The organism is Pseudomonas sp. 1, assembly GCF_056626735.1.
This window is the reverse complement of sequence record NZ_JBWXMQ010000008.1, coordinates 57672-168264: the sequence shown is the minus strand read 5'-3', so window position 1 is coordinate 168264 and position 110593 is coordinate 57672. Positions and strand designations below refer to the sequence as shown.

At 60.9% G+C, this 110593-nt stretch carries 113 protein-coding genes, 1 tRNA gene and 4 pseudogenes (2 of these 118 only partly in view); 60 read left to right on the top strand and 58 right to left on the bottom strand.

Annotation, left to right across the window (positions count from 1 at the left end; genetic code table 11):
* From AC1MDC_RS14280 to AC1MDC_RS14265, 4 genes are all read left to right on the top strand, one after another.
* Positions 1-1663: the 3' portion of a TonB-dependent receptor plug domain-containing protein gene (locus tag AC1MDC_RS14280; protein ID WP_266200559.1), read on the top strand. Its footprint begins 275 nt before the window's first position; only the last 1663 of its 1938 coding nucleotides appear in the window; the start codon falls outside the window, past its left edge; its stop codon occupies positions 1661-1663.
* Complete coding sequence (locus tag AC1MDC_RS14275; protein WP_480393205.1) at positions 1663-2022, top strand: (2Fe-2S) ferredoxin domain-containing protein; 360 nt, start codon at positions 1663-1665, stop codon at positions 2020-2022. The genes AC1MDC_RS14280 and AC1MDC_RS14275 overlap by 1 nt, the downstream gene beginning before the upstream one ends.
* On the top strand, positions 2019-2945 hold the full coding sequence (locus tag AC1MDC_RS14270) for an ABC transporter substrate-binding protein (RefSeq protein ID WP_480393204.1): 927 nt from the start codon (positions 2019-2021) through the stop codon (positions 2943-2945). The genes AC1MDC_RS14275 and AC1MDC_RS14270 overlap by 4 nt, the downstream gene beginning before the upstream one ends.
* A 99-nt stretch (positions 2946-3044) precedes the next feature.
* Entirely contained in the window at positions 3045-3266 is a 222-nt protein-coding gene (locus AC1MDC_RS14265) for a hypothetical protein (protein WP_085703760.1), read from the top strand.
* Between the two features lie 56 nt (positions 3267-3322).
* On the opposite strand, the gene AC1MDC_RS14260 is transcribed toward AC1MDC_RS14265, so the two are convergent.
* Together AC1MDC_RS14260 and AC1MDC_RS14255 are read right to left on the bottom strand one after the other, a co-directional pair.
* Positions 3323-3733, bottom strand: a complete 411-nt coding sequence (locus AC1MDC_RS14260; RefSeq protein WP_480393203.1) for a hypothetical protein — start codon at positions 3731-3733, stop codon at positions 3323-3325.
* Between the two features lie 36 nt (positions 3734-3769).
* A complete protein-coding gene (locus AC1MDC_RS14255) occupies positions 3770-4072 on the bottom strand; it encodes a DUF7660 family protein (RefSeq protein ID WP_085700283.1) in 303 nt (100 codons plus the stop codon).
* Positions 4073-4227: 155 nt separating this feature from the next.
* On the opposite strand from AC1MDC_RS14255, the gene AC1MDC_RS14250 reads away from it, so the two are divergent.
* Complete coding sequence (locus AC1MDC_RS14250) at positions 4228-4557, top strand: hypothetical protein (RefSeq protein WP_480393202.1); 330 nt, start codon at positions 4228-4230, stop codon at positions 4555-4557.
* Between the two features lie 33 nt (positions 4558-4590).
* Here AC1MDC_RS14250 and AC1MDC_RS14245 read toward each other — a convergent pair whose 3' ends face one another.
* A complete protein-coding gene (locus AC1MDC_RS14245; RefSeq protein WP_480393201.1) occupies positions 4591-5037 on the bottom strand; it encodes an anti-virulence regulator CigR family protein in 447 nt (148 codons plus the stop codon).
* Positions 5038-5281: 244 nt separating this feature from the next.
* On the opposite strand from AC1MDC_RS14245, the gene AC1MDC_RS14240 reads away from it, so the two are divergent.
* Both AC1MDC_RS14240 and AC1MDC_RS14235 read left to right on the top strand, forming a co-directional pair.
* Positions 5282-5974, top strand: a complete 693-nt coding sequence (locus AC1MDC_RS14240; protein WP_480393200.1) for a phytanoyl-CoA dioxygenase family protein — start codon at positions 5282-5284, stop codon at positions 5972-5974.
* A gap of 56 nt (positions 5975-6030) precedes the next feature.
* Complete coding sequence (locus tag AC1MDC_RS14235; protein WP_480393199.1) at positions 6031-6948, top strand: bifunctional helix-turn-helix transcriptional regulator/GNAT family N-acetyltransferase; 918 nt, start codon at positions 6031-6033, stop codon at positions 6946-6948.
* A 171-nt stretch (positions 6949-7119) separates the two neighbouring features.
* On the opposite strand, the gene AC1MDC_RS14230 is transcribed toward AC1MDC_RS14235, so the two are convergent.
* Both AC1MDC_RS14230 and AC1MDC_RS14225 read right to left on the bottom strand, forming a co-directional pair.
* Positions 7120-7359 (bottom strand): hypothetical protein, encoded by a 240-nt coding sequence (locus AC1MDC_RS14230; protein ID WP_085700288.1) that lies wholly within the window; start codon positions 7357-7359, stop codon positions 7120-7122.
* Positions 7360-7464: 105 nt separating this feature from the next.
* Complete coding sequence (locus tag AC1MDC_RS14225) at positions 7465-7695, bottom strand: hypothetical protein (RefSeq protein WP_227235363.1); 231 nt, start codon at positions 7693-7695, stop codon at positions 7465-7467.
* Positions 7696-7902: 207 nt separating this feature from the next.
* On the opposite strand from AC1MDC_RS14225, the gene AC1MDC_RS14220 reads away from it, so the two are divergent.
* The 5 genes from AC1MDC_RS14220 to arsH all read left to right on the top strand — a co-directional run bounded on the left by AC1MDC_RS14220 (position 7903) and on the right by arsH (position 11123).
* Positions 7903-8712, top strand: a complete 810-nt coding sequence (locus AC1MDC_RS14220) for a DUF1206 domain-containing protein (RefSeq protein WP_480393198.1) — start codon at positions 7903-7905, stop codon at positions 8710-8712.
* 144 nt (positions 8713-8856) lie between these two features.
* A complete protein-coding gene (locus AC1MDC_RS14215; protein WP_085700291.1) occupies positions 8857-9477 on the top strand; it encodes a LysE family translocator in 621 nt (206 codons plus the stop codon).
* A 117-nt stretch (positions 9478-9594) separates the two neighbouring features.
* Positions 9595-9942 (top strand): metalloregulator ArsR/SmtB family transcription factor, encoded by a 348-nt coding sequence (locus AC1MDC_RS14210; RefSeq protein ID WP_085703754.1) that lies wholly within the window; start codon positions 9595-9597, stop codon positions 9940-9942.
* A 9-nt stretch (positions 9943-9951) separates the two neighbouring features.
* A complete protein-coding gene (locus tag AC1MDC_RS14205; protein ID WP_085700293.1) occupies positions 9952-10422 on the top strand; it encodes an arsenate reductase ArsC in 471 nt (156 codons plus the stop codon).
* An 11-nt stretch (positions 10423-10433) separates the two neighbouring features.
* Positions 10434-11123 carry an arsenical resistance protein ArsH gene (gene arsH / locus AC1MDC_RS14200; protein ID WP_227235360.1) on the top strand — a complete coding sequence of 230 codons (690 nt, stop codon included), beginning with the start codon at positions 10434-10436 and terminating at the stop codon, positions 11121-11123.
* Between the two features lie 64 nt (positions 11124-11187).
* Here the strand turns inward: arsH and AC1MDC_RS14195 are convergent, their stop codons facing one another.
* The 4 genes from AC1MDC_RS14195 to AC1MDC_RS14180 all read right to left on the bottom strand — a co-directional run bounded on the left by AC1MDC_RS14195 (position 11188) and on the right by AC1MDC_RS14180 (position 17297).
* Entirely contained in the window at positions 11188-14358 is a 3171-nt protein-coding gene (locus tag AC1MDC_RS14195) for an efflux RND transporter permease subunit (protein WP_085703752.1), read from the bottom strand.
* Entirely contained in the window at positions 14355-15602 is a 1248-nt protein-coding gene (locus AC1MDC_RS14190; RefSeq protein WP_234204981.1) for an efflux RND transporter periplasmic adaptor subunit, read from the bottom strand. Before AC1MDC_RS14190 ends, AC1MDC_RS14195 begins: the two co-directional genes overlap by 4 nt.
* Positions 15599-16855: a TolC family protein gene (locus AC1MDC_RS14185; protein ID WP_266200564.1), complete on the bottom strand. Its 1257-nt coding sequence runs from the start codon at positions 16853-16855 to the stop codon at positions 15599-15601. Before AC1MDC_RS14185 ends, AC1MDC_RS14190 begins: the two co-directional genes overlap by 4 nt.
* A gap of 100 nt (positions 16856-16955) precedes the next feature.
* The gene (locus tag AC1MDC_RS14180) at positions 16956-17297 is read right to left on the bottom strand and encodes a hypothetical protein (RefSeq protein WP_085703749.1); all 342 of its coding nucleotides are present in this window, start codon (positions 17295-17297) and stop codon (positions 16956-16958) included.
* A 158-nt stretch (positions 17298-17455) separates the two neighbouring features.
* Here AC1MDC_RS14180 and AC1MDC_RS14175 point away from each other — a divergent pair, with 158 nt between their 5' ends.
* Positions 17456-19846, top strand: a complete 2391-nt coding sequence (locus AC1MDC_RS14175) for a DUF3772 domain-containing protein (protein ID WP_480393197.1) — start codon at positions 17456-17458, stop codon at positions 19844-19846.
* Positions 19847-19874: 28 nt separating this feature from the next.
* On the opposite strand, the gene AC1MDC_RS14170 is transcribed toward AC1MDC_RS14175, so the two are convergent.
* The 5 genes from AC1MDC_RS14170 to AC1MDC_RS14150 all read right to left on the bottom strand — a co-directional run bounded on the left by AC1MDC_RS14170 (position 19875) and on the right by AC1MDC_RS14150 (position 22820).
* Positions 19875-20039: a DUF2986 domain-containing protein gene (locus AC1MDC_RS14170; RefSeq protein WP_085700296.1), complete on the bottom strand. Its 165-nt coding sequence runs from the start codon at positions 20037-20039 to the stop codon at positions 19875-19877.
* 114 nt (positions 20040-20153) lie between these two features.
* A complete protein-coding gene (locus AC1MDC_RS14165; RefSeq protein WP_085700297.1) occupies positions 20154-20618 on the bottom strand; it encodes a nuclear transport factor 2 family protein in 465 nt (154 codons plus the stop codon).
* 67 nt (positions 20619-20685) lie between these two features.
* Entirely contained in the window at positions 20686-21663 is a 978-nt protein-coding gene (locus AC1MDC_RS14160) for a saccharopine dehydrogenase family protein (protein ID WP_085700298.1), read from the bottom strand.
* Positions 21660-22061 (bottom strand): VOC family protein, encoded by a 402-nt coding sequence (locus tag AC1MDC_RS14155; RefSeq protein WP_085700299.1) that lies wholly within the window; start codon positions 22059-22061, stop codon positions 21660-21662. The genes AC1MDC_RS14160 and AC1MDC_RS14155 overlap by 4 nt, the downstream gene beginning before the upstream one ends.
* Before the next feature lie 15 nt (positions 22062-22076).
* The gene (locus tag AC1MDC_RS14150) at positions 22077-22820 is read right to left on the bottom strand and encodes an SDR family NAD(P)-dependent oxidoreductase (RefSeq protein WP_085700300.1); all 744 of its coding nucleotides are present in this window, start codon (positions 22818-22820) and stop codon (positions 22077-22079) included.
* Positions 22821-22958: 138 nt separating this feature from the next.
* On the opposite strand from AC1MDC_RS14150, the gene AC1MDC_RS14145 reads away from it, so the two are divergent.
* Complete coding sequence (locus tag AC1MDC_RS14145) at positions 22959-23855, top strand: AraC family transcriptional regulator (protein ID WP_170929769.1); 897 nt, start codon at positions 22959-22961, stop codon at positions 23853-23855.
* A gap of 8 nt (positions 23856-23863) precedes the next feature.
* Here AC1MDC_RS14145 and AC1MDC_RS14140 read toward each other — a convergent pair whose 3' ends face one another.
* The 3 genes from AC1MDC_RS14140 to AC1MDC_RS14130 form a co-directional block, all read right to left on the bottom strand.
* Complete coding sequence (locus AC1MDC_RS14140; RefSeq protein ID WP_085700301.1) at positions 23864-24559, bottom strand: tRNA (adenine(22)-N(1))-methyltransferase; 696 nt, start codon at positions 24557-24559, stop codon at positions 23864-23866.
* A gap of 105 nt (positions 24560-24664) precedes the next feature.
* Positions 24665-25261, bottom strand: coding sequence for a LysE family translocator (locus AC1MDC_RS14135; protein WP_480393196.1), 597 nt, complete (start codon positions 25259-25261; stop codon positions 24665-24667).
* A gap of 51 nt (positions 25262-25312) precedes the next feature.
* On the bottom strand, positions 25313-26149 hold the full coding sequence (locus AC1MDC_RS14130; protein ID WP_085703745.1) for an AraC family transcriptional regulator: 837 nt from the start codon (positions 26147-26149) through the stop codon (positions 25313-25315).
* A 167-nt stretch (positions 26150-26316) separates the two neighbouring features.
* On the opposite strand from AC1MDC_RS14130, the gene AC1MDC_RS14125 reads away from it, so the two are divergent.
* Both AC1MDC_RS14125 and AC1MDC_RS14120 read left to right on the top strand, forming a co-directional pair.
* Positions 26317-26511 carry a PLDc N-terminal domain-containing protein gene (locus AC1MDC_RS14125; protein WP_007955366.1) on the top strand — a complete coding sequence of 65 codons (195 nt, stop codon included), beginning with the start codon at positions 26317-26319 and terminating at the stop codon, positions 26509-26511.
* A 210-nt stretch (positions 26512-26721) separates the two neighbouring features.
* On the top strand, positions 26722-27786 hold the full coding sequence (locus AC1MDC_RS14120; RefSeq protein WP_480393195.1) for an alpha/beta fold hydrolase: 1065 nt from the start codon (positions 26722-26724) through the stop codon (positions 27784-27786).
* 21 nt (positions 27787-27807) lie between these two features.
* Here AC1MDC_RS14120 and AC1MDC_RS14115 read toward each other — a convergent pair whose 3' ends face one another.
* Positions 27808-28833, bottom strand: a complete 1026-nt coding sequence (locus AC1MDC_RS14115) for a GlxA family transcriptional regulator (protein ID WP_085703776.1) — start codon at positions 28831-28833, stop codon at positions 27808-27810.
* A gap of 464 nt (positions 28834-29297) precedes the next feature.
* On the opposite strand from AC1MDC_RS14115, the gene AC1MDC_RS14110 reads away from it, so the two are divergent.
* Complete coding sequence (locus AC1MDC_RS14110) at positions 29298-30608, top strand: MFS transporter (RefSeq protein ID WP_234204968.1); 1311 nt, start codon at positions 29298-29300, stop codon at positions 30606-30608.
* 60 nt (positions 30609-30668) lie between these two features.
* On the opposite strand, the gene AC1MDC_RS14105 is transcribed toward AC1MDC_RS14110, so the two are convergent.
* The 4 genes from AC1MDC_RS14105 to AC1MDC_RS14090 all read right to left on the bottom strand — a co-directional run bounded on the left by AC1MDC_RS14105 (position 30669) and on the right by AC1MDC_RS14090 (position 34656).
* On the bottom strand, positions 30669-32657 hold the full coding sequence (locus AC1MDC_RS14105; protein WP_085700417.1) for a peptidase U32 family protein: 1989 nt from the start codon (positions 32655-32657) through the stop codon (positions 30669-30671).
* Between the two features lie 357 nt (positions 32658-33014).
* Entirely contained in the window at positions 33015-33395 is a 381-nt protein-coding gene (locus tag AC1MDC_RS14100; protein WP_007955413.1) for a RidA family protein, read from the bottom strand.
* A gap of 101 nt (positions 33396-33496) precedes the next feature.
* A complete protein-coding gene (locus AC1MDC_RS14095; RefSeq protein ID WP_480393194.1) occupies positions 33497-34228 on the bottom strand; it encodes a DUF72 domain-containing protein in 732 nt (243 codons plus the stop codon).
* A complete protein-coding gene (locus tag AC1MDC_RS14090) occupies positions 34225-34656 on the bottom strand; it encodes a DNA methylase (protein WP_480393193.1) in 432 nt (143 codons plus the stop codon). The genes AC1MDC_RS14095 and AC1MDC_RS14090 overlap by 4 nt, the downstream gene beginning before the upstream one ends.
* A 457-nt stretch (positions 34657-35113) precedes the next feature.
* On the opposite strand from AC1MDC_RS14090, the gene AC1MDC_RS14085 reads away from it, so the two are divergent.
* Positions 35114-35497: a DUF6124 family protein gene (locus AC1MDC_RS14085; protein ID WP_480393192.1), complete on the top strand. Its 384-nt coding sequence runs from the start codon at positions 35114-35116 to the stop codon at positions 35495-35497.
* Positions 35498-35605: 108 nt separating this feature from the next.
* Here AC1MDC_RS14085 and AC1MDC_RS14080 read toward each other — a convergent pair whose 3' ends face one another.
* Both AC1MDC_RS14080 and AC1MDC_RS14075 read right to left on the bottom strand, forming a co-directional pair.
* Positions 35606-35830 carry a hypothetical protein gene (locus tag AC1MDC_RS14080; protein WP_480393191.1) on the bottom strand — a complete coding sequence of 75 codons (225 nt, stop codon included), beginning with the start codon at positions 35828-35830 and terminating at the stop codon, positions 35606-35608.
* A 28-nt stretch (positions 35831-35858) separates the two neighbouring features.
* A complete protein-coding gene (locus AC1MDC_RS14075) occupies positions 35859-36278 on the bottom strand; it encodes a hypothetical protein (RefSeq protein WP_480393190.1) in 420 nt (139 codons plus the stop codon).
* Between the two features lie 432 nt (positions 36279-36710).
* On the opposite strand from AC1MDC_RS14075, the gene AC1MDC_RS14070 reads away from it, so the two are divergent.
* Positions 36711-38387, top strand: a complete 1677-nt coding sequence (locus AC1MDC_RS14070) for an MFS transporter (RefSeq protein ID WP_085703740.1) — start codon at positions 36711-36713, stop codon at positions 38385-38387.
* Positions 38388-38558: 171 nt separating this feature from the next.
* Positions 38559-39485, top strand: a complete 927-nt coding sequence (locus tag AC1MDC_RS14065) for a helix-turn-helix transcriptional regulator (RefSeq protein ID WP_480393252.1) — start codon at positions 38559-38561, stop codon at positions 39483-39485.
* Between the two features lie 28 nt (positions 39486-39513).
* Here the strand turns inward: AC1MDC_RS14065 and AC1MDC_RS14060 are convergent, their stop codons facing one another.
* Complete coding sequence (locus AC1MDC_RS14060) at positions 39514-41424, bottom strand: tyrosine-protein phosphatase (RefSeq protein WP_480393189.1); 1911 nt, start codon at positions 41422-41424, stop codon at positions 39514-39516.
* Between the two features lie 214 nt (positions 41425-41638).
* Here AC1MDC_RS14060 and AC1MDC_RS14055 point away from each other — a divergent pair, with 214 nt between their 5' ends.
* From AC1MDC_RS14055 to AC1MDC_RS14040, 4 genes are all read left to right on the top strand, one after another.
* A complete protein-coding gene (locus AC1MDC_RS14055; RefSeq protein WP_480393188.1) occupies positions 41639-41923 on the top strand; it encodes a FecR/PupR family sigma factor regulator in 285 nt (94 codons plus the stop codon).
* A gap of 113 nt (positions 41924-42036) precedes the next feature.
* Positions 42037-42531: a PaaI family thioesterase gene (locus tag AC1MDC_RS14050; protein WP_480393187.1), complete on the top strand. Its 495-nt coding sequence runs from the start codon at positions 42037-42039 to the stop codon at positions 42529-42531.
* 24 nt (positions 42532-42555) lie between these two features.
* Positions 42556-42963 carry a RidA family protein gene (locus AC1MDC_RS14045; protein ID WP_085700315.1) on the top strand — a complete coding sequence of 136 codons (408 nt, stop codon included), beginning with the start codon at positions 42556-42558 and terminating at the stop codon, positions 42961-42963.
* 32 nt (positions 42964-42995) lie between these two features.
* Positions 42996-43658 (top strand): glutathione S-transferase family protein, encoded by a 663-nt coding sequence (locus AC1MDC_RS14040; protein WP_085700316.1) that lies wholly within the window; start codon positions 42996-42998, stop codon positions 43656-43658.
* A 9-nt stretch (positions 43659-43667) separates the two neighbouring features.
* Here AC1MDC_RS14040 and AC1MDC_RS14035 read toward each other — a convergent pair whose 3' ends face one another.
* Genes AC1MDC_RS14035 through AC1MDC_RS14020 form a run of 4 tightly spaced genes read right to left on the bottom strand, consistent with a single transcriptional unit; the run spans position 43668 to position 47904 of the window.
* Positions 43668-44786 carry an agmatine deiminase family protein gene (locus AC1MDC_RS14035; RefSeq protein ID WP_085700317.1) on the bottom strand — a complete coding sequence of 373 codons (1119 nt, stop codon included), beginning with the start codon at positions 44784-44786 and terminating at the stop codon, positions 43668-43670.
* Positions 44787-44834: 48 nt separating this feature from the next.
* Positions 44835-45938 (bottom strand): extracellular solute-binding protein, encoded by a 1104-nt coding sequence (locus AC1MDC_RS14030; RefSeq protein WP_480393186.1) that lies wholly within the window; start codon positions 45936-45938, stop codon positions 44835-44837.
* A gap of 1 nt (position 45939) precedes the next feature.
* A complete protein-coding gene (aguB, locus tag AC1MDC_RS14025; protein WP_480393185.1) occupies positions 45940-46848 on the bottom strand; it encodes an N-carbamoylputrescine amidase in 909 nt (302 codons plus the stop codon).
* A gap of 3 nt (positions 46849-46851) precedes the next feature.
* Positions 46852-47904 carry an agmatine deiminase family protein gene (locus AC1MDC_RS14020; RefSeq protein ID WP_480393184.1) on the bottom strand — a complete coding sequence of 351 codons (1053 nt, stop codon included), beginning with the start codon at positions 47902-47904 and terminating at the stop codon, positions 46852-46854.
* A gap of 137 nt (positions 47905-48041) precedes the next feature.
* On the opposite strand from AC1MDC_RS14020, the gene AC1MDC_RS14015 reads away from it, so the two are divergent.
* Entirely contained in the window at positions 48042-48929 is an 888-nt protein-coding gene (locus AC1MDC_RS14015; protein ID WP_085700321.1) for a LysR substrate-binding domain-containing protein, read from the top strand.
* Here the strand turns inward: AC1MDC_RS14015 and AC1MDC_RS14010 are convergent.
* Positions 48911-49966 carry a radical SAM protein gene (locus tag AC1MDC_RS14010; protein ID WP_256579470.1) on the bottom strand — a complete coding sequence of 352 codons (1056 nt, stop codon included), beginning with the start codon at positions 49964-49966 and terminating at the stop codon, positions 48911-48913. The two genes, AC1MDC_RS14015 and AC1MDC_RS14010, sit on opposite strands and share 19 nt — an antisense overlap.
* 174 nt (positions 49967-50140) lie before the next feature.
* The gene (locus AC1MDC_RS14005) at positions 50141-51088 is read right to left on the bottom strand and encodes a LysR family transcriptional regulator (RefSeq protein WP_480393183.1); all 948 of its coding nucleotides are present in this window, start codon (positions 51086-51088) and stop codon (positions 50141-50143) included.
* 134 nt (positions 51089-51222) lie between these two features.
* On the opposite strand from AC1MDC_RS14005, the gene AC1MDC_RS14000 reads away from it, so the two are divergent.
* The 6 genes and pseudogenes from AC1MDC_RS14000 (at position 51223) to leuD (ending at position 55578) form a co-directional block, all read left to right on the top strand.
* Positions 51223-51627: a RidA family protein gene (locus AC1MDC_RS14000; protein ID WP_085700324.1), complete on the top strand. Its 405-nt coding sequence runs from the start codon at positions 51223-51225 to the stop codon at positions 51625-51627.
* 78 nt (positions 51628-51705) lie between these two features.
* Complete coding sequence (locus tag AC1MDC_RS13995) at positions 51706-52263, top strand: helix-turn-helix domain-containing protein (RefSeq protein ID WP_085700325.1); 558 nt, start codon at positions 51706-51708, stop codon at positions 52261-52263.
* A gap of 85 nt (positions 52264-52348) precedes the next feature.
* Positions 52349-52906: pseudogene (locus AC1MDC_RS13990) on the top strand (HD domain-containing protein); the annotation flags it as partial.
* The gene (locus tag AC1MDC_RS13985; RefSeq protein WP_480393251.1) at positions 52904-53416 is read left to right on the top strand and encodes a GNAT family N-acetyltransferase; all 513 of its coding nucleotides are present in this window, start codon (positions 52904-52906) and stop codon (positions 53414-53416) included. The pseudogene AC1MDC_RS13990 and the gene AC1MDC_RS13985, both read left to right, overlap by 3 nt.
* Before the next feature lie 128 nt (positions 53417-53544).
* Entirely contained in the window at positions 53545-54966 is a 1422-nt protein-coding gene (gene leuC, locus AC1MDC_RS13980; RefSeq protein WP_480393182.1) for a 3-isopropylmalate dehydratase large subunit, read from the top strand.
* Between the two features lie 3 nt (positions 54967-54969).
* The gene (gene leuD / locus AC1MDC_RS13975; protein ID WP_480393181.1) at positions 54970-55578 is read left to right on the top strand and encodes a 3-isopropylmalate dehydratase small subunit; all 609 of its coding nucleotides are present in this window, start codon (positions 54970-54972) and stop codon (positions 55576-55578) included.
* A 37-nt stretch (positions 55579-55615) separates the two neighbouring features.
* On the opposite strand, the gene AC1MDC_RS13970 is transcribed toward leuD, so the two are convergent.
* A complete protein-coding gene (locus tag AC1MDC_RS13970; protein WP_085703727.1) occupies positions 55616-56533 on the bottom strand; it encodes a LysR substrate-binding domain-containing protein in 918 nt (305 codons plus the stop codon).
* A 103-nt stretch (positions 56534-56636) separates the two neighbouring features.
* Positions 56637-57533 (bottom strand): glycine betaine ABC transporter substrate-binding protein, encoded by an 897-nt coding sequence (locus AC1MDC_RS13965; RefSeq protein ID WP_480393180.1) that lies wholly within the window; start codon positions 57531-57533, stop codon positions 56637-56639.
* Positions 57534-57739: 206 nt separating this feature from the next.
* On the opposite strand from AC1MDC_RS13965, the gene AC1MDC_RS13960 reads away from it, so the two are divergent.
* Complete coding sequence (locus tag AC1MDC_RS13960; protein ID WP_480393179.1) at positions 57740-59776, top strand: oxidoreductase; 2037 nt, start codon at positions 57740-57742, stop codon at positions 59774-59776.
* A 48-nt stretch (positions 59777-59824) separates the two neighbouring features.
* Here the strand turns inward: AC1MDC_RS13960 and AC1MDC_RS13955 are convergent, their stop codons facing one another.
* Positions 59825-60601, bottom strand: a complete 777-nt coding sequence (locus AC1MDC_RS13955; RefSeq protein WP_480393178.1) for a pyrroline-5-carboxylate reductase family protein — start codon at positions 60599-60601, stop codon at positions 59825-59827.
* Positions 60591-61298 (bottom strand): TetR/AcrR family transcriptional regulator, encoded by a 708-nt coding sequence (locus tag AC1MDC_RS13950; protein ID WP_085700333.1) that lies wholly within the window; start codon positions 61296-61298, stop codon positions 60591-60593. Before AC1MDC_RS13950 ends, AC1MDC_RS13955 begins: the two co-directional genes overlap by 11 nt.
* Positions 61299-61989: 691 nt before the next feature.
* Here AC1MDC_RS13950 and AC1MDC_RS13945 point away from each other — a divergent pair.
* From AC1MDC_RS13945 to AC1MDC_RS13920, 6 genes are all read left to right on the top strand, one after another.
* Positions 61990-62175, top strand: a complete 186-nt coding sequence (locus tag AC1MDC_RS13945) for a DUF1843 domain-containing protein (protein ID WP_085700334.1) — start codon at positions 61990-61992, stop codon at positions 62173-62175.
* A gap of 34 nt (positions 62176-62209) precedes the next feature.
* Positions 62210-62836, top strand: a complete 627-nt coding sequence (locus AC1MDC_RS13940) for a DUF1842 domain-containing protein (RefSeq protein WP_085703724.1) — start codon at positions 62210-62212, stop codon at positions 62834-62836.
* A 39-nt stretch (positions 62837-62875) separates the two neighbouring features.
* Positions 62876-63454, top strand: coding sequence for a DUF1842 domain-containing protein (locus AC1MDC_RS13935; RefSeq protein ID WP_085700335.1), 579 nt, complete (start codon positions 62876-62878; stop codon positions 63452-63454).
* A 103-nt stretch (positions 63455-63557) separates the two neighbouring features.
* Positions 63558-65021 (top strand): GDL motif peptide-associated radical SAM/SPASM maturase, encoded by a 1464-nt coding sequence (locus tag AC1MDC_RS13930; RefSeq protein WP_085703723.1) that lies wholly within the window; start codon positions 63558-63560, stop codon positions 65019-65021.
* Positions 65022-65117: 96 nt separating this feature from the next.
* Complete coding sequence (locus AC1MDC_RS13925) at positions 65118-65324, top strand: hypothetical protein (RefSeq protein WP_085700337.1); 207 nt, start codon at positions 65118-65120, stop codon at positions 65322-65324.
* A 229-nt stretch (positions 65325-65553) separates the two neighbouring features.
* Positions 65554-65628 (top strand) — tRNA-Gln (locus AC1MDC_RS13920).
* A 265-nt stretch (positions 65629-65893) separates the two neighbouring features.
* On the opposite strand, the gene AC1MDC_RS13915 is transcribed toward AC1MDC_RS13920, so the two are convergent.
* Positions 65894-66235, bottom strand: a complete 342-nt coding sequence (locus AC1MDC_RS13915) for a YajG family lipoprotein (protein WP_085700338.1) — start codon at positions 66233-66235, stop codon at positions 65894-65896.
* Positions 66236-66321: 86 nt separating this feature from the next.
* Complete coding sequence (locus AC1MDC_RS13910) at positions 66322-66969, bottom strand: ATPase (protein WP_480393177.1); 648 nt, start codon at positions 66967-66969, stop codon at positions 66322-66324.
* Positions 66970-67133: 164 nt separating this feature from the next.
* Between AC1MDC_RS13910 and AC1MDC_RS13905 the strand changes: the two genes are divergently transcribed.
* Positions 67134-67379 carry a hypothetical protein gene (locus AC1MDC_RS13905; protein WP_085700340.1) on the top strand — a complete coding sequence of 82 codons (246 nt, stop codon included), beginning with the start codon at positions 67134-67136 and terminating at the stop codon, positions 67377-67379.
* Positions 67380-67430: 51 nt separating this feature from the next.
* Positions 67431-68462 carry an NADPH-dependent aldehyde reductase Ahr gene (gene ahr / locus AC1MDC_RS13900; RefSeq protein ID WP_480393176.1) on the top strand — a complete coding sequence of 344 codons (1032 nt, stop codon included), beginning with the start codon at positions 67431-67433 and terminating at the stop codon, positions 68460-68462.
* A 166-nt stretch (positions 68463-68628) separates the two neighbouring features.
* Here ahr and catA read toward each other — a convergent pair whose 3' ends face one another.
* The 11 genes from catA to AC1MDC_RS13845 all read right to left on the bottom strand — a co-directional run bounded on the left by catA (position 68629) and on the right by AC1MDC_RS13845 (position 79392).
* Positions 68629-69543, bottom strand: coding sequence for a catechol 1,2-dioxygenase (catA, locus tag AC1MDC_RS13895; RefSeq protein WP_480393175.1), 915 nt, complete (start codon positions 69541-69543; stop codon positions 68629-68631).
* Between the two features lie 83 nt (positions 69544-69626).
* Positions 69627-69917: a muconolactone Delta-isomerase gene (gene catC, locus AC1MDC_RS13890; protein WP_480393174.1), complete on the bottom strand. Its 291-nt coding sequence runs from the start codon at positions 69915-69917 to the stop codon at positions 69627-69629.
* 18 nt (positions 69918-69935) lie between these two features.
* On the bottom strand, positions 69936-71057 hold the full coding sequence (locus AC1MDC_RS13885) for a muconate cycloisomerase family protein (protein WP_480393173.1): 1122 nt from the start codon (positions 71055-71057) through the stop codon (positions 69936-69938).
* Positions 71058-71079: 22 nt separating this feature from the next.
* On the bottom strand, positions 71080-71841 hold the full coding sequence (locus tag AC1MDC_RS13880) for a 1,6-dihydroxycyclohexa-2,4-diene-1-carboxylate dehydrogenase (RefSeq protein WP_480393172.1): 762 nt from the start codon (positions 71839-71841) through the stop codon (positions 71080-71082).
* A gap of 27 nt (positions 71842-71868) precedes the next feature.
* Positions 71869-72876, bottom strand: coding sequence for a benzoate 1,2-dioxygenase electron transfer component BenC (gene benC, locus AC1MDC_RS13875; RefSeq protein ID WP_480393171.1), 1008 nt, complete (start codon positions 72874-72876; stop codon positions 71869-71871).
* A 46-nt stretch (positions 72877-72922) separates the two neighbouring features.
* Positions 72923-73411 (bottom strand): benzoate 1,2-dioxygenase small subunit, encoded by a 489-nt coding sequence (benB, locus tag AC1MDC_RS13870; protein WP_011333747.1) that lies wholly within the window; start codon positions 73409-73411, stop codon positions 72923-72925.
* A complete protein-coding gene (gene benA / locus AC1MDC_RS13865) occupies positions 73411-74766 on the bottom strand; it encodes a benzoate 1,2-dioxygenase large subunit (RefSeq protein WP_480393170.1) in 1356 nt (451 codons plus the stop codon). The genes benB and benA overlap by 1 nt, the downstream gene beginning before the upstream one ends.
* Positions 74767-74907: 141 nt before the next feature.
* A complete protein-coding gene (locus AC1MDC_RS13860) occupies positions 74908-75864 on the bottom strand; it encodes an AraC family transcriptional regulator (RefSeq protein ID WP_480393169.1) in 957 nt (318 codons plus the stop codon).
* A gap of 148 nt (positions 75865-76012) precedes the next feature.
* On the bottom strand, positions 76013-78139 hold the full coding sequence (locus AC1MDC_RS13855) for a TonB-dependent receptor family protein (protein WP_480393168.1): 2127 nt from the start codon (positions 78137-78139) through the stop codon (positions 76013-76015).
* A 142-nt stretch (positions 78140-78281) separates the two neighbouring features.
* Positions 78282-78563, bottom strand: a complete 282-nt coding sequence (locus AC1MDC_RS13850; protein ID WP_480393167.1) for a hypothetical protein — start codon at positions 78561-78563, stop codon at positions 78282-78284.
* 58 nt (positions 78564-78621) lie between these two features.
* Positions 78622-79392: a PAS domain-containing protein gene (locus AC1MDC_RS13845; RefSeq protein ID WP_480393166.1), complete on the bottom strand. Its 771-nt coding sequence runs from the start codon at positions 79390-79392 to the stop codon at positions 78622-78624.
* Positions 79393-79616: 224 nt separating this feature from the next.
* On the opposite strand from AC1MDC_RS13845, the gene AC1MDC_RS13840 reads away from it, so the two are divergent.
* From AC1MDC_RS13840 to AC1MDC_RS13820, 5 genes are all read left to right on the top strand, one after another.
* On the top strand, positions 79617-81248 hold the full coding sequence (locus AC1MDC_RS13840; RefSeq protein ID WP_480393165.1) for an APC family permease: 1632 nt from the start codon (positions 79617-79619) through the stop codon (positions 81246-81248).
* A gap of 22 nt (positions 81249-81270) precedes the next feature.
* Positions 81271-82197 (top strand): 4-hydroxyproline epimerase, encoded by a 927-nt coding sequence (locus AC1MDC_RS13835; RefSeq protein ID WP_085700353.1) that lies wholly within the window; start codon positions 81271-81273, stop codon positions 82195-82197.
* A 55-nt stretch (positions 82198-82252) separates the two neighbouring features.
* Positions 82253-83200 (top strand): dihydrodipicolinate synthase family protein, encoded by a 948-nt coding sequence (locus AC1MDC_RS13830; RefSeq protein WP_085703714.1) that lies wholly within the window; start codon positions 82253-82255, stop codon positions 83198-83200.
* Positions 83201-83280: 80 nt separating this feature from the next.
* A complete protein-coding gene (locus AC1MDC_RS13825) occupies positions 83281-84873 on the top strand; it encodes an aldehyde dehydrogenase (NADP(+)) (RefSeq protein ID WP_480393164.1) in 1593 nt (530 codons plus the stop codon).
* Positions 84863-86125, top strand: a complete 1263-nt coding sequence (locus AC1MDC_RS13820; protein WP_480393163.1) for an NAD(P)/FAD-dependent oxidoreductase — start codon at positions 84863-84865, stop codon at positions 86123-86125. Before AC1MDC_RS13825 ends, AC1MDC_RS13820 begins: the two co-directional genes overlap by 11 nt.
* 8 nt (positions 86126-86133) lie before the next feature.
* Here AC1MDC_RS13820 and AC1MDC_RS13815 read toward each other — a convergent pair whose 3' ends face one another.
* Entirely contained in the window at positions 86134-87309 is a 1176-nt protein-coding gene (locus AC1MDC_RS13815) for a XylR family transcriptional regulator (protein WP_480393162.1), read from the bottom strand.
* A 206-nt stretch (positions 87310-87515) separates the two neighbouring features.
* Here AC1MDC_RS13815 and xylA point away from each other — a divergent pair, with 206 nt between their 5' ends.
* The 4 genes from xylA to AC1MDC_RS13795 all read left to right on the top strand — a co-directional run bounded on the left by xylA (position 87516) and on the right by AC1MDC_RS13795 (position 92744).
* The gene (gene xylA, locus AC1MDC_RS13810; RefSeq protein WP_480393161.1) at positions 87516-88832 is read left to right on the top strand and encodes a xylose isomerase; all 1317 of its coding nucleotides are present in this window, start codon (positions 87516-87518) and stop codon (positions 88830-88832) included.
* 142 nt (positions 88833-88974) lie between these two features.
* Entirely contained in the window at positions 88975-89976 is a 1002-nt protein-coding gene (gene xylF, locus AC1MDC_RS13805) for a D-xylose ABC transporter substrate-binding protein (RefSeq protein ID WP_085700359.1), read from the top strand.
* Positions 89977-90050: 74 nt separating this feature from the next.
* Entirely contained in the window at positions 90051-91607 is a 1557-nt protein-coding gene (xylG, locus tag AC1MDC_RS13800) for a D-xylose ABC transporter ATP-binding protein (protein ID WP_480393160.1), read from the top strand.
* Positions 91608-92744, top strand: coding sequence for a sugar ABC transporter permease (locus tag AC1MDC_RS13795; RefSeq protein ID WP_085700361.1), 1137 nt, complete (start codon positions 91608-91610; stop codon positions 92742-92744).
* 11 nt (positions 92745-92755) lie between these two features.
* Here AC1MDC_RS13795 and AC1MDC_RS13790 read toward each other — a convergent pair whose 3' ends face one another.
* The gene (locus AC1MDC_RS13790; RefSeq protein ID WP_085700362.1) at positions 92756-93637 is read right to left on the bottom strand and encodes a LysR family transcriptional regulator; all 882 of its coding nucleotides are present in this window, start codon (positions 93635-93637) and stop codon (positions 92756-92758) included.
* Between the two features lie 126 nt (positions 93638-93763).
* On the opposite strand from AC1MDC_RS13790, the gene AC1MDC_RS13785 reads away from it, so the two are divergent.
* A complete protein-coding gene (locus AC1MDC_RS13785) occupies positions 93764-94753 on the top strand; it encodes a zinc-dependent alcohol dehydrogenase family protein (RefSeq protein WP_480393159.1) in 990 nt (329 codons plus the stop codon).
* An 88-nt stretch (positions 94754-94841) separates the two neighbouring features.
* On the opposite strand, the gene ycaC is transcribed toward AC1MDC_RS13785, so the two are convergent.
* Positions 94842-95474: an isochorismate family cysteine hydrolase YcaC gene (gene ycaC / locus AC1MDC_RS13780; protein ID WP_007958138.1), complete on the bottom strand. Its 633-nt coding sequence runs from the start codon at positions 95472-95474 to the stop codon at positions 94842-94844.
* Positions 95475-95848: 374 nt separating this feature from the next.
* Here ycaC and msrA point away from each other — a divergent pair, with 374 nt between their 5' ends.
* Together msrA and AC1MDC_RS13770 are read left to right on the top strand one after the other, a co-directional pair.
* A complete protein-coding gene (gene msrA / locus AC1MDC_RS13775) occupies positions 95849-96355 on the top strand; it encodes a peptide-methionine (S)-S-oxide reductase MsrA (RefSeq protein ID WP_480393158.1) in 507 nt (168 codons plus the stop codon).
* Positions 96356-96504: 149 nt separating this feature from the next.
* Positions 96505-98016, top strand: a complete 1512-nt coding sequence (locus AC1MDC_RS13770; protein WP_480393157.1) for a sensor domain-containing diguanylate cyclase — start codon at positions 96505-96507, stop codon at positions 98014-98016.
* 171 nt (positions 98017-98187) lie between these two features.
* Here the strand turns inward: AC1MDC_RS13770 and AC1MDC_RS13765 are convergent.
* Positions 98188-98358: pseudogene (locus AC1MDC_RS13765) on the bottom strand (GABA permease); the annotation flags it as partial.
* A gap of 2 nt (positions 98359-98360) precedes the next feature.
* Between AC1MDC_RS13765 and AC1MDC_RS13760 the strand changes: the two are divergent.
* Together AC1MDC_RS13760 and alaE are read left to right on the top strand one after the other, a co-directional pair.
* Positions 98361-98621, top strand: a pseudogene (locus AC1MDC_RS13760) (LysR substrate-binding domain-containing protein); the annotation flags it as partial.
* A 20-nt stretch (positions 98622-98641) separates the two neighbouring features.
* On the top strand, positions 98642-99103 hold the full coding sequence (alaE, locus tag AC1MDC_RS13755) for an L-alanine exporter AlaE (protein ID WP_234204914.1): 462 nt from the start codon (positions 98642-98644) through the stop codon (positions 99101-99103).
* A 13-nt stretch (positions 99104-99116) separates the two neighbouring features.
* Here the strand turns inward: alaE and AC1MDC_RS13750 are convergent, their stop codons facing one another.
* Positions 99117-100331, bottom strand: coding sequence for an aldose 1-epimerase family protein (locus tag AC1MDC_RS13750; protein ID WP_480393156.1), 1215 nt, complete (start codon positions 100329-100331; stop codon positions 99117-99119).
* Between the two features lie 547 nt (positions 100332-100878).
* Between AC1MDC_RS13750 and AC1MDC_RS13745 the strand changes: the two genes are divergently transcribed.
* Positions 100879-101241, top strand: coding sequence for a DUF6124 family protein (locus AC1MDC_RS13745; protein WP_266202188.1), 363 nt, complete (start codon positions 100879-100881; stop codon positions 101239-101241).
* A 710-nt stretch (positions 101242-101951) separates the two neighbouring features.
* Here the strand turns inward: AC1MDC_RS13745 and AC1MDC_RS13740 are convergent.
* Positions 101952-102386, bottom strand: a pseudogene (locus tag AC1MDC_RS13740) (FAD-dependent oxidoreductase); the annotation flags it as partial.
* 193 nt (positions 102387-102579) lie between these two features.
* Here AC1MDC_RS13740 and AC1MDC_RS13735 point away from each other — a divergent pair.
* Positions 102580-103911: an amidohydrolase gene (locus tag AC1MDC_RS13735; RefSeq protein ID WP_266202184.1), complete on the top strand. Its 1332-nt coding sequence runs from the start codon at positions 102580-102582 to the stop codon at positions 103909-103911.
* A gap of 68 nt (positions 103912-103979) precedes the next feature.
* Here the strand turns inward: AC1MDC_RS13735 and AC1MDC_RS13730 are convergent, their stop codons facing one another.
* The 3 genes from AC1MDC_RS13730 to AC1MDC_RS13720 form a co-directional block, all read right to left on the bottom strand.
* A complete protein-coding gene (locus AC1MDC_RS13730; protein ID WP_007958170.1) occupies positions 103980-104234 on the bottom strand; it encodes a colicin E3-like toxin immunity protein in 255 nt (84 codons plus the stop codon).
* 7 nt (positions 104235-104241) lie between these two features.
* A complete protein-coding gene (locus AC1MDC_RS13725) occupies positions 104242-105462 on the bottom strand; it encodes a colicin E3/pyocin S6 family cytotoxin (protein WP_480393155.1) in 1221 nt (406 codons plus the stop codon).
* A gap of 91 nt (positions 105463-105553) precedes the next feature.
* The gene (locus tag AC1MDC_RS13720) at positions 105554-106477 is read right to left on the bottom strand and encodes a LysR family transcriptional regulator (RefSeq protein WP_480393154.1); all 924 of its coding nucleotides are present in this window, start codon (positions 106475-106477) and stop codon (positions 105554-105556) included.
* Positions 106478-106582: 105 nt separating this feature from the next.
* Here AC1MDC_RS13720 and AC1MDC_RS13715 point away from each other — a divergent pair, with 105 nt between their 5' ends.
* The 4 genes from AC1MDC_RS13715 (at position 106583) to AC1MDC_RS13700 (ending at position 110306) form a co-directional block, all read left to right on the top strand.
* Positions 106583-108550: an alkyl/aryl-sulfatase gene (locus tag AC1MDC_RS13715; protein ID WP_480393153.1), complete on the top strand. Its 1968-nt coding sequence runs from the start codon at positions 106583-106585 to the stop codon at positions 108548-108550.
* A 153-nt stretch (positions 108551-108703) separates the two neighbouring features.
* Positions 108704-109342 carry a response regulator transcription factor gene (locus AC1MDC_RS13710; RefSeq protein ID WP_085700374.1) on the top strand — a complete coding sequence of 213 codons (639 nt, stop codon included), beginning with the start codon at positions 108704-108706 and terminating at the stop codon, positions 109340-109342.
* 227 nt (positions 109343-109569) lie between these two features.
* Complete coding sequence (locus AC1MDC_RS13705; RefSeq protein WP_227235308.1) at positions 109570-109824, top strand: transmembrane sensor/regulator PpyR; 255 nt, start codon at positions 109570-109572, stop codon at positions 109822-109824.
* Positions 109825-109907: 83 nt separating this feature from the next.
* The gene (locus AC1MDC_RS13700; protein ID WP_480393152.1) at positions 109908-110306 is read left to right on the top strand and encodes a hypothetical protein; all 399 of its coding nucleotides are present in this window, start codon (positions 109908-109910) and stop codon (positions 110304-110306) included.
* A gap of 16 nt (positions 110307-110322) precedes the next feature.
* Here AC1MDC_RS13700 and AC1MDC_RS13695 read toward each other — a convergent pair whose 3' ends face one another.
* Positions 110323-110593 carry the 3' end of a winged helix-turn-helix domain-containing tetratricopeptide repeat protein gene (locus AC1MDC_RS13695; protein ID WP_480393151.1) on the bottom strand. It continues 1298 nt past the right edge of the window, so only the last 271 of its 1569 coding nucleotides appear in the window; its start codon lies beyond the right edge, outside the window — the gene reads right to left on this strand; it ends in the stop codon at positions 110323-110325.

The window sequence follows — 110593 nt, the reverse complement described above, 5'->3', positions numbered from 1 at the left end:
GTTCGACTACGGCACTTATTCTCTGCTGGGCGGGCGCAACGACGACACGCTGATCCTGCTCGACGGCGTGCGTCTGAACAATCGCCTGTACGGCGGTTTGTACCTCGACACTTTGCCGGCCAATGCCATCGAACGCATCGAAGTGCTGAAGGGTGGGCAAAGCCTGTTGTTCGGTACGCAAGCGGTGTCGGGCGTGATCAACATCGTCACCCGCAGCCCGCACAGCCGCAAAGCCTCCGGTGAAGTGAACATGGGCCTGGACACCTTCGGCGGCACCACCGGTGATGCGCGGGCCGAGAACATTTTCAGCAACGGTTTTGGCGATCTGGGCTTGCTGGCCTATGTCAGCCATAACGTCTCGGACGGCTATCAGCCGTTTCGTAATCGCGACCTGAAAAACGTCTCCGAAAAGAAACGCGCCTATGAAGTCACAACGTTCGGCGGCAAGGCGATTCAGTCCTTCGGCGATGACAAACGACTGGAGCTGTTCTACCAATACGCCGACGCCAACCTCGATTTCGCCCGCCCGGTGGACAACCACAAGACCACCAACGACCGCGTCCAGCAGATCGCCACGGCGACCTTCGAACAGACTCTCAACGAGCGCCTGAGCTACTTCGTCAAAGGTCATATCAACGACTGGGACACCCGGTACACGCGCATCAACAACACCGCCAATGGCGGCACCCGAACCATCAATCACAACGACTACTGGGGCTTCACCGACTGGGGCGTGCAGGCCGAAGGCAAGGCGCAATTGCCCGGCGGGCACGTACTGGTGTTCGGCACGGACAACCAGTGGTTCAAAGGTCAGGACGATGTGCTGATCATCGACAACGACAAGGCCGAAGCCCATGCGCTGTATACCCAATTGCGCCCGCAGATTGACGCCCTGCCCGACTGGCACCCGAGCATCGGCATTCGTCACGAAGCCATGGGCGGTGGCGACAGCGCCACGGTCGGCATGCTCACTTCGCTGTATGACCTGAACGAAAACTGGGCCCTGCGCGGCCAGTACGGCACGGCCTACAAACTGCCGAACGCCGAGCAATTGTTCGTCAACGAGCCCGGTGATGAGTTGGGCAACCGTAATCTGAAACCGGAGAAAAGCCGCAACGCCGAACTCGGTCTGGATTACAAAGGCCTGCTGCTCGACCGCGAGTTCAGCGCCAGCGTCACCCTGTTCAAACGCAAGATCGACGACCTGATCACCCTCGACGACATCCAGTGGGTCAACGGCCAGGGCCGGGTGCAGATGCGCGGTTTCGAAGCGGACGCCAGACTGGCGCTCAACGAGCAATGGAGCCTGCAGGCCGACATGACCCGCAACCTCACCGAGTCGCGCTCGGGAGTAACGCTGAACGATGTGCCAAGCTTTTTCGCCCGCTCACGCATTGGCTACGAGTCGGTCGACCGGATGTGGGGCGCCGGCGGTGCGATCCGCTATATCCGCGACGTGATCAGCTCGAAACAGATCGAATACGGCCATTATTCGGTGGTGGACGCCGATGCTTATCGCTATCTCGACGGCGCCCATCAGCATCGCCTGAGTCTGTTGGTGGAGAACCTGTTCGACCGTGACTACGTCACCAGTCGCTCGAACAACGTCGACAACCTCGGGCGGCCGTTCACCTCCGAAGTCCGCTACACGTACCGCTTCTGATGACTGACATCATCACTACCGACGGCGTTGATTCGCATCCGGACTGGTCGCAGGTGCCCGAGCATGCGCGCCATGTGTTCCTTTGCACCGGCCCGCGCTGCACCCAGCGCGGCGCCTTGCAGTTATGGAAAACCCTGCGCCGGCACCTGCTGGTGCATGACCGCATAGAAACGCCGGGCGGCGTTCTGCTGACCCGCACCCATTGTCAGTTCCCGTGCAATCTGGGGCCGATTGTGACGGTGTATCCGGAGATGTGCTGGTACGGCGTGCGCAGTCACGCGGATGCCCAACGACTGGTCGAGGGGCATCTGGTGGGCGGTGAAGTGGTCGAGGATTTGTTGATCAGGGCGCGCTCATGAGAGGACTCGTTTTTTTGGGCGCCCTGCTCTGCGCGTGCCCGGTCTGGGGCGACAGTTACCGCAACTGCGGCGAGACCTGGAACGCGCCGGCCGCGCCACCGTCGCGGATCGTCGCCCTCAATCAGCACGCCGCCGATCTGGTGCTGGCATTGGGTGCAGGCCCCGCCCTGGCGGGCGTCGCCTATCTGGACGACACCGGCGCACCGCAGTCCGAATATTTCGGCGTGCCGGTCATTGCGCCCCGCTACCCCTCGAGCGAAGTGTTGTACGCGCAGAAGCCGGATCTGGTGATCGGCGGGTTCGCCTCGGCCTTCGGCAACGGCGTGACGTCACGCAGCGGGCTGGGGCGCAACGGTGTGGCGTCCTATCTGCTGGAGTCAGCGTGCAACGGGTATTCGCTGGACTACTTCGAACACATCCGCAACGACCTCTCGACCCTTGGCGCGCTGCTGCACAAGCAGCCGCGTGCGCGCGAGCTGAGCGATAAGCTGGACGCCGATCTGAACCGTGCGAAAGCACTGGCCGGCTCGGACGAACCGCTCTCGGTGTTCTATCTGGACAGTGAGGTCAACGGCCTCGACAGCGAGGGTCGACGGGGTTTCGTCACCCCGCTGCTGGCTGCTGCCGGCGCGCGAAATCTGTTCGCCGATATCAACCAGTACCGGGTAACCGTGAGCCGCGAAACCCTGCTCGCCAGCGATCCGGACGTGATCCTGCTGGCCGACGCGCAATGGTCGCCGGCCAGTCGCAAGCGTCACTTGCTCGGGCAGGATCCGGTGTTGTCGACCCTGCGGGCGGTACGCGAGAAAAGGATGATCGACATTCCCTTCACTCATCTGCTGCCCACGGTGGACAGCGGTCGTGTGGCCCTGGATTTGGCGCAGCAGTTCAAAGCAATTCGGGCGACCGAGACCGATCATTGACGGCATCAATAACAACCATTAATTCAATGAAGTTCTCATATCGAGTCCAAAGCGTAGGATCTGCTCCACACCAACCCACTGCACACGGAGTACAGAACCATGAAACGCCAGACCCTCTTTGGTATCGCCTTCTCGCTTTTCGCCCTGAATGCTTTTGCAGCGACTGAAACCGACCCGCTGTTCAGCGATGCGGTTGCCTCTGCGACTCAGACCGATCCGCTGTTTAGTGACGCCGTTGCCGCGACTGAAACAGATCCGCTGTTCAGTGATGCGGTTGCCGAAGGTGGTTCTGACCGTCTGATCGAACGTCGTAACGTCTGAATGCGGGGTTTTACCGCAGTACTCGACAAAAGCCCGGCCTTATCCGCCGGGCTTTTTCATGCCTGATGGATAGCTGTCGCCGCCGCCGAGGAGCCAACTTCACGCAAGATCCGTTCGATGTCCGGTCTCGTCCACTTCTCCCACGGGCACTCGTCTTTTGTATCGCCGCGATGCCAGTATTCTCCGGCATCAAATGCAAGGTAGATGGAAAAGGCTGGCTCAGGCATGTCGGCATGCATAGACAAATCAACGATATCGCTGAATAGAATATTCATGACGTGATCGCAGTCATGAAAGTCCCACGCGCCTTCACTGAAAAACCTGGCCATCGCCAGGGCGAGCTGATTCAGAAGATCGCGCAAATCGAGCTGCAAGCGAACGCATATACCGTTCAAGTCCATCTCGGGATCTTTGACCAAATCGTCCAATACGCCATGCAGCTCCGCGCTGCTTAAAAATCTGCTCATTGCGGAGTTCGACCGGGTTCAGGGTTCACGCTTACTTCATTCATAAAACTTTCCAGCGAACAGAATCGCTGCACAGCGCTGCCATACATTCGATTGAGCACTATCGGCCAAAGGAGATCGGTTGCTGGCATGCGCCCATGCAGCTGCCGCATCGAGAAACGCATCAACTGTTCCGTTTTCCCATTCCTGGCTATCAGATCGATCTATCGATGAGGGAGCGTTATGTTCCAACAAGCGCTCACTGGCAAAATCAGCCCCCAGCGCCTCGACAAATCGAATGAACGACTCCTCATCTCTGACAAGCGCTAACAATTCATCAAGATCGACAGGCGTGGGCATAGGTTTTCCGGATAGGGCTTTTCAAGTGAATGCATGCTGCGACAGGGAAACGCGAACGGTCAACTCTACGTCGGACGTTACGGCACAGTTCCTCCGGCATAAAGGTCTGCACTTTTGCTACGCTGGCGCGCCGCTTGCCCAAGGACCTATGGCACATGGAAATTGACCCGCACTTCATTCTTCATGAAACCGAGCACTGGATCGTCAACCACCATCTGGCCAGTGCACTTCCCGGCTATTTGATGCTGGGGACCAAAGTCCAAACCAACTCACTGGCCGAGCTGTCGACCGAGGCATTGGCGGAGCTTGGAGGGCTGATCGCAAGAACCCAGCAGATCTATGCCGAAAATCCCCTGTCATCGACCGATGGCGCAGAACTGACGCTGTTCGTTTGGCGAGAATTTGGTGAGAATCCCACACCGCCGGCGATTCAGGGGTGCTCTGTTGAGGAGGTGATTGAAGAACTGCGCAGTGCTTTCAAGTGATCAGTTCATCGAGTCGCCCGCTGCGCTGATGACTCAATCGAAGGCGCCATTGAGCACCTCATAAATTAGCCCGGTGGCCAGTGCGACCAGGATCAGATCGGTGCCGACCTGCTGCCATTCGTAGCCGTCGTAGTGCGGCAGTCTGCCGACCAGTCGACCATCAAGCTTCTTCGCAATACCGGGCGGCACCGGTTTGCCGCGGGCCAGGTTTTTCTGGATGCCGGGCGGCAACGCCGGGCCCGGCGTCCAGTAGCCGCGATAGCCGTCCACGATGCCGATCACCCCGGCGTGGTCGATACTCGGTCCATGCCCCTGATAGCCGCCCCCGCCTTTTTTCCCCTGATTGCCATGATCCTGGCTGTTATGCGGATTGCCTTTGCCCTGTCCCTTTCCGTTGCCAGGATCGGCCAGCGCTGTCAGCGAACTGCTCAGCACTGCAATACAGGTCGTGGTCGCAATCAATGTGCGTAAACCGGACATCGGTCGTTCCTTGAATGGATGGGTGTCTGTGGATTCTAGTCAGTTTTTTTACAGGCATGCTGAGACGGCCCTGTCATCGGGGTTCTGGGACGACTTTCAGCCGAAGGGGGGCAGATTTCAGCTTCATATCCTTGTGCAAATCCGGCGGCGTGGCACTGCCGGGAGAAAATTCGCCATCGAATAGCCTTCATTGATTGAGGCTTTTGTCTACGCTCTGCGTTAGCCAACCAAACCGAGGACATCTGTGGCTGACCGCGAGCAACTCCATCGAAACGGTTACGTGGTGCTGCGCCAGGCAATTGCGCCAGCATGGCTGGACACTCTGCGTGCAGTCTTCGATGCAGGCGTGAAACCTTCCGGTGAATGGCCCGTGCCCCGTGGCATCGACTGGCGCCATTCGCAGCTGGACACTGACGCCACCGTTCAGGCCGTGTGCCGATTGCCACCCTTGCTGGCGGTGGTCGGCGAGTTGATCGGCGAGCGCTTCTTCCTCTCTCAGGTCGAGGGCCGCGAACCGCTTATCCATGGCGGCCACCAGCAGCTGCACCGCGACTTGTCGGCGCAACGCCCCGGCGACACCGTCAATGCGCTGGTGTACCTCGACGCTTACGGCCCGGAAAACGGTGCAACCCGCATCGTTCCCGGTAGCCACCGCCCTGCCCTCAGCGACCTTCCGTTCAACTTCACGGACGAATCCCCATCCGTACAACTGACGGGCAGCGCGGGCGATATCCTGATCTTCGATGCCGACCTGATCCACGCCGGCAGCCTGAACTCCACTGGCGCACGCCGTCGCACCCTGTTGATCACCTTTTTTTCCGAATCGCTCTACGCCACACACCTGGAAACAGTGAACCTCAGAAACATACGAATGGACACGTCTGAGCGGCTCGATCCGACGGACTTTGCGTTCGCGATTGCGGGATCATTCATTTGACTTGATTGCCTGAGGCAACTATATAGTTGCCTCAGGCAAACAAATGAGCGTCCACCATGTCCACGATCAACGACCGCGCCGACATCGTCCGGCAGTTCAACCGCTTCTACACCCATCAGATCGGCGTGTTGCAGGAACACTTGCTGCAAAGCGAGTACTCGCTCACCGAGTTGCGCATCCTCTACGAACTCGCGTCCCAGGGCGATCTGACCAGCACCGACCTGCGCCAGATGCTCGGCCTCGACGCGGGCTACATGAGCCGGCTCATCAGCGGTTTCGACAAAAAAGGCCTGATCCAGAAGGTCCCCTCCGCCACCGACGCCCGCGCCAGTCAGTTACACATCACCGACCTCGGCCGCGAGATCCTCGCGCCGCTGGAGCAAGCCTCGCGGCAAGAAGTCATTACTCTGCTCGAACGCCTGTCCGAACCGCAGCAACTGCAACTGATCGCATCGATGAAGCAGATCCAGACGCTACTTGAGGGCGGCCAGTCAATGACCTACCTGCTGCGCGATCCGCAACCCGGTGACATGGGGCTGGTGGTGCGTCAGCAAACCGCGATCTACAGCCGAGAATACGGCTGGAATTCGGAGTTCGAAGCGCTGGTGTCAGAAGTCGTCGCCAAGTACCTGCGCGAATTCAACCCCACGGTCGAGCGCTGCTGGATCGCGGAGAAGGACGGCAAGGTGGTGGGTTCGGTATTCGTCATCCGCCACGACCAAACCACCGCGAAACTGCGCATGCTCTACGTGGATGCCAGTGCGCGGGGTTTGGGGATCGGCAATCGCCTGGTCGAGGAATGCCTGCGGTTCGCCCGGGATGTCGGCTACAAAAAGATGATTCTGTGGACCACCAGCAATCTGGTGGATGCCCGCCGGTTGTATCAGCGGGCGGGGTTTGAGCTGGTCGAGGAAGAGCCGATTCACAGCTTCGGCAAGGATTTGGTGAGTCAGACGTGGGCAATTGAGTTGTGAAGCTAGGGCCCGCAGTGAGTTGACGTAGTCAACGTTGACCGAAGCTGCTGTGGTAGCGATCGGCCAGAGTACACGTCGCCGATGGTGGCCAGGTCCAATTTCCAGACGCTCGATGGCAGGGCGCTGTGTTTGGCTTTGGTATGAACATCGGCTCAGCCGGCGCAGATCGCCCTACTCGCCTTGGGCACCCACCACGTCGATTCGAGTGATTCCGACCAGACCCGCCTGCTCGATTATCTCGTCGGGTGTGGAGTCTGCATCAGGCATGATCAGGCTGTTCTCGCCATCCCCGAAATGTAACTGCAACAAGTGCATGGCCGCGTCCTGAATGGGTAATTCAGGCTGCTTCAGTTCAAGCTGATGGGTACGGGGCTGGTCGTTGAACAGGTACGTGATCGTGTAATTGCGCATGGATGACTCCCTCAGAATAGTAATCGGCACCTATCCTGACTGAGCGGTCAGCTTATAGTTCAAGTAAATGCGGTTCATGAGTTTCGACCCAGTCACCTGTTCTGATCAGCCTCGCGACAAGGCCTTCAGACGCTCCACCAGCGCGGCTTCGAAAATGATGTACAACCTCTCGGCATCGCCGACACGCAAAGCTCCGCCGGTTTCCAGTCCCAGCACGAATCCATCCGCCCGCGCCCCAGCCTTGACAGCAATGATCATCGAATCTGCCCGGACAATCTGCGCCAGCAGTCGATCCGCTTCACGCTGAATTTTCTCGCCCAACACTACGCCTTCCACATCCCCACCCAAATACCTTTAATTCGACATCCAATAAACGACGCCGATAACCGATGAAACCCAAATGATGGGTCAGGATCGCTCAACCCGCAACAACAGCACACATCGCCCTTGGGACCACAGGTTGCCCGTTGATCTACGACGTGTAATAGAACCCCCTCCAGAAAGGACGGTCTGCTCTTTCATGACCTCTCGCAAGGAACTCCAATGTCCGCGCAGCGCAATCTGGTAATACTCGCCCGGGGTGGATACGCCTCCCGAGGAGTGCTCTATTTGATCATCGGTATATTCGCGTTAATGGCAGCCCATGACTCAACAAAACCGAAAGACAGTCACAAGAGCCTTGAGGCCTTGCTGAGCCAACCGTTCGGCTATTTTCTGGTGGGCGTTGTGGTAGCAGGTCTGCTTGCATTTTCGGCCTGGCGTGTCCTGCAAGCCGTACGCGATGTCGATCATCACGGCACGCAATTCAAGGGTCTGGTGATTCGTGCAGGCCTGTTTGCAGGAGGTTTGGTCAACGGTGCTCTAGCGTTTTTTGCGTTGGGCCTGCTCGTGAGCGGCACCCGAAATTCGAGCCATTCAGGCGAGCAGACCAAAGATTGGCTGGCGCACCTTCTGTCGTGGGAACACTCGAATTTATTGTTGTATCTGATCGCTCTCATACCACTGGGCGTTGGCGTTGCTCACATCATCAAGGGATGGAAGGCCTCGTTCGAGAAGTATTTTGAGGCCGACGAAGAGGTCATGCGCTATGTCCGTCCGGTGTCACAATTCGGCCTGATCGCCCGTGGAGTCGTGTTTATGGAAATTGCTTTGCTGCTGGCAGTGAGCGGTTCCGCTTATCAAGCCATGGACCCACCAGGCATGAAGGAAGCGCTGGACGCACTCCAGAACCTACCCGCCGGATGGCTTGTCTTGATGGTGATGGCCCTGGGGCTGATTGCCTTCTCGGTTTACAGTTTCTCTGAAGCGTGTTGGCGCAAGATAAATATGGATGTGCCAGGCGTAGCCAAATGAAAAGCCCGGCATTGAGGTAAGCCATGCGCACCGTTCATATTGCTAAGATGCAACCGGCCGCATCCATCCGCGCCTGACTTTACGGCTGGATCCCCCGCCTGAAACCGCTACCGTTCCCCATCCGGAACAAGGAACCCAAGCGCAATGTCCATCGCCGACAACCTCCTCGCCTTCACCCTCGCCGCCACGCTGCTGACGCTGACACCCGGCCTCGACACCGCGCTGGTGCTGCGCACCGCCACCGTCGAAGGCAAGCAACAGGCCTTGCGCGCAGCGTTGGGTATCAACGCCGGTTGCCTGTTGTGGGGCGCGGCGGTGGCGTTTGGGTTGGGGGCGTTGATTGCGGTGTCGGAGCTGGCCTACAACCTGTTGAAGTATTGCGGCGCAGCGTATCTGGCGTGGCTGGGGTTGAACATGCTGCTGCGCCCTCGCCGTTCGCTGGCACCGGCCGAGGCCGACGGCAAGCCGGGGGCGAACTGGTTTTTCAAGGGCATGCTGGGGAATGTGCTGAATCCGAAGATCGGGATTTTCTACGTGTCGTTTCTGCCACAGTTCATTGCGCAAGGTCAGCCGCTGGTACCGTGGACGTTCGGGCTGGTGAGCATTCATGTGGTGCTCGGGCTGATCTGGTCGCTGGTGTTGATTGGCGCGACGCAGCCGCTGTCCGGGTTTCTGCGCCGTGAGAAAGTGATTCGCTGGATGGATCGCACCACCGGGGTGATTTTCGTGTTGTTTGCCGCGCGGTTGGCGTTCAGCAAGCGTTGAAGTGCCCACGCTAAACAAACCTTCGGTCGAGACCTGCCACTACACCAAAATCAAGGCTTGCCCATCACATATGGATATCCGTATATTCGGCCAACCATATGTACTCAAGGCGTCGCCATGCTCAACCCCGCCTCCGTTTTCAAATGCCTCGCCGACGAAACCCGCGCCCGGGCCACGCTGCTGATCACCCGAGAAGGTGAGTTGTGTGTCTGCGAACTGGTCTGCGCGCTGGACGACAGTCAGCCGAAAATCTCCCGCCATCTCGCACAACTGCGCACCTGCGGTTTGTTGCTGGATCGCCGTCAGGGCCAGTGGGTTTACTACCGGCTCAACCCCGACCTGCCGACATGGATTCGCACGCTGCTTGAAACCACGCTCGCCGCCAATAGCGCCTGGCTGGAAGAAAACAGCGCCCGCCTCGACGCCATGGGCGACCGTCCGCTCAATACATCCGCCTGCTGCTGAGGATCAATCATGCGCGTTCTATTCATGTGCACCGCCAACAGCTGCCGCAGCATTCTGTCGGAGGCAATGTTCAACCACCTGGCGCCGGCCGGTTTCGAAGCCGTCAGCGCCGGCAGTTTCCCCAAGGGCCAGGTGCTGCCGCGCAGTCTGACTACGTTGCAGGCAGCCGGCATTTCCATCGCCGGGCTGAGCAGCAAGGGCAACGAGGCCTTCGAAGACAATCCGCCGGACATCGTCATCACCGTGTGCGACAAGGCCGCCGGTGAAGCCTGTCCGGTGTACTTCGGCCCGGCCCTGAAAGCCCATTGGGGGCTGGAAGATCCGTCGGACGTGCGCGGTGATGAGCGCACCATCGACGCTGCTTTCCGCGCCACCCTCGCCCGAATCGAAACCCGCTGCCGGGCCTTCCTCGCCCTGCCCTTCGCCCAACTTGACCGTGATGCCCTCAAGCGCGAGCTCGACCGCATCAGCACGCTGTAACCGGAGCCGACATGACCGACCTGCCCAACCTCGATCCCTCACTGGTTCAGAAAACCACTCGTGACGAAGGCGCCCACAAGCCGCGCATCCTGTTGCTGTACGGCTCGACTCGCCCGCGCTCCTTCAGCCGTTTGCTGGTCGAAGAAGCCGCCCGCCTGCTGGAGCACTTCGGTGCCGAGACGCGAATCTTCAACCCTTCGGGCCTGCCGCTGCCGGACGATGCGCCGGGCGATCACCCGAAAGTCCAGGAACTGCTCGAACTGATGCAATGGTCGGAAGGCCAGGTCTGGTGCTCGCCGGAACGTCACGGCGCCATGTCGGCGGTGTTCAAGGCGCAGATCGACTGGGTGCCGCTGGCACTTGGCGCGGTGCGTCCGACCCAAGGAAAGACCCTGGCGGTGATGCAGGTCTGCGGCGGTTCGCAATCCTTCAACGTGGTCAATCAACTGCGCGTGCTGGGCCGCTGGATGCGCATGTTCACCATCCCCAATCAATCGTCGGTGCCCAAGGCTTATCTGGAATTCGATGAAAGCAACCGCATGAAGCCTTCGGCGCTGTACGACCGGGTGGTGGACGTGATGGAAGAGTTGGTGAAATTCACGCTGTTGCTGCGAGATCGCCCGGATCTGGTGGATCGCTACTCGGAGCGCAAGGAATCGGCAGAAGAGTTGATGCAGCGGGTCAATCAGCGGTCGATCTGATGACCAGACCTCACAATAAAAAACCGGTGCGAACGTTCGCACCGGTTTTTTTTTCGTCGCCGGGTTACGGCTGGATGGAAGCATCGTCGCTTTGAGGTGACTTGTTTTCAGCGGGCAACCGTCGACGGCGCATCAGGCGATACGCCGCCGGTATGACAAACAGGGACAACAGCGGCGCCGTGACCATACCGCCGACCATGGGCGCGGCGATGCGGCTCATGACTTCGCTGCCGGTGCCGCTGCCCAGCAGAATCGGCAACAGGCCGGCGATGATCACGGCCACGGTCATCGCCTTGGGGCGCACGCGTTGCACAGCGCCTTCGCGAATCGCCGCGACCAGTCCACGTTCAGAGTGGTCGCCGAGGCCTTCGCGCTCGGCCCAGGCGTTTTTCAGGTAGAGCAGCATGATCACGCCGAACTCGGCCGAAACCCCGGCCAGTGCAATAAAGCCAACCCCGGTCGCGACCGACAAGTTGTAGCCCAGCAAATACAGGAACCACGCACCGCCGCTCAATGCGAACGGCAACGTGGCCATGATCAGTAGCGCCTCATCGAAGCGAGCGAAGGTCAGGTAGAGCAGCACGAAGATAATCAGCAGCGTGGCAGGCACTACCAGTTTCAGCCGCGCATTGGCCCGCTCCAGAAACTCGAACTGCCCGGAATAGCTCAGGCTCATACCGGGCTGCAATTTCGCCTGTTCATTGACGGCGCGACGCAGATCGGCCACTACCGAAGCGATGTCCCGCCCGCGCACGTCGATGTACACCCAACCGGACGGCCGGGCGTTCTCGCTCTTGAGCATTGGTGGGCCGTCCGTGACCTTGATCTTCGCCAGCATGCCGAGGGTGATCTGGCTGCCGGAAGGCGTGTAGATCGGCAATTGCTCCAGCGCGCCGGGCGAATCACGCCACTCTCGTGGATAACGGATGTTGATCGGAAACCGCGCCAGCCCCTCGATGGTTTCCCCGATGTTTTCCCCGCCAATGGCACCGGAGACGATGGATTGCACATCGCTGATGTTCAGCCCGTAGCGGCCGGCGGCGTTGCGGTCGATATCCACATCGATGTAGCGGCCACCGGTCAGGCGCTCGGCCAGTGCCGAACTGACGCCGGGCACACCTTTGGCCACCCGCTCGACGGCCTGGGTCGCGGCGTCGATCTGGGCCAGATCGTTGCCGGCGACTTTCACGCCGATGGGACTTTTGATCCCGGTGGCGAGCATGTCGATGCGATTGCGGATAGGTGGAATCCAGATGTTGGTCAGGCCCGGCACTCGCACCACGCGATCCAGTTCTTCCACGAGTTTTTCCGGGGTCATGCCCGGACGCCATTGATCGTGGGGCTTGAATTGGATAGTGGTCTCGAACATCTCCAGCGGTGCCGGGTCGGTAGCGGTTTCCGCGCGACCAGCCTTGCCGAATACATGCTCGACCTCGGGCACTGACTTGATCAGCCGATCGGTCTGCTGCAACAGTTGCGCGGCTTTTTGCGCCGACAAACCCGGCAAGGCCGAAGGCATGTACAGCAGATCGCCCTCGTCCAGCGGCGGGAGGAATTCGCCACCAAGCCGCGAAATCGGCCAGGCCGCGCTGACGAATACCAGCAATGCCACCAGCAGAGTGAGTTTCGGCCGCCGCAACACCGCATCCAGCGCCGGCTGATAGATCCGGATCAACCAGCGGTTGAGCGGATTGTAGCGTTCATCCGGAATCCGCCCGCGAATCCAGTAGCCCATCAGCACCGGTACCAGCGTCACAGAAAGTCCCGCTGCTGCCGCCATGGCGTAGGTCTTGGTGAACGCCAGCGGACCGAACAGCCGCCCTTCCTGGGCCTGCAAGGTGAACACCGGAATGAACGATAGCGTGATGATCAGCAAACAGAAAAACAGCGCCGGCCCCACCTCCGCTGCCGCGTCGGTCATCACCTGCCAATGGCGCTCGCCCTTGAGCGCCTGCCCCGGATGGGCTGCGTGCCACGCTTCGATTTTCTTGTGGGCGTTCTCGATCATCACCACCGCCGCATCGACCATCGCACCAATGGCGATGGCGATCCCGCCCAACGACATGATGTTGGCGTTCAAGCCCTGATAACGCATCACAATGAAGGCGATCAGCACGCCCATCGGCAACGAAATAATCGCCACCAGCGAAGAGCGCAAATGCCAGAGGAAGATCCCGCACACCAGCGCGACGACGATGAACTCTTCGAGCAGTTTGTGGCTGAGATTTTCCACGGCGCGATCGATCAGTTTGCTGCGATCGTAGGTGGTGACGATCTCGACGCCGGGCGGCAGGCTGCTTTTCATGTCATCGAGTTTGGCCTTGACCGCCGCGATGGTCTCGCGGGCGTTCTTGCCGCTGCGCAGGATTACCACGCCGCCGACGGTTTCGCCCTGGCCGTCTAGCTCGGTGATGCCCCGACGCATGTCCGGCCCGGTCTGAACCGTTGCGACATCGCCGAGAGTTACCGGCACCCCGCCAGCACCGAGCTTTAACGGGATAGCCCGAAAATCATCAAGCGTCTTCAGGTAGCCGGAAGCGCGCACGATGAATTCGGTTTCGGCCATTTCCAGCACCGCGCCACCGGTTTCCTGATTGGCCTTGCCGATGGCTTCGCGCACCTGCGCCAGAGTGATACCCAAACTGGCCAGCCGCACCGGATCGGGCTGCACCTGATACTGCTTGACCATGCCGCCAACGGTAGCGACCTCGGCGACGTCGGGCAGGGTCTTGAGCTCGAACTTGAGGAACCAGTCCTGTAACGCCCGAAGCTGCGCCAGATCATGCCCGCCGCTGCGATCCACCAGCGCGTACTGATAGATCCAGCCGACGCCGGTCGCATCCGGACCCAATCCCGGTTTGACGCCGGCAGGCAGGCGACTCTGGATCTGGCTCAGGTACTCCAGCACTCGCGAGCGCGCCCAGTATTGATCGGTGCCGTCTTCGAACAGCACGTAAACGAAGCTGTCACCGAAGAACGAATAACCGCGTACGGTTTTCGCCCCCGGCACCGAGAGCATGGTGGTGGTCAGCGGATAGGTCACCTGATTCTCGACAATCTGCGGCGCCTGTCCGGGGTACGGCGTGCGGATGATCACCTGCACATCGGACAGATCCGGCAGCGCATCGATCGGTGTGTTCTGCACCGACCACACGCCCCAACCCGTGACGAACAGCGTCGCCAGCAGCACCAGAAAACGATTGGCGACGGACCAGCGAATCAGCGCGGCGATCATGGCTGGCTCCCCGAAACGTTCCCGCCCGATTCAAGCGGCTCGGCGACGATGCCCTTGAGACTGGCCTCCGAATCGAGCAGGAACTGGCCGGACGTCACGACGCTCTGCCCTTCTGCCAGGCCCTCGAGGATCACCGTTCTGCCGTCGCTTTCCTGACCGAGGCGCACCTCCACCGGGCGATAGTGCCCCGCGTCTTCGGCGAGCATGACCAATGCCCGCTTGCCGGTGCGAATAACTGCCTCGCTGGGCACCGACAAACTGTCTTGCCCGGTCGATCGGTTCAACCGCACTTGCGCCGTCATCCCCGGCCGCAATCGGCCGTCGGCATTGGTCAGCTCAACCCTGACGCGCAGGGTTCGGCTGTCCGGGTTGGTGTCCGGCAGAATCGCGCTGACCGTTCCGTTGAATACTCTGCCGGGAAAGGCCGGCAGGCGTGCTTCGACGGCCTGCCCCACGGCAACCGAGCCGGTCTGCGATTCCGGCACCGCCACAGCGAGCCAGACACTGTTCAGCCCGTTGACCCGCGCCAGGGTTTCACCGCTCGCCACGGTCATGCCCGCCCGCACATCGAGTGCTTGCAGCACACCGCCCAAAGGGCTGGTGACCGTCAGTTCGGACTGCACCTTGCCGCTGCGCTCCACTTGAGCAATCAAGCTTGCTGGCATCCCGGTCAGCCGCAAGCGCTGGCGCGCCGCCGCGATGAGGTCAGCATCGCCGCTACGCCTGAGCGCCAGAAACTCGCTCTGGGCCGCCGTCCATTCCGGCAAGAGAATGTCTGCCAACGCCGTGCCAGCCGTGAGCACGTCCCCCGGCGCACGGGCGTAAACCCGCTCGACAAACCCATTGGTGCGCGCCTGGATCACCGCGACATCGCGCTCGTTGAACCCCAGCACACCGCTCACATCGAGGCTTGAGGTGAAGGCGCCGCGACTGACCGGCGCCACACGCAGACCGAGGTTCTGACTCAGCCCCGGATCAATGCTGACGGTCGCACTGCCCTCCTCGCCGCTGGCGTATCGGGGCACCAGTTGCATGTCCATGAAGGGTGACTTGCCCGGTTTGTCGAACTTCTGCTGCGGGTACATCGGGTCATACCAGTACAAGGCCTTGGGCTCAGTGCTCGGCGCAGGGGCTGAAGCCGCTACTCCGTTCATTCGCTGATAGGCCAATCCGTAACCGCCACCCACGCCCACCGCCAGCGCGAGGCCGGCCAGCCACACGCCGTTCCATTGTTTACGGTTCACAGGCTGGTCTCCCCATAAGCGAAATGCAGACGCGCAGCGGTCAGTGCGCGCTGTTCTTCCATGTCGATCTGTTTGAGGCGGGCCTCGATGAGTTCGCGGCGGGCGTTGACCACCGCGCTCAAATCGCCCTGGCCGGCGCGATAACTGGCCAGGCTCAGATCGACTTTCTCTCTGGCCAGCGGCACCAGGCTTTCTTCGGTGCGGCGTACGGCCCGATCGAGGCGCTGGTAATCGGCCAACTGGTTTTCCAGTTGTTCGGTGTGCTCGCGGGACAGGGCCTCGCGCTCGGCTTGCAGTTGGCTGACCTCGGCCTGTCTGGCGGCGATTTTCGGGTTCTGCCGCGTCTCGGGAAACAGCGGCAGATCCCAGGAAAACTGCACGCTGACCATGTCGCCAAACTCGCGCCCCCGGTGCTGGTAATCCACCTCCCAGCTCCAGTCGGACTTTTTCTCGGACACCGCCTCTTGCACCCTGGCCTGGGCTTCGCGGGTCATGGGGGCGAAAGCAGCGAGTTCGGGATGGTGTTGCAGTTGATGATTGAAGGTCGAGGCATCGACCGGCCACACGGGCAAACCGCCCTCGGGCTTGTCGTTGGCGGCGCTGCCGATCCAGCGTTTGAGCGCGGCTCGGGCCAGAGTACGCTCGAGGGTCAGGCTGTCCTGTTGCTCGGCGAGTCGGGCCGCTTCTTGCTTCGGCGTCACCGCGTCGGCAGGTTGCGCGCGGCCACCGGCGATCTGCGCCCGGACGGTCTCACTCAGCAGGCGATTTTCCTTGAAGAGATCCCGGAACAGCGCTTCCTTACGCTCGACCGAATAGCCGCTGATCCACGCCAGCGCTGTCGCCTGACGCACCTTCAAACGCTCGACCCTGCGCTCGGCCGCCGCGCGCTCAATAGCGGCGTCGGCAACTTCGATGCGCGCCTTGCGTTTGTCTGCGTTGGGCATCTCCTGCCGGTAACCGACCATCTGCATGGTCATGAAGTCCTGATCGACGCTCCAGCGATCCGGGCCGCCCACGGGGTAGTTCTGCAAACCGAGCAACAGCTTGGGATCGGGCAACTCGCCCGCCGGAATTGCCGCGCTGCTGGCGGCCTGGATTTTCTGATCTTGTGCGGTCAGCGACGGCGCATTGTTTTCGGCCAGCCGCAGCGCTTGATCGAGTGTCAGCGCGGCGGCGAAACCCGGCCACGCGAGCACGCTTGCCGCAAGGCCGGCCACCAGAGGCCAACCCGCGCAATTGCACTTGAATGTCATGTTTACGATTCCTGTGATCGTCCACTGCGCGCGGCGTAAAACACGCGCACAGCCAAATCACTCCGCCTGGGCGGAATGAGCTTCGAGGGGGGGACAGGAATCAGGTGCGGGGCGGTCGCCAGACCCCGGACGGGGCCGCTAGCGGCAGGGAGTCACTGAAGAACGAATGCGTGACAGGGCTGAAAACGGTAACGGGCGGCTTGAGGATCGCGACTTGCAGCAGGCCGCCGGTCTTGCACTCCTGGCCGGGTTTGCAGGGGGAGCCATGGTCGGCAGGACTCTTCATGTCCTTGCAGCAATCCATGTTCATGCCGTCCATCATCGCCATGCCCATGGTTTGCATCGGGCACGGTTCTGTCGGTGCCTGCACGCCCGCCATCCCGCTGAGGGGAAGCGCCAGGCTGATCAGGAAAACGAGACAAAACCGCAGATAGCGTTTCATGGCCGGGAGTCTAGTCGTGAAAACGGGCGCCTACAATCGGCTGCCCGGCGATCTCACCGGACACGCATTAAGCCAGGATTAGCAGCAGAAAATGATGCAGCAGGCGCCCGATCACCTAACCTCAATGCTTGTGTGATCAACCGGAATCGCCCAGTCCCATGCGTAATGCATTGAAGTCATTGATGTTCATCGCCTTGATCGTGCTCGGTTCAGGGTTCGTGGCGGTGTCGGCCGCCGACTTGCCTGGCACACCGGATGTCAGCACTGGCGCCCCGCTCCCCGGCGTCTCGCAAAGCGATCTGCAAGCCCTGCAACTGCGCCTCGACGGCCTCAAGCAGCAGATCTCGTCCGCCAACAATTACAACCAGCTCGAAGGCCCGCAGGATCGGGTGCAGACGTTCATTCTGGACATCGATCGGCTGTCGGCCTCGCTGTTGCCGCAGCAGGCGCAACTGACCGTGCAATTGGGCGTGCTGGGTGCAGCGCCGACCGAAGCGGTGGCCGCCGAACAAGCTGATATCGCCGCGCAACGGGCGACATTGATCGAGCAGAAAACCAAAGTCGATACGGCGTTGAAGAACCTCGCCACCCTCAAGCAAAGCGCCACGGATCTGATCACGCAGATCGCCGGCATCCGCCGCACGCTGCTCGAAAGCGAACTGATGCTGAGCACCCACAGCATTCTGAATCCCGGTTTCTGGACGCCCCTTTTCAATCCTTCGCCAGATGACCGCCAGCGCCTGCGGGTTTTCGTCGAACAGGTACAACAGACCGGCGCCGAGGCGTGGCGACCCGGCCAGCGCTTTTACACCGCATTGCTGGTGATATTGGCGTTTATCGTCTGGACGTTTGGACGGCGGCTCGCTGACCGCTGGATGGCCTGGGTGTGCATTCACCGCATGCCGGAGGGTCGGCTGCGTCGCAGTTCGCTGGCGTTTGCCTCGGCACTGGCAACACTTGCGACCACCGCCATCGCCCTGGAGTTGTTGTACTACGCGTGCACCCGTCACGTGCCGTTGCCGCCGATGCTGGCGACGTTTTCCGATGAGTTCGAGAAAGTCGTTTACGCCTGCGTGTTGATCACAGGGCTCAGCCGCGCCTTGCTGTCCACCGAGCACCCGTCATGGCGGTTGCCGGCGGTGGCCGACGAGGTCGCAGACACGCTGCAGCCATTCGCGCCGATCCTCGCCGCGACGCTGCTGGTGCTGGTGACGTCGGTGCAGGTCAGTAACGCCTCTGGCATGAGCAGCCAGATCGTGCTCGCAGGCCGAGGCATCATTGCGCTGGTGGTGCTGGTCATCGTCACGACGTTGCTGATGCGCGTCGGCAGGGTGCGCAAAGTGTTGGCGGCGGCTGGCGATACGCAGGTAACGGGCAACACGTTTGCCGGGGTGATTTACACCGTGGCCACCCTGGCAATGGTGCTGTCGTTCGGCACCCTGCTGACCGGGTATGTGTCGCTCGCGCGGTTCATCACCTACGAACTGGTGTGGGCGTTTATCGTGTTTTCCGGGTTTTACCTGCTGATGCAGTTGCTCAAGGACAGCTGCGAGTACTTCTTTTCACCCCGCCATTCCAGCGGCAAGGCGCTGAAACAGCTGCTGGGTGTCGGTGATCGGCGTCTCGAACAGGCCTCGACCCTGCTGGCCGGTTTTGGTCGGGCTGCGCTGTTGCTGTTGGCGGTGATCACGCTGTTTGTCGGCGGGATCGGCACCACCCTGGGCCAACTGGCCAACAACATCGGCACGATCCTCGGCGGCGCCGGCCTGCGCAAGCTGAACATCGTCCCCGGCCACTTGCTCAACGCCGTGCTGGCGCTGCTCATCGGCATCTACCTGATCCGCGCCCTGCGCCGCTGGCTCGACAACGAGTTTCTGCCCAAGACCGACATGGACCCGGGCATGTGCGCTTCGCTCAGCACTCTGTTTTCCAACATCGGTTATGCGGTGGTGATCCTGCTGACCCTGTCATCGCTAGGCGTGCAATGGACCAATCTGGCGTGGATCGTCAGCGCCCTGTCGGTGGGCATCGGCTTCGGCTTGCAGGAGATCGTGAAGAACTTTGTCTCCGGGCTGATCCTGCTCACCGAACGCCCGGTCAAGGTCGGCGACCTGATCAGCATCAGCGGCGTCGAGGGCGACATCCGCCGGATCAACGTGCGCGCCACCGAAATCCAGCTCAGCGACCGCTCGATCGTAATCGTGCCCAACTCGCAGCTGATCTCGCAGAACCTGCGCAACGTCACACTGGGTGGCAGCGCCCAGGGCGTGGCGACACTGGAGCTGATGTTTCCGCTGGATATCGACCCCGAACAGGTCAAAAGCCTGCTGCTCGACACCTACACCGAACACGAAACCATCCTCGATAAACCGGCACCGTTCGTGCGCTTCAGCAAGCTATCGCCCGATGGCATCACGTTGACCGTGACCGGCTACGTCGACAGTCCGAGGATTGTCGGCACGACCAAGAGTGATCTGTTGTTCGAGATTCTCAAGCGGCTGGGGGCGGCGGGGATTGAGTTGGCCAAACCTGCACAGCCGGCTGGCTGAGGGGGAGCGCTGCGCTGTGACTGCCTGATCAGGACTCAGGTGTGTCGACTGCTTCGGGAGTGGCCTCGGCCGCCATTTTCAACCGATCAGCCTTGCTGATGTACTTCGGCTTGTTGCTCTTGGGTGCCAGTTTGGCGTTGGCCTTTCTGGATTTTTCCTTGAAAAGTTGCTGCAGTTTTTTCTGGCGATTCATGGTCATCTACCCGGCTGTAAAGGCTTGAATGATAACAGCTGAATCAGCCGGCGCAGAGGCAGGCGAAACCTCACGCTCAATCAAGCCTTCACGCTAACCGGCTCGCAAATCCGGTTAAACGCCGGAGAGCACCCCGGGGTCGCCCGTGCGCCACACATTGTCAACCGTGACGCTTTGAATCAGCCAGGCGTCGCCTGCCCGCACCAGTTTTACGTCGTAACGGTTTTTCATGAGGTAGTGCCGTGAGTGATCACTTTGCGGCACGTGCTGGGCTTCCACGAGTGCATCAACCTGCGCCCGATCGCCAACGACGCTGACTCGCGGATTGCTGACAGAGTGCGTTGTATCGATACCGGCAAGCGAACCTGAAAGCGACGCCAAGATGGTCTGACGCCCCTCCAGAACAGGGTATTCGAACCCGGCCTTTGCAGCGGCGGGCCGGAAGTCGGAAATCGCATCCTCGGTAAACGCCGACGCCAGTAATGCTTCGTCGCGCAGATCGATTCCAGCGGCAAACCGGTACAGCGTTTCAACCACCGCAAGTTTGTCTGCGGTGTCCTGCAACTGTGTGGATGACATACTTGAAGCCTTAGGTGAAGTGAGCTTGAGGATTTCGCCAGGCGCTAGGCCGAAGCGGACTCGCGTTTCAGAAATCAGTAACGGTTGTGCCTGCGATACTTTCGGCAAACCCGATGCCGAACACCCGGGCCGGCGTTTCAAAACCCGGCCGTCGCTCCCCGCTCAACACACGACGCGCGGCTTCGACAGCTGCGAGCGGCGTGTAGGTGTAGCCGTTGACGGTCTCGATCACCGAGCATGCAACGCTGCCGTTGGCGCCGCTGACTTCAGCCACCGCTCGGGCGCGATGTGCCTCGCGCTGTTCGACGCTTGGGCCGTCTGGCAGTTGCGCCAGATCGCCTTCCGGAAACGCGTCACCGCTGATGTGCACGAACATGGCGATATCGGGAATACCGGTGGAATGCCAGCCGGTCACCAGATCACCGAATGACAGGGGCGCACAGAGCACCGGCCCGTCACCAAAATCGAAGTGACGGGGCTGCGCGTCAGGCGCTGCGACCAGTTGTCCATCGACCCGAGCCAACAGGCCTGCACCAATGATTTCGCCGACACTCAGGGCCGAGCCGCGCGACATCGAGCCCGCGACCTGCAAGGCGATTTTCAATGAACGCGGTTGTGGCACCCGTTGAGCAACACGCATCGCCAGACAATCGGTCGGCACCACATCCCAGCCGACGCCGGGCAACAACATCACGTTCGCACTGGCTGCTTGAGCACCCAACTGCTCGGCACGCCGATAGACATTGATTTCCGCCGTGATGTCCAGATAGTCGACACCGGCCTGGATGCACGCCTGCATCAAGGCGTCTGCCGTCTGGGCGAACGGACCCGCGAAATTCAGCAGTACCGCGATACCCTCCAATGATTGAGCTGTCAGTTCATTGGGCTTGAACACCCGAAAAGGAACATCCAGTTGCGCAGCGAGCAACTCGAGCGTTTCGGCCGTGCGCCCAGCGATGACCAGGTCCAGCCCCAGTGCCTTGGCATGTTCGGCTGCCATGCGCCCGGTGTACCCGGTCGCGCCGTAGATCATCAGTGTGCTCATTGGCCGTGCTGCCATTTTTTGAAGACAAATTCGAGGCTGTAACCGTCCGGATCGAGGACATTGGCAGCGTAGTAATCGGGGTCGTAATGCAGACGTGCGCCTGGAGCGCCGTTATCGACAGCACCACTGTTGATCGCCGCCGCGTAAGCTGCGTCAACTTCGGCCTTGCTGTTGGCGACAAACCCGACGTGCACCGCCCGCCCTTCCACCACGCCTTCGCGCAACCAGAAAAACATCCGGCCATGGGCACCGAAACCTTTCAGATCCGGATGGCCGGGTGGGCCGTCCTTGCCGTCGTAATCAAGCCTGGCGGTAATGCCCAGCGGGGTCAGCGCGGCGGTGTAGAAATCAATGGAGCGCTCAATGTCGCTGACTGACAGAAAGATGTGATCAAGCATGGAGTTACCTCGCCTTCAAATGAAATAGCCGCCCGCGACTTCAATGGATTGGGCGTTGATCCAGCCGCCCTCCTCGGACAGCAACATGGCGATGACGCGCGCAACATCCTGCGGTTCGCCAACCCGGCCCAGAGCCGTTTGCGAGGCGAGCAATGCCTCGAATTCGTCGTTCAAACCACCGCCCAGCTCGGTTCGGATCGCTCCCGGCGAAACAGCGTTGGCCCGTATGCGCCGGTCCGCGAACTCCTTGGCCATGTAGCGGGTCAACACCTCCAGCCCGCCCTTGAACGCTGCATACGGCGCAACCCCGGCGGTAGCGACCCGGGTGGTGGCGCTGGTCAGGTTGACGATGCTGGCGCCCTCGCCCATCAGCGGCAACAAGGTTTGCGTGAGGAAAAACGGGCCTTTGAGATGAACGTTCAACAAACCGTCGAACTGCGCCTCGGTGACGGCTGCCAGCGGATTGAACAAGCCATGGCCCGCGTTGTTGACCAGTCCAGCCAGCGTAGCCACGCCCCAGAGGCTGTCGAGGTTATGTCGCACGGCCTCACGGAAACGGTCGAATTGACTGACATCCGCAACGTCCAGCTCAAGCGCCACGGCTGTGCCGCCCGACGTCTGAATCCGTTGCACAACAGCAGCGGCCGCATCGGCATTGCTCTTGTAGGTCAGGATGACGCCCATCCCGATGCGGGCACAGTGTTCGGCGGTACTTGCGCCAATGCCACGACTGCCACCGGTAATCACGATAACGCTCATGCGTTGCTCCAATGTCTCTGTGGTGAGTGACCACAGTAGCCATCGGCTTCGAGGTGAGCGCAGCCGTTCCTCTTCGAAACCTGCCTGTTTCTGCTTTTTGCTTGCGCGGGAGTGATCGCGTAGGTTCAGATGCCGGGCATGAATAATCAACTGACAGAACTTCGCGCCCTGGCGCAACACGCCGAAAACCGCCGCACGGAGACGGGTATCCCGCGCGTCGCCATGGTTCAGGGTGAAATCCCCGAGCACATGCTGGCCGCCGTTTACGAACCGATGATCAACCTGATTCTGCAGGGCAGCAAATCCATGACCATCGCCGACCGCACGCTTCACTACGACCCGGCGACCTACTTCGTGATGTCCATCGATCTGCCGGCAGTGGGACAGGTTCACCCCTCAGCGAGCGGCGAGCCTTACCTGGCGGTCAGCCTGACGCTGGATCCGGTGGTGCTGACGACCCTGCTGGCCGACTTGCCCAAACCGCTCGGGCAACATGAACAGGACAGCGGGTTTTCGGTCGCTGCTGTCACGCCTGAGTTGATGGATGCGTGGGTGCGCATGTTGCGCCTTATGGGGAGGCCGGAGGAGATCGCGGCCCTCGCGCCGGTCTACGAACGGGAAATTCTGTATCGCGTCCTGCAAGGCCCCCACGGCTGGATGCTGCGCGACATTGCGGCCCCCGACAGCGCCATGGCCCGCGTCAACCTGGCCATTCAGCACATTCGTCAGGACTTTGCCGAACCGATTCGCGTGGACGCATTGGCGCAGCTTGCGTCGATGAGCGTGTCAGCCTTTCATCGACATTTCAAAGCCGTTACGGCGCTGAGCCCGTTGCAGTATCAGAAGCGTGTTCGCCTGCTTCAGGCCCGGACGCTGATGGTGGCCAATGCCAGCAGCGTCACCCGCGCAGCGTTCGAAGTCGGTTATGAAAGCGCTACGCAATTCAGCCGCGATTACGCACGGGTGTTCGGCTTGCCGCCCTCGCGGGATGCGACGCGGATTCTCGCAGAGACCCGAAGCAGCGCGCAGCACTGATCACCCCTTCACGCCAGCACGCCAGTAATCCAGCGCACTTGCTGCTTCAGATCCTGCACCTTGCGCTCGCACACCCCATGCCGTGCCCGCCCGAAATGAGCCAGCGTCTGCTGCTTGTGCCGCAGCCGGTGCTGCCATTTGCTGACAAACGCCGGACTGCGCGCCTGCAATTGCAATGGCCCGAAGAACAACTCCTCGGCGGTGTAGCTCACCGGCCCGCCCCGCTCGGCCACGATGATTTCGTAGTCGAAGCGGTTCTCCCGCAGGATTTCCTCGAAGAGGATTCGGTAGCCGTTGTCCATCAGCCATTGTCGCAGCGGTTGTTCGCCGCCGTTGGGTTGCAGGATCAGGCGCTCGCGGCCGCTCAGGCGCGCCTTGCCGGCTTCGAGAATGTCGCGGATGGTCTCGCCACCCATGCCGCACACGGTGATCGCCGTGATCCCGTCGACCGGCTCGACAGCCATCAAGCCATTGGCCAGGCGAACGGTGATCTGCTGCTCAAGGTCGTTTTCGCGCACGGTGCGTTGCGCCGAACGGAACGGCGTCTCGGCCATCTCGCCCGCCACCGCCGCCGCGATCGCACCACGGCGCATCAGGGCCACCGGCAAGTAACCGTGATCCGAGCCGATATCGGCCAGCCGCGCACCAGCGGGCACGTGTGCCGCCACCTGCTCCAGGCGCATGGACAATGTCTGTTCGTTCAACCGCAACCCCTTTCACACTGAACGTCCGGCGCTGGTGGCCGGATCGGGGCGCGATTCTGGGGGGCAATGTCTGGTATTTCAAATTTATATGACCAACCGTGACGCCTACACCAACACCGTCAACCAAGCCGACAGCAACAACAAAAACGCCAGCCCGGCGTTCATGCGCCTGAATGCCCGTGGCGAGCCAAAGAACCGTGCGCTGCCCACGCCCAGCAGCGCCCACGCCGTCATGCATGGCAGACTGACCAGCAGAAACGCCAGCGACAACAGCACCATCCGGGCGCTGTCCTCGCTGCCACCGGCAAACACGCTCACCACCGCCACGGCCATCATCCACACCTTGGGGTTGATCAGTTGCAGGCCGGCGGCGCCGAACACGCTGAAGCCGTCATCAACCGCTGTCGCCGAGTCCAGCGACGGCGGCGTGCTGCGAAAGATCTGCCACGCCAGCCAGCTCAACCACAACACGCCGGCCCAGGCCATCGCCTGCTGCACACGGGGATAGCGCAGCAAGGTTTCCCCCACGCCGAGGCCGACCACCAACACCACCAGCGCCGCCGACACACATGCGCCGAAGATGATCGGCACGGTGGCCGTCAGACCGCGCCGCGAGCTGTGGCTCATCACCAGAATATTGGTCGGCCCCGGGGTGATCGAGGCGACGAAGGAAAACAGCAGAAAAGGCAACAACGATTCCATGACAGGACTCCCGAATCAGAACAGGAAGTCATGGTCGCGATTGCGCGGGGTTCAGTCTGGAAGGTTTGAGCAGCGCTTGCGGTAATCCGCCGGCGTCAGGTGATAGGCACGGCGAAACCAGCGCCCCAGATGGCTCTGATCGGCGAAACCGAGGGCGCTGGCGACGCTGGCGGGTGTTTCGCCGCGCGCCAGCAACTGGCGGGCGCGGGCCAGGCGCAACTGAATCAGATAGGCATGTGGCGCCAACCCGAAAGCAGCCTTGAACGCACGGGTCAGTCGAAAGCGATCAACCCCGCAGGCCTGGGCCACGTCGTCCAGCCCGATGTCCTCAAAGGCGTGCGCATGCAGATAGTCCCGCGCCACTTGGGCCACTCGTGGCAGGCGCGGATCGAAAGGCTGGTGCTTTCGCCAGTCGAGGTGGGACGTCAGCGAACCGAGCAAGGTGTCGATGGCGGTCTGGCGCACGATGCGCAAATCGCCCTGATGCAGGGCGTTGAAGGCCTGGTTGATGGCGGTGGACAGGCGCGGATCCTGGCTCAGAGTATCGGTGAACCCGAGCTGGCTGTTGTCGGGCGCATGCTCGAACAGCACGCGCAATTCGCGCTCCAGCCAATGTGGATCGAGGTAGAGCATGGAATAGGTGAAACCCTCCTCCGTCGGCGCATGCCCGTCGTGGATCTCCCCCGGTTCCAGCATGAAAATCTTGCCCGGCGTACTCAGATGCCGCACGCGCCGGCAATGAAACTGCTGCACGCCCTGCTCGGTGACGCCCACCAGAAAGCTGTCATGCCAGTGCGGATCGTAGGCATGGCCCTGGAAATGGGCACGAATCGACTCGATACCGGTGTCGGCATCCTGAGACAGTTCGATCCAGTTGCGTTTGTCCACGCCAGGCTCCGAAAGCAGTGGTTGTTCGTCAAAGGCGTCTACGTTACCGCGACTTTGCCGGTGGGTTTAGAACATTTGTGCACGTGCGCCAGGCAGACCATCAAGCAAATTTAATGAACCCTGAGTGGTATGCCCCGCCTAAGCCAATGACCATCAGGAGGTAGCCCATGCAACTTGAAACCACGTGGATCGTACTGGCCGTCGTTCTTTTGCTCATCGAATTGTGGGCGATCAACAGGGTGCGCAAGAGTGAGGGGAAAGCCAGCAACAAAGGTGTCTGGATCGTATTGATCGTGTTTGTGCCACTGTTCGGGCTGATCGCCTGGGCGCTGGCCGGACCCAAGCACGTCACTCAGGCATGAAGCCCAAGGCAAGCAAGAGCCCCGAACATTCGGGGCTTTTTGTTGGCCACGGGTTTGTATCGCAGTGTGTACGAACGCCTCCCGGATACATGCCCGCGCATCAGCCAACAAAAACGGAAACAGCCCGGATACGCGACCAGCCTTTAATGGACTCCAGATTCGAAGGGTTCAGCCAGAACCCGGCCCTCGCCGATCATAAGGAGACTTGCCATGAAGCACGCACCACTCGCCACCGTCACCACCGGGAAAAACCGTCGCCGCCTGCTGGGCCTGTCGATGCTCGCCACCGCGCTGCTGCAGTTCGGCGCGCTCGCCCAGGCACAAACCGCAGCGCCCGAGCCGGTCAAGACCGAAGCCGCCAGCGTCAAGGCCGACCTGCCCTTCGGCCCGCTGAAACATGTAAAGGCCGGCCTGCTGGACGTGGCCTACGCCGAAACCGGCCCGGCCAATGGCCCGGTGGTGATTCTGCTGCACGGCTGGCCGTATGACATCCACAGCTACGATGACGTGGCGCCGCTGCTGGCGGCCAAGGGTTATCGGGTGTTGATGCCGTACGCCCGGGGTTATGGCGACACGCATTTCCTGTCCGACAAGACCGTGCGCAATGGTCAGCCGGCGGCGCTGGCCAGTGACGTGATCGATTTCATGGATGCCCTGAAAATCAAACAAGCCGTGCTCGGCGGCTACGACTGGGGCGCGCGCTCGGCGGACATCGTTTCGGCGCTGTGGCCTGAGCGGGTGAAAGCGCTGGTCTCGGTCAGCGGTTACCTGATCGGCAATCAGGCCGCCGGCAAGAACCCGCTGCCGCCCAAGGCCGAACTGCAATGGTGGTATCAGTTCTACTTCGCCACCGACCGTGGTGAGGCGGGCTACACCAGGAACACCCATGATTTCGCCAAGCTGATCTGGCAACTGGCGTCACCGAAATGGACGTTCGACGACGCCACCTTCGACCGCAGCGCCAAGGCCTTGCAGAACCCGGATCACGTCGCGATCACCGTGTTCAACTACCGTTGGCGCCTGGGCCTGGTGCAGGGTGAAAGCCAGTACGATGCGCTGGAACAGAAACTCGCCACCGCACCATCGATCAGCGTGCCGACCATCGCACTGGAAGGCGATGCCAACGGCGCGCCGCACCCGGCCCCCGAGGACTATGCCAAACGCTTCACCGGCAAATATCAGTTCCGCCTGATCAATGGCGGCATCGGTCACAACCTGCCGCAGGAAGACCCGAAAGCTTTCGCTCAGGCGATCATCGACGCCGATCGCCTCTGAAGCGGCACGCCGAACGGCTCGTCATTTGACGAGCCGTTTTTCTTTGGACGGGCGATAACCGAAGTAAGCGCTGTAGCACTTGCTGAAATGACTCGGTGACACGAACCCGCAGGCCACCAGCACGTCCACCTGGGACAGCTCGGTGTGTTGCAACAGACGCCGGGCCTCGGTGATACGCAGTTCCATGTAATAACGCTGCGGCGTGGTGCCCAGTTGTTCCTTGAACAGTCGCTCCAGTTGACGCCGGGATCGGCCGGCATACACCGCCAGTTGTTCCAGCTCCAGCGGTTCCTCCAGATTGGCGTCCATCAGCTTCACCACTTCACGCAGCGGCGCGCTGACGCAGAGGTTCTCGGTCGGTTTGATCCGCCGGTAACGCGATTCCTCGAACGCCAGAATGTCTTCGATGCCTTCGACCAGCGCCTTGTCGTGCAGGCCCTTGATCCAGTCCAGTGCCATGTGGAACGCGCCGGACGGACTGGATGCGGTCAACCGGTCGCGGTCGATCACGTAAGGTTCGCTGCTGACCTGGGTCGCCTTGGAAATCTCCGCCAATGCCGGCCGATGCTCCGGGTGAATCGCACAGCGATAGCCTTCCAGCACCCCTGCCCGGCCCAGGAACCACGCGCCGTTCCACAACCCGGCCAGCATCACGCCGGCCTCGGCGGCCATTTTCAGCAGGTTGATGAACTCGTCGCTCGCCTTCAATTCCGTGCGGTAACCGCCGCAGATCACCAGCAGATCCAGTTCCTGCAACACGCTGGTTTCCAGACGCGCGTCAGGGCGGATCACCAGCCCCAGATCACTGATCACTTCGCCGTCGTTCAGGCCGAAGGTGCGCGTGGAAAACAGACCGGGGCGCAGCAGATTGGCGGTGACAAGGGTGTCCAGCGCCTGAGTGAAGGCCGGCAGGGAAAAATGCTCCAGCAACACGAACCCGGTGCGGGTCATGTGTCCCGGCCCGCTGGCGGGCTCGTTCAGGTAGCGAAGGTTCTTGCCCTTCATGCCACCGCTGAATTGGCGTCGTTCGATCAAGGTGTGGCCCATCGGTTTCATTGTTGTAGCGCCATGCTAACTGGCGCCGCAGCAAATTACTCGCAAACGACGCAAGCACCACAAGGTAGATCGTTCCCACGCTTTTCGTGGGAATGCCTCCATGGACGCTCTGCGTCCGCCGTTGGAAGGGACGCGGAGCGTCCCGGGCTGCATTCCCACGCGGAGCGTGGGAACGATCATCACCCAGCCCTGCCGGGCTGCGTCCCAACGTCGCAGGGCCAGCATCTTGGCAAACGCCAGACAACGCTTAAAATCGCGCCTCCTCTTGCAGTCGCCCGACCGGCGCCTGCCCGCAGCCATGACAACCCTCAGGTTTGAACAGCCGGCCACTTTCACGAAGTGCGCCAGGCTCAATCGTCCTGCCCGTTCGGCGGTCGTTTGTCTTCAACACACTTCGGCTTGGCACTCGCATGCGCAGAGGCGCACGTTCCGCTGTTCGATCACTTGAGGTTTTTATGACACCGCGTTTGCTGGCCATGGCGCTGGCGCCCCTGCTCGGGCTATTCATTGTTGCTTTGGGCAACGGCTTTCTGTCTTCTTTGACCACTCTGCGCCTGGGCGCGGCCGGCGAATCGGCGACGATGATCGGCATCGTGTCCTCGGCCTATTTCATCGGCCTGACCCTCGGCGCGATCTTCAACGATCGCCTGATCCTGCGCATCGGCCACATCCGCGCCTACAGCAGCTTCGCCTCGCTGATCGCCGCGACCATCCTGCTGCAAGGGCTGTTTTATGACACCTGGGGCTGGGTCGTCCTGCGTCTGATCAACGGCTGGGCCACGGTCGGCGTGTTTCTGGTGATCGAGAGCTGGCTGCTGCTGGCCGGTGACGCGAAGATTCGCGGGCGTCTGCTGGCGCTGTACATGATCGTCCTCTACGGCGCCGGCGTGCTGGGTCAGGCGTTTTTGGGAAAAATCACCGGGCTGGGCGATACCGCGCCATTCATGGTCGCCGGCATGCTCGCGACCCTGTCGGTATTGCCGATCGTGATCCTGCCGCGTGTTTCTCCGTTGCTGGAACAGGTCGAACCGCTCAAACCACGGGCGCTGCTGGGCGTATCGCCCACCGGTCTGGTCGGCTGCTTCGGCTCCGGTGTGACCATCGCGGCTATCTACACTCTGCTGCCGCTGTACCTGCAACGCATCGGCCTGAACGTCGGCGAAGTCGGCAGCATGATGGCCTGGACGATCCTCGGCGCGATGCTGCTGCAATACCCGGTCGGGCGCTGGTCCGACCGCAAGGATCGCCTGCAGGTGCTGACCGTGCTGTGTGCCGCGTGCACCGTGCTGTCGCTGGTGATCGTGCTGGTACCGCTGTCCTCGGCCCTGCTTGCGGCAATGTTGTTTCTGCTGGGTGGCGGCGTGTTCGCGTTGTACCCGGTTGCGGTCAGTCACGCGGCCGACCGCGCGCCGGTCGAAACGTTGGTGCCGATGATTCAGGGCATGCTGCTGATCAACTCGCTGGGCTCGGCGATGAGCCCGCTGCTGATCTCGCCAGCGATGAACGCCCACGGCGAAACCGGGCTGTTCTGGGCCTTTGCGCTGGTCAACCTGGCCATGGTGACGTTCTTCTTCTGGCGCCGTGGCAAGCGTCCGGTGCCGGCCAACCCGGCGCCGTTTGCGGCGGCAGCAACGTTCTCGCCAACTGGCGCCGAGCTGCGGGTGACCGAAGACTTGCGTCAAGCGGCGCAGGACCATCCGCCGATGGTCGATGCGTTGAGTGGCGAAGCAGCGCCGCCAACGGGATCGCGCTACGAAGCCAGTTGAGTTTCTGGCAGGCATAAAAAAACCGGTGACTTTCGTCACCGGTTTTTTATTGCCTGCTAATCAATGTGGAGCCCGAGGAATGGTCTTCATCAGGTCTTCAGGGCTGATATGTCCCACCACACTGCCCGGCTGCGGCATGTTCAGGATGTGGCCCTTCATCTTGCCGATCACGTGCATCTCGCACGGCTTGCAGTCGAACTTGAGGGTCAGCACTTCATCACCGTGAATCAGCTGCATTGGCGCGACTTTGGTTTTCACGCCGGTCACGCCTTTGGCCTGTTTCGGGCACAGGTTGAAGGAGAACCGCAGGCAGTGCTTGGTGATCATCACCGGCACTTCGCCCGCCTCTTCGTGGGCCTCGTATGCCGCGTCGATCAGCTTCACGCCGTGGCGATGGTAGAAGTCGCGAGCCTTCTGGTTGTAGACGTTGGCCAGGAACGACAGATGCGCCTCCGGGTACACCGGTGGTGGCGTGGTCTCGGCCTTGCGCGAACCGCGCGGATGGGCGGCAACGCGGGCGGCGGTCAGCGCTTCTATCACTTCGCGGCGCAACGACTTGAGCTGCGAGTTCGGAATGAAGAACGCTTGCGGCGCATCGAGTTTGATCGAGGTCGCGTGGTACTCGGTGGTGCCGAGCTGGCCAAGCAGGTCGTGCAAGGTTTCCAGCGCCTGTTCCGGTTTGTTGGCGACGCCGAACGGGCCGTCCAGCGCGACGCTGGCGCTGATGCCCTCTTCGCTGGTCACGGTCAGTTCCAGACGCTCTTCACGCAGCTTCGCCAGCCAGCTCACGCCGATACGACGCTCGGCCGAGGTCTTGAGCAAGGCCTGCTGCCAGTTGTGGTCGAGGTTGCGGTTCAGCGGGTGGTTCGGGCGCAGCTTGTACAGGCCTTCCGGCATTTCGTTCGGCTCGACGCGGTAGCGGTAGCGCTTCTCGCCTTCTTCCTCGAACTCGCCCTTGGCTTCGGCGATGTTGGCGCGGAAACCCACCACTTCGCGCTTGACCAGCACATTGAGACCGTCGCCGTTGGACAGCGGCTCGTGGGTGATGACCTGCATGTCACGCTTGCCGACTTTCTCGACCGTGCCCACCGCCAGACCGGTGAAGGTCGGCGAATCGAACGCGCCGATGTCGATCTTGCGCTCGCTGACAAAGTAGTCGGTGCTGCCACGGTGGAAGGTCTTTTCCGGATCCGGCAGGAAGAAATGCGCGGTGCGGCCGCTGGAAGCACGGGCCAGGTCCGGACGGTCGTTGAGCACGTCGTCGAGGCGCTGGCGGTAATAGGCGGTGATGTTCTTCACATAGCCCATGTCCTTGTAGCGACCTTCGATCTTGAACGAACGCACACCGGCCTCGACCAGCGCGCGGATGTTGGCGCTCTGGTTGTTGTCCTTCATCGACAGCAGATGTTTTTCGTAGGCGATCACGCCACCCTTTTCGTCTTTCAGGGTGTACGGCAGACGGCAGGCCTGGGAGCAGTCGCCACGGTTGGCACTGCGCCCGGTCTGCGCATGGGAAATGTTGCACTGACCGGAGAACGCCACGCACAACGCGCCGTGAATGAAGAACTCGATGGCGGCATCGGTTTCATCGGCAATTGCGCGGATTTCCTTGAGGTTCAGTTCACGGGCCAGTACCAGCTGCGAGAAACCGGCCTGATCGAGGAACTTCGCCCGCTCAAGGGTGCGGATGTCGGTCTGGGTGCTGGCGTGCAGCTCGATGGGCGGAATGTCCAGTTCCATCACGCCCAGATCCTGGACGATCAGCGCATCGACGCCGGCGTCGTACAACTGATGGATCAGCTTGCGCGCCGGCTCCAGTTCGTTGTCGTGCAGGATGGTGTTGAGGGTGGTGAAGATGCGCGCGTGATAGCGACGGGCAAATTCCACCAGTTCGGCGATTTCGCTCACCTCGTTGCACGCGTTGTGGCGCGCCCCGAAGCTCGGGCCGCCGATGTACACCGCGTCGGCGCCATGCAGGATGGCCTCACGGGCGATGGCCACGTCACGGGCGGGGCTGAGCAGTTCCAGGTGATGTTTGGGCAAGGACATATAGTTTTTAGTCAGGCTGTCACGGTCGAGGCGCGCATTGTAGCCGCGAAACGCGTGGCCGGCACGCCTGTGCTGCCGGGTGGCTGTTTTCAACCCGTCACGATCAGATCGCTCCCACGCGGACTGTCACCGATCGTTCCCACGCTCCGCGTGGGAATGCAGCCCGGGACGCTCCGCGTCCCTTCCAGAGCCGAACGCGGAGCGTCCGTTGAGGCACTCCCACGCCCGGCGTCACAGATCGTTCCCACGCTCTGCGTGGGAATGCAGCCCGGGACGCTCCGCGTCCCTTCCAGAGCTGGAACGCGGAGCGTCCCTTGAGGCATTCCCACGCGGAGCGTGGGAACGATCATTACGGGGTCAAGCCTTCGCAGCCATCGCAGTCACTTCCACCTTCATCCCCTCAACCGCCAGCGCCGCCACGCCCACCGCCGCACGCACCGGCCATGGCTTGGCGAAGTAGCGCTTGTACACTTCGTTGAACGCAGCGCGATCAGCCATATCGGTCAGGTAAATGGTCAGGTGCAGCACGCGGTCCATCGAGCTGCCGGCCTTTTCCAGCGCCACTTTCAGCGCCTGCAACGTGCATTCGCTTTGCGCAGTGACGTCGCCCAGTTCCAGGCTGCCGTCGGCGCGGGTCGGAATCTGGGTCGACATCAGGATGCCGTTGAATTCGGTCACGTCCGAAGAGATCGAGTCTGCATCCGGGTCCGGGGTGTAGGTGATGTCTTGGTTGGCCATGGGAAAGTCCTTCGCTGGCAGTGAGGGCGGCGCCATCGCGCGCCGTTTCGGGCGGCCAGTTTACAGACACACTCGCCGGTTGGAAGACCAGACATCGCGGGTCAGCCGTGCGCCAGTATCCGCCGCAGCTCCAACACATTGCCGATTGCCGCGCCGCTGGCGGTATTGTCGAAGATGCACCAGGTGTCGACGCCATCGACAGCCGCCACCCGCAAATCGCCGGCGAGCCTGTCCAGATAAGCCGGGTCATAGGGGCTGTAATAAATGCGCGGCGAGCCATGCAGCCGCCAGTAGCGCACGCCCGGCCAGCCGCACGGAGCCGCATCGGCGCTGATCCGCGAGGGATCAACCACCGCTTGCGCGATGCGATATGCCATCAACAACAGCTCGGCGGCGGCCCAGGTTTCGTGGCGCGGCTCCAACACCACGGCCCCGGAATAACGCTGGCGCAACGCGATGAAAAACGCCTCGGCAATCGGCTCGTCAAACGCCAGCGACGGCGGCAACTGCAGCAACAGGCATCCCAGGCGATCGCCCAGCCCCGAGCACTGTTCAAGAAATGCGTCGAGCTCACGCTCGCAGTCCCGCAGGCGCCGCTCATGGCTGATCGACTTGGGCATTTTCACGCAAAAGCGAAATCTGTCCGGCACTGACTCGGCCCAACGGACGTAGGTTTGGCGTTGGTGCGGACGGTAGAAGGAGCTGTTGATTTCCACGCCATTGAGGTGTGCGGCATAGCGTTGCAGGTGGGTGCCCTGCTCGGGGAATGACGGCCAGTATTCGCGAGGCAGACTCCAACCCGCACAACCAATGAAGATCGACGACGCACTCAAAACAGCACCTTGCCCGCTTCACGCATGAAGATTTCCACGGTTTTCGGGCCGATGCCGTCAAAGGCTTGCAAACGCTTTTCGAAGTCCTGACGGTCGGCGCTCGCCTCGACCATGTTCATGACCCGCCCGGCGTACTCGTCATTCAATTTGGCAGCCAGCGCCAGCAGTCGCTCGGCGGTGGTTTCGTCGTAACGCACGTAATGCGCCTGGCCGAGCATCCGCACCAGTTCGCGGTGAGTGCAGTGGCCGAGTTTGCGCGGCGTATCACGCTGGTGTTGGTCGACGATGACTCGGTAGGCTTCGGCGGCAATCTCGGCCTGGATTCGTTTGCCCATCAGGAAACTGGCGATCAGCCATTTGAACAGGGCTGATTCGCTCAACGGGTGGAAGCGAATATGCAAGTCTTCGGCATTAATGGTTTTGGTCATGCAGCTTTTGAGCGAGCGTCGGCGTGATGAGTGCGGGGCGGGCGACGAATGGCTTTGGGGCGTAAAGCGTCAGGGTTTTCCTCGTCGGGTGATTATTGATAAACAGGTTTGGAGCGCGCCGTTTAAAGGCATGTCTGAATGCTTCCGGATGCCTACAAATCCTTGCGCCAGAGCCTACGGCTACGCCAGAATCCGCCGGCTTGTGCGCCTTGGGGTCGGCCGGTAACTTGGATCGGGTCACTGATTCGCAGTGATCGGGTTTAGCAGCCCGTCGAGTCAAGCCGTACAAGCCTCTATCAAATCAGTTATCTCTGAGCTTGATGGTGGCTGTGCGCAGGGCACCTTCGGGTGCGCCGATTGCTTGGCTCATCGGTCTGCTAACCTGCGCGCAGCTGCCACCCTAATTCGTTTAGCAGCGAGATGGTTGCAGCCTCACTCCTTAGAGAGGTTAGAGCCAATGTTCAAAATAACTCCGAATCCCCCGGTCACCGAACCGGCCAGCATCACCGACCCAACTTCCCCCTACGAAAGCCCTGACTCGAAGAAATTCAACGAAGCCGCCAAGCGCGCCCTCGACTACCACCTCGGCCCGATGACAGCTCACATGATGGCCGCGCCCTACTACCCCAACCGCCTCTACATGGCCAACCCGACCAGCAACAACGAATCCCTGCTCGCCGACGCCGTCGAAACCCTCGGCTCGGCCAACGTCATGCTCAACAACTTCGTCGACCTCCTCGAAGGCCCCCACCGCAAGACCGCGCAAGGCATCGCGCAGATCGTGATGCTGGCGGAACTGGCGGTGAATCAGGTGCTGGATAACGTCGTGCCGACGGAATAAGCCGCAGCGGCAAAGTCTTATTTACGCCAGCATTTAACATCAAAAGGGGACGATTAAATAAATCTGTCCCCTTTTGATTTAATTTATTGATTTATTGATTTATTTGATTTATTCATATATATCTGTAATACCGCCTAAGAAGCGATCAGTACCTTTCCGTGAATATATCTCCCCGTTCCCATCTTCAAAATAAACCACATAATCTGAACCTTGCCTTACCACTTCCACAGGCACCCGCTGATATTTTCTCGAAAATTTGTCTCTAGCCTCTTGCTCGCTTCCATAACCCGACAAAGTAATGCTTGAATATCTCTTGCCCTCTTCACGTGCCATGATCATTCTCCTCACTTTACCTTTTTACTTACTGAGCAGCATAATTTACATTAAATTCCGTTTGCTCACTAAACCCACAAACCGGATCTGATACAACGAGCCGAGTGAAGACATTAAGACCATTAGGACCACCCGAAGGAGTAACTTGTATAACAGCCTGATCATATGAACTGAATGTCAGCCCCCCTGATCTTGCCGACCATGTAAAATTTATACTTCCACTGGGTGTTTTTGATGCACTGGCATCATAGGTGGCCGTCTGCCCAATGACTCCCTGGCTTGGTCTTTGGATATCGATATGAATTGGCTTTTCAATACCGACCTCCCGACCTTCCCTTTCATCATATTGAATATCGGTATAACATTGTCGATTAAGCGCGGCAGTAGCGGTGGCGCACGAAACAAGAGCAGCAACTCCAGTCATAAGCATTGCCAGTGTGACATTCATAATATTCTTCCCTGTAAATTTCATTGAGCAAACATTGAGCAAACAAAGGGGACAGATTTATTTTATCTCCCTTTACCAAGCAAAGTATCAGCACAAACAGCCACTATCACACCTGACAGAAATGACAGTTTTTAATACTTATTCAGTACAAGCGATATTCTGAATAACCATAAGAGACTACGGAGACGCAGACTCATTTAACTCATTCCCTACCCGAACCAACCAAACCCTCTCCGTCACTGCCCCCCTCCACCACCGCCACTGGATATCCCCCCAATCCCAATTATGCTCAAAGAAACCCCGCCCTCCCGCGGGGTGGTGATTCTGTGCACGCTCCACGAAACACCTGATCCGGCATCCGCCAGAGGCCTCGGGTACGCGACGTTGATGAAGTGCTCCGGCCTACAAAAACAAGCACGACGGAGAACCCCCATGGCCGTACTCGACAGCATGTCCACCGGCAGTGCCCCGCACCACAGCGTCAGCCGAGAGGAACGCAAGGTCATCTTCGCTTCATCCTTAGGCACGGTATTCGAGTGGTACGACTTCTATCTCTACGGCTCGCTCGCCGCGATCATCGCCAAGCACTTCTTCGCCGGGGTCAACGAGACCACGGCGTTCATCTTCGCCCTGCTCGCCTTCGCCGCCGGTTTTGCAGTGCGGCCGTTTGGTGCGGTGGTGTTCGGGCGGTTGGGGGACATGATCGGGCGCAAGCACACGTTTCTGATCACGATTGTGATCATGGGCGTGTCGACGGCGATTGTGGGTTTCCTGCCGGGTTACGCGACCATCGGGGTCGCGGCGCCGATCATTCTGATTACCCTGCGGCTGCTGCAAGGTCTGGCGCTGGGCGGTGAATACGGCGGTGCGGCGACTTATGTGGCCGAGCATGCACCGAAGGGCAAACGCGGGTATTTCACGTCGTGGATTCAGACCACCGCGACGCTGGGGCTGTTTCTCTCGCTGCTGGTGATTCTGGCCTGCCGCACCGCGCTGGGCACCGAGGCATTCGAGGCCTGGGGCTGGCGGATTCCGTTCCTGCTGTCGATCCTGCTGCTGGCAGTGTCGGTGTACATCCGTTTGCAGCTGAACGAATCACCGGTGTTCAAGAAAATGAAGGAAGAAGGTAAACACTCCAAGGCGCCGCTGACCGAATCTTTCGCCCGTTGGGACAACCTGAAAATCGTGATCATGGCCCTGCTCGGCGGTACCGCCGGCCAAGCGGTCGTCTGGTACACCGGGCAGTTCTACGCGCTGTTTTTCCTGCTGCAAACCCTGAAGATCGACCCGCAGACCGCCAACCTGCTGATCGCCGGCTCGCTGTTGATCGGCACGCCGTTCTTCGTGATTTTCGGCAGCCTGTCCGACCGCATCGGGCGCAAGGGCATCATCATGGCCGGGTGCATTCTGGCGGCGGTGACCTACTTCCCGATCTTCCACGCGCTGACCCAGTACGGTAACCCCGACGTGTTCGTCGCCCAGGAGAAGAACCCGGTCAAAGTGATCGCCAACCCTGACCAGTGCTCGTTCCAGTTCGATCCGGTGGGCAAGGCCAAATTCACCAGTTCCTGCGATCTGGCCAAGACCATCCTGGCCAAACGGGCGATCCCTTACGAAAACGTAGTGGCGGAACCGGGTACCGTGGCTCAGGTGCGCATCGGCGATAAAGTCATCGAAAGTTTCGAAGGCACGGCCCTGCCGGCCGCCGACTTCAAGACCCGCAACGATGCCTTCACCGCCAGCCTCGGCACCGCGCTGAAAGAAGCCGGGTATCCGGAAAAGGCTGATCCGGCCAAGACCAATTACCCGATGGTCTTGCTCCTGCTGACCATCCTCGTGATCTACGTGACCATGGTCTACGGCCCGATTGCGGCCTGGCTGGTCGAGCTGTTCCCGGCGCGCATCCGCTACACCTCGATGTCGCTGCCCTACCACATCGGCAACGGCTGGTTTGGCGGGTTCCTGCCGACCGTGGCGTTCGCGATGGTCGCGGCCACCGGGGATATCTACTACGGCTTGTGGTACCCGATTGTCATCGCGGTGATGACGGCGATTCTCGGCATCTTCTTCTTGCCGGAGACCAAGGATCGGGAGATTCATCACACCTGACCCGACTCCGCTCGATGCTGTGCATAGCGCCACGCACAGCATCGAGCGTTGTCACATCGGCGTCATTGTTGGTTGCTAACGTCCTCGCGCCTCTTTGCTCCGACTGCCAAGGTGACCTTCCCGGTGTCCTCAAGCCCGACGCGCCAGACCATCATCCTCAGATCCGCCGATATGTCCTGCGACGACTTCGGCACGTTGTTCTCCCGTATGTTCGGCAATCGTTACGGCGACACACCGCCACCGCCCAAGGACATCATCATCGGTGGCGTGTACGGGCGGCACGACGGGGTCAGTTTCCGACGCATGCATTACCGGGGCGATTTCACGGTGGCGTTCCCCGAGCCCTACGACGAAATCACCTTCGTGATTCCCACCGCCGGCCGGATCATCTTCAACGACTCCGCCGAATCCCTGGGCCTGCCGCACATCGGGCTGGCCATCGACAAGGCGGATCTGCGCTCGATGCGCTTCGTCGACAATCATGCCCAGCACGGCATGTCGATCAGCCGCGCCGCGCTCACCGGACGCCTGTCGTCGCTGCTAGGACGGCCGATCGTGCACAAGCTGCATTTCGAGCCGAGGGTGGATCTGAACAGCCCGGCGTTTCAGGGCATTCGCGCATTGATCGACCTGGCCACCGGCACCGAATTCGACCTGTTGTTGAACGCCGGTTCGCTGATGCCATCGCGCCTGCGGGAGATGCTGGTGGACGCCGTGCTGGAAGCCTGGCCGCACAATTTCAGCGAAGCCTTGCGCCGCCCCGAGGCGCAGATTGCCCCTCGGCATGTTAAACAGGCCATCGAGTACATTCAGTCGCATCCCGAACAACTGGTCAGCGGGACGGATCTGGCGGGGCTGGTCAACGTCAGCCTGCGGGCCTTGCAGGAAGGTTTCCGGCGCTTTGTCGGCACCTCGATTGTCGCTTACCAACGCCAGGTCAGGCTGGAGCGTGCCTGCGAAATGTTGAAGCAAGACCAATCGTCATCCGTAACCGACGTGGCCCTGCAATACGGATTCAGCAACGTCGGCCGGTTCTGCCAGTACTTTCAGGATGCCTACGGTGTGAGCCCCGCAGAAATGCGAAAAGGACTGCGCTGAGGCAGTCCTTTTCTTCACCTGTGGTTGATCAGAACTGATAGCTGGCCTTGAGAGCGCCGCTGAAACCGTGGCTGTCGCCTCCACCGCTGGCGCCGACTTCGGCACCCAGGCTCAGGGCTCCGAGGTTGGCCATCAGGTTGACGCCGCCACTGAACTGATCGCGGTTGTCGAACGCCGCGCGCTGTTCGATATCCAGCCCCAACAAATGGCCTTCGCTGTCGACCTGATGATCGCCCAGCACACGCTCGTAACCGACCCGCATGCCCGGCACCAGTTGCCACGCGCCCATGGGCATCGGGGCGAACGAGACGTCGAGATTGGCCACGGCGCTGCGGCGGGTTTGCTGGAGGCTGTCGACGTCGAGGGCCAGTTCGCTGCCCTTTTCCTGGAAGCCCGACAGGTCCAGACGGCTGACCCGCACGCCGAGGCTCGGCTCCAGAACCACACCGTTCATCGGCAGGCGATAACCCAGCGCCAGCGTGGCGCCGCTGAGGTTGCCGTGAGTGTCGCCCTTCGCCGAGCCAAGACCGCCGCCGAGGTCGCGTTTGCTGTCGTAATCGACGTAACCGGCGCTGAGGTTGGCATCGGCAAACAGGCCACGTTCAAGGCTGGTGAAGCCATAACGCGCACCGATGTCGAGGAAAGTGAAATCGGTATCGGCCTCGCCACCTGCGCCACCCACCGAACCTTTGCTGTAACCGATCCCGCCGCGCGCGCTGAGCTGTTCGGAGAAGCGCTGAGTAACGCCAACCATCAGGCCCTGACTGTGTTCGTTGCTGCTTTGCGCATGGGCCGAACCGTCGGTGCCCAGATAACCGGCGAGCGCGGTGCTCCACAAACGGTATTGGCCGACCTTGAGGTCGGTACCGCTGGCGAATGGCGCGGCGGCCTGCTCGATCATCGCGTTCTGACGCAACAGGTAACTCGCCGCATCGGCGTGTACCTGACCGCCGACCGTGGACTCGACACCGCCAAGCGTGCCTGCGTCGATGGCCGATTGCAGGTAGTAGTTGTAGGCGCTGTAGGTGCCCGACAGTTTGCTGTTCTGCAACTCCTGCAACAGTTGCGCGCCGGCAGCGGCGTTGCCGATCAGGCCGGCCTGACCCGGCAGGCTGTTGTACTCGACCATTTTGCCGCGCAGCACGTAAATGGTTTCCTGGGACAGACCCAGGCCCTGCTTGAGGTAGTTGTCCATGCTGCCGTATTGCGCGGCCACCTGATCCAGGCCCGCTTGCAGATAACTGGCTTCCACGCCCAGCAGCGGCGCGTAGATCGCGGCCATGCTCGGCGGCATCATCGCCAGGGTCTTGGCCACGCGGGCGGCGGTGTAGTCGTTGGTCGCCAGGTAGTTGCTCATGATCGTCGTGTTGTCCACCCCGGCGATGCTTTGCAACACGGCGGCCGTCCAGCCGGTGCGGTCCTTGCCGGCGGTGCAATGGAACATCGCGGCACCGTCGACGCCCGCCAGTTCATTGAACAGCACGCCCAACTGACCGCGCATGCCGGCGTCGCTGACAAAGGCGCGGTTGGTCTCCTGCATCATCGCTATCGCATCGGCTGCGCTCTTGAACGAGACCGTGGTGATGTTCGCGCCCGAGGTGGTGGCGCCGATGATGTCGATGTTCTGGTAAGTCGCGCCGCTGATCATCGTGTCCGGCGTACCGGCGATTTCGCTGGGCGTACGCAGGTCATAAACGGCCTTGATCCCCAGACCGTTGAGGGCTGTCAGATCCGAGGCCGTCGGCGTCAGCGCGTTGGAGCGGTAGAACACACCGGCGCGCATCGTGCCGTCATGGGTCGTGGAGTAGGCCGTGGTGATACCGGCGACATCGCGGAAGTTGTCGATGCCCTGCAGGCGCGGGGTATCAAGGGTGGCCGCGTGGGCGGCGGCAATGGACAGACTCAACACGGACAGCGAACACAGAAGACGTGGAAACACGATGCAGCCTCATTGGAAACCGGTTGGGCTGCCCACTATCTACAACGAGATGTGACTGAATATGGCAAAACCTCGAAAAGCGTAAATGGCGGCGCGATCTGTCCGGCGGACGCGCATTTTGTCCGTCAGGCAGGCTAAATCCCTGTCGAACTTTGACGTTTTTTTTGCAAGAGGCAGGTTAAAGTGCCCTCTCCGGCCATCCTGGAAGCAGTCAATGAACCTCCAAAGCCCTCAAGACGCCGACGATGAAATCCTCAATCAGGCAGCGCACTGGTGCCTGCGTCTGCAAGACGAAACCTGCACACCTGACGAACGCCAGGCCTTCCAGCACTGGATTCAGAGCAGCCCGCGCCACGCCTTCGAGTACGCGAAGATGCTTGAGGTCTGGGAATTGAGCGATCAATTGCCCGACGAGCAAGACAAGTCGAAAAAACGCAAGGCCACGACGCTGCCGTGCAGCTTCGAAGAGTTTCAACGCAACCTGGCGCAGCGCAACTAGCATCAGGCCGGGATCGACTTATCAGCAGACGGCGTCACTCGGGGCAACGCCTTGTCCTTGATTCAGGGTTAGAATCCGCCCGGTTCGGCTAACAGTTTAAGGATGACCCCGGCATGTCCACCCTCGACACCTCCCTGCAAGACACCGCCGCCCCCGACGGCGTCTGTTTCGGCTGCGGCAGCAGCAATCCGCACGGCTTGCACATCAAGAGTTTCTGGCACGAGGATGGCGTGCACGTCATGGCCGAGCATGTGCCCGAGGCCAAATACTGCGGCTGGCCGGAGCTGGTCTACGGCGGTTTGATCGCGATGCTGGTCGACTGCCATTCCAACTGGACGGCGATGGCTTACCACTACCGCGCCGAAGGCCGTGAAGCCGAAAGCCTGCCGCGCATCAACTGCGTCACCGGCAACCTTGGCATCAAATTCATCAAGCCGACGCCCATGGGCGTACCGCTGACATTGAAGGCAAAAGTCGAAGGCGAAGTCGGGCGCAAGAGCCGGGTTATCTGCGAGGTCTACGCCGGGGATGTGCTGACGGCGGTGGGTGATTCGGTGTTTGTTCGGGTCGATACCGAGCAGTTGGCAGCGGCCGCCCATGGTCGCTGAGATCTGTCACTGAAGGAGAACAGCATGCCCGATCGCAAAATCATCATCCCCGAATCCATGAAACCCATCGTCGAACGCGCCGGTTACGCCCCGGCGGTGCTGGTCGGCGATACGCTTTACTGCGCCGGTCAGGTAGGCCGCACGGCAGATCTGAAAGTCATCGAAGACCCCGAGCAGCAATTCGTTCGCGCCTGGGAAAACCTCGACGAGGTGTTGAAGGCCGGCGGTTGCACCTTCAACGATGTGGTAGAGATGACCACCTATCACGTCGACATGAGCCAACATATGCCGGTGTTTCGTGACGTGAAGAACCGCGTATTCCCCAAAGGCTTCTGCGCCTGGACCTGCATCGGCGTCAGCGAACTGGCCCATCCGGGTCTGCTGGTGGAAATCAAATGTGTGGCAGTGCGCAGGCGGGCTATACCTGTGTAGTGTTTTTCACTATCTCCGCGAGGCGTTGAACCATGGACTTGACCCTCTACTACCATCCGTTGTCGTCCTACTGCCACAAAGCCCTGATTGCCCTGTACGAACACGGCATCGCCTTCGAAAAACGCCTGATCGACCTGTCCAGCGAAGCCGAGCGGGCCGAGTTGCGGGCGCTGTGGCCATTGGTCAAGTTCCCGGTGCTGCAGGACCGCGCCCGCCAGCGCAACGTGCCGGAGTCGAGCGTGATCATCGAATACGTGGACCGCTATCACGCCGGAGCAGGCCGCTTGATCCCCGACGATTGGGACACCGCGCTGCAGGTTCGACTCTGGGACCGTTTCTTCGACAACTACGTGATGACGCCGATGTCGCAGATCGTCGCCGACCGCATCCACAGCAGAAACGCCGACCTGAGCAGCCAGCGCACCTTGCTGAACACCGCCTACGACATGCTGGAAAACCAGTTGGCGACCCATCAATGGATCGCCAGCCCGGACTACAGCATGGCCGATTGCTCGGCCAGCCCGGCGCTGTTCTACGCCAGTACGCTGGTGCCGTTTGGCGCCGACCGCCCTCGCCTCGGCGCCTATTTCGAGCGACTGGTACAGCGCCCGTCTTTCAGCCAGGTGATCGACGAAGCCAGACCCTGGTTTGACTTCTATCCCTTTGCTGAAGCGCTTCCCCAACGGTTTCGCTGAGGAACGGCCTCACGCCGGCTGGTGACTGGTCACGCAGTGAATGCCGCCACCGCCGGCCGCGATGGCGTCGATGTTGATCTGCACCACGTCGCGGTTCGGGTAGAGTTTTTTCAGCAGGTCGAAGGCTTTCTTGTCGGCGTCCTTGTCGCCAAACTCCGGGGCGATCACCGCGCCGTTGATCACGAAGTAGTTGATGTAACCGGCCGCGAAGTCGTCGTTGTCCTTGTTGAATTTGGTGCTGCGCGGTTTCAGCGGTGGCGATACGGTGTGGATCTGCAACGGGCGACCGTCAGCGTCGGTGGCCTTTTTCAGGATTTCCAGGTGCGCCAGCGTGACCTTGTTGTCGTAGGAACGCGGGTCGGTGTCGAGGTTGGCGATCACCACGCCGGGCGTGACGAAGCGCGCGTAGAAATCGACGTGGGCATCGGTGATGTCCTTGCCCTTGATGCCCGGCAGCCAGATGATCTTGCGCAAACCGAGGCGCGCTTTCAGTTCCGCCTCGACATCAGCCTTGCTCCAGCCGGGGTTGCGGTTTTCGTTGACCCAGCAACTTTCGGTCATGATCGCGGTGCCGTGGCCGTCGACTTCAATGCCGCCGCCCTCGCCCACCAGTTCGCTGCGGATGTAGGTTGCTTGCGCGTCTTGCGCTACACGTTTGGCGATCTTCGCGTCCTTCGAGTGCTGCTGCTTGTTGCCCCAGCCGCTGAAGTTGAAGTCCACTGCGCCCAGGCCGTTCTTGTCATCGATGACAAAATTGGCGCTGATGTCGCGCATCCAGATGTCGTCGAGGTTGGCGATCTGGTAGGTGATGTTGGACGTGCCGCAAATCTCTTCCGCCAGGCTGCGTTCGCTGCTGCGGCAGTAGATGGTCAGCGGTTCGTAGCGAGCGATGGCACGGGCGATCCGGCCCAGCGCTTCCTGGACGTCTTCGGTGAAGTCTTCCCAGATTGCGTCCTGCGCGCCGAAGGCCATGTAGGCGCGTTCGTGCTTGTCGCCTTCGTCGGGCATGAACCAGCGACCTTCGCTGGCCGCCAGCACGCGTGCCGGTGACAGGCCGAGGCCCATGACGGCAGCGCCTACGCCGGCGGCGACTGAAACCTGTTTGATGAACTCGCGACGAGTCGGCATGTGTACGTTCCTGATGTGTAAGGGGGCCACCGAAGCGGCCCGGAAAAATCACTTGGCAGTGGCGGTCTTGAACTTGGTCCAGGTGCGCATGCGGGCGCGCATGTCAGCCTGGGGAATATCCTTGCCCGGTATCAGACGAGCATAGGTCGCATCGTCGAGGTAGATGTCCGGGTTGTTGCGCATCGCCTCATCCACGCTTGGCCGGGCCTTGGCGTTGGAGGTCGGGTAACCGGTGAAATTGCTGATCGCAGCCATGTTCTCCGGACGCATCACGAAGTTGATGAACGCGTAAGCGTATTCCGGATGTCTGGCATCGACCGGAATGGCCATGGTGTCCATCCATACCGTGGTGCCCTCGCGGGGAACGCGGTACTGGAAGCGGGTCTGCTTGCCGGCGCTGTCCGAGGTGCGCTGGGCCTGGGTCATGTCGCCGCTGTAGCCGAGGGACAGGCACAGGTTGCCGTTGACCAGATCGGTCACCGGTTGCGACTGGAACTTGCGAATGTACGGCCTTAGCTTCATCAGCAAGTCACTGGCCGCTGCCAGATCCGCCGGCTTGGCGCTGCGCGGATCGCGCCCCAGATAATTGAGCACCACGGCCAGCACTTCGTCCGGCGAGTCGATCATCGAGATTCCGCAATCGGCGAACCTGGCCGCCAACTCCGGTTTGAACAGCATGTCGAGGCTGTTGACCGGCGCATCGGCCATGCGCTGCTTGATCTGCTCGGCGTTGTAGGTCAGGCCGATGGTGCCCCAGGTGTAGGGCACCGTAACCTTGTTTGAATGCTCGTAATGGCTGCGCAGTTTTTGCAGGCCCGGTTCGATGTCGTTGATCGCCGCGACTTTCGAAGGATCCAGCGGTAACAGGCTGCCGGCGCGCATCAGGCGTTCAGCCACGGTGTCACCGGGGAAGATCAGGTCGTAGCCGCTGCCACCGGAGAGCATCTTGGCTTCCAGGGTTTCGCTGCCGTCCATCACGTCGTAGATCACCTTGATCCCGGTTTCGGCGGTGAACTTTGTCAGCGTGTCTTCGGCGAAATAATCCGCCCAGTTGTACAGCCGCAATGTCTTGTCTTCGGCGTGCACGGCCGGCATCAAACCGGCCAGCACCAGACCCAGAGCGCCCAGCAACCACTTGTGTGAGGTGTGCATATCAGACTCCTTGAGGATTCCAGCGAGCGTGAAGGTGACGGCCGTCCTGGCTCAACAACGCGCCGTACATTTCCGGACGCCGGTCGCGATAGATACCCCAGCTCAGACGCTCTTCGCGCATGGCCGACAGATCCAGGCTTTGCACCAGCACGCCGGTGCTGGCGCGGTCGGCTTCGGCGAGCATTTTTCCCTTGTGGTTGCAGATGAACGACGAGCCGTAGAAATTCATTTGCAGCGCCGCATCGGTACCCGCCACTTCGCGGCCAACACGGTTGGAGGCGATCACCGGCAACAGGTTTGCGGCGGCGTGGCCACGCATGGTCATCTGCCAGTGGTCGCGCGAATCCAGATCCGCGCAGCCCGGTTCCGAGCCGATGGCGGTCGGAAACAGCAGCACTTCAGCGCCCATCAACGCCAGGCAGCGGGCGGTTTCCGGGAACCACTGATCCCAGCAGATGCCCACGCCGAGGCGGCCGAACGCGGTGTCCCAGACTTTGAAACCGGTGTCGCCGGGGCTGAAATACTCCTTCTCCTGATAGCCGATGGCGTTGGGGATGTGGGTCTTGCGGTACACGCCCAACAGGCGCCCGTCGGCATCGGCCACGCTCAGGGAATTGAAGTAGGCATTGCCGGCCTTCTCGTACCAGCTCAGCGGCAGCACCACGCCCAGTTCACGGGCCAGCGCGGCGAAACGCGACAGCACCTGACTGTCGCGGTACTCCTCGGCCAGCGCCATATGGTGGTGGCTCTGCTCGATGCAGAAATACGGCGTGGCGAACAGCTCCTGCAACAGGATCACTTGCGCGCCCTGCGCCGCCGCTTCACGCACCAGTTGCTCGGCGCGGTCGAGGTTGCTTTTAAGATCCCAGGTGCACGGCATCTGGGTGGTGGCGACTTTGAGCATCGTCATCGATCAACCCTCCACCGGCCAGGCTGGCTGTTGCTGGGTGATGCAGTGCACACCGCCGCCACCATGGGCCAGATGATCGATCCGCACCGGCACCACTTCGCGGCCCGGGAACGCCTTGGCCAGGGTTTCTGCCGCGACATGGTCGGCCTCGATGCCGTACGCCGGCATGATGATCGCGCCGTTGGCAATGTAGAAGTTGGTGTACGAGGCGCAGAACACTTCGGCTTCGGTGTCCACCGCATCGGTGGCTTCGTACAGCTCGATCAACTCGAATTGGCGGCCCTGAGCGTCGGTCGCCAGTTCCAGTGCACGGCGGTTTTCCCGCACGACTTCGGCGTACACCGAGCTGCGATCGTGAGTCGCGTCCACCAGCAACACACCGGGACGGGCGAAGGCGCAGACGCCATCGACGTGGCCATCGGTCATGTCGCCGGTAACGTAATCCGGATCGCCCGGCAGCCAGATGGTTTTCTTCACACCAAGCAGGCGGCTGAAGATTTCCTCCATCTCGGCCTTGCTCACGCCGGGGTTGCGGTTGGGATTGAGCAGCACCGATTCGGTGGTGATCAAGGTGCCCTCGCCGTCCACGTGAATCGCGCCGCCCTCGTTGCTCAGCGCCGTGCCGAAGCACTCGCCGCCCAGGTGATTGAGCACGCGACGGGCCAGACTTTCGTCCAACTCGTGGGCCGACTTGCCGCCCCAGGCGTTGAAGCGCCAGCTCACCCCGGCCAGACCTTGCTCAGGATGAACGACGAAGCTCGGACCGGAGTCGCGGCACCAGCTGTCGTTGACCGCCAGCGGGATCAGTTCGATGTTCGGCCCGCACAAGGCTCTGGCGCTGGCAATGGCCGACGGATCGACGACCATTTTTACCGGTTCGAACCGGGCGATGGCATTGGCAACGCGGGCGAAATCTTCCTGCACCAACGGCAGGGTCACGCGCCAGCCAGACTCCCACAGGGCCTTGTTGTGGGGCCAGACCATCCAGGTCGCCGCGTGCGTCACCCACTCTGCCGGCATCATCCAACCGCTGTTGTTGTTTTTGTTCTGCTGCATGGTAAAAAGCCCTCTGAGTTAAGCCATTGTGTTCAATGAAAACAGCCTTGGCGGCGTTGACGTGCATGCTAATGGCGGCCTGAAGGGCAAACAAACGATGGATTTAGCGGAAAACTGATTAGAGGAACTTATCGATCATGCTGAAACACTGGCCACCCCTCAGTTCATTGCGCGGCTTCGAAGCCGCTGCAAGATTGGGCAGCTTTCACAAGGCCGCCGAGGAACTGAGCCTCACGCAGTCGGCCATCAGCCAGCAGATCCGCAGCCTTGAGGCGTACTTGGAGCAGCCGCTGTTTTTCCGCCGCGGGCGCAGCGTCGCCCTGACCGACGCCGGCCACGACCTGCTCAGCACCACTCAGGCGATGTTGCAGCAACTGTCGGTGGGCATTCGGCGGCTGGGGCAATACCAGAAGCCCAATCAACTGGTGCTCAACACCACGCCGGCGTTTGCCCGGCACTGGTTGCTGCCGCGTCTGGCGGATTTCCGACAACAGCACCCGCAGGTCGATCTATGGATCTTCAGCACCGACGAAGTGCCGGACATGGCGACACAAACCATCGACATCGCCGTGCGCGACGACATCAGTTCCCAGGCTGAATGCAGCTTCAAGGTGCTGCACGCTGATCGGCTCTATCCGGCGTGTCATCCGAGCCTGCTGGGCGTACCGGGCGCGCAGCGGACAACGCTGCACGGCGAGCGGGAAATGGACTGGAGCCATTGGGCGGTGGAATCGGGAATCGATGTCGGCCAGCAGGATCAGGGTTTGAATTTCTCTGATCCGGGCCTGTTGCTGGATGCGGCTTGCTCAGGTCTGGGGATTGCGCTGGTCAGTCAGTTACTCAGCCGTAAGGCCCGGGCCGACGGGCTGTTGCAGCCCTTGGTGGACGACACCATACGCGGCCCGAACTGGGCGATGCTGACCCATCGCGACAGCGAGAATGACCCGATGGCGCGAAGTTTCAGTCAATGGCTGTCAACTCGACTGGCAGAACCCGACCTGCAGGCTCAGACCGTCGTGAAATGACCTGCGCCGAGCCGGCCTTCCAGCCGACCGAACAGAACGTAGTGCTGATAACCGCTGGTGAATGCCCCGGTGGAAATCGCGTTTTTGACGTCCTGGTTCATATGCAGGTATTGCGCTTCGTCGAAGTTCTCGGCACTGACTTCGCCATTGCGACCAAGTTTGTGGCTGTCGACCGGCACGCCCATGATCGTGTGCCGCTGGAAGTCGATGATCCGGTTGACGGCGTGACTCTCCAGAGGCCCCCGATTGGAGTGCGCCGAGTAGATGTGCAATCCGTTGTTCGCGCAGCGATTGCACATGTCGATGCAGTTCGACTGAGTGGACTTGCGTTCGGTCAATTGCGCCAGCGGCATGTCGAGATATTTGCCGACCTGATATTCGGTCTGATTGAAAATGGAACAACACAGGATGGTGTTGCCATTGCAGTCGAGCACCAGCCAGTCATCCTTGAGCGTGCAGGCCTGCTGCGGGTAATGGCGGACCAGATTGACCAGATCGTCGTAGGGCGGCAGCGCGAGCCGCTGCAAGGTTTCGCGATCGGTGTCGGTTACCGACGGGTCACGCTCGATCAGCGCCAGCGTTTTCTCCAGCGGCATCATCACGGAATAACCTGTCGAGAACTCGAAGCCCAGACGCTGGCTGAATTCGCGCATCAGCCCTTCTTCTTCCATGTTGTCCAGGTAGCGGTGGTAATAGACCTCGATCCGCGTGTTCAAGCCATGTTGCTGCTTGAGTTCATGCAGTTTGATCATATTGGCCTTGACGACTTCGATGTCACCGCCCACATGCCCTTGTTCGTACGTCTGCTGATAAAACCCGGACAGCGAGATGCGGAAAAACCATGGATTGGCGAGCATCGCCGTCTCCATGTTTTTTGCCAGATTCAAATTGGAACTGATACCGCTGCGCAAACCGGCCGCGTTGATGATTTCGACAAACTCACCGATTCGCGGATGGATCAACGGCTCGGTCCAGTTATACAGAAAGATCGACTCGACTCCTTCGCCTCGAGCCTTCTCGACAATCTTCCTGAACATGTCAACTTGCATGGCTTTTTTGAAGTTGACGTTTTCCGAGTTCCCCATCGGACACGAAGGGCAGCTCAAATTGCACGCGCCGACAATATCGATGTACATGTTCATTGCGGGTGACGCTCCATGTGTGAATAGCGGTGCATCCAGACTGTCGACTGTTGTGATTGCCGTTATTCGCTATTTATTTGACAGTCCGGGAGCGCAGCGAGCAAGTTCCGGGCCATTGGCATGCTCGGCCATCAACTCCACGATCCAATCGATAAATACCCGCAGCTTTTGGCTGATATGCCGGTTCGGCGGATACGCGACGTACAGCGGCATCGGCTCAAGATCCCAATCTTCGAACAGCGCCACCAGCTCACCCCGTGCCTCATGTTCAGCCGACATGTAGCGAGGCAGCCAGAGCACACCCAGACCGGCAAGGCCGGCCGCCAGATAGGCGTTGCCATCATCGACCGCCAGCACATGCCGGCCCTTGATCAGGAGAGACTCGTTGGCGTTGCGCAAGGCGTAAGGCACCGGTTTGCCGGTGCGCGCCCAGAGAAATCCCACCACCCGATGCTGCGTGTCTTCCAGCTCCGCCGGATGCGCAGGAGTGCCGGCGCGCGCCAGATAGCTCGGCGCCGCAAATACCCCCAGTTGCAGATCGGCAACCCGACGGGCCATCAGCGACTGATCCAGCAACTCGCCGCCGCGCACCACGCAGTCCACGTTTTCATCGATGATGTCGACGATGCGATCACTGACACCCATGTCGATCTGAATGTCCGGATAACGCCGGTGAAAGTCCGGCAACGCCGGTATCAGGATCAGGCGCGCCAGCGGGCTCGGCACATCCACCCGCAACCGCCCGCGGGGCGCCACAGAAGCCTGGTTAAGACCGGTTTCAGCATCTTCCAGGTCCGCCAGCAATCTGACAACCCGCTCGTAGTAAATAGCACCGTCAGCGGTAACGTTGACCTTGCGCGTAGTGCGGTTGAGTAGCTTCACTCGCAGCCGCGCCTCCAGTTGCTGGACGAGCTGAGTCACGGTGGTCTTGCTCATGTGCAGGGTTTCGGCGGCCTTGGTGAAACTGCCCGCCTCCACGACACGGGCGAAGGCTTGCATCGCATCAAAACGGTCCATACCCCACCTCTGATAGCGGTTCGATTGTTTGGGATTTGCAAACAGTGAACGCCAAGGTTGCGCGTTTATCGTGTCAGCGCAAGCCCCTAAAGTTTCTCCATCGCAGGTTTTCAACCCATTGAAGGAGACACCTCATGACCCGTGCCCAACCAAAACGCGACGTGGTTTTCCCACCTGGACGCCATGCCCTGTACGAACGCAATCGCTATTCGCCGGCGGTTCGTTCCAACGGATTTCTGTTCGTTTCCGGCCAGGTCGGCAGCCTTGAGGACGGTTCGCCGGAACCTGATCTCAAGCAACAGGTGCGACTGGCCTTCACCAACCTCAACGCCATTCTGGGCGCGGCTGGCGGCAGTTTCGACGACGTGGTGGACGTGACGGTGTTCATGGTCGACCCGCAATCCACGTTTGAAACCATCTGGGAAGTGGTGCCGGAGTTCTGGGGTGAAGCGCCGCATCCGACCATCACAGCGGTCGGCGTGACGTGGCTATACGGGTTTCAATTCGAGATCAAGGTGATTGCCAAACTGCCGGAATGACCTGACATCGCATCGATTTGCAGCACGGGCCGACAGTCTTCAGACTGTCGGCCCGCATTCCTTCTGCGATCCATCGCCATGCCCGACATCTTGTTGAAGCCCAGTCTGCCCGGCATTGCCCTACGCCGCTGGCGCGTGCTGCACCGCGTCAAGCAGGGCCATGCCGCCGAGTTGTTCAAGGTCACTCAGTCGACCATTTCCCGCTGGGAAAGCGGCGTGCAGGCGATGGACCCGGACGCCCATCTTCAGCTCGAAAGGCTGCTCGCGGCGCGACTCGACAGCGCCGCCGATCAGGCCCTCGCGCGACTGGTCACGGACAGCGCGCGCCCGGTTCACCTCGTCTGCGACCTGACCCATCGCCTGCTGGCCTGTTCGCCGGCTCGCGCCGCACAGTTCGCCAGCCCGCTGAGCGATCTGCTGGGGCAGTCGCTGTGGCGTTTTGCGACAGTGGAAATCCGGCACAAGGAATCCTTGCTGGATGACGCCGGTTGGCGAGAAGTCCAGGCGCCGCCGGCTCTGGAATTTCTGACGGGCAGCAATGACTCCGCCCTCGTGCCGATCCAGCCGGGCCTCTGCCGCTGGACGCGGATCGCCCTCTCCGACGGCACCGCCGCACGGCTGGTGGAAACGCTGTAGGCCATCCGCCGCATATTTTATGCGTGGACGATGATCGAGGCCGGGCCTAGGCTTTGAGCCCTGCTCTCTTTATCCCGGCCACCGTATGAACCTCGAAAAAATCAAGGGACGCCTCGACTTCCTGCGCGAAGCAGAACGGCTCAAGGACGTCCTCAGAAGCGCGCACACTTCCTCCGGGCGCAGCGAAAGCACCGCCGAACACAGCTGGCGCCTGTGCCTGATGGCGATCGTGTTCGCCGACGACCTGGCCGGGCTCGATGTGCTGAAAGTCCTGAAAATGTGCGTCATCCACGACCTCGGCGAAGCCATCAACGGTGACATTCCGGCGGTCGATCAAGCCGGTTTTCCCGACAAGGGCGAACAGGAGCGCAATGACTTGCTGCTGCTCACCCGCTCTCTGGACGACGCGCTGAGAAGCGAAATCCTCGCACTCTGGGACGACTACGAAAACGCCCGTTCTCCCGAAGCCAAAGCCGTGAAGGCCCTCGACAAGCTGGAAACACTTTTACAACACACGCAAGGGAAGAATCCGCCAGACTTCGACTATGGCTTCAACCTGGCCTACGGCAAGCAATACACCAATGCCGATCCGCTGTTCGAAACCCTTCGAACCCTGATCGACCGCGATACCCGAGAGCGCATGAACACAAACATCACAATCCGCAACGAACACCCCGAAGACATCGACGCCATCGCCCGAATCACCGAGGCCGCGTTCCAGCACGAAGAACACTCCAGCCACACTGAACAATTCATCGTCAACGCCTTGCGCCACGCCGGCCAGCTCAGCGTTTCGCTGGTGGCAGTGGAGAACGACACGGTGGTCGGCCATGTGGCCATTTCACCGGTGACGATTTCCTCCGGCACTCAAGGCTGGTATGGCCTGGGCCCAATCTCCGTGTGCCCGACCCGCCAGCAGCAAGGCATCGGTTCGGCGCTGATGAAAGCTTCGCTGGCGGAGTTGCAGCGTTTTGGCGGCGTTGGCTGCGTGGTACTGGGTGATCCGGGCTATTACGGACGTTTTGGCTTCAAGGCCCATGCCGGTCTGGAGTTGCCGGGGATTCCGGCGGAGTACTTTCAGGCGTTGGCGTTTGGCGGGGAGTTGCCGGTGGGCGTGGTGAAATATCACGAGGCGTTCGAGGCTACCGAGTAGCGCCCCATCGCTTTTGATTGCTCACATTTCGTGGTCTATGGCTTCACCAAAGCGCTCTTGATGCCGTTTCGGCGATCAATGACTCTGTCCGTACGTTGTTTTTGCACTGACAGAAAAGAGCCAACGCCATGCCCAGCCCCAGAACCCTGTATCAGAAGCACATCGACAGTCACACCGTCTGCACCCTCGACGATCAGGGCCACGTGCTGCTTTACATCGACCGCCAGGTCGCCAACGAATACACCAGCCCGCAAGCCTTCAGCGGATTGCGCGAGTCCGGGCGCGATGTCTGGCGACCTGCTGCGACACTGGCGGTGGTCGATCATGTGAATCCCACCGCACCGAAACGCATCGCGACCATGCCTGACGCCGGGGGCGCGCGGCAGGTGTCGTACTTCGAAGAAAACTGCCGCGACTTCGGCATCGAACTGTTCGATGTACTGGACAAACGCCAGGGCATCGAACACGTGGTGGCGCCGGAACAAGGCTTCATTTTGCCGGGCATGGTGGTCGCGGCCGGTGACAGCCACACCACCACTTACGGCGCACTGGGCGCGTTCGGTTTTGGTATCGGTACTTCGGAAATCGAGCACCTGCTGGCGACACAGACTCTGGTTTACAAACGCCTGAAAACCCTGCGGGTGATGGTCAACGGTGAGCTGGCCGAAGGCGTCACGTCCAAGGACATCATCATGGCGCTGATCGAAAAGATCGGCGCGTCCGGCGCCACCGGTTACGCCATCGAATTCGCCGGCCCGACCATCAGCGCCCTCAGCGTCGAGGCGCGCATGACCATCTGCAACATGGCCGTCGAAGCCGGCGCCCGAGGTGCATTCATGGCGCCCGATGACAAGGTGTTCGCGTATCTGCAACTGAAGCCGCGTGCGCCCAAGGGCAAGATCTGGGAACAGGCCGTCGAGCGTTGGAAAACCCTGCACAGCGATCATGGCGCGGTGTTTGATCGTGAAGTCAGCCTCGACGTCGCCGCGCTGGAGCCGATGGTGACCTGGGGCACCAGCCCCGATCAGGCCTCACCGGTCAGCGGACACGTGCCGGACCCGGCCTCGCAGCCCGATCCGATCCTGCGTCAGGGCCTGCAGCGAGCCCTCGATTACATGGGACTGAAACCCGGCATGCCGCTGAACGAAGTGACGATCAGCCATGCCTTTATCGGCTCCTGCACCAATGCGCGGATCGAAGACTTGCGTGACGTTGCCCGCGTGGTGCGCGGCAAGCGTGTGGCGGCCCACGTGCGGGCGATGATCGTTCCCGGCTCGACGCTGGTGCGCAATCAGGCCGAGGACGAAGGCCTGGCGCAGATCTTTCTCGACGCCGGTTTCGAATGGCGGCAATCAGGCTGCTCGATGTGCCTGGCGATGAACGATGACGTGCTCGCGCCGGGTGATCGCTGTGCGTCGAGCACCAATCGCAACTTCGAAGGCCGTCAGGGCGCCGGTGCGCGCACCCACCTGATGAGCCCGGCAATGGTCGCAGCGGCGGCCATCACCGGTCATTTGACTGACGTGCGCAGCGTCGCGCTGGAGGCTTGAACCATGCAACCTTTCGACACTGTCAGCGGCAGCGCCGCGCCGTTTCTTGCGTCCAACATCGACACCGACGTGATCATGCCCAAGCAGTTTCTCAAGGGCATCGATCGTCGGGGGCTGGATCGCGGGTTGTTCTTCGATCAGCGCTTTCTCGCCTCCGGCGAACCCAACCCTGAATTCGTGCTCAACCAGCCGGCCTGGCAGGACGCGGCGTTTCTTGTGACCGGCCCCAACTTCGGCTGCGGCTCCAGCCGCGAACACGCGGTGTGGGGCTTGAAGCAAGTCGGCATCCGGGCCTTGATCGGCACCACGTTTGCCGGGATTTTCTATGACAACTGCCAGCGTAATGGCGTGTTGGCGATTCAGCTTGACGACGCGCCGTTCAGGCGCGTAGCCGAGGCGATCACCGTCCCGGAGACCGCGCGGATCAGCGTGAACCTGGCGCAGCAGACCATCGAGCTGGCTGGCGGCACGCTGATCGAATTCGAGATCGATCAGTTGCGCAAACAATCGCTGCTGCTGGGACTGGATGCCATCGGCACCACGCTGCAACGCACCGAGCAGATCCGCGCCTTTGAAGCGCGGCATCTGGCGGACAATCCCTGGCTGCGCTGAACACAAAAAACGGGCGACTCACTTGAGTCGCCCGTTTTCATTCCACAGACAAATCGCGGAAGTACTCTTCCAGAAATTCCACGCACACCCGCAATTTCGCCGACTCACTGAGCCGCACCGGATAGACCGCCCAGACGTTGGCGCTTTGGGTGTACTCCTCCAGCACCTGCACCAGCCGCCCTTGCTCGAGCATCGGTTTGACGTCCCACATCGAGCGCAACAGAATCCCGCCGCCGCTCAAGGCCCACTCCAGCACGATTTCGCCGCTGTTGGAGGACAGCGGGCCATTGACGCGCACCGTCTCCTCTTGCCCGTCCTTGCTCAGGGCCCAGATACCGAACGCGTTGTTGCGTTCCTTGAGTACCAGACAATCGTGGTCTTTCAGGTCTTCAAGGGATTGCGGCGTGCCCCGGCGTTCAAGGTATTCGGGCGTGGCGCACAGCACGCGCCGGTTACTGACCAGTTTGCGTGCGATGTGCTGACCCGGCACGTCGTCCCCGACGAGGATTTCAAGATCAAAGCCCTCGCCCACCAGATCGACCACGCGGTCGAATACGTCCAGCCGGATATCGAGTTTCGGGCACGTTCGAGACAACTGGCTGATCGCGGGCGCCACATGATTACGGCCGAAACCGAAGCTGCTGCAAATGTGCAGCGACCCCGCCGGTTGATGCCGGGCCTGGGAAATCTCGCCGAGGAACTGATCGAAATCTCCCAGCAGTTTCTCGGCCCAAATCCGCACCCGCTCACCGTCGTCGGTCAGCGCGATGCGCCGGGTGGTGCGGTGCAGCAGTTTGCTCGCCAGCGTGGTTTCCAACACCGAGATGCGTTTGCTGACATAGGCCGGTGAGAAGCCCAACTCATCGGCGGCGCTGGCAAAGCCGTTCTTGCGGATGACGGTAAGGAAGACCCTGAGGTCTTCGGGCAGGGGAAACTGGTCACGATTCGTGTTCATAGGCCGGTCGCCCTCGCTGTTTGTCGCACATTTTGCGAAGGATAACATCGAATCAACGCCTCGCCAGCCGGGGCCCGGCGTGGGCTGAGCCCCGGCGCCGTGATCAGGGTTGTCGAGTACTGGCGGTTTGCGTGCCCGGCTCGAACATTGCTTCGAACCGCGATTTGTTAGCCGCGTAATAGGCCGCGACCGCCTGGTCCGATGAGGTCTGGCGTGCCTGCATCATCAAGGATTCCAGATCTGCCTGCGGGATCGAGTAGTGAGCGAAGAAGTACGCCACCTGCGGATACTCGGCACTGAACCCCTTGCGCGCCATCGCATGGATCTGCTCGGCACCACCGAAAATCTGCTTCGGATCATCCAGGTAGCGCAACGACCATTTGGAGAACATCCAGTGCGGGCTCCAGGCATTGACCAGTGACCATTTGTCCCGCTTCAGGTTGCGATCCAGCTCATTGAGCATGCCGCTTTCCGAAGACGCCACCAGTTTGTAGCCATCAAGCTTGTACTCCTCGATCGCCTTGACCGTGAGCTTGTACTGGCCGTTGCCCACCTCCGAGGTGAGGATCTTGCCTTCGAGTTTTTCCTTTACTTGCGGCTTGTTCAGATCCTCGACACTGGCCACTTCACTGATCGGCACCGAGGTCGGGACGGCCATGCCGATCCGCCCTTCATACAGCACGCCGAGGTCTTCGAGGCGATCTTTGTATTTGTCGTAGAACGCCTTGTGGGTACTTGGCAACCAGACCATCGGGATCAGGTCGATATTGCCGTTGGCCAGGGCCTGAAACTGAATACCGATATCGGCCATCACCAGTTTCACCGGTTGTTTGAGGTGATCCTGAAGCGCGGCGCTGGCGAGTTTGACGGTGATTTCGGTGTCCGACCAGTTGACCCAGCCAATGCGCACGGGTGCAGGTTCGGCGGCCTGGGCCTGTGCAGCGAACGTGGCCAGAATCAGGGCGAAAAGCGTATTTCGATAAGGCGAATGAGCGTTCATCAAGCGTCTTCCTTTGGAGGTGGGATCGGCAGGTATGTCTCAATCTGGACGGCCTTGCGGTTGAGGCGTCTGGCGCAATCCTATGCCTGGCCGAAGCACCGCGCAAGCAAAATGTACACATGTGTCAACCATGATTGACACGCCTGTACAGTTGACCTAATTTCAAGTCGCCGAGCCTGATCAAGCCCACCCCGGAGCGCATTACCATGTCCAGCGATCCCCTGTTGCAGCCTTACAAAATCAAGAACCTGACGCTCAGAAACCGGATCATTACCACCGCTCACGAACCGGCCTACCCGGTAGACGGCATGCCCAAGGATTTGTATCGCGCCTACCACGTCGAACGTGCCAAGGCTGGTGTCGCGCTGACCATGACGGCCGGTTCCGCCGCCGTTTCCAGGGACAGCCCGCCGGTGTTCAATAACGTGCTCGCCTACCAGGATGAGGTGGTGAAGTGGCTCAAAGACCTGACCGACGAATGCCACGAGCATGGCGCGGCGGTGATGATCCAGTTGACGCATCTGGGCCGCCGCACCCGCTGGGACAAGGCCGACTGGTTGCCAGTGGTTTCGCCGTCGCACCATCGCGAAGCGGCGCACCGTTCCTTCCCGAAGAAAATGGAAGACTGGGATATCCAACGCATCATCAAGGACTATGTGGACGCCGCCGAGCGGATGCATGCCGCCGGCATGGACGGTCTGGAGTTGCAAGCCTACGGGCATCTGATGGACCAGTTCTGGTCACCCTTGACCAACGAACTCGACGGGCCGTACGGCGGCTCGCTGGAAAACCGCATGCGCTTCACCTTCGATATTCTGCGCGGGATTCGTCAGCGGGTCGGCGAGGACTTCCTGCTGGGCGTGCGCTACACCGGCGATGAAGGCTTGCCCGGTGGCTTGGATGCCAGCGAAGGCTTGCAGATTTCCCACCTGCTGAAAGACAGCGGACTCGTGGATTTTCTCAATGTCGTACGCGGCCACATCGACACCGATGCGGGCCTGACCGATGTCATTCCGATCCAGGGCATGCGCAATTCGCCGCACCTGGATTTTGCCGGTGAAATCCGCGCGGCCACCGGTTTCCCGACCTTCCATGCGGCGAAAATCCCTGACGTCGCCACCGCTCGCCATGCCATCGCCTCAGGCAAGGTCGATATGGTCGGCATGACCCGGGCGCACATGACCGATCCGCATATCGTGCGCAAGATCATCGAAAAACGTGAGGACGATATCCGTCCCTGCGTCGGCGCCAACTATTGCCTGGACCGCATCTACCAGGGCGGCGCCGCTTACTGCATCCACAACCCGGCGACCGGCCGCGAAACCACCATGCCCCACGAAATTCCCAAGGCCGCACGCAAACGCAAAGTGCTGGTGATCGGCACCGGCCCTGCGGGACTTGAAGCCGCGCGGGTCGCGGGCGAACGCGGTCATGACGTTACGGTGCTGGAAGCGGCGGAGCGCCCCGGCGGGCAGATCCGTCTGTCCGCCCTCAGCGAACGGCGGCGGGAGATGATCAGCATCATCGACTGGCGCATGGCGCAGTGCGAACGTCTGGGCGTGAAGTTTCACTTCAACACCTGGGCCGAAGCCGACACGGTACTGCAGCATGAACCGGATCTGGTGATTGTCGCCACCGGCGGTCTGCCCCACACGGACGTGCTCAGTGCCGGCAACGACCTGGTGGTTTCAACCTGGGACATCATCGCCGGTGACATCAAACCGGGCCGGCATGTCTTGATCTATGACGATGCCGGCGACCACGCTGCGCTACAGGCTGCCGAAGTCATCGCCGCCAGCGGTGCGAGTGTCGAAATCGTCACCCCCGATCGCAGTTTTGCTCCGGAAGTCATGGCGATGAATCTGGTGCCTTACATGCGCAGCCTGCAGGATCTGGATGTCACCTTTACCGTCACTTATCGCGTCGATTCGGTCGAGCGCCGCGACGGGCGCCTGGTGGCAACGCTCGGCAGTGATTACGGTACGGTGCACAAGCAGCGGGTGGTGGATCAGGTAGTGGTCAATCACGGCACGATTCCGCTGGATGATCTGTATTTCGACCTGCGCGCGCATTCGAGCAACGGCGGCGCGGTGGAACAACACAACCTGATTGCCGGCAAGGCTCAGGACATCGTCACTCACCCGCAGGGACGTTTTCAGCTGTTCAGGATTGGCGACGCCGTGGCCGCCCGCAACACCCATGCGGCAATTTACGACGCGTTACGGTTGATGAAAGACCTCTGAAACCGGCCTTCCCTCCTGTTGCGGGAGGGAAATTGCCGTATCGACCAACTACAGGCCGCGCCGGGCAACCTGGGCGCCGGCCTGTATGGCTCGTCCCACAATGTCTTCGATGTTCTGACCGGTCATCGACTGCAACGCTGCCGCCGTGACGCCGCGATAAGCCATCAAGGCATCCAGCAGAGCTTGCGGCTCCCGCTCGGCCAGCAGTTGACCGCCGCCCACCACCACCGCCCGTGCCGCCCGCTGCGCAATCCGTGCGGGAATGCCGGCCGCTTCGGCCTGACTGGCGAGTGCAGCGCACAGCAGCGCCGGAAACGCCGGCCCGGTGCCGGACAACGCGCTCAGATAATCGATGCAGTCTTCATCGGGCACCTCGTCCGCCGTGCCCACGCACTCGAACAATCGCTGCAGCCAGTCGCGCTCCTCATCGGCCAGGGAGCCGGCCACGAACCACGGTGTATAGGATTGGCGGATATCCACCGCCGCGTTCGGCATGGCCCGCACCACCACTCGCGCGCCTGTCGCGGCACTGAGGGCGGACGCTGAAATGCCAGCCATCAGCGATACCACCGGTTTGCCCCGCGCATCGATCTGCAACTCGCGAAACTGCTCGGGCCGCACAGACAGCATGACGATATCGCTGCGGTCGACCAGTGACTGGTTGTCACTCAACACCCGCACTCCCGGTGCAACATCAGCACTGCCCGAGCGGTTCGAGATCAGCAGCTCGCTCGGCCTGATGAACCCCGGAGCCAGCAACGACTCGGCAATCGCCTTTCCCAGCCAGCCCGTGCCGCCGATGATTCCCAGCGTTCTATTGGTCATCGGGCAGCGCCTCTTCGAAGGTTTCCACCAGAGGGACAAACACCCCCGGCTCCGTCTCGGCATAGCCGAACTGACCGAAAAACCGATCCAGTTCGCGTCGTTTTGGGGACTTTCCGGTAAACACGGTGACGTACTGCGGGATTCGCCGGAATCGCACGATCACGTCTTCGGTGGTTTTCATCGAGATGTAGCCGATCTGCGTCAGATAGATCGTCCGGGCGCGGGCATCGGCCGCCCCCGGCTCGTAACCGAAACGGCGAAACATCGCGGCCAGCGCATTGATCCGCGCGTCGTCGGCCAGCGCGATTTGCGCGGCGACTTCATCCGATTGCAACGCCCAGCTGCGCACTGCGAATTCAAACTGCGAATCGAACAACGCGGGGTTCAGCCAGCACTCGAAAACATTGAGGATCGCCTCGGACACGCTTTCGGCATAACGCTCGCACTGCCCCACCAGCCCACCCGTGTTCTTGTCCCGCCAACGGGCCAGCAGCGCCGCGAGCAGTTGCTCTCGATCTTCGTAGAACCAGTAGAAGCTGGTGCGCGACAGGTTCAGGCGCTTGGCCAGCGGCATCACCCTGACTGCGTCGACTCCGGATTCCTTCAAAGCCTCATACGCGGCGTCCAGCCAGACGTCCACGGAACCGCGCCATCCTGAATCCTGAGCCTTGTTTTTTGTCCGTCCTGCCTGCGTCATTGCAATGCACCTGTCTTTGAGACTTTGACCGGACTTTACACGCGCCGTACACGCAATGTACATCGGCGTACATTTTTCATTTCCGAACGCGCTTCAGCGCCCATGTCGATCTTGTTTCAATCGCTTGAAAGCGCCGCCGAAAGGCCGACCGAGCCTGCGCCAGAATTCCTGCGTTGAACAGAAATGACCGTTCGGCGCTTTTTCTGGCAGCCCTGCAAAAACGGGTCTAGGGTTGCGTGGCTGGCAAAATGCTGGCCATTTGGCAAACGTCGCTCGACGAGCGCCATCAGCAACACTGGAAGAAAAATCAGGGATGGTTTTTGTGCTTGCGCGGGTATTGCACTCTTGAAGAGTGAACGACCTATCCCTGTGTTTCGTTGCTTTCTATCAAGGACAGAAAGATGACCAACGTACAGGCGAGATTCCCCCGATTGCCCCACCGGCAACCCCCTTCATTGACGCCCGAAGCCAGGCCTGACGGTTTTGGCTGACGATCTGGGCCGGCGTTGCGGCGCCGTCCCTGCGCGAACCCTGTTTACGGATTGATCAGATCCCGACGGATCAGGCTGTCACGTCCCCGAGAATCCCGGTTGTCGGTGATTCCGGCCGATGTCGTTCGCCTGCCTGTCAGGAAAGGCGCCCCTTCTGCGCAAGGGGTCGAGCGGCAAACACCCACGAGGAAGGCCTCGATATGACTGGTTCAAATCACAACATCCCGCCTTATGGCGTCGCCATCCAGAGCGCGATCACCGGCGGCGATCTGCAGAAGATGAAGACTTTGTTGAAGCAGCGCGATTCAACGAAGCCGGAAGCGAAGGAGCTACAAACCGCGTACGAAAACCTGGCCAAAGAAGTTTCCAGACTGGAAAAACCCTGAGGCCATTTCCCACATTGCAATGGAGGCAATCAACATGTCAGCTACTCAGCAAAATGTCGGCTTGTTCCCGGTGAGCTACCGGATCGGTACGGGTCAGCCAGGGGCGCAGAGCCTTGCGCTGAACCTGCTGGTGTCCACGCCGCAGCAGCATGTCACCGGCAACGCCGCCGTGACTCAGGCGACCAATCCGCCGCTCGACATCGACTCGGACGTCTGGGGCGAATACACCTACATGACGGTGATGAAGCCCGGTGTCAGCAAGATCCTGATCACCGCCCAGGGCAACCATGGCGGACCCGGCTCCAACTCGATCATCAACTTCAAGATCCACCTGGTGGTTGGCACCGACTGGCGCGAAGGCGTGGCCAACTATGAGTACTTCGACGGCCAGCGCTGGCACGAACTGAACAACGTGCCGGCGCATCTGGTGGAGGTGCCTTCGAAAGTGCTTCAGCCGTTCAATCCCGGCCCGGTGATCGAGCCGCACAAACCGGTTCTGCCGCTGTATGCCGCGCCGATTCAGGGCGCCATCGCCAGCGGAGATCTGGCGCAGATGAAAAGCCTGTCCGCGCAGGCCAGACAGCAGCTGGAGCAACTGCCGCTGTTGCGCAAAGCGGTGGACGACGCCAACAAAGAAATCAGCCGCGTGCAAAGTCGCTGATCGGCTAATGGAACCATTACTTTCACAAGGAGCAGCATCATGTCGATCGGACTTTTTCACACCCGCCTCATCGCCAGTAACTCACTGCTGGGCGCACCGGTTCTGACCCTCGATATCGTGGTCGATACCGTCCGCAAAAAAGTCAGCGGAACCGCGAGCGTGTTCCAGAGCACCTGGCCACCGGTGAATTTCCATGCCCGGGTCTGGGGCGACTACTCCGAGGCCAGGCTGACGCCATCCACCGAGACCTACATCATTCTCACACTTGATGGCAGCCCGAGCGGCCCGCTGAGTCAGATTGCCCAGACCTTCCACCTCAAGGGCATCCTGAACGACTGGACCAGCGGTTTTATCGATTACCGCTACAACGACGGCGGCCAGTGGCAGGACGTGCGGCACGTCGCCGTGCATCAGGCACCGAGCGTCGAGCCTCTTCCGCCCGAGCATCATGTCCAGCCGCTGTACGCCGTGGCCGTGCAAACGGCGAAGGAAAGCGGTGATCTGGCGCAGTTGAAAGTCGCGGTGCAGCAAGGCGAACAACAGCTGGCCCACGAGGGTGCCTTGCGCAGTGCCCTTGAACAGCTGAATGCGGAAATCGCGCGACTGGAAGCGCGCTAAGTCGTACGGCCCGGGGGCGGTCACGGGTGACCGCCCCCGGTCTTCCAGCCAATCGAGGTCAGTCCAATCGTGCCGCGCACAGGCCCGTGCGCAAGGATCTCCCATGACAGACAACCGCCCTGCCCGCTACCTCAGCGACACCGATCTCAAACGCTACGTGCCGGTGCACGTGGTCTGGGAAATCACCCTCGCCTGCGACCTCAAGTGTCTGCATTGCGGCTCCCGCGCGGGGCATCGGCGCCCCGATGAACTCAACACCCGCGAATGCCTCGACGTGATCGATTCCCTCGCCGCCCTGGGCACCCGCGAGATCACCCTGATCGGCGGCGAAGCCTATCTGCGCAAGGACTGGACGCAACTGATCCGCGCCATCCACGACCACGGCATGTACTGCGCGATCCAGACCGGCGGGCGCAATCTGACGCCAGCGAAGATGCAGGCAGCGGTCGAAGCGGGGCTCAACGGGGTCGGCATTTCCCTGGACGGACTCGCGCCGCTGCACGACAAGGTGCGCAACGTACCCGGCTCGTTCGACAAGGCTGTCGATACCCTGCGCCGGGCCAAGGCGTCAGGGCTGGCCGTCAGCGTCAACACCCAGATCGGCGCGGCCACGTTGCCGGATCTGCCAGAACTGATGGACACCATCATCGAGCTCGGCGCCACCCATTGGCAGATCCAGATCACGGTGGCCATGGGCAACGCCGTCGACCATCCCGAACTGTTGCTCCAGCCGTACAAGCTGCTGGAAGTGATGCCGCTACTCGCCCGGTTGTACCGCGAAGGACTGGATCGCGGCCTGCTGATGAACGTCGGCAACAACATCGGTTATTACGGCCCTTACGAACATCTGTGGCGCGGCTTCGGCGACGAACGCGTGCACTGGAGCGGCTGCGCGGCCGGCCAGACCGTGCTGGCGCTGGAAGCGGACGGCACGGTTAAAGGTTGCCCGTCACTGGCGACCGTCGGGTTTTCCGGCGGCAACGTGCGCAATATGAGCCTGCACGACATCTGGCACTACAGCGAAGGCATGCACTTCGGCCGCCTGCGCTCGGTCGATGACCTGTGGGGTTACTGCCGAAGCTGCTATTACAACGACGTCTGCCGGGGCGGCTGCACCTGGACGTCGCATTCACTGCTGGGCAAACCCGGCAACAATCCTTACTGCCATTACCGAACCCTGGAATTGCAAAAACAGGGTTTGCGCGAGCGCATCGTCAAAGTCGAAGACGCCGCCCAGCGCTCGTTTGCGGTCGGACGTTTTGACCTGATCACCGAACGCATCGACACCGGCGAAAAAGTCAGCAGCGTCAGCGACAGCGGGCAAGTGATCAAGCTCGCCTGGATCAATCAGGGCCAGTCCTCCCCCGAGGAAGGACGCCTGCCGACGCAACTGGCCCTGTGCCGCGACTGCCTGCAATACATCCACCCGCACGAATCGATCTGCCCGCACTGCCATGCCGATGTCGCCGCCGCCGAGGCCCGGCACCTGACCGACCGGGCGCGTCAGCAGGCGATCATGAAGACGCTGACCGGTTTGCTGGCGGGAATGCCGAGTTCGGTGAGCTGAGACGGCAGCGGCTGCCGTTCGCCCGGTTGCCGCTAAAAATCTCGAACTCGCCCGGTGGCGCTGTATCCAACGTTTAAGCCAACGGAGGTCAGCACCATGAACAACGACAGCAAAGCCCCACCTACTGATACGTCCGGCAAACCGGTCAATGTGGTGAAACGCGATCTTGAGGATCGGGACGACGCCACCCGTGGTGTGGATGAGGTCATCACGCCCTCATCGACCCGCACCAAGGAGCAGGACGCGGAGGAGTTGCAACGCAAGGTCGACGAAATCGAACGCAAGGTTGCGGACGGCAACTGATCGGTTCGTCGAGGCAGGTTTTCGCCAGGTTTTCGGGCTACGGCGCTCGCGCCAGTTTTGATGGCGCTCGCTGAAAAGCCCGAAAAACCTGAGCGGCGATGCCGTCCGGGAAATAAGTAGCTGTTTTCCATGAAATTTATCTGTTTCAGGGGTTCACAGATCGAAAGAGCGCTGGTAAAGTGCCGCCCACTGTTGCAGAGGTCCTCCCGGGACTGAAACCAATAGCTACAGGGGCGTCGCCAAGCGGTAAGGCAGCAGGTTTTGATCCTGCCATGCGTTGGTTCGAATCCAGCCGCCCCTGCCATTTTTTCCTCGTTTCACCCTCTCCAGTTCCCTCTCGTTTTTTTCGTTATCGATCCTTTCCTGTTTGCATGTGCACCTGGCGTATTTCTTCACGCCCGAACAATCAATAAATCGCCGCTTTCATCAGCCCTCGCATTTCTTCTGCAGAGCTGATGAAAGCGGCGATTTTTTTTCCGCAAAAAAAATGCCCCGCAAGGTGCGGGGCAAAGAATTGGTTGGTTGCGGCCAACCAAAGGAGCATCTTCAAAAGCGTTAACCGACAGGCGTTACAGGCACTCCTGGGCAGCCCGTTCAAAACTCGACGGCAGGAAACTCGACGCCAGCAAGTGGCGCTCATACAAAAACACTTTGCCGCCGTCCTGTGCCTTGTAGGCTTCCAGCACGTTGTCCGCCGCCACCTTGCTCGGCACCACGATCCGGTAGCTGCGCTGGGTCTGCGACACGGTCGGGTTCAGCGCGCTGCCCTGCAGTTTCGGCACCACGCATTCGGCGTACTGGGCAGGCGTCTTGTGCGTCTGCAGGGTCAACGTCGGGTCGTTCGGCGCGGAGGCGCAAGCGGTCAGCAACAAAGTGGCGCAGGCCATGACAGGGATAACAAAGGTACGCATGGAAAAAATCCTGAAAATAAAAGGTTCGGTTCTTCGGCAACGTTCAGTGTCACGGGCACTGACGTTGCCGTTTTTGATCAAGGGGTTCAGCCTGCACTCACCAGGGCCTTGAGCGAGTCATCGAACTGTTTCAAGGCACTCAGTTGCAGGTCGCGCTGCTGTTCGATCCCGGCAGCGATTTCAGGCGCTGCCTTGTTGTGTACCCACACCGACGGCAGTTGCTTCTCCACCGCGCCTTCAGCCTTGCCGATGTATTGCAGGTTGGCGTCATAGAAGCGTGCGGCGAACCGCGCTTCGACCTGACTGTTGCGTTGGGTCAGCAAACGGTTGTGAGTGTCGAGCATCACCACAACGTCCGGATGGGCCTGCACCAGCGCATCGAGGCTGTCATAGACGGTTACCGAGAGAAATTGCTGTTGCAGCGAACTCATCAGCCAGTCGATGGCCAGCTCCGGATCGGAGCTGTCGACGAAGGCGTCACGAATCCGCGCATCGAGCGCGTCTTTGGCGCCGTTCACCGCCACATCGTGGTAACGCTCGAGGTATTGCAGGTTGTCCAGAGTGTTTTCGCTGTACAGCACACCGACGGTTTGCGAGTGCTGCAGCGCGGCGCTGCTGGCGGCGACGGGCAGAAAATGGCACGACTGGGCATCATCTGCATAAGCCGGGGCTACGGTAGCGGCCACCCCGCTCATCAGCAGGGCGACTACAGCCAGTCGGGTCAAAGTCTTCATCGCGCAAATTCCTTCAGCGGCGTGTTCGATGGAGGCGATTTTCCGCCCATCGGCGCCAAAGCAGAACTTGCGTTTCTTGATGGTCACTATTACTTGAAGCAATAGTTGAACCCCATGCAGACTGCGCCACACTCAATCACAACGAAAACAGATGAGGATTAACCGTGCGAACCTTTGACCTGATCCGCGATGCCGTCTTGCCCGAGTTCCGCGACCGGGTGGCCGAATACCTGGTCGAATACGAAACCGTACTGAGCCAGTCAGCGGACAATTCAGAGTCGGTACAAGCCGTGGCCAATCAGTTGCGCGGTTATCTGCGCGGCCTCAATACCACCCGAGTGCTGGGCATGGCGGACTGGGAAGAGCTGGACCGGCGCGTGCTGAACACCTGGCTAGCGCCCGCCCGATGACACGCTAGACTCTTCAGGCTGCGCCCGCAGCGCCAGACCTGGAGGTGTCCCATGAGCAATAACACCGAACCCACGACATTCACCGGCTGGGCCGCCACCTCGGCCGGCGCGCCGCTGGAGCGCTTCAGTTACGACCCCGGCCCGCTGGGCGACGAAGAAGTCGAAGTCGCCGTGGAATATTGCGGCGTCTGCCATTCCGACCAGTCGCTGATCGACAACGACTGGGGTGTCAGTCAATACCCCTTCATTCCCGGCCATGAAGTGGTCGGCCGCATCGTGCGCACCGGCCCGCAGGTGCGCGGTCTGGAAATCGGTCAGCGCGTGGGAATCGGCTGGTACAAGGGCAGCTGCATGCATTGCTCGTCCTGCATCGGTGGTTCCCATCACCTGTGCGCCACCGCAAAACCGACGATTATCGGCAGCCACGGCGGTTTCGCCGATCGGCTGCGCACGCATTGGGCCTGGGCGCTGAAACTGCCGGACAACCTCGACCCGGCACTCGCCGGTCCGCTGTTCTGCGCCGGCTCCACGGTCTTCAATCCGCTGGTGGAATTCGACATCAAGCCGACCGACCGGGTCGGCGTGGTGGGCATCGGCGGCCTCGGCCATCTGGCACTGCGATTTCTCAATGCCTGGGGTTGCGATGTCACCGCGTTCACCTCTTCCCTGAGCAAACAGGACGAAGCCAAACGCCTCGGCGCCCACAAGGTCGTCGCTTCCACCGACAGCGAGGCGCTGAAAGCGATTGCCGGCACCCTGGACTTTCTGCTGATCACCGCCAACGCCAACCTCGACTGGACGGCCATGCTCGCCACCCTGCGCGGCAAGGGGCGGCTGCACTTCGTCGGCATCGTGCCCGACGCGATTCCTGTGCATGTGTTCAACCTCATCCCTCAACAGAAATCCCTGTCAGCCTCCCCGGTCGGCTCGCCCGCCACGGCAGCGACCATGCTTGAGTTCTGCGCGCGGCATCAGATCCTGCCGCATGTCGAGGAATTTCCGATGAGCAAGGTCAATGAAGCTGTTGACCATCTGCGCAGCGGCAAAGCGCGATACCGGATTGTGTTGAACGCCAGCAAATGAACCCGAAGGCGCGTGAGTCAAAAACTCACGCGCCCTTTTTTGCCTGAGAAACACCTTCAAGCCCGTGCAGATCTGAGCTTTCGAACTTATTCCATAAGCCCAGCACCTGCCGATTTAGCATTACGTTTTTCAGAAGAGAGGGAGCCATGGGCTCCCTTTCCTGCCTTCAGACGTCCTGCAATGCCCTCGGTCGCTGGCTGCGCTGTTCAGCCAGCGCATCCGGCGCCTGCTGCAACTGGAAGTCGAATTTCAGTTCGGCTCGGCGTCCCGCTGCATCCTCCAGAAACTCGACCTCCCCGACCAACCCTTCCCGGGTCGCGTACGCGAAGTCATCCCACAGGTATTTGTCCCCCGACAGATTGATCTGCGTCGTCAGGTGTCGATGCCCCGGTGCAGAAATGAAGAAGTGAATGTGAGCCGGGCGCTGGCCGTGGCGGCCGAGCAGATTGAGGCATTCCTGGGTCGGGCCTTGCGGGTCGCAGCCGTAACCGGAGGGCACGATGCTGCGGGCGCGATAGCGGCCTTCGGCGTCGGTGATGATCCGCCGACGCAGGTTGTACTCGGACTGGCTCTGATCGAAGAACGAATAGGTGCCCCTGGTGTTGGCGTGCCACAGGTCGACCGTGGCGCCGGCGAGCGGCTGACCCTGCGGGTCGAACACCTGGCCTTCGAGCAACATCAGCGTGGCGACGCCCTCTTCGCGGCCGTCGTCCATCCGGCATTCACCTTCGTACAGCGGCGCGCCGGCCACGTACAACGGGCCTTCGATGGTGCGCGGCGTGCCGCCGGTCAAGCCGATCTGCGCATCCTTGGCGTCCTGCAGCAGGTCGAGGAAATGCTCAAGACCGAGGCCGGCCACCAGCAGCCCGGCCTCCGAGCGGCCACCCAGACGGTTGAGGTAGTCGACGGCTTTCCAGAATTCGTCTTCGTTGATTTCGAGGTCTTCGATGATCCGGGCGCTGTCCTGCAACACCCGCAGGACGATGGTTTTCAAGCGTGAGCTGCCGCCATCGTTGGCAAAACCGGCGGCTTCTTCGAAGAACTTCTGCAGTTCGGCAGTGTGGGCAATCTTCACGGTCATGGTGTTCACCTCATCTTGTTGTTGTGTTTACTCAGCTCTCTCGGATCAACCACAGGTTTCAGCGGTGGATTCATTTTTTGGGCTCAGCGGTCGTCGGCGTGGATCGACGAGGGATGGCGGCAGAGGCCGTCGATTTCGATTTCCATGTAGGGAAACAGCGGCAGCAGCATCAGGGTGTTGTGCAAGGCTTCGACGCTCGGGACGTCGAACACGCTGTAATTGGCGTAGTGCCCGGCGATGCGCCAGAGGTGGCGCCACTGGCCCTCGCGTTGCAGGCGCTGGGCGAGTTCCTTCTCGTCGGCCTTGAGCCGGGTGGCAACGACCGGGTCCATGTCGGCAGGCAACTTCACGGTCATTTTTACGTGGAACAGCATGGCGTTCTCCTTGGGGAATCAATGCCGGCGAAAACGCGCCAGACGCTCTTCATCCAGCGCGAGGCCCAGGCCCGGGGTGCGTGGAATGTGCAGGTGGAAGTCACGGTATTGCGGGCACTCGGTGACGATGTCTTCGGTCAGCAACAGCGGGCCGAACAGCTCGGTGTCCCAGGTCAGTTGCCTGAGGGTGAGGAAAGCGTGGGCCGAGGCCAAAGTGCCGACGGAACCCTCAAGCATCGTGCCGCCGTACAGGGCGATGCCGGCGGCTTCGGCGATTTGCGCGGTGCGCAACACGGCGCGCGGGCCGCCGTTCTTGGCAATTTTCAGGGCGAAAACACTGGCGGCGCCGTCGGCGGCGAGGCTGAACGCGTCCTCGACGCTTTCAATCGATTCGTCGGCCATGATCGGCGCCGGGCTGCGCTGGTTCAGGCGAATCTGCCCGGAGCGGTTGACCCGCGAGATCGGCTGCTCGATCAGGTCGATGCCGTTGTCGCCGAGCACCTGACAGCCACGAATCGCCTGCGACTCGTCCCAGTATTGGTTGACGTCAACCCGTACACTGGCGCGCTCGCCCAGGGCTTTTTTGATCGCCACGACGTGTTTGAGATCCTGCTCCAGCGGGTTGGCGCCGATCTTCAACTTGAAGATCCGGTGCCGCCGCGCTTCCAGCATTTGTTCGGCTTCGGCGATATCGCGGACGGTGTCGCCGCTGGCCAGGGTCCAGGCCACTTCGAGGCTGTCGCGGACCCGGCCACCGAGCAGTTCGCTTACGGGCAGGCCGAGGCGTTTGCCTTGGGCGTCGAGCAAAGCGCTCTCGATGCCGGACTTGGCGAAGGTGTTGCCCTTGGCGATCTTGTCGAGTTTCTGCATCGCGGCGTTGATGTTGTCTGCGTCCATGCCGATCAGCGCCGGCGCCAGGTGCGCGTCGATGTTGGCCTTGATGCTTTCCGGGCTTTCGTAGCCGTAGGCCAGGCCGCCGATGGTGGTGGCCTCGCCGATGCCTTCGATACCGTCGCTGCAACGCAGGCGCAGGATCACCAGCGTCTGGTTCTGCATCGTGTGCATCGCCAGTTTGTGCGGGCGGATGGTTGGCAGGTCGACGATGATCGCCGACAGGTTTTCAATCAGGATCCGGTTCATTTCAGTGTCCATTCAAGCGTGATCAACCGAGGTCACCGCCGCCTACCGGCAGGGTCACGCCGGTGATGTAGGAGGCGTCGTCCGAGGCGAGAAACAGGATCGCGCCGACCTGTTCATCAATGGTTCCGTAGCGTTTCATCAGGCTGCTATCGAGGGTTTGCGCGACGATTTCCTGGTACCAGGCCTGTTCCTGCGCGGACTGTTCGGCGGTGTTGCGCGGAATGCGCCGGGGCGGCGCTTCGGTGCCGCCGGGCGCGGTGGCGTTGACCCGGATCCCGCGCTCGGCGTTTTCAAAGGCCAGGCAGGCAGTCAGTGCATTGATCCCACCTTTGGCCGCGCCATACGGAACGCGGTTCAGGCTGCGGGTAGCAATCGACGACACATTGACGATCGCGCCGCGTCCCTGCTTGAGCATGTATGGCAACGCGGCGTGGCAGCACCACAGCGTCGGGAACAACGAGCGGCGCACTTCGGCCTCGATCTGCTCGACTTCGTAATGCTCGAACGGCTTGGCCCAAATGGTGCCGCCGACGTTATTGACCAGCACATCCAGACGCCCGAACGCATCGATGGCGGCGTTCATCACCCGGGCGCAATCGGCGTATTGCTCAAGGTCGGCGGTCAGCGACAGCACGCTCTCGCCCTGCAGTTCGTGAACCAGCCCGGAGCGGTCGACGGCGATGACCTGCGCGCCCTCCTCCAGCAAGCGCTCGCACACCCGGCGACCGATGCCCTGCGCCGCGCCGGTGACCAGCGCGACCTTGTTGGCGAATCTGTTGTTCATGACAACCTCGCAATTCAGAAAGAAGACTCAGGCTGCCGCGAATTTCTCGTAGTAGAAGTTCGCCGGCGTGATGCCCTGCTCGCGGATGTACTGGCTGACCGCCTCGACCATGGGCGGCGGGCCGCACAGGTACACGTCGACATCGCCTTCGTTGAGGTGGCGCGGCTCGATGTGCTGGGTGACGTAGCCCTTGAGCGGGTGCTGGCTCTGCGGATTGGCCACGCAGGCGCCGAAGCTGAAATTCGGAATCCGCGCGGCGAAGGCTTCGAGGCGGTCGAGTTCCACCAGATCGAAATCGTTGGTCACGCCGTAGATCAGGTGAACCGGGTGCTCGCTGCCCTGCTCGGCGATCTTCTCCAACATCGCCGTGAATGGCGCCAGCCCGGTGCCGCCGGCCAACAGCAACAGCGGCCGCTTGATCTCGCGCAGGTAGAAACTGCCCAGCGGCCCGGCCAGATTCAGGCTGTCGCCAGCCTTGGCCAGCCCGGTGAGGAAGCTGCTCATCAAGCCGCCGGGGACATTGCGGATCAGGAAACTGACCTCGCCGTTCTTCTGCAACGAGCTGAAGGAATAGGCGCGCGATTGCTCGCTGCCCGGCACTTGCAGGTTGACGTATTGCCCCGGCAGGAATGCCAGTTTGCTCAGGGATTCACCCTTGAGCGACAGCGCGATGGTGCTTTCGGAGAGCTGACGAACATCGCTGATCGCCGCCTGATAACTCGCCTGCCCGGTCTTGCAGACCTGCGAGCCCACCGGCACCCGCACCACGCAATCGCTTTCGGCGCGCATCTGGCAAGTCAGAACGTAACCCTGGGCCAGTTCGTCTTCACTCAAGGCGTCTTCGATGAAGTTGTCGCCCATGTCGTATCGCCCGGCCTCGGCGAAACACTTGCAGGTGCCGCAGGCGCCGTCGCGGCAATCCAGCGGAATGTTGATGCCCTGGCGGTAGGCCGCGTCGGCAACGGTTTCGTGGCCCGAGGCCTCGATGAAACGGGTGACCCCGTCTTCGAAATTCAGTGCGATCTGGAAACTCATGGTGCACCTCGCTCACAGCGTCGAGCCCGGCTCGCCGCCGTCTCGATCAGATGTGATAGATGTCGATGACCTGACGGACGTAATCGTTCTTCAGCACGACTTTCTTGGCCTTGATCAACGGCTGTTCGCCGCGCAGGTCGAGGGTGTAGAAGCTGGTGCCGAAGTAACTGTCGGTGACCTGATAACGAAAGCTCAGGGTGTGCCAGTTGAAGCGCACCTGACATTGGCCTTCGCCCTGCTCGACGATCTCGATGTTGCTGAGGTTGTGCGAGGTGCGGGTGTCGGGAATCGTTGCGCTGGAGCGCTCGGTCTTGATCCGGAATACCCGGTCTTCGAGGCCGCCACGGTTGCCGTACCAGATCAGCGAGATTTCGCTTTGCGGGTCTTCGGTCAGGGTGTCGTGGTCGTCCCAGGCCGGCATCCAGAAACTGGCGTCGGCGGCGTAGAGTTCCAGCCACTGGTCCCACTGGCCGTCGTCCAGATAGCGCGCCTCGCGGTAGAGGAAATCGCGCACGGTGTCGTAGAGATTGCTCATCACACAGCCTCCACGGAAATCAGATCCGGCTCGGTCGAAGCAGCCTTGAGCATGGTTTCCTGCCAGTACTTGTGTTGCAGCACGAACAGGCCTTCGTCCTCGGTGCGCATGCCGGACAGCAAGGGCTTGAGGTCGATTTCCTCGGCCGCCGCGTCCGCGCCTTCGACCCAATGCGTCGCACCACGGGACATATCGTTCCAGCCGCGCCCGGCGCCGTAGCCGGTCTGACACGAGCGGAACTCTTCGAGGTCATCCGGGGTGGCCATGCCGCTGACGTTGAAGAAGTCTTCGTACTGGCGAATACGTTTGGCCCGGGCCTCCGCGCTTTCGCCTTTGGGGGCGATGCAGTAGATGGTGATCTCGGTCTTGTCGACGGAGATCGGTCGGGCGATGCGGATCTGCGAGCTGAACTGATCCATCAGGTACACGTTGGGGTACAGGCACAGGTTGCGCGAGTTCTCGATCATCCAGTCGGCACGGGCCTGGCCGAAGTCCTGCGCCAGCTCATCACGGCGCTCGTAGGCCGGACGGTCTTCGGGGTTGGCCCAGCGGGTCCAGAGCAGCAGATGGCCGTGGTCGAACGAGTAGAAACCACCGCCCTTTTTCGCCCAGCTGCCGGCGCTCATGGTCTTGATTTCTTCTCCGGCGTCGCGCTGCTGACGCTGGTTCTGAGTAGCGGCGTAGTTCCAGTGCACGGAGCTGACGTGATAGCCATCGGCACCATTTTCGGCGGTGAGTTTCCAGTTGCCTTCGTAGATATAGGAACTGGAACCGCGCAGCACTTCCAGGCCCTCGGGGGACTGATCGACGATCATGTCGATGATCTTGGCCGACTCGCCCAGATGCTTGGCAAGCGACTTCACATTGGCATTCAGGCTGCCGAACAGAAAGCCGCGATAGGATTCGAAACGCGCGACTTTGGTCAGGTCGTGAGAGCCTTCGCAGTTGAAGCCTTCGGGATAGCCGGCTTCGCTTGGGTCCTTGACCTTGAGCAGTTTGCCGCTGTTGTTGAACGTCCAGCCGTGGAACGGGCAGGTATAGCTGGAACGGTTGCCGGACTTGTGCCGGCACAACATAGCGCCGCGATGGCTGCACGCATTGAGAAAGGCATTCAGCTCACCGGCCTTGTTGCGGGCGATGAACACGGGTTGGCGACCCATGGTGGTGGTCAGAAAATCGTTGGCGTTGGGGATCTGGCTTTCGTGGGCGAGGTAGATCCAGTTGCCTTCGAAGATGTGCGCCATCTCCAGTTCAAACAGCCGCGGATCGGTGAACATTTCCCGTTTGCAGCGGTAGGCACCCTTCTCGGGGTCCTCTTCAAGCATGGCATTGAGGTAGTCGATTCCCAGGGACATGGCCGGGGCCTCCATTGTTATTGTTCAGGCCAGGCCAGATTAGGGAGGCAACGCGGGCGGCAATATCCGAATCCTGCAGAGGGCTATCCGTTTTGTGCAGGACGGCGCGGCAGGTGCTTCAGATTGTTTCGGGGCGGGGATTCAGTGACGGCGTTTGAAGGTCACGGACGGCAATTCGCCGAACTGTTGGCGATAGCTTTCGGAGAACCGGCCGAGGTGCAGGAAGCCGTAGTCCAGCGCCAGTTCGGTGAGGTTGCGCACCGGACAGCTCGGGTCGCTTAGGCAGGCATGAATGCGTGCCAGCTTGCGCTGGCGGATGTATTGCATCGGGGTCACGCCGAGCTGGCGTTCGAACAGCGCGTACAGGGAACGCGGGCTCATGTTCGCCTGGGCCGCCAGGTGTTCGGCGGGCAGATCCCGCTTCAGGTTGCGTTCGATGTAGTCGAGGATCCGCTCGAAACTGACGCTCGGCGAACTCAGGCATTCACGGCTGACGTTGGTGTTCATCAGCGAAATCAGTTTGCTGCCGACGATCTGCGCGTAATGCTCCTGCACCCGCAGCAACGGGTCGCTGGCCTCGGCTTCCTGGCAGATCATGCCCAACAGGTGGGTAAACCCTTCCAGCTCGTCGAGCCGGTAATGATTGCGCAAGAACCGGATGCCGCCGGCAGGATGCAGCCAGCGCTGCTCGTCGCACACCGACTCCAGCACGCTGACCGGCACCTTGAGGATGAATTTCTCGCAATCGTCGGAATAAGTCAGGTCGACCGGATCGTCCGGGTTGATCAACAGCAATTCGCCCGGCACCAGATGATGCTCGCGCTTGTGACCGCGCCACAGGCAGTTGCCTTGCAGCAGGACTTGCAGGTGATACACGGTTTCCAGCGCCAGCGACGTCACGCGAACGCTGCCGCCATAGCTGATGCGGCACAGATCGAGGTCGGCGAGTTTGCGGTGGTTGAGGCTGGCTTGCGGGTGGGTGGTTTTGGACAGGCCGATGAAATGCTGGCCGACGTGCTGGTTCACATAGTCGGAGACGGCATACGGGTCAGCGTGGCGAAACACGCTGCTGCGGTCGCTCAGCAGGCGGCTGTCCATGGGCAAGGCACTCGATCTTGTCGTTATGGTGATGGTCACGGTTTGCGCCATCACCGGTCACAGTACGCCGGCGTGCCGGATCGGGCAATTGGACGAAGGTTTGGCTGTCCGGTGATCGAACGATTTCAATCACCGCGCTCTCGTCGGATCAAAGCAGACTCCACGACACCCCGACATACATCGCCATGCCCTCGCCCGGCGTGGAGCGTGCGGCGTCCAGTCCTTTATCGTCATAGCCCGGCGTAACGGTTGCGGCGTAGTGCTTGTCGGTCAGGTTGCGCATGTCCAGCCAGGTCTGCCAGTCGCCTTTGGGTGCGTTGTAGCCCAGCGTCGCGCCGAAGGTGGCGTAAGGATCGGCGTAGTAACTGTTGGCGTAATCCACTGCGGTTTTCGAGACCAGTTGCGTGTTGACCGCCGCGAAGAAGCCCTGCGGGAAGTCGTAGCGCAGTTCGCCCTGGTAGTAATGCATCGGCAGGCCCGGCAGGCGGTTGTCGCCGAAGCGATCGTCGTCGCGGTAGTGGAAGTCGCTGAAGGTGTAGGCCTGGCGCAGGCTCAACTTGCCGCCATCGTTCGATGTCCACAGATTGCTGTTGAGGCTGGCTTCAATACCTTGGTGCACGGTCGGGCTGGCGTTGAGTTCGTAAGGCGTGGTGGCGTTGGCGTCCGGCAACACCGAAAGCAATTCGTGGCGCACCTGGGCGTAGTACCACGCCAGGCTCCATTCGCCGAGCGTGCTGTCGCCACGGCCGCCAAGTTCCAGGGTGGTCGCGGTCTGGTTCTGCAGTTTGACCGGATCGCGCTGGGTGCCGGTGGCGGCGCCGCTGCCGGCCGGGAACCGTACGTTGGAGCTGTAGATCAGCGACCACGGATGCGGCGCTTCGACCGAACGGCTGAGGTTGCCGAACAGTTGCAGATCCGGCGTCACCTGATAGCGCAGGCCCAGACGGGGCGCGTAGTCCCAGTCACCGAGGCTGGTCTTGCCGCCACCTTCGGGATAGGTCACGGCGCTTTCGCGGCGGGTGTAGATCGCGGCGAGGCCGGTGGTCAGCCACAGGTCGTCGGCGATTTCCAGATCGTTGCCCACGTGCAGGACAGAATCCGAACCCTGATAAGTGAAGTTGCGCATAGGCGTGCCCGGCGCATAGCGGGCGGTGTTGCCGGCAGGAATTCGCACCCGTTCGCTGGCCCCGTCGTTGGGCAGGTGTTTGGTCACCCGCAGGCCCACGGTGCTGTTGCTCTCCATGCCCCAGAGCGTGTCGCGGCGCTTGTAGTCGAACGTGCCGCTGACATCGGTGTACGCGACCTTCAAGCGGTTCGGGCCTTCGCGCAGGTCCATCGGGTAATCGTGATAAACCAGACCGGTCTGGATACTCGAATCGTCATCGATGTAGTACGTGGTCTTGTTGCCGATGAAGGTGCTGCCGGGCTGATCGCGGCTGTCGTTGCGCGTCACGTAGGCCGGGTTGGCCGCGCGTGGATCATGTTCGATGGAATGTTTGGTCACCCGGCCGGCGAGGTCGTTGTCGGTCTCGCGGTGACGGATGTAGAAGCGGGTTTCCAGATTCGGATTGAAGCGATAACCGAAGTTGGCGATCACGCCCTGGCTCTTGCTCGCGGTGTGATCCTGATAACCGTCGGAATGCGCGTCGGTCATCGACAGGTAGTAATCGAAATCGCCCAGCACCTGACCGGAGCTGACTTGTCGCTGGGCATAACCGTGGCTGCCCATGACGTAGCGCACATTCAGTAGCGGCGCGTTATAGCCGGTGTGGCTGACGTAATCGACGGCGCCGCCGAGCGCCAGCGCACCTCGATCAAAACCGTTGGCGCCGCGCAGCACTTCTATATGGTCGAGCCACAGCGGCTCCAGCAATTCGTAAGGCGTGCCGCCGGGACCGGTCAGCGGCAGACCGTCGAGCATCGTGTACAGCCCTGAAGCGTGAGCACCGGGAGCGCGGTTGATGCCCGAACCACGGATCGAAATCTTCGTCCCTTCGTTGCCCGCCGACTGGGCATAGACACCGGGCTGATACGCCAGCACGTCCTGATTGCTCGCGACCCGGCCCTGCAATGGCTGGCGCATATCGACCACGTTGCTGCCACCCGGAACCTGGGCCAGACGAGCCTTCGCCTCTTCCACCGACGCGTCTTCACCGCTCTGATCCTCGGCCCCGATCAGCACTTGCCCCAGCTCCAGTCCCTGGGATTGCGCCTTGACCGGACAGACAAGGGCCAGCCCCAGCAAGGCAGCGGGCAGGGTTTTGAGCGAAGGCATCGAGAGAACTCCAGACAGGCGGGAACGGACAGTGACAACTGCGACGTATGAAAGAACGAAGGAAACACATGGCGATTTGGTTTTTTGTCAGGTGCTCAGGCCGCTGAACTGCCCGTTGGAGCTTCGTGAAACCCGCCCCCCGTCAATTCCTGCATTTGGCCAACACCACCTGACAGGTGTCCGGCGTTCCCCCGGAACGTCCGGCGTAACGTATGCAGTTGGCCATGGATTTTTGCCGGGCCATGTTCAGGCTGGAGCCCCAGGCCAGACCACCCTCCCCGACCGTCGGCAACGCCTTGGCGTAACAGCTGTCGCCAACACCTGATGGCGGATAGTGCGTTCTGTTCGAGCATCCCGAAGCCAGCATCACGCTGAAGGCGATCAAGAGCCACGACGAGCAGTGAAGCGCGAATGTTCTGCTCATCCCGTTTCCCCCTCGAAAGACGACCGCGATCCGTTGAGTCTAGTCGCTGCGCGCGTATTCACTGGGTGGTCGCCTGTCGATACTGACGCGGTGTGAACCCGGTCGAAGCCTTGAATTGTCGAGTGAAAGCGCTGTGATCGGTGTAACCGCATTGCAGCGCCACCTCGGTGATCGGCAGGTCGGTGTGCAACAACCGATGGGCCTGTTCCAGCCGCACTTTCTGGATCATCTGCCGAGGCGTCAGGTGGAACACCCGTTTGCAGTAACGCTCCAGTTGCGCCACCGAAATACCGGCGATCCGGGTCAGTTCGCCCAAAGTGACACGCCGATTGAAATGCGCGCGGATGTGTTCGTCGACCGCCGCCAGGCGCTGAAACGCCGGGTGGGTTTCGCTGGCCGATTGCAGATCCACCGAAATCCCCGCCAGACCGATGATCTCGCCGTCACGGTTGTACAGCGGACGCTTGTGCGTCAGGCACCAGCCCGGTTCGCGACTGCCGTACAGGTGCAGCTCCAGCTGATCCTCCAGCACGAATCCCTCCTCCAGCACCCGCCGATCCTGCTCGGTGTAACCCGGCCCCAATTGCGCCGGAAATACCTGCGCACTGGTTTTGCCGAGCAAGGGTTTCAGGTCTTTCAGGCCGCAGCGCTGCACCAGTGTGCGGTTGGCCAGGACGTAACGCGCCTGCACATCCTTGATGAAGATCGCCGCGTTGGGGATCACGTCGAGCATCGGCAACAGCGGTGCCACCCCCGCCAGCAGTGCCTCGAGGGTGTGCGGACGATTGTGCTCATCGCCCTGGCACAGGATCGCAAATGCGTTCTGCATGGTGACGGTTTTCCCCGGTGAGTGGATCGGGCAGAGGCGTTCGCGTGCAGATTGCAGCAACGTTTCAGGCGTGTCGAGCGCCGCGGGCTTTCTTCGCAACTGTGCCGATTTCGTCATCCGCAGTTGCGCAAAACATCAATCGCCCGACGCCTGATGAGTTCACTGTTTAGGCGTTCCAGTGACTTCACACCTGCCTATCCAATAACTCACAAGAAGGCGATGCCATGTCAGGCCAAGGCAAGTTCAAAAAACAACTTTCATTGATCGACCTCACCTTTATCGGGCTGGGGGCGATCTTCGGTTCCGGCTGGTTGTTCGCGGCCAGTCACGTGTCGGCGATTGCCGGGCCGGCGGGGATTTTTTCCTGGTTGCTGGGCGGGTTTGCCGTGTTGCTGCTGGGCATCGTCTACTGCGAACTGGGCGCTGCGCTGCCCCGGGCCGGCGGTGTGGTGCGTTACCCGGTTTACAGCCACGGGCCGTTGCTCGGTTACCTGATGGGTTTTATTACGCTGATCGCGTTTTCCAGTCTGGTGGCGATCGAGGTGGTTGCTTCGCGCCAATATGCGGCGGCGTGGTTTCCCGGCCTGACCAAGGCCGGCAGCGGTGATCCGACCCTGCTCGGCTGGCTGGTGCAGTTCGGCCTGCTCTGCGTGTTCTTCCTGCTCAACTACCGCAGCGTAAAAACCTTTGCCAAGGCCAACAATCTGGTCAGCGTGTTCAAGTTCATCGTGCCGCTGCTGGTGATCGGCGTGCTGTTCACCTTCTTCAAACCGGAGAATTTTCAGGTTCAAGGTTTCGCCCCTTTCGGGCTCTCGGGCATCGAGATGGCCGTCTCCGCTGGCGGCGTGATCTTCGCCTACCTCGGCCTGACCCCGATCATCTCGGTGGCCAGCGAAGTGAAGAATCCCCAGCGCACCATTCCGATTGCGCTGATCCTGTCGGTGCTGCTCTCCACCGCGATCTACGTGTTGCTGCAAACCGCCTTTCTCGGCGGCATCCCGACCGAGCTGCTCGCCAATGGCTGGGCCGGGGTTTCTAAGGAATTCGCCCTGCCGTACCGCGACATCGCCCTGGCGCTGGGCGTGGGCTGGCTGGCGTATCTGGTGGTCGCCGACGCAGTGATCTCCCCCAGCGGCTGCGGCAACATTTACATGAACGCCACGCCTCGGGTGATCTACGGCTGGGCGCAGACCGGCACGTTCTTCAAGGTGTTCACCCACATCGACGCGAAGTCCGGCATCCCGCGTCCGGCGCTGTGGCTGACCTTCGCCCTGTCGGTGTTCTGGACCCTGCCGTTCCCGTCCTGGGAAGCGCTGATCAACGTGGTGTCCGCCGCGCTGGTGCTCAGCTACGCCGTGGCGCCGGTGTCCGTGGCTGCGCTGCGTCGCAATGCGCCTGATATGCCGCGCCCGTTCCGGGTCAAGAGCATGGGCGTGCTGGGGCCGGTGTCGTTCATCATCGCTGCGCTGATCGTTTACTGGTCGGGCTGGAACACTGTGTCCTGGCTGCTTGGCCTGCAAATTCTGATGTTCGTCGTCTACCTGCTCTGCGGCCGCTTCGTACCGACCGCTCACCTCAGCCTGTCCCGACAAGTGCGCTCGTCCGCTTGGCTGATCGCCTTCTACGCCGTGACCATCGTCCTGTCGAAACTCGGCACCTTCGGCGGCCTGGGCATCCTCACCCATCCGTTCGACACCCTGGTCGTCGCGGCCTGTGCGATGGGCATCTATTACTGGGGCGCCGCCACCGGCGTACCGGCACACCTGCTGCGTCTGGAGTCCGAAGAGGATGAGAGCGAAGTCGCTTCGACGTCCTCAGCCTCCGCCGCCAACCCGCGTACTGCCGGCGCTTACTGAAATCACTCAACGGGACCTGCCCATGAAACGAGTACATGTCATTGATTCCCACACCGGCGGCGAACCCACGCGCCTGGTGATGAAGGGTTTTCCCGAGCTGTCCGGCCGCACCATGGCCGAGAAGCGCGACGCCCTGCGCAACCAGCATGACCAGTGGCGCCGCGCCTGCCTGCTGGAACCGCGCGGCAACGATGTGCTGGTGGGCGCGCTGTATTGCGAGCCGGTGTCGCCGGACGCCACCTGCGGGGTGATCTTCTTCAACAACGCCGGTTACCTCGGCATGTGCGGCCACGGCACCATCGGCCTCGTTGCATCGCTGCAACATCTGGGGCTGATCGCGCCGGGCGTGCACAAGATCGACACCCCGGTCGGCCCGGTCAGCGCAACGTTGCATGAAGACGGCGCAGTGACGCTCGGCAACGTGCCCGCCTATCGCTCGCAAAAACAGGTGGCGGTGGAAGTGCCGGGATACGGGCGCTTCCTCGGTGATGTGGCCTACGGCGGCAACTGGTTTTTCCTGGTCTCCGAACACGGCCAGACGCTGACGATGGACAACGTCGAAACCCTCACCGACCTCACCTGGAAAATGCTCAAGGCCCTGGAAGACCAAGGCATCCATGGCGAGGACGGCGCGCTCATCGATCACATCGAACTGTTCGCCGATGACGCCGAGGCCGACAGCCGCAACTTCGTCATGTGCCCCGGCAAAGCCTACGACCGCTCTCCTTGCGGCACCGGCACCAGCGCCAAACTGGCGTGTCTGGCCGCCGACGAAAAACTCGCGCCGGGAGAGCGCTGGGTGCAAGCGAGCATCACCGGCAGCCAGTTCGAAGGCCGCTTTGAATGGGAAGGCGAGCGCATCCGCCCCTACATTACCGGCCGCGCCCACATGACTGCCGACAGCACATTGCTGATCGACGAGACCGATCCGTTTGCGTGGGGCATCTGAGCCGCTGCGCTGTTGTTTCAATCCCATCCGAATGACCGTTCCAAGGAGAACAATAATGAGCGACAACATCTTCACCGGCTGCATGCCCGCCCTGATGACCCCGTGCACCGCCGCGCGCAAACCGGACTTCGATGCCTTGGTGGCCAAGGGTCGCGAGCTGATCGACATCGGTATGAGCGCGGTCGTGTATTGCGGCTCCATGGGCGACTGGCCGCTGCTCACCGAAGCCGAGCGTCAGGAAGGCGTGGCGCGACTGGTGGCCGCCGGCATTCCGACCATCGTCGGCACCGGCGCGGTCAACACCCGTGAAGCGGTATCCCACGCCGCCCATGCGGCGAAAGTCGGCGCACAGGGTTTGATGGTGATTCCTCGAGTGCTGTCCCGCGGCGCTTCGGCGGCAGCGCAAAAAGCCCACTTCGCGGCGATTTTGCAAGCCGCACCGAACCTGCCGGCAGTGATCTACAACAGCCCTTACTACGGCTTTGCCACCCGCGCCGACCTGTTCTTCGAACTGCGCCGTGAATACCCGAACCTGATCGGCTTCAAGGAATTCGGCGGTGGCGCCGACCTGCGCTACGCCGCTGAAAACATCACTTCCAAGGACGATGACGTGACCCTGATGGTCGGTGTCGATACTCAGGTCGTGCACGGTTTCGTCAACTGCAACGCCACCGGCGCCATCACCGGCATCGGCAATGCCCTGCCCCGCGAAGTGCTGCAACTGGTGGCCCTGAGCAAGCAGGCGGCCAAGGGCGACGCCAAGGCCCGACGCCAGGCGCGCGAGCTGGAATCGGCGCTGGCGGTACTGTCGTCCTTCGACGAAGGCACGGATCTGGTGCTGTATTACAAACACCTGATGGTGCTCAACGGCGACAAGGAATACACCCTGCATTTCAATGAAACCGATGCGCTCAGCGATTCGCAGCGTCGTTACGCAGAAGCGCAGTACACGCTGTTCCGTCACTGGTACGAAAACTGGTCGACGGAACAGAACTTCGCCTGACCTGCCGCTGCGCTCAAGCCCGCCGCCAACCACGGCGGCGGGCCTTATTCGTGACCTGCTCTATTGATAAGGAATGCGCCATGACCCTGACGGGCCAACTGCTGATCGGTCAGCAAACCCTCACCGGCGACCGCGACGTCATCCACGGGATAAACCCCGCCACCAACTCGCCTTTGGAGCCGGCCTACGCCGGCGGCTCTGCCGAACATGTCGAGCAGGCCTGCGCACTGGCCTGGGCGGCGCTCGACCGTTATCGCGAGACAACGCTCGAGGCACGGGCCGAATTCATTGAATCCATCGCGAGCGAAATCGAAGCCCTGGGCGACGAACTGATCGACCGCGCCATGGCCGAAACCGGCCTGCCGCGACCGCGCCTGCTGGGCGAACGGGGCCGCACCTGCCAGCAACTGCGGCTGTTTGCCCGCACCGTGCGGGCCGGTGAATGGCTGGATGTGCGAGTCGACAACGCGCAACCGGAGCGCCAGCCGATGCCGCGTTCGGATCTGCGTCAGCGGCAGATTCCCTTGGGCCCGGTGGCGGTGTTTGGCGCGAGCAACTTTCCACTGGCGTTTTCCGTGGCCGGTGGCGATACCGCTTCGGCGCTGGCTGCTGGCTGCCCGGTGATCGTCAAGGCACACGGCGCCCATCCCGGCACCAGCGAACTGGTCGGCCGCGCCGTGGCACGGGCAGTCAAGGCCTGTGGTTTGCCGGAAGGTGTGTTCTCGTTGCTGTACGGCTCGGGCCGTGAAGTCGGGATTGCACTGGTCAGCGATCCACGGATCAAGGCGGTCGGCTTCACCGGTTCGCGCAGTGGCGGCCTCGCGCTGATCAAAGCGGCTCAAGCCCGGCCCGAGCCGATTCCGGTGTATGCGGAAATGAGTTCGATCAATCCGGTGTTGCTGTTTCCGGCAGCGCTGCAGAATCGCGCCGCAGCCTTGGCCCAGGGTTTTGTTGCATCGCTGACCTTGGGTGCCGGTCAGTTCTGCACCAATCCCGGTCTGGTCATCGCCCGCCAGGGGCCGGCGCTGGACGCCTTCATTGGCGCCACCGCCGAACTGATCCAGCGCAGCCCCGCGCAGACCATGCTGACGCCGGGGATCTTCAATGCCTACGAATCCAGTGTGAATGCCCTCGCGGAAAATGCCCGGGCGCGTATTGCCGCGGTCGGCCAGCGAGCCACCGATCCGAATCAGGGCCAGGCCCATGTGTTCGTCACCGATGCCGCCGACTTCCTCGCCGATCATTCGTTGCAGGCCGAAGCCTTCGGCGCCGCTTCGTTGATCGTGCAATGCGCCAGCGACGCTGAAATCCGTCAGCTACTCGAACAGCTGGAAGGTCAGCTGACCGCCACGCTGCACCTGGATGACGAGGATCTGGAGCAGGCCCGCGCATTGCTCCCGACCCTGGAGCGCAAGGCCGGACGGCTGCTGGTCAACGGCTGGCCGACCGGGGTCGAAGTCTGCGATGCGATGGTGCATGGCGGGCCATTCCCGGCGACCTCCGATTCGCGCACCACGTCGGTGGGTACAGCAGCGATCCTGCGTTTCCTGCGCCCGGTCTGTTATCAGGACTTCCCCGACAGCTTGCTGCCGACCGCGCTCAAGCACGCCAATCCACTGTCGCTGCGCCGTTTGCTCGATGGCCAAAGGGAAGCCGCGAAAGATGCAGAATAACCCGCACGACATCGCCGTGGTCGGCGCCGGCATCATCGGCGTCGCCAGCGCTTTGCGCCTGGCCCGTCAGGGCTTGCGGGTGGTGGTGATCGACCCGCAGGATCCCGGCCACGGCGCCTCGTTCGGCAACGCCGGGCACCTGGCGACCGAGCAAGTGTTTCCGATTGCCGACAGCTCGATCCTCAAACGCCTGCCGGCCATGCTAATGGATCCGATGGGCCCGCTGCGCCTCGACTGGAAATACCTGCCCCGCGCGCTGCCCTGGTTTGCGCGGCTGCTGCTGAACCTGCGCTCGGCGCCGTTCCAGCGCACCGTTGCGGGGTTGCGCGCGCTCAATGAAAGCTCGCTCGACGCCTGGCAGCGCTTGCTCAATGACATTCAGCGTCCCGAGCTGTTGAAGATGGAAGGTTCGCTGCTGGTGTTCGAACGCCCCGACTCACGTCCGACCCTCGAAGCATTGCAGCGCCGCATGCAACAGCAACAGGTGCCGGTCGATTGGTGGCAGGCCGGTGCGGTACGCGAGATCGCGCCGCAACTCAGCGAACAGATTCAGGGCGGGCTGTTTTTTCCGAACACCGGGCATTTCATCGATCCTTACCGCGTCGTTCATGAGTTGGTCGAGGCGGCGAAAACCCTCGGCGTGCAGTTTGTGAAACAGGCGGTTCAGGGCGGGCAACTGCACGAGCATGGCGTCAACTTGATGACCGGAAGCGGCGCGCTGTCCGCTCGCCAGGTGCTGATCGCCTGCGGCGCCCACTCGGCCAGACTCACCGCCGCACTGACCGGCAAAAAAGTCCCGCTGGACACCGAGCGCGGCTATCACCTGATGCTGCCTCACGAACACAACCGGCTGCCCTTCCCCGTCACCTCGCTGGAACGCAAATTCATCATGACTCCGATGTCCGACGGGCTGCGCCTGGCCGGCACCGTTGAATTTGCCGGCCTCGAAGCCCCGCCGACCATGGCCCGCGCCTGGCAGTTGCATCGGTTGAGCAAGGGCTTGTTTCGTGAGGAATTGAGTGTCGAGGCGGCCACACCGTGGATGGGGTTCCGGCCGTCGCTGCCGGATTCGTTGCCGGTGATCGATCGTGTGTGTGACGGCAAGGTATTGCTTGCGTTTGGGCATCAGCATCTGGGGCTGACGCAGGCGGCGGTGACGGCGGAAATGGTTGGGAGAATGGTTTTGCCGTCGGCGCAGAACACGGCTCCTATTCTTGCGTCGAGCGAGCCCTATCGGCTGAATCGCTTTTGAGTGGCCGTCTATCGGGCGCCCTGCTGATATTCACGGGGCGTACAACCGAACTCTCGGCGAAACACCGTATGCAGGTACTGCGCGGACTTGAAACCGCACGTGCGGGCAACGTCCGCAATTGCCGTGTCGGTCTTTTCCAGTCCGCGAGTGGCCGCCGCCAGTTTGAAACGCAGAATCTCGTCATGCACGCTGCAACCGCGCACCGCGCGAAAGTGCGACTCCAGCGAGGAACGCGACACGCCGACATACGCCGCCACTTGCGCGGTCTTGATGCCCTGGCAGGCATATTGACGGATAAACAGCAGCGCCTGCATCACGTAGGGGTTACCCAAAGGTTGATGCAGGCTCGACACCTGCACGTTGATCGCTTCAGGCGGGATCAGGAAATGTGCGCCCGTTGACGGCTTGCCGTGCAGCATCTGGTGCAGCAGTTGCGCGGCGGTGCGGCCCATGGTTTCGGTGCCCTGGATCACCGAACTCAGTGGAACCCGGGTCAGGCTGCGGGTGAGCGGGTCGTTGTCGATGCCGATCAACGCCACCTGCTCCGGAACGGCGATGCCGGCGGTCAGGCAGGCTTGCAACAACTGCCGGGCGCGAGCGTCACTGACCGCGATGATGCCAATGGGTTTGGGCAGGCTTTGCAGCCAGGCGATCAGCTGTTCGACGGCGCTGTCCCACAGCGGCGCGCTGGTGCCCATGCCGCGATAGACCTCGGCGTGCAAGCCGTCCCGCTGCATCAATCGTAGAAAAGCCTTTTCGCGCTCCTGGGCCCATCGATTGGCCTGCGCCTCAGGCAGGCTGAAGCAAGCGAATCGCTGCAGCCCGGCCTCGATCAGGTGTTCATAAGCCAGCGTGATCAACGCGTTATTGTCGGTCGCGACGTACGGAATCCCTTTGGGATAGGCCCGCTCATCCTGATAAGAACCGCCCACCGCCACCACGGGCAACTTGATGTCGGCCAGCGCCTCGCCAATCAGCGGATCGTCGAAGTCGGCAATGATCCCGTCACCCTGCCAGCGCTCGATGCCTTTCAAGCGGCAGAGAAAGTCCTCTTCCAGGAACAGATCCCAGGACGCGCGCGTGCTGCTCAGGTAGTTGCCGATGCCGCTGATGATGCCGCGGTCATAGATCTTGCTCCCGTTGAACAACAGGGCGATGCGGTGAACAGGCGGTACGGTTTTCATTGTTTTTATGCTTGTGCCGGGCCTCTTGCCGTTGAGGCGGTCTGCACAGACTAGGCGCGCCGAAGGTGAATCTCAATACGCAAAATCGCACTCGGTGTTGGTGATTTTCGTAATCGGCAGGCACAGGGCCGTTGCTAGTATCGGGACACGCCCCCCCACAACAACAACAACCAAGAACAACAACCAAGAACAACAGGACATTGCCAATGCCGTACTTCCCCGATGTCGACCGGATTCGCTACGAAGGTCCTGCCATCGATTCTCCCCTGGCCTTCCGTCACTACGACGCCGACAAGATCATCCTCGGCAAGCCCATGCGCGAACACCTGCGCATGGCTGCCTGTTATTGGCACACCTTCGTCTGGCCGGGCTCCGATGTGTTCGGTGCAGGGACGTTCAAGCGCCCGTGGCAACATGCCGGTGACCCGATGGAAATGGCCATTGGCAAGGCGCAGGCCGCGTTCGAGTTTTTCTCCAAGCTGGGTATCGATTACTACTGCTTTCATGACACGGATGTCGCCCCCGAAGGCAATTCGCTGAAGGAGTACCGCAACCACTTCGCACAGATGATCGATCACCTGGAACGCCATCAGGAAGAAAGCGGGATCAAGCTGCTGTGGGGCACCGCCAACTGCTTCAGCAATCCGCGCTTTGCCGCCGGCGCCGCCAGCAACCCGGATCCTGAAGTGTTCGCTTGCGCCGCTGCCCAGGTCTTCAGCGCCATGAACGCGACTCAACGCCTCAAGGGCTCCAACTATGTGTTGTGGGGCGGTCGCGAAGGCTATGAAACCCTGCTCAACACCGACTTGAAGCGCGAGCGCGAACAACTGGGTCGCTTCATGCGCATGGTGGTCGAGCACAAGTACAAGATCGGTTTCAAAGGCGACCTGCTGATCGAACCCAAACCGCAGGAGCCGACCAAACACCAATACGATTACGACAGCGCCACGGTGTTCGGTTTTCTCCAGCAGTTCGGTCTGGAAAAGGAAATCAAGGTCAACATCGAGGCCAACCACGCGACCCTGGCCGGCCACAGTTTTCATCACGAGGTGGCGACGGCCGTCTCGCTGGGGATTTTCGGCAGCATCGACGCCAACCGGGGCGACCCGCAAAACGGCTGGGACACCGATCAATTCCCCAACAGCGTCGAGGAAATGACCCTGGTCACCTATGAAATCCTCAAGGCCGGCGGGTTCGGCAACGGCGGGTTCAACTTCGACTCCAAGGTGCGCCGCCAGAGCCTCGACGAAGTCGATCTGTTTCACGGTCACGTCGGCGCCATGGACGTCCTCGCCCAGTCGCTCGAGCGAGCCGCCGCCATGGTCCAGAACGATCAGCTTCAGCGGCTCAAGGACCAACGCTATGCCGGCTGGCAGCAGCCATTCGGCCAGTCGGTGCTGGCGGGTGAGTTCAATCTCCAGTCACTGGCCGAGCACGCCTTCGCCAACGAACTGAACCCGCAGGCCGTCAGCGGTAGGCAGGAAATGCTTGAAAACGTCGTCAATCGTTTCATCTATCGCTGATCGCCCACGAGGACTTCGGGCGCTGTGACATTTGCGCGACAAATCTGTAGTCCGTTGTGTCTGCTGATTCTCTACAGTTCCACCAGCCCGATATTCATCGTCAGGCCGTGTCTTTCAAACAAAAATAAAAGGACGCACCACCATGAAGAACGTAAAACGCACGCTGTTTGCCGGCGCCCTGGCGTTGCTTTCGCTGCCGGTTATGGCCGACGCTGCCCACCCGAAAATCGGCTTCTCCATCGATGACCTGCGGCTGGAACGCTGGTCCCGTGACCGGGATTACTTCGTCGCAGCGGCGGAAAAAATGGACGCCAAGGTCTTCGTGCAGTCGGCCGATGCCAACGAGCAAAAGCAGATTTCGCAAATCGAAAACCTCATTTCCCGTGGCGTCGATGTCATCGTCATCGTGCCGTTCAACGCCACCGTGCTGACCAATGCGGTGGCCGAAGCGAAGAAGGCCGGGATCAAGGTCGTGTCCTATGACCGCCTGATACTCAACGCCGATATCGACGCCTACATCTCCTTCGATAACGAAAAGGTCGGCGAAATGCAGGCCAGCGGTGTGCTGCACGCGGCGCCCAAGGGCAATTACTTCCTGCTGGGCGGTGCGCCCACCGACAACAACGCGAAAGTCCTGCGTGAAGGTCAGATGAAAGTGCTGCAACCGGCCATCGACAAGGGCGACATCAAAATCGTCGGCCAGCAATGGGTGAAGGAATGGAACCCTACCGAGGCGCTGAGCATTGTTGAAAACGCCCTGACCCGCAACGATAACAAAATCGACGGTATCGTCGCCTCCAACGACGCCACGGCCGGCGGTGCCATTCAGGCCCTGGCCGCTCAGCAACTGGCCGGCAAGGTGCCGATCTCCGGGCAGGACGCGGACCTGGCAGCGGTCAAGCGAGTGATCTCCGGTACTCAAACCATGACGGTTTACAAACCGCTGAAACTGATTGCCTCCGAAGCCGCCAAACTCTCGGTGCAACTGGCGCGCAACGAGAAACCCGCCTACAGCTCGCAGTACGACAACGGCAGCAAAAAAGTCGACACCATCCTGCTCACCCCGACTCCGTTGACCAAGGACAACATCGATCTGCTGGAACAGGACGGCTTCTACACCAAGGCGCAGATCGCCGGACAGTGACATTTGAGTAATGCCCCGCAGGCGTTCTGCGCCTGCGGGTTCAGTCCTGTATCTGCCGCTTGTGAGTCTCTGCCATGTCCGACTTTCTGTTGCAAATGAACGGCATCGTCAAAACCTTCGGCGGTGTCAAAGCGCTCAACGGCATCGACCTCAAGGTCAGGCCGGGTGAATGCGTCGGGCTGTGCGGCGAGAACGGTGCCGGCAAGTCCACGCTGATGAAAATCCTGTCGGCGGTCTATCCCCACGGCACCTGGGACGGTGAAATCCTGTGGGACGGTCAGCCGCTCAAGGCGCAATCGATCAGCGAAACGGAAGCCGCCGGCATCGTCATCATTCACCAGGAACTGACGCTGGTTCCCGACCTCTCGGTGGCCGAAAACATTTTCATGGGCCATGAGCTGACGCTGCCGGGTGGACGGATGAACTACCCGGCGATGATCCACCGCGCCGAAGCCCTGATGCGTGAACTGAAAGTGCCGGACATGAACGTGTCGCTGCCGGTTTCGCAGTACGGTGGCGGTTATCAGCAACTGGTGGAAATCGCCAAGGCCCTGAACAAGCAGGCACGGCTGCTGATCCTCGACGAGCCTTCTTCGGCCCTGACCCGTTCGGAAATCGAGGTATTGCTGGACATCATCCGCGACCTCAAGGCCAAGGGCGTCGCCTGCGTCTACATCTCCCACAAGCTCGATGAGGTGGCCGCTGTGTGTGACACCATTTCGGTGATCCGCGACGGTAAACACATCGCCACGACCGCCATGGAAGACATGGATATTCCCCAGATCATCACCCAGATGGTCGGCCGGGAAATGAGCAACCTCTACCCCACCGAACCACACGACATCGGCGAGGTGATTTTCGAGGCGCGCCACATCACCTGCTACGACGTCGACAACCCCAAACGCAAACGGGTCGACGACATTTCGTTCAGCCTCAGACGCGGGGAAATCCTCGGCATCGCCGGGTTGGTCGGCGCCGGTCGCACGGAGCTTGTGACCGCGCTGTTCGGTGCCTACCCCGGTCGCCACGAAGGCGAGGTCTGGCTGGACGGTCAACCCATAGACACCCGCACACCGCTCAAATCAATCCGCGCCGGCGTGTGCCTGGTGCCCGAAGACCGCAAGCGTCAGGGGATCATTCCCGATCTGGGGGTTGGCCAGAACATCACCCTGGCCGTGCTGGACAGTTTCTCGAAACTGACCCGCATCGACGCCGAAGCCGAACTGGGCAGCATTGATCGGGAAATTTCGCGCCTGCACCTCAAGACCGCGAGCCCGTTCCTGCCGATCACCAGCCTGTCCGGGGGCAATCAACAAAAAGCCGTGCTGGCGAAGATGCTGCTGACCCGGCCCAGGGTTCTGATCCTCGATGAGCCGACCCGAGGGGTGGATGTCGGCGCCAAATACGAGATCTACAAGTTGATGGGGATGCTGGCCGCCGAAGGCGTGTCGATCATCATGGTGTCTTCGGAGCTGGCCGAAGTGCTCGGTGTTTCCGACCGCGTACTGGTGATCGGCGAAGGCCGGTTGCAGGGCGATTTCATCAACCATGAACTCACTCAGGAACAGGTGCTCGCCGCGGCGCTCAGCCAGCCCGACAGCCATAACAATAAAGATCGGAAATCCGCGTAAATGAATCAGGTCAAACAACTCTTCACCCGCTACAAGATGCTCGCACTGGTGTTTGCCGTGGCGTTGATCTGGCTGTTCTTCAGCTGGCAGACCGAGGGCGGATTCCTGACACCCCGCAACCTCTCCAACCTGCTGCGCCAGATGTCGATTACCGGGATTCTCGCCTGCGGCATGGTACTGGTCATCATCAGCGGCGAGATCGATCTGTCGGTCGGCTCATTGCTGGGCCTGCTCGGCGGCGTGGCAGCCATTCTTGATGTTGTCTATCACATACCGCTGCTGGCGAACCTGAGCCTTGTGGTGGTGTGCGGGCTGCTGATCGGCCTCGCCAACGGCTACATGGCGGCGTACCTGCGCATTCCGTCGTTCATCGTCGGGCTGGGGGGCATGCTGGCTTTCCGGGGCATCTTGCTGGGGATCACCGGAGGCACGACCATTGCGCCGGTGTCGCCGGAACTCGTCTACATTGGCCAGGGTTATCTGCCACATACGATCGGCGCCGGTCTGGGTGTCCTGCTGTTCGCACTGACGCTGTTCCTGACCTGGAAACAACGGCGCAATCGCGCCCTTCACGGCCTCGCGGCACACTCATTAGTGCGTGACGTGGCACGCGTGTTGTTGATCGGCGCGGTGCTGGCCGGTTTCGTCCAGACCCTCAACAGCTACGACGGCATTCCCGTGCCGGTCCTGCTTTTGCTGATCCTGCTGGGCGGATTCAGCTACGTGACCAGCCAGACCGTGTTCGGCCGACGCGTCTATTCGGTGGGCAGCAACATGGAAGCGACGCGCCTGTCCGGTATCAATGTGCAGGCCGTGAAGCTGTGGATTTTCGGGATCATGGGGGTAATGTGCGCCCTCGCCGGCGTGGTCAACACCGCGCGCCTGGCCGCCGGCTCGCCCTCGGCCGGCAGCATGGGCGAACTCGACGCCATCGCCGCCTGCTTCATCGGTGGCACCTCGATGCGCGGCGGTTCCGGCACAGTCTACGGCGCCCTTCTCGGCGCGCTGGTCATCACCAGCCTGGACAACGGCATGTCCATGCTCGACGTCGACAGTTACTGGCAGATGATCGTCAAGGGCAGCATTCTGGTGTTGGCTGTCTGGGTGGATGTGAGTACGCGGACCGGTCGGCGGTGAGCGGGTTTTAACTACCCGAACGCCCCCCGCACAAAATCAATGAAGCTCCGCAGTTTGGGTGTCAGCCTCGGATCCGGCGCATACAACAGATTCATCGGCGAAACCGGCACCCTGTACTGCGGCAGCAGACTCACCAGTGTGCCGCTCCTCAGCGAATCCTTGACCAGTTCCAGCGGCAGCATCACCACCCCCAGCCCTGCCACTGCTCCGGACAGCAACGGGTCGCCCTGATTAATCGTCAATCGGCTTTTAATCGGCACGTCGATGCAGCCTTCCGGGCCTTCGAAGCGCAGATGTGAGCGGCCGTCCGAATAGGCGAACGCCAGGCATTCATGTTCCTGAAGATCCCAGGGCGTGGTGATGGGTGGGCGGCGTGCGAGGTAGGACGGTGCTGCGCACAGCACCATGTGATAGGGCATCAGCGGCAATGCCTTCAGCCCGCTGTCGGCGAGTTCGCCGATGCGAAACACTGCGTCATAACCGCCGTCCACCAGGTCGACCAGTTCGTTCGACAGCGTCAGATCCACCGACACTTGCGGATAACGAACCATGTACTCCAGCAGCTTCGGCGACAGCGTGCTGACACCGAACGTGACGGGTGCATTGATCCGCAACCGGCCGCTGGGCACGCCTCGAGTCACGGCGGCCATTTCTTCGGCGGCGTCCATGTCGGCCAGAATCAGTTTCGCCCGCTGATAGAACGTACGGCCGAAATCCGTGAGGCTTTGCTTACGGGTGGTGCGGTTGAGCAGCGAAACGCCCAAGTGTTGCTCGAGCATTTTCACCTGCTTGCCGACCATTTGCGGGGACTGGTTGAGTTCGTCCGCCACCGCGCTGAAGGAGCCCAGCTCCACCGCTTTGACGAAGGTGGCCATGAGTGTGAGGCGATCCATTGGAAACTCGTTGTTTCTAGTGTTGCGCCATCCTAGGCCTTTATCCGGAACAGGCCAAAGCCTAAATTGGCGTCCATGGCACCGGTTTACGCCGGTGCAATTTCATCGATAACCGAGGAAGTACAGATGGCACGCATTGTCAGGATTCATGAATACGGTGACGCGAGCGTCCTGAAACTGGAAAACGTCGACGTCCCGGCACCGGCGGCGGACGAAGTGCAGATCGAGGTCAAAGCCTTTGGCCTGAATCGCGCCGAAGTGATGTTCCGCAATCACGCTTATCTGCAGGAAGCCGAGTTTCCCAGCCGTCTCGGCTACGAAGCCGCCGGCGTGGTGGTCGCGGTCGGCGCCAACGCCAGCGAATTCAAAATCGGTGACGCCGTCAGCCTGATTCCGCCGCTGGACATCGCGCGCTGGGGCACTTACGGCGAGCTGGCCAATGTGCCCGCCCACCTCACGGTCAAGCACCCGCAGAACCTGTCATTTGAACAAGCGGCGGCGTCCTGGATGCAATACGTCACCGCGTGGGGTGCGCTGGTCGAACAGGCCAAACTGCAAAAGGACGACTTCGTGATCGTCACCGCCGCCTCCAGCAGCGTCGGCCTGGCAGCCTTTCAGATTGCCAAAATGGTCGGTGCCACTTCGATTGCCATCACTCGAACCCGCGCCAAGAAACAGGCCTTGCTCGACGCCGGCGCGGCGCACGTGATCGTCAGCGACGAGGAAGACATGGTTGCAGCAGTCATGGCCTTGACCGACGGCAAAGGCGCGCGAGTGGTGTTCGATCCGGTGGGCGGCCCGTCGTTCGAACCGCTGACCCAAAGCATGGCGCGCGGCGGCATCCTGCTGGAGTATGGCGCCCTGAGCCCGGAACCGACGCCGTTCCCGCTGTTTACCGTGCTGGGCAAATGCCTGACCTTCAAGGGTTACCTCTACACGGAGGTCGTCTCCGACCCGGCCACCCTGGCACGCGCCAAGACTTTCATCGGCGATGGGCTGGCGTCCGGCGCGCTGCAACCGATCATTGCCAGGACATTCGCCCTGGATGAAATTCAGGAGGCGCATCGCTTTCTTGAAGCCAATCAGCAGGTCGGGAAGATTGTCGTCACGGTTTGAGGTGACAAGTCCCCTGCTCTCCTGCTTGCGCTAGAAACGACGAAAGCCTGCTTTTTTCAAAGCAGGCTTTCGTCTATCCGGCATCCGGTTATTTCTGATGCGCGGTCAGCGCTGCATAACCATTCATCAAGTTGCGGTAGTTCGGGATGCGCTGGGACAGCAGGTTGCCCAGGCCTTCGATGTCGTTGCGCCAGTCGCGGTGCAGCTCACAGGCGACCGAGAACCAGTTCATCATTTGCGCGCCGGCCTGGGTCATGCGGTTCCATGCGGCCTGTTGCACGGTGGTGTTGAAGGTGCCGGAGGCGTCGGTCACCACGAACACGTCAAACCCTTCCGCCAATGCCGACAGGGTCGGGAACGCTACGCAGACGTCGGTCACGACACCGGCGATGATGATCTGCTTGCGGCCGGTGGCCTTGATTGCCTTGACGAAGTCTTCGTTGTCCCAGGCGTTGATCTGGCCTGGGCGGGCGATGTACGGCGCGTCCGGGAACATTTCCTTGAGTTCCGGCACCAGCGGGCCGTTCGGGCCTTGTTCGAAACTGGTGGTGAGGATGGTCGGCAATTCGAAGAACTTGGCCAGATCGGCCAGCGCCAGCACGTTGTTCTTGAACTCGTTTGGCGAGAAGTCCTGAACCAGAGAAATCAGACCGGTCTGGTGGTCGACCAGCAGAACCACGGCGTCGTCTTTGTTCAGGCGGTTGTAGGTTGGAGTGCTCATGTTTGAATCCCTTTTTAGTTGTGGAAGTGCGTTTGCGTTCAAGATGGGCACAGATTACTGACTCGCCTGAAAGCGATAAATCGTCTGAAAAGCGTTTCACCGTCAACCCAAAGCGGACAATCCACAATGTTTGCTTCCAGACTGAGTGCCGGAGAACCCGGTTTGCCGATCAGCGTTTCCGCCAGTCAGCGGTATTCTTTGAAAGGAACTGCCACGTGTGGCCAAGAACTGGAGCCTGATGGTTGGCTTGCCGATAGTGGGAAAACGCCGTAAGACGATGCTTCACGATTTATTTACCGGTTCAACCTTGGAATCGGTCCACACTCCCTCATATGAAGGAACATCTGCGACCCATTCGAGAGGAAAGACAAGCCATGACCACTCAAACCGAAACCGCCATTCTCGCCGGCGGCTGCTTCTGGGGCATGCAGGACCTGTTGCGGCGCTACCCCGGCGTGCTGAAGACGCGGGTCGGCTATTCCGGCGGCGATGTGCCGAACGCCACTTACCGCAACCATGGCAATCATGCCGAAGCCATCGAGATCGTCTTCGATCCGGCCGTGATCAGCTATCGGCAGATCCTCGAATTCTTCTTCCAGATCCACGATCCGAGCACGCCCAACCGTCAGGGCAACGACCTCGGTCCAAGCTATCGTTCGGCGATCTATTACCTGAACGAGCAACAACGCGATATCGCCGAAGACACCGCAGCCGATGTCGATGCGTCAGGCCTTTGGCCAGGTCGTGTGGTCACCGAAATCGAACCGGCGGGACCGTTCTGGGAGGCGGAACCGGAGCATCAGGATTACCTCGAGCGCATACCGAATGGCTACACCTGCCACTTCATTCGCCCGAACTGGAAGCTGCCCAAACGCGGTTGAGGTCCAGCGCGGTTCGGTGCTGTAACCCATTCATCTATTGCTGCAGCGACACCTGACTGCTTGTATCCTTGCACGCGATGAGGACAAGCGACTGCCGTCATTGCCTTGATCCAATAGCCTCTGGAACGGACTTTCCATAAGGTAGTGACGTGAAGCGAGATACCCACCTGGTTGTGCTTTTGCTGTTGGTTATCGGCTGCTCCCTGGCCTCACTGACTGTCTGGAAGGTGCTGGCCTCTCGAGAGCGAGCGCTGGAGGAAGTGGACATTCACGGGTTGAACCTGACCCAGGCGCTTGTTACCTATTCCGAAGGCATCGTCCGCCAGAGTTCGGCGCTTTTGCTCGGGCTCGTCGAACGCCTGGAAACCGAAGGCAGTGGCCCCGTTCAGATCCAGCGGATCAGTTCGCTGATCGACCGGCAGGAGTCGCTGATGCCACAGCTCAGCGGCATCACCATCTACGACAATCAGGGACGCTGGCTGATGTCCTCCAACCGGCCGATTCCGGCCGGGGCCAATAGCAGTGATCGCACCTATTTCATTCATCACCGCGATGATCCCTCCCCCGAGACCTTTATCGGTCCGCCCATTCAAAGCCGCACCAATCAGGAATGGGTGATTACCGTCAGTCGACGTTTCAATGATGCTCGCGGTGAGTTTGCCGGAGTGGTCGCGGTGACCTTGGGCATCGAGAACTTTCTGCGGCTGTTTGGAAAGATCGATGTCGGCCAGGAAGGTGCCATCGGGTTGTCCTATACCGACGGTACGTTGCTGGTTCGCTATCCCTTCCGCGAGCAGGACATGGGGCGCAATTTTTCAAAGTCACCGATCTACGCCAAGTACCTGGTGGATCACTCTGTCGGCACCGCCTCGTTCACCTCCAGCCTGGACGGTGTGGAAAGGCTCTACGCCTTTCGCAAAAGTGACCGGCTGCCGCTGATCACGACTGTCGCACTCGGGAAACGCGAAGCCCTCGCCGCGTGGCGAACGGAGGCGCTGCTATCGGCCGTGGTGGTGACGGGCCTGCTGGCGCTCACGGGTCTCATCGGCTGGTTTTTGATACTGGATATTCGACGCAGAACCCAGGTAGAAGCGGAGTTGATGGGCACTCAGCAGCAGTTGCTTTCGTCAAACAGGCAACTTGAGCTGTTGGCGATGAAGGACGCCCTGACCGGTCTGGCCAATCGACGCTGCTTCGATGTGACACTGGACGTAGAGGCGCGACGAGCGCAGCGCGACGGCACATCCTTGGCATTGCTGATGATTGATATCGACTACTTCAAACTGTTCAACGATTCCCACGGGCATGTTGCCGGCGACGATTGTCTGCAACGCGTTGCTAACGTGGTGGAGGCGTGCGTGCGCCGTCCCTCGGATCTTGTGGCGCGGTATGGCGGTGAAGAGATGGGCGTCATCATGCCCAATACCGACAGCGAAGGTGCGCAGATCGTGGCGCAACTGATCCTCGACCGATTGAAGCAAGCGAACATTTCCCACGAATCCAGCCCGTTGGGACGAGTGAGTGTCAGCATCGGGATTGCCACTGCCACCGGCTCCAGGCTAACCCCCGTGCAAGGTTTGATCGAAGCCGCCGATGAAGCGCTTTACAGTGCCAAGGCCCTGGGGCGAAACAGGTGGGTGAAACTGCCCGGCTTGATCTAGCCTCAAGTGAAACCACGCGGGAGAAAACCACCATGCCCCCTCCCCGAGCCACTCGCGCTGACAAGCCGTAGATGGAATGCCTGTGTATGGGGCACGCAAAATCAAAGGGTCGTACACCAAGGGGCCGATGGTTGCGGGCAAAAGCCCCATCGTTCAAGCGCCAGAAAAAACCTAAGCTTCGCCCGCCGAAACCACTGCCCTCACCTGCCCATGCTGGCGCGTGGTCACCAGCCCGATAAAGGAAATCGCCAGCGCCAGGCCAATGGTCGACGTCACTTCCAGACGATGCTCGGGGGTCTCCATCATCACCGCGAGCGCGGCGCAGATGAACGCGATCACCAGCCGCTGCCGCAGTTGCTGGCCTGGGCGTCGCCTACCTGCCTGACTGCCTCACCCATGAGCACCTGGCAACGGGAGCACTGTTGCAGATCATGACAAACCATCCCCCACCGCCAGCAGGTGCCTACCTCCTCCGCCCGCCGGGGCCGCATCCCGCCCGGAAAATACGCGTGCTCACCGAGCTGTTGATCGAGTTCTTCGGCGAATCTCCGCACCTGGCGGTGCAGCCGCTGTCACATCTGGAGGATGCGCTGGCACCTACCTGAACCAGGACAGGAGATGTGATTTGCTTCAACGCCCGCAACAGTCAATGCGCCGTACTGCATTCATCGCAGATACAACGGCGCTGATCCTGTTTTTCACAACCACCGGCATCATCAATGAACGATTCATTGCCGGCATGACGTGGGATCAGGTTCTTCATGCGCGCCTTGTGGGCGCCGTATTGATGGTGCCCGTCGCAAGACCTTACGGTCTGTGGCGGGACTGGGTGATGAAGCGAGCCAGCCCGCGTCGAGTTTCCAGACTGCTGTGGGACAGCTTCGCCCTCGTCAGTTTCCAGGTCCCCCTCTATGCAGCGATCATTGCCTCCAGTGGTGCATCGGGAGGTGAGCTGGTGCGCGGCACGCTCGGTGCGGCCTTGATGATGCTGGCGCTGGGGCGACCCTACGGGGCATTTCTCAACAGGGTACGCAAGGTGTTCGGCTTGCCTCCGGGTGGCGACAAGCCGATGTCGCTGAACAGTTGAACGACCGCCGGCTTCACCCCTTGCTCAGATCCACCAACGGTGCCTGCCGCACCTCAGTCTCCCGCCCGCCCTGAATCTCGCTCACCTGCTTCAAGGCCTTATCCACCGCCGCCTTATCCGCCAACAAGCTGTAGCTGATGCGGAACTGTTTGTGTTCCTTCGGCCCGATTGTCGGTACCAGGTTCAGTGGCCGCTGATAACGGCGGTTGTAGGAAAAACTCGTTCCCGGCTCCAGCCCGGTGACATAACCCTGACCTTGGGTATCGGTGTTCTTCCACAGGGAAAACACCGGCAATGTCTGCGTATTGAAGCCAACCGAAACGCCCAGACTGCCAGCCTTGTTATGCAACACGGTCAACGTATCGCCCTTGGCATCGGCATACGGCACCACGTTGTAAACCGTTTCGTCGTAGTCCTTGGTCGGTGCGCGGTAGGTTTGCCATTCAGCCAAATCGCCCTTGGCCTTGTCGTTGAACGGCGACACCTGTTTCACCGGCGCGGCGAAACGAGCGCCCTGCTCCAGGAACGGGGTGCTGAAGTTGCTGTGGTACAGCGCCTGGTACTCCTTCGGATAGTCGCCGTTGTTGGTCAGCGTGTCGTTGAGGGCGAACACGACGCTGCCGGGTTCGGTGACCAGTTCGGTAGCGACGGAGAAGTCGACTTTCTTGAACGCCTGCTCTTTCAGTTCGCCGCGCAGAGTGATGGCGTACGGTGGTGTTTCATCGATGTGCAAGGTGACTTTGTTCGCAGGAATATTGGCGGCCCGGCCGTGCAGGGTCAGCAGTTCGCCGTTGTCGACGCCGGGATGACCGACCCATTCGTACCCGCAGCGGGTCACCAACTCATTGAAACCCTCCAGCCAGCCCAGACCGCCGCGGCCATTGAGTTCGATGAAGGACGGATTGACCACTTCCTTGACCGGCGAATCCCAGCCCATGCGTACATTGCCGACCGAAGCCTGCAAGACGTTCATGCCCCGCGTCGGCACCACCGAGAGCTTCATCGTGCCGTTATCAATGTCGACAATGCTGACGCCCTCCTGCCGACCACCATGCAAGGTGCGCAGGCTGACGCTGAAAGGTTTGCCGGTTTTCACGCCGAGTTGCTGGCTGGTGATCTGCCAGTTCCGAGCGGCTTTGTCGGTGTCGAGCAGAACGTAATCCCAGGCCATGGCGTGGGAAGCAGCGGACAGTGCGCTGAGGGCAACAACGAGTTTGAGCGGGGTCATGGGAGCAGCCTTTCTTGGAGTTGTGCCGTTTTTATAAACCTGCTGAAACGCTTCATCAAGCTTAAAAAGTGACGCGCGTCGGTAGGTGCCAAGAACGAATGGTGCGCACAGGAAAATTGAAATCGATGTGATCGGATTATTCAGGACCTGCATGGAGCGTCTGATTTCGACATGGCGAGGGCGGCGTGTTTAAGCGTTTTCCGAAGGGTGTTTAGAAACGCCCGGCATTACTTCCCCACGGCTACAGCGTCTTGCGTCATTGCCTACGACTACGCCAGAATCCGCCGGCTTGTGCGTCTGGGGTGCGGGTTTTATCGTTTCCGGGTCACTGAAAAACAGTGATCGGGTTTGGTAGCCCGGATTACCTGTCGCATCGCAACACCAGATTGCAGGGACTCTTTCGTCCTCTGTTTTATGGTGGCCATGCGTAGGGCGTCTTCGGACGCGCCGGGTATCCAGGTGACCGGTCTACCAACCTCCGTATGGCCACCACCCTCGTTTGGTAGCGAGGCTGATGACTCCACCTTCTCACCCTGGAGCTTCATCTATGTTCAAACCCACACCGAACCCACCGGAAACCGATCCGGTATCGCCCTACAAATTTCCCGATTCCCGAACCCTCAACGAAGCGGCCGAACGCGCGCTCGACCATTACCTCACCCCACAACAACGCATCATGGGCAGACACACCAGGCATGATCCCATGTACCTGGCCAACCCGGCCTACAACACTGAATCCCTCTTGGCCAACGCCAGTGAATCACTGGGCTCGGCCAGCGAAATGCTCAATAACTTTGCGGCCACGCTGGAACCGGCTCATCGCAAGACTGCGATCGGGATTGCGCAGTTGGTGATGTTGAGTGAATTGGCGGTGAATCAGGCGTTGGATCATGTTGAGGTGAAGACCTAAACGCTTGCCCTCTGCGCCCAGATAGCACGCGGCTAAAGAAGGCATGAGCGTTGGCCGTAGCTGCCACGATGAATGGCAGCTATTGGCCAAAAAGCAAATATTTGCGCAAAAAACAATCGCCCTTGGCTGCACCGATGATGTTAAAAAGACACTTTTTTCGGATAGGGCCAAATTATGGTGGGCGAGGTAGGGTTTTGTGATTGGCGTCCTTGGTCTGAACGGACAGAACTCGAAGGAAAGAATCTCCCGGGTGTGTACTTCATCGCACGCAGTAAAAAGAAACCTGACAACTACAGGGTAAACAACGATTTCATCATCTACATTGGCGAGACAACAGGCCAGACATTGGCAGACCGGTTGCGTCAATTCAACACGTCAGCATTCAGCGAACGCCCCGGACACTCTGGAGGTAATACTTTTAGGTTGACACTTCTGGAAACCACGCCACTTGAGCATCTTTGGGTCTCAGCCTGTCCTGTCGACATGGGACAGCCTTACACCACTGCCTACATCAAACACTTAGAGCGAAAGCTGCTCTGGGAGTACGTGTGCACGTGGGGAAAATATCCAGATTGCAATCGGTCCTGACTAAGGAGCTAGCAACACTCGTAAAAATCGAGGATTGATGGATTTGAAAAAATGGGGACGCATCTATTTTCGCCCAAGCTGCTATTGAACAAAACGCTCATTCCAGCGAGGTCACCAAGCGCCCCGATGGCGTCGTCGCGCACCTGGGCAAACTGCGGAAAGCGCTGGCGGATCTGGGCAGCGTCGAGGACTTCGTGTTCGATGCCGTAGGTCTGCGCCAGGGCGATGGTGCGCAGGGTGAAGTCGGTTTCGTCCGCGGGATCGAAGTCGGGGCTTGAGGTCAGCACCAGCAGGCCGGTCTGTTCGAACAGGGCCTCGCCCGACAGTGCTTCCAGTTCGCGCCAGATGCGGTGGGAGTTGCGCACGATGGGTACGTATTGCGCGCCCTCGCCCACGGACAGCCGGGTGATGCGGGTGTCGCCATGGCTGGAGCCGAATGTGTGCGGCGGATGGTGGCGGTCGATGCCGACCACGTTGACCCCGGCTTTCGCCAGTTGATACACCGTGGCCGCGCCCATGGCGCCGAGGCCGATGACCAGTGCTTCGCATCGTTCCATGATTGATTTCCGATCAGGCAAAAGAGCCACAGTGAAGCGGATCAGACGATGGAAAACAATCCGCTGAAAGCCGCGCTCAGGCAAAAACGCGAAAAACCAAAAGCCGTGCGATCACCGGCCAGACTCGTTTGTCCCGCCTTGCATCGCGACATACCCTCTGACGCCAATAAAAACCATAAGAGAGAGTCCCGCCTTGATCCGTTTCTGCAAAACCTCGCTGTGCCTCGCCGTTCTGTCCTCGTTCGTTGCCACTGCCAGCCATGCCGCCGATGCGCCCTGGGTGGATAGCGCCGTGAGCGCGGTCAATCAGGATGTCATCGATCTGCGCCACACGATTCATCAGCATCCAGAGTTGGGCAATCTTGAGTTCAAGACTGCCGCGCTGGTGGCCGAGCGGCTGAAGGCGTCGAACATTGAAGTGCGCACCGGGGTCGGCAAGACGGGGGTTGTGGGAATTCTGAAAGGCGGATTGCCGGGGCCGGTCGTGGCGTTGCGCGCCGACATGGACGCCTTGCCGGTCAAGGAGATGACGAACCTGCCGTTCGCCAGCCAGGCCACCAGCACGCGGCTGGGCAAGAGTGTGCCGGTGATGCACGCCTGCGGGCACGACACCCACACCGCCATGTTGCTGGGCGCCGCGAAAGTGCTGGCCGAGCATCGCGATCAGGTGCGCGGGACGGTGGTGTTTCTGTTTCAACCGGCCGAGGAAGGTGCGGCCGATGTCGATGAATTCCAGACCGACACCCTGATCGGCGCACAGGCGATGATCCGCGATGGCGCGCTCGATTCGCCCAAGGTCGAAGCGGTGTTCGGGGTGCATGTGATGGCGGGTTATCCGACCGGGCATCTGTTCTACAAATCCGGGACCGTGCTCAACAGCAGTGACTCGTTCCGCATCACGGTCAAGGGCCAGCAGACTCACGGCTCGGCGCCCTGGAGCGGTGTCGATCCGATTGTCGCCAGTCAAGGCATCATCAGTGGATTGCAGACGCTGGTCAGTCGGCGTGTCGATCTCACGCAGGGCATGGGCGTGATCAGTGTCGGCACGATCAACGGCGGTTCGGCGGCCAACATCATTCCCGAGACCGTGGAAATGACCGGGACCATTCGCACCAACAACGCCGACATCCGCGACACGATCCTGAAAAAGATGCCGCCGCTGGTGAACAGCATCGCCAGCGCCTACGAAACCCAGGCCAATCTGCTGCTGGTGAACAATGCGCCGGTAACCACCAACGATCCGGCCCTGACCGAAGCCATGATCCCGGCCCTTGAGCTGGCAGCACCGGGCAAGGTCGAGCGCCTGCCCGCCTCCCTGTCACCGAGCGAGGACTTCTCCTACTACGCGCGCAAGGTGCCGGGATTGTTCGTGTTCCTCGGCGCCACGCCGGAAGGCCAGGACATGAGCAAGGCGCCGAACAACCACAGCCCCTACTTCACCGCCGATGACGCAACACTGGCCACCGGGGTGAAGGCGCATGTGCAGTTTGTGCTGAATTATCCGGGGCGGGGTCAGCGGGGCTGATTGGCTTATGTGAAAAGGGGGGCGGATGTATTTTCGTAAATACATCCGCCCCCTTTGCTAGTGGTTGCTCACCACGTTGTTCTGTATCGAAAGGACACTTGGTAGTCGAATACCGCTGGTTCGATTTTGTGGGTAAACAATGGCTGTAATTTTGCTATCCAGTCATTCCGTACATCAAACCCGCCGTCATAAATCTCATTTTCCTCCAGCAGACCCAACGACTCGATGATTGAACCGTCATCACCGAGATCGACCGAGTACTCCTTTCCCTCAGCGAGCTCTGTTTTTTTGTCATACCAATTCAATCTGACTTTCAGTCCCATTCCAGCCTCATAGATACTTTTTAATGCTGCGGTTTTTCTTGGGAGGGGCAATCTGCTCACCTGTTAAATGATCAAAAGCCCCTAGATGGCTGCCATCACTTGCACGATAGGCTTCGAGTTCTCCGTGCTGTGAGTCCCATTCATAGATGTTTCTGCCTTTAGCATCCGTCCAGCGTTCTCGAAGACCGCCACCGCCCTGCTTTGGTGTTTTCTTCTTCGCTTCCTTCAAACCCGGGAATCCGACAATTTCTTCCGTTTCAGGTGCCGAATGGTAATCGTGGTCGGGGCTGGGAAGCTTCCTGCTGGAAACATTCAAGACAATGTACAGCGGCCGAACCCCGGAATCCGCCGGAAAAACCATTATGAAATCCCGATACTCCGGCGGATAAACCGGATTCACCAGAATCCCGTCCGCCGCTTTTGTCGGCGGATACACCCAGATATGCGGCGCTTGCGGACCAGCCTCCAGTGCCGGAATACCAAGAATGTCGGAACCGTCCACAGCCGGCGTCCAGATCAGCTCAACACCTTCACCAAGGTCTGCAATAAACCGGTTACCGCGTGCAGCGAACCGCACGACATCAACCATCTCCCAGTCGCGATTCTTGCCGGTATAGAAGCCGTAACCCTTTAGACTGCCATCGGCCTGCTGTTCAACGCGCAAGCGCACGCGGATTCGGGCCTGTTTGAGGGCGAGCAACTGATCTTCGGTATAGAGCGCGCTGTCGCCCAGGTTTGACGGCATGAACATCGCCACCAGACCGAGCAACGGGCTGACAGCAGCAGAGGCCATCGCGGGCAATGCCTTGAACGCCTCACCAGCAAGGGCAAAAGTGCCCAGCCCCGCTGGAATTGCCGTGCCGCTGATTTTCTTGAGTGCAACGCCACCGCTGTCATCGGCCTCACGCCCACCGAGCAAAACCAGCTCGCCGTAATCCTTCAGGCTGTCAGTCGGCACCATTCCCGAAGGATTCGAGTAATCGATAATCGCGTCCGGCAGCTTGCACGACTTGGCAAACACGCAGCCGGCGCGCGCTGGCTCTGGCTTGTTCGCCGCCATCTCACGGCTACGTTCGAAGGCGTCTTGCCGCGCCAGCATGGCGTCGTACTTGTTTTGTCGGTCGTTCTGATCAGCCAGTTTGGTGGCCGTCATGTAGCGGTAAGTGACGTGATGCCCGTCGCCCGCCGGTGGGTTGGGAACCCGGGGAATGTCCTTTTGACCAGCCACTGATTGTCCTTTCGTTCATGCATCGGCAGCCCCTCGCAAGGGGCTGCACGACGTTAACGAAGCAGGAAAATCGTGACTGTAGGACGTATCTCTAAAGACGTGGGGATTGTTCGACGTGAACGGATTGCATCTCGGCAACGACCGCCTCGATCACACACAGCGCGGTCGGCGACAAGCTTCTGCCCTGCAAACTCACCACGCCGATTTCGGAGTGAAACCCCGGCCTGTCGACAACATGAAGCTCGATCAAACGCCCCGCCCGAATATCTTCAGCCACAGCACCATGAATGACGCCGAGGATGGTGTCGGTTGAGCCAGCGACGGTCTTGAGCAACGCCACGTCATCACACTCCAGCACAATGGGCAGCGCCTGGCGGGTGGGGATGCCGAGGGTTCGGGCGGTCTCGAGTTTCACTACTTCCGGCAGGCGCGTCGTGGCGATGCCATAGCCTTCCAGGTCTCCCATCGCCACTTTACGCCCGGCCAGTGGGTGCTCCGGTCGTACGAAGAAACCTGCCGAGACCTGGCCCAGCGAACGGATCAGCAGGTCGGAGTCCGCCGTGAAGTTGCGAATGTCGGCAACGAAGAATTCGATCGCTTCAGCACGCAACCGCGCTTCGAGAATCTGCCAGTTGTTCACTTCCACCCGCAGCGTAACCGCCGGGTGATCCTGACGCAGTCGCGGCACCACTTGATGCATCAACATCGCAGCCGGGAAAGGCCCGACGCCAAAGGCGAGGCTGCCCAGTTGGCGATCGCTGTAGAGCGCCATGTCCCGCTCCAGCGAGCGGGCATCGAACAGCAGCCGCCGCGCCCGCTCGATCAGAAACGCCCCCGCCGGCGTCGGGCGAACGTCGCCGCTATCGCGATCGAACAGGCGCTGCCCGGTTTCGCTCTCAAGCGCCTGAATGCTGCGGCTCAGGGCTGGCTGGCTGAGATGAACGCGTTCGGCCGCGCGGCCGAAATGGCGTTCATCGGCCAGTGCGAGAAGGTGTGAGAGTCGTTTGAGGTCCATTCGCGCGATGCTAGCGACGCATTATCCGGATGTAAACAATGCATTGGATACATCGCCGCCCTGCCCCTAGGCTGGAGCGCATTCGACCCTCGGAGAACAACAAGAATGAAACCGACCTTCTACACGATCATCGCCTTGGCGCTGCTGTCCCTCGCCGGCTGCGATAACAAACCCGGCGTCGCAGCCGGCGACGCCACGCCCGCCACGGCAGCGGTGATCCAGGCGTCGATCAAGGGCCTGGACCTCAGCGACAACCGGGACATGGAAGATGCCCAGCGCGGCTTTATCGCCCGCCCGACCGGCAAGATCCTCGGCGCTGACGGCAATGCCCTGATCGATTTCGATGCGTACCGTTTCGTCGAAGGCCCGGCACCAGCTACCGTCAATCCGAGCCTGTGGCGGCACGCGATGCTCAATGCGCAGATAGGTCTGTTCAAGGTCCGCGATGGGATTTACCAGTTGCGCGGCTTCGACATCGCCAACATGACGCTGATCGACGGGCAAACCGGCTGGATCGTGGTCGACCCGCTGACCTCCCGGGAATCCGCCGCCGCAGCGCTGGCCTTCGCCCGCGAGCATCTGGGCAACAAGCCCGTCAGCGCGATCATTTTCACCCACGACCATGCCGACCATTTCGGCGGTGTGCTGGGCATCACCTCAAGCAGTGAAGTGGCCCAGCGCAACATTCCCATCGTCGCGCCCGCCGGGTTCATGGAGGAAGCCACCAGCGAAAACATCCTGGCGGGCCCGGCGATGGCGCGGCGTTCGATGTATCAGTTCGGCAAGAACCTGACCCCGAGCGTGACCGGCATCGTCGACACGGGGCTGGGCAAGAACGTCGCCTACGGCAGCATGGGCATCCTGCCGCCGACGCAGATCATCGACCAGCCGGTCCAGCCGCTGGTACTCGACGGCGTCAGCTTCGTGTTCCACAACATGCCCGGCGCGGAAGCCCCGGCCGAGCTGACCTTTTCGATCCCCGCGCTCAAGGCATACGGCGGTGCGGAGCTGCTGGCGCAGACCATGCACAACCTGCTGCCGATCCGTGGCGCCAAGGTGCGCGATGCGCTGCGCTGGTCCGAATACACGCAAATCGCCCTCGACGAACTGGGCGACACCGAGGTCTATTTCGGTCAGCACAACTGGCCGATCTGGGGCAACGAACGGATCCGCGAATTCATCACCAAGCACCGCGATGTCTACAAGTACCTGCACGACCAGACCGTGCGCCTGATGAACGCCGGCTACACGCCCAACGAGATCGCCGACAAGATCCAGCTGCCGGATTCGCTGGCCTCGTACTTCGGCACCCGTGGCTATTACGGCGACCTGCGCCACAACGTCAAGGCGATCTACCAGATGTATCTGGGCGCCTACGATGGCAACCCTGCCCACTTGAATCCTCTGGTGCCCAAAGAGTCGGCGAAGCGCTACGTCGAGTTGATGGGAGGCAACGCCAAAGTGGTCGAAGCCGCGCGCGTGGCCTATGACAAGGGCGAATATCGCTGGGTCGCCGAACTGCTGGACCAGGCTGTACTCGCCAAACCGGACGACACCGCCGCCAAGGAGCTGCTGGCCCGCGCGTATGAACAGATGGGCTATCAGGCGGAGTCGGCGACCTGGCGCAACAGCTACCTGACCGCTGCCATGGAACTGCGCAACGGCCCGCCGACCAAGGGCGTCAAACGCTCCGACCTGATCGAACTGATGAAGCAGACGCCCACCGAACGCTTCCTCGAAGCCATGGCCGCAAGCCTCGACGGGCCGGCGGCAGATGGCAAGCACTGGACGTTCAATCTGGTGCTGACCGATACGAATGAATCGTTCGTGCTGTGGATCGAGAACGCCGTGCTGCACTATCGAAAAGGCCCGACCGCGGCGAACGCCAACGCAACCCTGACCGTCACCAAGGACCTGTTCGTCCAACTGCTGGGCGGCACCGCCGGGCTGAAAGAAACGCTCACCTCCGATGATCTGAAGGTGGATGGCAGCAAGGTCGATCTCGTGAGATTTCTGGGGTTGCTGGAAAAGGCACCGGGGAATTTTGCGATTGTCGCCCGGACAGGAAACTGACCCATCAAGGCCATCGATAGAAGAAGTACCAGGTCGATGGCCTCTGGACGGTTAGCCAAGCAAAATCCAATGAAAACCGGAGGCTCGGGCAAAGCTTTCCATTGAGTTGTTCAGCATCCTGCGCAGCCCGATCGCCGCGAAGCCATCCCGCGTATGGACGTAGAACTTTCACCCGAGCGAAACCCTGAATCCATCGTTTTCATCATTGATGATGACGCCCCCCTGCGCGAGGCCCTTGGCAGCCTGTTGCGCTCCATCGGCCTGCAGGTCGAGTTGTTCGGATCGGTCGCCGACTTCATGAAATACGAGCGACCTGACCTGCCCAGTTGCCTGGTGCTCGATGTTCGATTGCAAGGCACCAGCGGGCTGGTCTTTCAGCAGGCGCTCGCCGACGCCAAAATCCACCTGCCGATCATATTCATGACCGGGTACGGCGACATCGCCATGACGGTGCGCGCCATGAAAGCCGGTGCCGTCGACTTCCTGGAAAAACCGTTTCGCGAGCAGGCAATGATCGATGCCGTGGTCGCCGCGCATACGCGGGACAGGTCACACCGCGAGTGCGAACGCCGCCATCATGAATTGCGCACACGCTATGGGGCACTAACGGTCAGAGAGCAGTCGGTAATGGGATTGGCCGTTTCGGGCTTGATGAACAAACAGATCGCCAGTGCCATCGGCTTGAGCGAGATCACCGTGAAAATTCACCGGAGCCAGGCCATGCGCAAGATGCGCGCGCAATCGTTCGCCGATCTGGTTCGAATGGCCGAAAGCCTGGGTATCAACCATTAGATGCAGCGCCCTTATTCAGCGCACATTGATAGTTGTTTATATACGTTGGTATGACTTCTACATACACGGGCAGGATAAAACCAAACTTATGCAACATGGTTGATCCCTACGCCCAACAGTAAAATCCCTCCATCAAATGCAACGGCCGGCAAAGTCATTGACTTCGCGGTTTCCGTGCGCGTCGACATTTACCCACTCATTCACGAACCCAGGGATGGCTGATCAACATGTATGACTTTTTTGAAGACTCGTACCGCGTGCTGAAGTTGTCCCACGTATTACTGATCGGGGGTCTGGGCATGTTGATGGCGGGAGTCTTCCTGGCGTATGTGTTTGACGCTCACCTGGCCTTGCCCACGCTGGTCGGTGCCCACGGGATGACAATCCTCGGGCCGACCGCGATCAAGTTGGGCTACGTCATGCGCCTGATTGCGCATAACCGAATTCGCCTGTCCGCGCAGGAACATGGAGTTCCTCATTAAAAGTATTCGATTGATTTAGAACCTGTCTGGTTGCAACCCGGAAGTTCAATAACGAAATCCCACTACGACTCAGGATGATCACGATGAAAACTATTGGATTGGTATTGCCCGTTGCCATTGTTTCAGCCACCTGGATAGTTGCCACTCATGCATTCGGCGCAAGTTGCCTGCCCGACATGCCGGTGGCCAACAGACAGGAAACCAGCACTCCGGATTCAGAGCTTTCATCGGTGCAACAGTACCGGGCCAGGAAGGCGCCGACCCAGATTGCCGAAGGGGGTTCGGATCGGCTGATGGAACGTCGAGTTGCCGAAGGCGGCTCCGACCGCCTGATCGAACGCCGCGTCGCCGAGGGCGGCTCCGACCGCCTGATCGAACGCCGTGTTGCCGAAGGCGGCTCCGACCGCCTGATCGAACGCCGGGTAGCCAGCAATCAGTACGATGCCGCGATGGACATGCGAATGCATTTTTCGATGGATTGATTGGCCGACTGCGTCGTCACTCCGGCAACCCCGCCAACCGCAAACCTTCGGCGAACCGGGCCACGTCTTCAGGCCGTTGAATGGGCAGCCACGCACTCAGGCTGGACACCCGCAAGGTCGGGTCCAGCTGGCGCACACGTTCCATGGTTTGCCCGGCTTTGTCGGTTCGCCCACTGAGCGCGTGGCTTGCGGCGATCAAGGCCGCCGCTGCCAGCAGACTGGGCAGGTTTCCCTGCGCTTTCTCGGCCCAGGAAGCCGAGAGCTCGAAGCGACCGGCGAAGAAGTGC

Excerpts from the sequence above, each read along its gene's own strand:
- AC1MDC_RS14100 (WP_007955413.1), bottom strand. The coding sequence starts at position 33,395 with ATGGCCAACCAAGACATCACCTACACCCCGGACCCGGATGCAGACTCG.
- benB (WP_011333747.1), bottom strand. The coding sequence starts at position 73,411 with ATGAGCAATCTCTACGACACCGTGCGCGATTTCCTCTACCGCGAGGCG.
- AC1MDC_RS13970 (WP_085703727.1), bottom strand. The coding sequence starts at position 56,533 with ATGAACACGAATCGTGACCAGTTTCCCCTGCCCGAAGACCTCAGGGTC.
- AC1MDC_RS14215 (WP_085700291.1), top strand. The coding sequence starts at position 8,857 with ATGTCCATCGCCGACAACCTCCTCGCCTTCACCCTCGCCGCCACGCTG.
- AC1MDC_RS14075 (WP_480393190.1), bottom strand. The coding sequence starts at position 36,278 with ATGAATGTCACACTGGCAATGCTTATGACTGGAGTTGCTGCTCTTGTT.
- benC (WP_480393171.1), bottom strand. The coding sequence starts at position 72,876 with ATGAGTTTCCAGATCGCACTGAATTTCGAAGACGGGGTCACCCGTTTC.
- AC1MDC_RS14080 (WP_480393191.1), bottom strand. The coding sequence starts at position 35,830 with ATGGCACGTGAAGAGGGCAAGAGATATTCAAGCATTACTTTGTCGGGT.
- AC1MDC_RS14235 (WP_480393199.1), top strand. The coding sequence starts at position 6,031 with ATGTCCACGATCAACGACCGCGCCGACATCGTCCGGCAGTTCAACCGC.
- AC1MDC_RS14210 (WP_085703754.1), top strand. The coding sequence starts at position 9,595 with ATGCTCAACCCCGCCTCCGTTTTCAAATGCCTCGCCGACGAAACCCGC.
- xylA (WP_480393161.1), top strand. The coding sequence starts at position 87,516 with ATGCCGTACTTCCCCGATGTCGACCGGATTCGCTACGAAGGTCCTGCC.
- AC1MDC_RS14055 (WP_480393188.1), top strand. The coding sequence starts at position 41,639 with ATGAACCTCCAAAGCCCTCAAGACGCCGACGATGAAATCCTCAATCAG.
- AC1MDC_RS13830 (WP_085703714.1), top strand. The coding sequence starts at position 82,253 with ATGAGCGACAACATCTTCACCGGCTGCATGCCCGCCCTGATGACCCCG.
- AC1MDC_RS14170 (WP_085700296.1), bottom strand. The coding sequence starts at position 20,039 with ATGAATCGCCAGAAAAAACTGCAGCAACTTTTCAAGGAAAAATCCAGA.
- AC1MDC_RS14070 (WP_085703740.1), top strand. The coding sequence starts at position 36,711 with ATGGCCGTACTCGACAGCATGTCCACCGGCAGTGCCCCGCACCACAGC.
- AC1MDC_RS13925 (WP_085700337.1), top strand. The coding sequence starts at position 65,118 with ATGAACAACGACAGCAAAGCCCCACCTACTGATACGTCCGGCAAACCG.
- AC1MDC_RS14195 (WP_085703752.1), bottom strand. The coding sequence starts at position 14,358 with ATGATCGCCGCGCTGATTCGCTGGTCCGTCGCCAATCGTTTTCTGGTG.
- AC1MDC_RS14155 (WP_085700299.1), bottom strand. The coding sequence starts at position 22,061 with ATGCTTGATCACATCTTTCTGTCAGTCAGCGACATTGAGCGCTCCATT.
- AC1MDC_RS13820 (WP_480393163.1), top strand. The coding sequence starts at position 84,863 with ATGCAGAATAACCCGCACGACATCGCCGTGGTCGGCGCCGGCATCATC.
- msrA (WP_480393158.1), top strand. The coding sequence starts at position 95,849 with ATGACCACTCAAACCGAAACCGCCATTCTCGCCGGCGGCTGCTTCTGG.
- AC1MDC_RS14185 (WP_266200564.1), bottom strand. The coding sequence starts at position 16,855 with ATGACATTCAAGTGCAATTGCGCGGGTTGGCCTCTGGTGGCCGGCCTT.
- AC1MDC_RS14205 (WP_085700293.1), top strand. The coding sequence starts at position 9,952 with ATGCGCGTTCTATTCATGTGCACCGCCAACAGCTGCCGCAGCATTCTG.
- AC1MDC_RS14245 (WP_480393201.1), bottom strand. The coding sequence starts at position 5,037 with ATGTCCGGTTTACGCACATTGATTGCGACCACGACCTGTATTGCAGTG.
- AC1MDC_RS14175 (WP_480393197.1), top strand. The coding sequence starts at position 17,456 with ATGCGTAATGCATTGAAGTCATTGATGTTCATCGCCTTGATCGTGCTC.
- AC1MDC_RS13880 (WP_480393172.1), bottom strand. The coding sequence starts at position 71,841 with ATGAACAACAGATTCGCCAACAAGGTCGCGCTGGTCACCGGCGCGGCG.
- AC1MDC_RS14020 (WP_480393184.1), bottom strand. The coding sequence starts at position 47,904 with ATGCAGCAGAACAAAAACAACAACAGCGGTTGGATGATGCCGGCAGAG.
- AC1MDC_RS13730 (WP_007958170.1), bottom strand. The coding sequence starts at position 104,234 with ATGGGACTGAAAGTCAGATTGAATTGGTATGACAAAAAAACAGAGCTC.
- AC1MDC_RS13915 (WP_085700338.1), bottom strand. The coding sequence starts at position 66,235 with ATGCGTACCTTTGTTATCCCTGTCATGGCCTGCGCCACTTTGTTGCTG.
- AC1MDC_RS13945 (WP_085700334.1), top strand. The coding sequence starts at position 61,990 with ATGACTGGTTCAAATCACAACATCCCGCCTTATGGCGTCGCCATCCAG.
- benA (WP_480393170.1), bottom strand. The coding sequence starts at position 74,766 with ATGTCCCTGGGAATCGACTACCTCAATGCCATGCTTGAAGAGGACCCC.
- AC1MDC_RS13850 (WP_480393167.1), bottom strand. The coding sequence starts at position 78,563 with ATGAGCAGAACATTCGCGCTTCACTGCTCGTCGTGGCTCTTGATCGCC.
- AC1MDC_RS14125 (WP_007955366.1), top strand. The coding sequence starts at position 26,317 with ATGCAACTTGAAACCACGTGGATCGTACTGGCCGTCGTTCTTTTGCTC.
- AC1MDC_RS13745 (WP_266202188.1), top strand. The coding sequence starts at position 100,879 with ATGTTCAAACCCACACCGAACCCACCGGAAACCGATCCGGTATCGCCC.
- AC1MDC_RS14150 (WP_085700300.1), bottom strand. The coding sequence starts at position 22,820 with ATGAGCGTTATCGTGATTACCGGTGGCAGTCGTGGCATTGGCGCAAGT.
- AC1MDC_RS13845 (WP_480393166.1), bottom strand. The coding sequence starts at position 79,392 with ATGCAGAACGCATTTGCGATCCTGTGCCAGGGCGATGAGCACAATCGT.
- AC1MDC_RS14145 (WP_170929769.1), top strand. The coding sequence starts at position 22,959 with ATGAATAATCAACTGACAGAACTTCGCGCCCTGGCGCAACACGCCGAA.
- AC1MDC_RS13720 (WP_480393154.1), bottom strand. The coding sequence starts at position 106,477 with ATGGACCTCAAACGACTCTCACACCTTCTCGCACTGGCCGATGAACGC.
- AC1MDC_RS13965 (WP_480393180.1), bottom strand. The coding sequence starts at position 57,533 with ATGAACGCTCATTCGCCTTATCGAAATACGCTTTTCGCCCTGATTCTG.
- AC1MDC_RS13705 (WP_227235308.1), top strand. The coding sequence starts at position 109,570 with ATGTATGACTTTTTTGAAGACTCGTACCGCGTGCTGAAGTTGTCCCAC.
- AC1MDC_RS14275 (WP_480393205.1), top strand. The coding sequence starts at position 1,663 with ATGACTGACATCATCACTACCGACGGCGTTGATTCGCATCCGGACTGG.
- AC1MDC_RS13855 (WP_480393168.1), bottom strand. The coding sequence starts at position 78,139 with ATGCCTTCGCTCAAAACCCTGCCCGCTGCCTTGCTGGGGCTGGCCCTT.
- ahr (WP_480393176.1), top strand. The coding sequence starts at position 67,431 with ATGAGCAATAACACCGAACCCACGACATTCACCGGCTGGGCCGCCACC.
- AC1MDC_RS14230 (WP_085700288.1), bottom strand. The coding sequence starts at position 7,359 with ATGCGCAATTACACGATCACGTACCTGTTCAACGACCAGCCCCGTACC.
- AC1MDC_RS13815 (WP_480393162.1), bottom strand. The coding sequence starts at position 87,309 with ATGAAAACCGTACCGCCTGTTCACCGCATCGCCCTGTTGTTCAACGGG.
- AC1MDC_RS13840 (WP_480393165.1), top strand. The coding sequence starts at position 79,617 with ATGTCAGGCCAAGGCAAGTTCAAAAAACAACTTTCATTGATCGACCTC.
- AC1MDC_RS13960 (WP_480393179.1), top strand. The coding sequence starts at position 57,740 with ATGTCCAGCGATCCCCTGTTGCAGCCTTACAAAATCAAGAACCTGACG.
- AC1MDC_RS14035 (WP_085700317.1), bottom strand. The coding sequence starts at position 44,786 with ATGCCGACTCGTCGCGAGTTCATCAAACAGGTTTCAGTCGCCGCCGGC.
- AC1MDC_RS13860 (WP_480393169.1), bottom strand. The coding sequence starts at position 75,864 with ATGGACAGCCGCCTGCTGAGCGACCGCAGCAGCGTGTTTCGCCACGCT.
- AC1MDC_RS14165 (WP_085700297.1), bottom strand. The coding sequence starts at position 20,618 with ATGTCATCCACACAGTTGCAGGACACCGCAGACAAACTTGCGGTGGTT.
- AC1MDC_RS14135 (WP_480393196.1), bottom strand. The coding sequence starts at position 25,261 with ATGGAATCGTTGTTGCCTTTTCTGCTGTTTTCCTTCGTCGCCTCGATC.
- AC1MDC_RS13835 (WP_085700353.1), top strand. The coding sequence starts at position 81,271 with ATGAAACGAGTACATGTCATTGATTCCCACACCGGCGGCGAACCCACG.
- AC1MDC_RS14110 (WP_234204968.1), top strand. The coding sequence starts at position 29,298 with ATGACACCGCGTTTGCTGGCCATGGCGCTGGCGCCCCTGCTCGGGCTA.
- AC1MDC_RS14115 (WP_085703776.1), bottom strand. The coding sequence starts at position 28,833 with ATGGGCCACACCTTGATCGAACGACGCCAATTCAGCGGTGGCATGAAG.
- AC1MDC_RS14010 (WP_256579470.1), bottom strand. The coding sequence starts at position 49,966 with ATGTTCAGGAAGATTGTCGAGAAGGCTCGAGGCGAAGGAGTCGAGTCG.
- AC1MDC_RS13825 (WP_480393164.1), top strand. The coding sequence starts at position 83,281 with ATGACCCTGACGGGCCAACTGCTGATCGGTCAGCAAACCCTCACCGGC.
- AC1MDC_RS14120 (WP_480393195.1), top strand. The coding sequence starts at position 26,722 with ATGAAGCACGCACCACTCGCCACCGTCACCACCGGGAAAAACCGTCGC.
- AC1MDC_RS14030 (WP_480393186.1), bottom strand. The coding sequence starts at position 45,938 with ATGCACACCTCACACAAGTGGTTGCTGGGCGCTCTGGGTCTGGTGCTG.
- AC1MDC_RS14085 (WP_480393192.1), top strand. The coding sequence starts at position 35,114 with ATGTTCAAAATAACTCCGAATCCCCCGGTCACCGAACCGGCCAGCATC.
- AC1MDC_RS13795 (WP_085700361.1), top strand. The coding sequence starts at position 91,608 with ATGAATCAGGTCAAACAACTCTTCACCCGCTACAAGATGCTCGCACTG.
- catA (WP_480393175.1), bottom strand. The coding sequence starts at position 69,543 with ATGACCGTGAAGATTGCCCACACTGCCGAACTGCAGAAGTTCTTCGAA.
- AC1MDC_RS14005 (WP_480393183.1), bottom strand. The coding sequence starts at position 51,088 with ATGGACCGTTTTGATGCGATGCAAGCCTTCGCCCGTGTCGTGGAGGCG.
- AC1MDC_RS14105 (WP_085700417.1), bottom strand. The coding sequence starts at position 32,657 with ATGTCCTTGCCCAAACATCACCTGGAACTGCTCAGCCCCGCCCGTGAC.
- leuD (WP_480393181.1), top strand. The coding sequence starts at position 54,970 with ATGCAACCTTTCGACACTGTCAGCGGCAGCGCCGCGCCGTTTCTTGCG.
- AC1MDC_RS14260 (WP_480393203.1), bottom strand. The coding sequence starts at position 3,733 with ATGAGCAGATTTTTAAGCAGCGCGGAGCTGCATGGCGTATTGGACGAT.
- AC1MDC_RS14040 (WP_085700316.1), top strand. The coding sequence starts at position 42,996 with ATGGACTTGACCCTCTACTACCATCCGTTGTCGTCCTACTGCCACAAA.
- AC1MDC_RS13785 (WP_480393159.1), top strand. The coding sequence starts at position 93,764 with ATGGCACGCATTGTCAGGATTCATGAATACGGTGACGCGAGCGTCCTG.
- AC1MDC_RS14050 (WP_480393187.1), top strand. The coding sequence starts at position 42,037 with ATGTCCACCCTCGACACCTCCCTGCAAGACACCGCCGCCCCCGACGGC.
- AC1MDC_RS14000 (WP_085700324.1), top strand. The coding sequence starts at position 51,223 with ATGACCCGTGCCCAACCAAAACGCGACGTGGTTTTCCCACCTGGACGC.
- AC1MDC_RS14220 (WP_480393198.1), top strand. The coding sequence starts at position 7,903 with ATGTCCGCGCAGCGCAATCTGGTAATACTCGCCCGGGGTGGATACGCC.
- arsH (WP_227235360.1), top strand. The coding sequence starts at position 10,434 with ATGACCGACCTGCCCAACCTCGATCCCTCACTGGTTCAGAAAACCACT.
- aguB (WP_480393185.1), bottom strand. The coding sequence starts at position 46,848 with ATGACGATGCTCAAAGTCGCCACCACCCAGATGCCGTGCACCTGGGAT.
- AC1MDC_RS14180 (WP_085703749.1), bottom strand. The coding sequence starts at position 17,297 with ATGAAACGCTATCTGCGGTTTTGTCTCGTTTTCCTGATCAGCCTGGCG.
- AC1MDC_RS13700 (WP_480393152.1), top strand. The coding sequence starts at position 109,908 with ATGAAAACTATTGGATTGGTATTGCCCGTTGCCATTGTTTCAGCCACC.
- AC1MDC_RS14255 (WP_085700283.1), bottom strand. The coding sequence starts at position 4,072 with ATGCCCACGCCTGTCGATCTTGATGAATTGTTAGCGCTTGTCAGAGAT.
- AC1MDC_RS14090 (WP_480393193.1), bottom strand. The coding sequence starts at position 34,656 with ATGACCAAAACCATTAATGCCGAAGACTTGCATATTCGCTTCCACCCG.
- AC1MDC_RS13940 (WP_085703724.1), top strand. The coding sequence starts at position 62,210 with ATGTCAGCTACTCAGCAAAATGTCGGCTTGTTCCCGGTGAGCTACCGG.
- AC1MDC_RS14270 (WP_480393204.1), top strand. The coding sequence starts at position 2,019 with ATGAGAGGACTCGTTTTTTTGGGCGCCCTGCTCTGCGCGTGCCCGGTC.
- AC1MDC_RS13930 (WP_085703723.1), top strand. The coding sequence starts at position 63,558 with ATGACAGACAACCGCCCTGCCCGCTACCTCAGCGACACCGATCTCAAA.
- AC1MDC_RS13710 (WP_085700374.1), top strand. The coding sequence starts at position 108,704 with ATGGACGTAGAACTTTCACCCGAGCGAAACCCTGAATCCATCGTTTTC.
- ycaC (WP_007958138.1), bottom strand. The coding sequence starts at position 95,474 with ATGAGCACTCCAACCTACAACCGCCTGAACAAAGACGACGCCGTGGTT.
- AC1MDC_RS13790 (WP_085700362.1), bottom strand. The coding sequence starts at position 93,637 with ATGGATCGCCTCACACTCATGGCCACCTTCGTCAAAGCGGTGGAGCTG.
- AC1MDC_RS13750 (WP_480393156.1), bottom strand. The coding sequence starts at position 100,331 with ATGACCCCGCTCAAACTCGTTGTTGCCCTCAGCGCACTGTCCGCTGCT.
- AC1MDC_RS13955 (WP_480393178.1), bottom strand. The coding sequence starts at position 60,601 with ATGACCAATAGAACGCTGGGAATCATCGGCGGCACGGGCTGGCTGGGA.
- AC1MDC_RS13910 (WP_480393177.1), bottom strand. The coding sequence starts at position 66,969 with ATGAAGACTTTGACCCGACTGGCTGTAGTCGCCCTGCTGATGAGCGGG.
- xylF (WP_085700359.1), top strand. The coding sequence starts at position 88,975 with ATGAAGAACGTAAAACGCACGCTGTTTGCCGGCGCCCTGGCGTTGCTT.
- AC1MDC_RS13995 (WP_085700325.1), top strand. The coding sequence starts at position 51,706 with ATGCCCGACATCTTGTTGAAGCCCAGTCTGCCCGGCATTGCCCTACGC.
- AC1MDC_RS13950 (WP_085700333.1), bottom strand. The coding sequence starts at position 61,298 with ATGACGCAGGCAGGACGGACAAAAAACAAGGCTCAGGATTCAGGATGG.
- AC1MDC_RS14045 (WP_085700315.1), top strand. The coding sequence starts at position 42,556 with ATGCCCGATCGCAAAATCATCATCCCCGAATCCATGAAACCCATCGTC.
- AC1MDC_RS14250 (WP_480393202.1), top strand. The coding sequence starts at position 4,228 with ATGGAAATTGACCCGCACTTCATTCTTCATGAAACCGAGCACTGGATC.
- AC1MDC_RS13935 (WP_085700335.1), top strand. The coding sequence starts at position 62,876 with ATGTCGATCGGACTTTTTCACACCCGCCTCATCGCCAGTAACTCACTG.
- AC1MDC_RS14065 (WP_480393252.1), top strand. The coding sequence starts at position 38,559 with ATGTCCTGCGACGACTTCGGCACGTTGTTCTCCCGTATGTTCGGCAAT.
- AC1MDC_RS13885 (WP_480393173.1), bottom strand. The coding sequence starts at position 71,057 with ATGAACCGGATCCTGATTGAAAACCTGTCGGCGATCATCGTCGACCTG.
- leuC (WP_480393182.1), top strand. The coding sequence starts at position 53,545 with ATGCCCAGCCCCAGAACCCTGTATCAGAAGCACATCGACAGTCACACC.
- AC1MDC_RS14265 (WP_085703760.1), top strand. The coding sequence starts at position 3,045 with ATGAAACGCCAGACCCTCTTTGGTATCGCCTTCTCGCTTTTCGCCCTG.
- AC1MDC_RS14015 (WP_085700321.1), top strand. The coding sequence starts at position 48,042 with ATGCTGAAACACTGGCCACCCCTCAGTTCATTGCGCGGCTTCGAAGCC.
- AC1MDC_RS13985 (WP_480393251.1), top strand. The coding sequence starts at position 52,904 with ATGAACACAAACATCACAATCCGCAACGAACACCCCGAAGACATCGAC.
- AC1MDC_RS14160 (WP_085700298.1), bottom strand. The coding sequence starts at position 21,663 with ATGAGCACACTGATGATCTACGGCGCGACCGGGTACACCGGGCGCATG.
- catC (WP_480393174.1), bottom strand. The coding sequence starts at position 69,917 with ATGCTGTTCCACGTAAAAATGACCGTGAAGTTGCCTGCCGACATGGAC.
- xylG (WP_480393160.1), top strand. The coding sequence starts at position 90,051 with ATGTCCGACTTTCTGTTGCAAATGAACGGCATCGTCAAAACCTTCGGC.
- AC1MDC_RS13715 (WP_480393153.1), top strand. The coding sequence starts at position 106,583 with ATGAAACCGACCTTCTACACGATCATCGCCTTGGCGCTGCTGTCCCTC.